Source organism: Mesorhizobium sp. CCNWLY176 (assembly GCF_037153935.1).
GTDB lineage: Bacteria > Pseudomonadota > Alphaproteobacteria > Rhizobiales > Rhizobiaceae > Mesorhizobium_M > Mesorhizobium_M zhangyense.
Window position 1 is genome coordinate 115343 of sequence record NZ_JBBBDZ010000002.1, and the last position, 108651, is coordinate 223993.

Consider the following 108651-nt stretch of genomic DNA (forward strand, 5'->3'; position numbering starts at 1 on the left):
GAAGCGCGCGCTGGCCGAAAATGTCGTTCTCGCGCCCGGCAACGCTTTCAGCCTGTCGCAATCGGCCAAAGGCTTCCTGCGCTTCAACGTTTCGCAATGCCAGGATGCTCGCGTCTTTTCGGTGCTGGCAAAGGCGATGGGCTGACCGGGGATCAAGCCCGCTCGCCGACATTGGCGCCCAGCTTTGCCAGCGCCTGTTCCAAAGCAGCGATCTCGTCATCCGAGAAACCGGCGCGCAATTTCTTGTCGAAGGCCACCGCCGCCTCGCGCAGGCGCAGGAATGCGGCCTCACCCGCAGCCGTCAGTTCAACCAGATGAACCCGCCGGTTGCCGGGATCGCGGCGGCGCGTGAGCAGCCCGTCCGTTTCCATCCCGTTCAGATGATGCGTCAGCGTCGCGCCCTGAATGCCGATCGCCGCGGCAAGTTCGCGCTGGTTAGCGCTCTTGTGCGTCTTCATGGTCAGCAAGGTCAGCCAGACCGGCAGGCTGCCCCCAACCTCCCCCAGCGCTTCGTCAAAAGCCCGGCTTGCCTGGCGCGATGTCCGATGGAGCGTGAGACCGATGGGAGGGCGAAAGGATGGAGGCATGAGCCGACGATAGCATGAATTTTCCTGATGCATAATGATTGACTTCTAATCATTCGATATCTATCTATTTTCGAATCTGATGGTGCGCGGGGAACGAAACGAGGAGTTCGTCATGCAATATGTCTACATCGTCACTCTCGGCCTGCATGTCATGGCCGGCGTCTTCTGGGCCGGCACGACTTACACGCTCGCGCGCGATCCCGAGATCAGGGTGGAAAGATTCTTCGGCCCGCAAATGGGAGCGGCGGTTGTCGCCATGCTGACCGGCGCCTTGCTCTGGTACTTCTTCCACGGCGCTTATTTCGGCTCGATGGAGCAGGTTCTGGCGCTCGGCATCGTCGCAGCGCTCGCCGCCGTAGGGGTACTCGGCGCCATGGTCGACCCTGCCCGCCGCAAGCTCGCGGGCGCCAATGGCGAAGATGAAGCGGTGCTTCGTGTCCGAATGGCCAAGGGCGAGCGCATCGCGGCGCGGCTTCTCGTGCTGACCGTCATCTGCATGGCGATCGCCCGGCTGTTTTGAAGTCTTCCAACAATTCAGAAAGGAAAACAGATGCTTGAAGATAGAAACTCCATCGAGCCCAGGCCCTTCTACCGCGTCGACAAATTCGCCGTACCGACAGAAGGTCGCGAGGAATTCCTGCAAAGGGTGGCGGCAACGCACGCTCTGCTGCGAGAACAAGACGGTTTCGTGCGTGACATCATCCTGGAACAGCAGTCCGGCCCCGGTGAGTTCAACTTCGTGACGATGGTTGAATGGGAGACGCCCGATGTCGTCAGGGTGTGACGGCTGCCGTGGCGAAGCTCCATGCCGAGACCGGCTTCGACCGCCACGAAATGATGTCGCGGCTCGGAATCCGCGCTGACATCGCCAATTACAAGCGCTTGGAAATTTAGAGCATGATCCCGAAAAGTTGCAGACTTTTCGGACAAGATCATGCTTCAAAATCATGCTTCAAAATAATATCCTGGAGTGAGATGACGATTCGAGGAAACATCATCTCACTCTAGGCTTTTCGACGTTTCGCCCGGACGCAAGGGGCGGACTGGCGTATACTCCCACGATGCGGCTTTGCCTGTGGGAGGAGACCATGGAAAGCGTCAAGCAACAGCAACTGAGCGAGGAATTCATCAGCGGGTTTGCCGTTCCGCCAATGCCGGCCACCTCGACCGAATTCATCACCGTTCTGGCTCATTACCATCGCGCCGAAATCGCCCGCATGGCCGGCTGGCGCGACCGCATAGACCGCACCAGCAACTGGGCCATCACCGCCGCCGCAGCGATGCTTTCACTGTCGCTATCAACCTCGGCCTCGCACCACGGCGTGCTGCTTTTCGCCATGCTGCTGATGCTTTTGCTGCTGGTCATCGAGGCGCGGCGCTATCGCTTCTTCGACGTGTACCGGAACCGCGTGCGCCTGATCGAACGCAACTATTTCGCGCCGCTGTTCAGTGGCTCAGGTTCGATCGACAATGATTGGGCAAAGATACTGGGGAGCGACCTGCGCGAGCCGAAATTCCTGCTGAGCCTCAACGCGGCTGTGTCACGACGGCTGCAGAGAAACTATTCGTGGATGTTCATGCTCCTGCTGCTGGCGTGGATCCTCAAGATTTCCTCGCCGAAACTGCAGGATTTTGGCATCAGCCACGATACGGCGACCTCGCTCGGGGAGATCGTGCGCAATGCCGCCCTGGGGCCTGTCCCCGGCTGGATCATCATTGCGCTCGTCGCGGCATTTTATGCCTGGATTGCCTATGCCAGCCTGCGCCCGACTGTCCGGCCCGGCGAGCTGTCACACGGCAGCGTGCATGTCTGACGACACTCAAATCCGCATGGTGAAGCGGATGCCGTCATAGATTGCTGCGTGGATGTTTCTCGCGGCAACCGCGTCGCCGATCCGGAACAATGTGAAATCCCTCTCCGGGTGTGTGTCCGGAAAGACATCGCCGCCGCTGACCAGGCGCTCGTAGTCGACAGCGCCGCCATTCCTCGACAGCGGCTTCAGCGCCAGATAGAGATCGTCGATGGGCAATGTGCCGTGCTCGACGACGATCTGATCGACGCGGCGCTCCTCGCGCCAGCCTTCGGCAAAGTCCGAGCCAAGGGTGGCAACCAGCTGATTTCCCTCGCGCCTCACCGACACCAACCGCGTGTTGATGGTGATCCTGACACCTTTCTGCTGAAAGGCGCGCATATAGGGCACATGGTTCATGCCGCCCATTTCCGGCGCAAAGAAGCGCTCGGGCGAAACGAGTTCCAGCCTCGCACCGGCATTGGCGATCAGTTCGGCTGCCGTCATGCCCTGATGGCCGCCATTGTCGTCATATACGAGCACGTTTTCGGCCGGTTTGACGGCTCCCGCAATGATGTCCCAGCTCGACGTCACCAACTCGTCGCCCGCCTCCAGCGGCGGGTTCTGCGGCAGGCCGCCGGTGGCGATCACCACCGCGTCCGGCTTCAATGCCAGCACATCGTCGGCTTCCGCCCATGTGTCGTAGCGGATTTCGACGCCCAGCCGCTCGAGCTCCGCCAGCCGCCAGTCGACGATGCCGATCAACTCCTTGCGGCGCGGGTTTTGTGCCGCAAGCCGCACCTGCCCGCCGGCCTGTCCGGAAGCTTCCAGAATCGTGACCTTGTGGCCACGTTCGGCCGCGACGCGCGCGGCCTCCAGACCGGCAGCACCCGCACCGACGACAACGATGGTCTTGCGCGGGCCGTCAGCCTTCTGGATGACATGCGGGATCGTCGCCTCGCGTCCGGTCGCTGCATTGTGGATGCACAGCGCCTCGCCGCCTTCATAGATGCGGTCGAGACAGTAGGTCGCGCCGACGCAGGGGCGGATTTCGTGCTCGCGGCCCTCCATCACCTTCTTGATGATATGCGGGTCGGCGATATGCGCGCGGGTCATGCCGACCATGTCGAGTTTGCCCTCGGCAATCGCGTGGCGGGCGGTCGCGATATCGGAAATGCGCGCGGCATGAAACACCGGAAACTTCGTCGCCGCCCTGACCTCGCCGGCAAAATCGAGATGCGGCGAGGCGCGCATGCCCTGGATCGGGATGACGCCGGTCAGTGCCGCATCCGTCTCGATATGGCCGCGAATGATATTCAGGAAGTCGAATTTCCCCGAGGCAGCCAGCCGGCGCGCGATCTCGACTCCCTCGTCCTTCGATAATCCCTTCTCGAAATCCTCGTCGGCCACCATGCGAATGCCGACGATGAACTTTTCGCCGACCGCCTTGCGCACTGCGTCGATGACCCGCCAGGTGAAGCGCAGCCGGTTGTCGAGCGAGCCACCGTAGTCGTCGTCGCGATGGTTGGTCGCCGGCGACCAGAACCCGTCCATCAGATGGCCGTAGGCTTCGAATTCTATGCCGTCGAGCCCGGCCGCCTGCATGCGCTGCGCCGCGGACGCATAATCGGCAACGATGCGGTCCAGATCCCAGTCTTCGGCGATCTTCGGAAACGAGCGGTGCGCCGGCTCGCGCACCGGTGAGGCCGAAAGCACGGGCAGCCAGTCGGCCTTGTTCCAGCCGGTGCGGCGGCCGAGATGGGTGATCTGGATCATCACCTTGCAGTCGTGCTCGTGGCAAGAATCGACCAGCTCGCGCATCCACGGCACGATCTCGTCGCGATAGGCCTGGAGATTGCCGAAGGCGGCCGGGCTGTCGCGCGAGACGATCGCCGAGCCTGCGGTCATCGTCAGCGCCATGCCGCCCTTGGCCTTTTCAGCGTGATAGAGCCGGTAGCGCTCCTTCGGCAGCCCATCGTCCGAATAGGCGGGCTCATGGCTGGTCGACATGACGCGGTTCTTCAGCGTCAGGTGCTTGAGCTGGTAGGGCTGAAGAAGCGGGTCGTTGCTCGTCATCGTCTTTTTTATTCCCCAATGTTCTCTATAACGCCGGCCTAAAGGATGAAAAAATGACCATCACCGACAACCTCACCCAGCTCGGCACGAAGGCCGAAACGCCGGCCTCGCCGGAAGCCGCCACTCTGGAAACGGTGCCTTTCACGCGCGGCGACGGCGCGCCGGCGATCGTGCGCTTCACCTGCCCGGAATTCACCTCGCTCTGCCCGGTGACCGGCCAGCCGGATTTCGCCCATATCGTCATCGACTACGCCCCGGACGCCGCACTCGTCGAATCGAAATCGCTCAAGCTTTTCCTGACATCCTTCCGCAATCACGGCGCTTTCCACGAAGACTGCACGGTGATGATCGGCCGGCGCGTGGTGGAAGCGACGAAGCCGCTGTGGCTGCGCATCGCCGGCTACTGGTATCCGCGCGGCGGCATCCCGATCGACGTGTTCTGGCAGACCGGCACCCCGCCCGAAGGCGCCTGGCTGCCCGAAACCGGCGTCGCACCCTACCGCGGCAGGGGCTGAGCATACGGCCCTCGTCATGAGCTTGCCGCAGGCGAGCACAGGTTTTCCCTCAGGAAAGGGATCACGGCTTCACGATATTTTCTGTCGTCGTAGCGCAGGAGATCCACATGACCGGCGCCATCGAACCACACCAGTTTCGCATTGCCCTTGGAAGAAGCTTCCAAAGCCAGCGATTGACTGGGGTCCACGAACGGATCGGCTGATCCAGCAAGCAGCAAGGTCGGCCGTTCGAGTGCAACCATGTGATCCACGGGCCGAACTTTACCGGCATCGTAACCCAACCGCAGCGGCATCTGCGCCAGCAGCACCGTCGCCTGCAGCTCTCGCAGGAAAGGAAGCGGCGCGCGCAGCGCCGTGGTTTCCCACAAGGTAGAGTATAGCTGTTCGAGCACGTAGGCTTGCGGACGGGCGCGCGGCTCCGCAAAGACAAATGCGGCAGCCCCCAGCGAAGAGCCGATCGCCGCAATCTTGCGACCAGCAAACCGCTCATGAACATAGTTGAGAATACGGGCTGCATCGTCGCCTTCGGAATAGCCGAAGCCTCGGATGCCTCCGCCGCTTTCCCCGTGTCCCGACAGATCGAACAGTGCGACCGAGTAGCCCTCGTCAAACAGCAGCCTGGCCCTGGCGATCATCGAACGCCTGTCCGACCCTCTTCCATGCAGAAGCGCTGCAACGCCGCAACTTCCCGCGCGTTCGACAATCCAGCCACGCAGTTCCGGCTCGCTGCCTTCCTTCAGTGTGGCTTCTTCGACCGGAAAGCCGGTAGGAGCAGCAAAGGTCGCCTGCGGCTTTCGCGCGATCGCAGCGGTTCCAGTCGTCCAGACAAAGCCAGCCGCAATGGCAAGCAATGCCACGAACGCAGTTGCAGCAACACTTCTTCGTCTACTCATTCGCATTGGTACTGACTGAGCGCCCATTCGTTCGTGACCGACAACAGGTCGGCGATCTTCCATTGGCCGTCGACCTTTTTCAGTTTCCATTGCATGCGATGCGGCTCGTTTGACGCCATGAAGGCAGCGACCACTACCGCAGTCTCACCATTCTCGGATTCTGCCAGCTTGAGGCTCTTGTCGAACTCGGCCTTGTTGTAGGCAGCGTTGTCGAGCGCCATGTTGTCGTCCAGGCAGTCGCCCTGCCCCGATTTCACCAGCCGGTCGCGGGCATCGAGAACGGATTTTGCCGGATCGACGAAGCGGCCTCGTTCAGTGGGCTCCAGCTCGATCCCGATGTGATCGTAAAACGGCTTCACGGCATCCAGTGCTTCACCGGCGAAAGCGGCTGTCGGTGAGAGCATGGCAAAGGCGGCAATCAAAACCTCGTATTTCATGACGACCTCGGAAGCGGGCATATCGACGTTAATACCACGCGTCCGCCATCGCGGCTTTTTTCCGGTCCATGAAATCACGCAACGCTTCGTCCGTACCGGCGTCCAGCGGCGGCGGCTGATATTCGGCCAGCATCTTCTTCCACCGCTTGTTGGCGCGAACGGCGACGTCCTCCGAGCCGGCCGCTTCCCACTTCTCGAAAGGTTCGTTGTCGGCAACCTCCGTGTCCCAGAATGCCGTTTCGTAATTGGCCATGGTGTGGCCGCAGCCGAAGAAGTGGCTGCCCGGCCCGACTTCCTGAAATGCCTCCATCGCAAGCTGGTTGTCGTCCACCTTCACGCCGTCGAGATAGGTGTGCAGCGCGCCGCAGAAATCCATGTCCATGACGAATTTCTCGTAGGACATCGACAAGAGCCCATCGAGGAAGCCTGCCGAATGCAGGATGAAATTCGCGCCGCAATGGACAGCGGCGAGCATCGACATGGTGCCTTCGTTCATCGCCTGCGCGTCCGGCAGTTTCGAGGTGGTGAAATTGCCGGAGCATCTCAGCGGCAGGTTCAACCGCCGCGCCAGCTGGCCGATCACCATCGAGCCTATCGCCGGTTCCGGCGTGCCGAAGGTCGGCGAGCCGGAACGCAGCGACATGGACGACAGGAAATTGCCGAAAATGACCGGAGCGCCGGGCCGCTCGAGCTGCGTCAGTGCGCACCCGGCCATGGTTTCGGCCAGCGATTGTGCGATCGCGCCGGCATTCGTCACCGGGCCCATGGCACCACCGAGGATGAAAGGCACCACCACCGCTGCCTGGTTGGCGCGGGCATAGGCGCGCAGCGCCGTCGTCATGGTCGCGTCCCAGACCAGCGGCGAGTTGACGTTGACATTGCCGAGGATGACGCAGTTCTCGTCGACGAATTTTTCGCCGAAGACGATGCGCGTCATGTCGATCGAGTCTTCGGCGCGGCTTTCCGCCGTTACCGAACCCATGAAGCCGCGGTCGGAATATTTGATATGGCTGTAGACCATGTCGAGATGGCGCTTGTTGACCGGCACATCGACCGGCTCGCAGATCGTGCCGCCGGAGTGGTGCAGCCAGGGCGAGGACTGCGCCAGCTTCACGAAGTTCTGGAAATCCTCGATCGTGCCGTAGCGCCGGCCCTTGTCGATATCCATGACGAAGGGCGAGCCGTAAGCCGGTGAAAACACCACGCTTTTGCCGCCGATCTGCACCGAGTTTTCCGGGTTGCGCGCATGCTGGGTAAACTCGGCCGGCGCGGTCTTCAGGATTTCGCGCAGCATGCCCGGCTCGAACTTCACCAGTTCGCCTTCGATCTTTGCGCCGGCCCGCTTCCAGTGGTCGAGCGCTGCCGGATCGTCGCGGAACTCGATGCCGATCTCGGCCAGGATGCGATCAGCCGTCGCCTCGATTCGCAGAAGATTTTCTTCCGACATGATGTCATAGGTCGGGATGCCGCGCACGATATAGGGGCGGCCATGCCCCTGCTGTCCATGCGAGCGCAATTCGCGCCGGGCGACGCGTCCGCCGCGTTTGCGCGAAGAGTCGGGCGCTTGCTCGATAACGGTGGGTTCCATGCGGGCCTCCCGATTACGCAACGAGACTATCCCCGGAACAACACCAAAGAAAAGCCAACCTTGCGCCTTTGCATGGCGCAAACTGACAGCTTGCCGCTATCGCTGCCACCTTCGAATCCGCTATATGGATGCCATGCCCATTCGCCAGCTTTCAGAAACGATGATCAACCAGATCGCAGCCGGCGAGGTCATCGAGCGACCGGCCAGCGTGGTCAAGGAACTGGTCGAGAACGCCCTCGACGCCGGCGCCTCGCGCGTGGAAGTCGTGACCGCAGGTGGCGGACTGAACCTGATCCGCGTGGGCGATGACGGCTCGGGCATATCCGAGAGCGAGCTCGAGCTTGCCGTTTCGCGGCACTGCACCTCCAAGCTCTCGACCGACATCCATGACATCCGCTCGCTCGGCTTTCGCGGCGAAGCCCTGCCGTCGATCGGCTCGGTGTCGCGGCTGACGATCCGCTCGCGCACGGCTGCCTCCGACGCTGCCGCCGAGATCGGCATCGAGGGCGGCGACGTTTCCACTGTCCGCCCTGCCGCCGCCAACAAGGGCACATCCGTCGAGGTGCGCGACCTGTTCTTCGCCACCCCTGCGCGGCTGAAATTCATGAAGGGCGAGCGCGCCGAGACGACCGCGATCAGCGATATCGTCAAGCGTATAGCCATCGCCTTTCCGGCGGTGCGCTTCACGGTTTCCGGGCCCGACCGCACGACGCTGGAGCTGCCCGCCGGCGATGACAGCCCGGACGGGCAACTCACCCGCATCGCGCAGGTGATGGGTGGCGAATTTCCCGAGAATTCGATCGCCATCGATGCCATTCGCGAGGGCGTGCGGCTTTCCGGCCATGTCTCCATCCCGTCCTATTCGCGCGCCAACGCGCTGCAGCAATATGCCTATGTCAACGGCCGCCCGGTGCGCGACAAGCTGATCGCCTCGGCCATTCGCGGCGCCTATGCCGATGTCCTGCCACGCGACCGCAACGCGGTGACGGTGCTGTTCCTGACGCTCGACCCGGCCACCGTCGACGTCAATGTCCATCCCGCCAAGGCCGATGTGCGCTTCCGCGACCCCGGGCTGGTGCGCGGGTTGATCGTCGGATCAATCCGCCAGGCGCTTGCCGATGCCGGCGTCCGGTCCGCCACGTCCGGTGCTGCGGCAATGATGGGCGCCTTCCGTCCGGGTGCATCCGCCTATGCCCATCCCGGTCCGGCAAACGGCCACCGCAGTTTCAATCCGGGCTTCCGCGCTTCGGCCACGGCCGGATTCGACGCGGCGCGTTCGCCCTATCGTCCGCTCGACGGTGGTTTCGCCGAAAGCCAGCAGGCCGCCTTCGACACCGGTCCGATCGCCAGCGCCGATGCGCGCGCGGGACAGTCCGAGCTGCCTGAAGAACTGCTTCAGGCGCAGCTCGGTGCGGCGCGCGCGCAGGTGCATGAGAACTACATCGTCGCACAGACGCAGGATTCGCTGATCATCGTCGACCAGCATGCCGCCCACGAGCGGCTGGTCTATGAGGCGCTGAAGAACGCGCTCCACGCCCGCCCGGTGCCGGCGCAGATGCTGCTTCTGCCCGAGATCGTCGACCTGCCGGAAGATGACGTGTCGCGCCTTGCCGCGCATGCCGACATGCTGCGCCGCTTCGGCCTCGGCGTCGAACGCTTCGGGCCCGGGGCTATTGCCGTGCGCGAGACGCCGTCGATGCTCGGTGAAACGAACGTCGCCCAGCTCGTGCGTGACCTAGCAGACGAGATCGCCGACAACGACACGACCGAGACCCTGAAAGAGCGCCTCGACAAGATCGCGGCGACCATGGCCTGCCACGGCTCGGTCCGTTCGGGCCGGCGCCTGCGGCCCGAGGAAATGAACGCGCTGCTGCGCCAGATGGAAGCAACACCGGGCTCCGGCACCTGCAACCATGGCCGCCCGACCTATATCGAGCTGAAGCTTGCCGATATCGAGCGGCTGTTCGGCCGGAAGTAACGCGTCACGCACCTGTCATCGAAACATGATGAAAACCCGCCATGCAAAGCGGCGGCGTCTGTGATTCGATCAATCTGTTTTCCGACGGGATTTCGGCGTCCTTTGCGCCGAAAGTGGGCTTGTTTGTTCATCGGAGCAGCCCTTCATCCACCTGCCGAGGTTTTCTGCCCGTAAACGGCAGGGCAATCGCGTATGAAGGACCCCCACCCCTAACCCCTCCCCACAAGGGGGAGGGGGATCCCTATGGCATTCACACAGGGTGCCAATCATTGACGGTTTCAAGTGGCGTGGCAGCAGCAAAGTTCCCCTCCCCCTTGTGGGGAGGGGTTAGGGGTGGGGGTTATCATAGAGCGCCATTCACCGCGATTGCCCTGCGCGATAGCCCTGCCTCATGCGGCGAAAAGGCGGCAGCTCCAGCGCCGACGCTCCCCTCTCCCGGACTCCGCCCATGCGTATCCTGATCGTCACCGACGCCTGGCATCCGCAGATCAACGGCGTCGTGCGCACGCTGGAGCGGGTTTGCGAAGGGCTGCGCGCGCGCGGCTGCACGGTGGAGATGCTGATGCCGCAGGGTTTTTCAACCATTCCCCTGCCCTCCTACGCTGACATACGATTGGCACTTGCCACGCCGGGCCAGATCGCCCGGCGCATCGAGCAGGCGAGGCCCGATCATATCCATATCGCCACCGAAGGCCCGCTGGGCATTCTCGCCCGCCGATACTGCGTGAAGCGCGACCTGTCCTTCACCACCAGCTATCACACGCGCTTTCCCGAATATCTCAGCGCCCGCGCGCCGATCCCGGAAAGCTGGAGCTATGCCTGGCTGCGCCGCTTCCACAATGCCGGCTCCGGCACGCTGGTCGCCACGCCGTCGCTTGCCGGCGAGCTGGCCGGGCGCGGCTTCACCAATGTGCGGCCATGGACGCGCGGCGTCGACACGACCATGTTCCGCCCCGATCGCCGGCGCAAGACTGCGCGCCCCGGTCCGGTTTTCCTGTCGGTCGGGCGCGTGGCGGTCGAAAAGAACCTGCCGGCCTTCCTCGATCTCGACCTGCCCGGCAGCAAGGTCGTCGTCGGCGATGGCCCAGCGCTGGAGCGGTTCCGCGAGGTCTATCCCGATGTCACCTTCCTCGGCGTGAAAACCGGCGATGAACTCGCCGATATCTACGCCAGCGCTGATGTCTTCGTTTTCCCGAGCCGCACCGACACATTCGGCATCGTGCTTCTGGAAGCGCTGGCCAGCGGCGTGCCGGTCGCGGCCTTTCCGGTCACCGGTCCACGTGATGTGCTGGCCGACGGCGTCGGCGGTGTGCTTTCGGAAGATCTGCGCCAGGCCTCGCTTGCAGCGCTCGACGTCAGCCGCACCGATGCGCGCGCCAAGGCGATGCAATATAGCTGGTCGGCCTGTGCCGATCTGTTCCTCCAGCATGCGCAGGCGGCCCATCGCGAAGAGCCTCGTCTCGCCCTGCCGCAGCCTGCCGCTTGACCTCGCCCGCGATTTGTGGCGGAACAATCTCAAACAAGCTTTGAGCACGCACTATGATGAACCGTTTCGAGGGCCCCGGCGCAAGGGAAGCCCGCATCCGCTATTTCGATGGTGATTTCCAGGTCACCAGCCCCGGCGCGTTCGTGCGCTGCGCGGTCACCAGTGAATCGATCCCGCTGGACGAACTGAAATACTGGAGCGTCGCGCGCCAGGAGCCCTATGTGAACGCCTCGGTATCGCTCGCCCGCGAGATCGAATCCAATCCGGAATTACGCGTCAGGCGCTAATTACCAGATCGTCGCCGACGCCAGGCTTCCAGCGTTTCCTCGATGATCCGCGCCGGCACCTGCGGCAGTTCGAACACCGCATCGATCTCCAGAACATTGAGCTGATCGACAAAATCCTGGGGGGCCGCGCCGTGACGCAGCCTGGCTGCATCCTTGGCTGTCGTCATCATCTCCAGCTGCCCGGCCCGTGCCGTGGCGTGCAGCTCGGCCAGTTCGTCGTCGGCAAAGACGTGATGATCCGGGAAGGAACGCGACAGCGCCACGGTGCCGCCGGCTTTCACGATCGTGTCGAAGAACTTGTCGGGATGACCAATGCCGGCAAATGCGAGAAACCGGCGGCCGGCCAATGCCTCGGCATTGCGTGGGCGCACGGTAGCCTCGAACACCGGCTTGCCGGCGCGTGAGGCCTTGCGCACGATTTCGTCGCCGGCACTGCCTTCGCCCATCTTCAGCACCGCATCGGCAAAGCGAAGCTGCTCGAGCAGAGGCGCGCGCAGCGGTCCGCCGGGGATGACATGGCCGTTGCCGATGCCGTAGCGCGCATCGACCACTACCAGCGCGTAGTCGATATGGATGCGCGCGCTCTGGAAGCCGTCATCCATGATGAGGAAATCGCAACCCTGTTCCAGCAGCAGCTTGGCGCCGGCGGGCCGATTGGGGGTTACGGCCACGGACGCATGCTCGGCCAGAAGCAACGGCTCATCGCCGACATGCTTTGCGCTGTCGTGATGCACATCGACGACATGCGGCTGCGAAAAGCCGCCGCCATGACCGCGCGACAGGATGCCGGGCGTGAGGTTCATCGCTCGCGCCTGCTTTGCGAGCGCGATTGCCACCGGCGTCTTGCCGGTTCCGCCGACGGTGAAGTTGCCGATGCAAAGCACGGGCAGATCGACCGTCTCACGCTTCGCGCTCGCCATGCGGCGCGCGGCCACCATTCCGTAGAGCGTGGAAAGCGGCGACAGCGCATAAGCCCGCCAGTCGGGCCGCTCCCACCAGAAAGGAGGCGCCTCGCTCGCCACCGCTACCGTCCGCCCGATCCCTTGAGCCGCGATTTGACGACAAGCGGCTGGATGTAAGGCTCAAGCGCCCGCAGGGTCTTGGCCAATGCACCGCGCATCTCGTCCACCGTCACCACGCCGGCCGCCATCATGTCGTGGCGCGCGACCTCGTTCACCAGCAGGAAGTTGACGGCACCCGCAAGCATGTCGCGGTCGCGCACCAGCTTGGCTCCGCCGCGATCGATCAGGCGCTGATAGGTTTCGCGGAAATTCTGGACGTTGCGGCCGGCAAGCACGGCCGTCTCCAGCATGGCCGGCTCGAGCGGGTTCTGCCCGCCCTCGGAGGTCAGGGAACGGCCGACGAATGCGATCTCCGTCAGGCGCAGGTAAAGCCCCATCTCGCCGATCGTGTCGCCGAGCAGGATGTCGGTCTCGGCGGTAATCTTGTCGCCGGTGCTGCGCCGCGCGACCGAAAGCCCGAGTGCTGTAAACTCCTCGGCAAGTGCGGCCGCCCGGTCGGGGTGACGCGGCACGATGATGGTGAGCAGGCCAGGGTGGCGCTTGTGCAGCATGGTATGGACTTCGGCTGCAACCGCCTCTTCGCCGTCATGCGTCGAAATCGCCGCCCATGTCTTGCGCTTGCCGATCTGGCGCTGAAGCGCGTTGAGCACCTTCTCGTCGACCGGTGGCGGCGCGGTGTCGACCTTCAGGTTGCCGGAAACGCTGACCGGGCGCGCGCCGAGTGCCGCGAAGCGCTGGCCGTCGACATCGGATTGGGCAACCACATGGGCGAGGTTCTCGAACAGCGCTTCGGCGATGAAGGGCCGTTTCTTCCAGTTCTTGAAGGAACGATCGGACAGGCGGCCGTTGACCAGGACCTGAGGCACGCGGCGCCGGCCCAGTTCCAGGATCGTCATCGGCCATATCTCAGATTCGGCGATGATGGCGAGGTCAGGTTGCCAATGATCGAGAAAACGGCTCACCGCCGGCTTCATATCAAGCGGCACATATTGATGAATGACGCGCCCGCCGAGCCGCTCGTCGGCGACCTGTGCGGAGGTCACGGTGCCCGTCGTCAGCACGATGTTGATGCCGTAGCCGAGTATGCTTTCCACCAGCGGCACAACCGCGATCGTCTCGCCCACGCTCGCGGCATGAACCCAGATCAGCGGGCCCTCCGGCCTCGGCTGGCTTGCCCGGCCGTAGCGCTCGCGCCGCCTTGCATGATCCTCCTTGCCGCGGCTAGAGCGCCAGGCGACATAGGCGCCCATCACCGGAAACGCGACCGAGCCGGCAAAACGGTAACCCGAAAGCAGCCTGCGCGCCCAGCGTTCGCTCATAAGCGGCCACCGTCGGCGATAAGATAGGCTTGCGCCGTCGCGCGGTTTAGCGACGCGGTCAGTTCCTGGCGCTTGAATTCCATCATCGCCTCGCTGGCGCCCGCCGGCACATGGACCGGCTCGCCGACGATGACCCCGCAGCGGCCGAAAGGCAGGTTGATGGTGGTCTTGTCCCAGCTTCGCTCCAGCACCTTGCGGCGGCTGGTGGTGACGGCCAGCGGAACGACGGGGCGGCCCGAAAGGCGTGCCAGCGTGATGATGCCGAGACCGGCTTCACGCGGTGTTCCGTGCGGAATGTCTGCAATCATGGCGACGTTCTTGCCGGCATCGAGCGCCTTTTTGAGGACGATCAATGCGCGTGCGCCACCCTTTTCCGCATGGCGCTTGTCTTCGCGGCCGCCGGACCCCCGCACGGCTTCGAAGCCGAATTTTTCCAGCACCAGCGCATTGAGTTCGGCATCGGCGCTACGCGACACCATGGCGAGCATCTTCTGCCGCCTCGGCAACATCACCGGCGCAAGAAGATGCTGGCCGTGCCAGAGCGCGATGATGGCCGGGGTCAATTCGGCCTGAGCCTCCTTGACGTTAGTCGATCCCTTGGCGAGCGGATTGGTAAGGCGCACGAAGCGCAACCCGGAGGCAAGAAGGCTCGCAATCAGGCCCTTGGCGAAACTCGACTGCGCCAGCGGCTTTCGGATCTTGCGCCAGAAACCCTTCGCGCCGCCCGGTTTGCGTTTCTTCGGGGCCGTGGCCTGAACGACCGGCGACGCCACTCGTCTTTCGTCCATCAGCTCTGACCGGTCGCCTTGGCTTCCGGATCAAGCAGCCGGTGCAGGTGAACCACGAAATAGCGCATATGCGCGTTGTCGACGCTCGCCTGGGCTTTCGCCTTCCAGGCCGTATGCGCGGACTGGTAGTCGGGGAACACGCCGACAATGTCGAGCGCGTCCAGGTCGCGGAATTCGGTGGAGCCGAGCTTCGTCAGCTCACCACCGAAAACCAGATGCAAAAGCTGCTTTTTTCCGTCTTCCTCGGACATGGGAATTCCTGAATCGTGATTGGCAAAGCTGCCATTGTCTAGATGAAAACGGATTGTTTTGAAACCGCCTCGACGCGCTTTCAGCGCCCGGCACCCGCTATTACCCCGGCAATGGCGGCGAGAAGATGGCCGCTGCCCGCAACCAGCGCGCCATGCGCGGTGACCGCGCCGGCATAAGAGGGCGGATTGCCTGCCGCATCCACGAGCTTTCCGCCCGCCTCGCGCAGGATCAGGTCGGCAGCGGCAATGTCCCAATCATGCGAGTTGGGTTTGACGAATGTGGCATCGAGCGATCCTTCCGCAATCAGCGCCAGGCGATAGGCAAGCGAGGGAACATGCGCGACGCGATGCGCCCGCTGCAGCCATTCCTCAGGCATGAGATCAAAAAAAGGCTTCGGGCCGCCGATCTCGATTTCATCGCCAATTTCGCGAACGCGTATCGGCGCGCCGTTCTTGCGCGCGCCCTCTCCCGGTATTGCGGAAAAGATTTCGCGCCGCGCCGGGCAATCGAGAACGCCGGCTACCGGCTGTCCCGCTTCGACGACCGCGACGCTGACGCACCATGCGTCCAGCCCGTCGATGAAGCCGCGCGTGCCGTCGATGGGATCGACGACGAAGGTGCGCCGCGCAGTCAGGCGTGCATCGGTGTCGGCGGTTTCTTCCGACAGCCAGCCATAATCGGGCCGCGCCGCCGTCAGCGTCTCGCGCAAGAATTTGTCAACGGCATAGTCTGCCTCGCTGACTGGCGATTGCCCGGTCTTCATCCAGACTTCCGGGCTTTTCCTGAAGTAGCGCATCGCGATTTCGCCGGCCTCGCGTGCAGCAGCCAGCAGCAGCGACAGATCTTCGGCGGCGGTCGATATGCTGGCTGTCTCAGCTTCCGGCAAGCGTCATTCCTTCGATGAGTAGCGTCGGCGCGGCCGTGCCGAAATTGCGGTCGATATCGCTCGCGGGGACCATGTTGAGGAACATATCCCTAAGGTTCGACGCAATGGTGACTTCCGATACGGGATAGGCAAGCTCGCCGTTCTCGATCCAGAAGCCGGAGGCTCCACGGCTGTATTCGCCGGTGATCATGTTGACGCCCTGGCCGAACACTTCGGTGACGTAGAAGCCGCTCTTCAGCGACCTGATGAGGTCTTCGGGCGAGCGGTCGCCGGGCTCAATGGACAGGTTGGTCGAGGTCGGCGAGACGGACGAGCCGCTGCGCGCGCCGCGACCGTTCGTCTGCAGGCCAAGTTCCTTGGCGGCAGAGGTCGAGAGGAACCAGTGGTTCAAGATGCCCTTGTCGACCATCACCAGTTTCTCGCCTTCGATCCCTTCACCGTCGAAGGGCCGCGAGGCCGGACCGCGCCGGCGCAGCGGCTCGTCGATGACGGTGATGATGCCGTTTGCCACCTGCTTGCCCATCATGTCGCGCAGGAAGCTGGTCTTGCGCGCCACCGAAGCGCCGTTGATGGCGCCGGCGAGATGGCTGGCGATGCCGCGCGACACGCGCGGGTCGAACACCACATCGACCGGACCGGTCTTGGCCTTGCGTGCATTGAGCCGACGCACGGCCCGCTCGCCGGCGGAGCGGCCAATCGCGTCAGGCGCATCCAGATCGGCGAAATGCTGGCGCGAGGAGAAATCATAGTCGCGCTCCATGCCCGTGCCCTCGCCCGCGATCACGCTGGCCGAGCGCGAAAACCGCGTGCCGACGTAGTGGCCGAGAAAGCCGTGCGAAGTGGCAAGCACCATGCCGCCGAGACCGGCGCTTGCGCCGCTGCCACCCGAATTGGTGACGCCGGGAACCGCGAGAGCCGCTTCCTCGGCTGCCAGCGCATCGGCCTTGAGCTGCTCGGCGGAAACGACCGTGTTGTCGTAGAGATCGAGGTCGCGAACGGTTTTTGCCAGCAACGCAGGATCGGCCAGACCCTGATAAGGATCCTCCGGCGAAACCTTCGCCATGGCGACGGCGCGCTCGGCCAATTGATTCGGATCGGATGCTGCAGTCGCCGAGACACTGGCGACGCGCTGGCCGACGAAGACGCGCAGCGACACATCCTCGCTCTCAGACGCCTCGGTGGCTTCAACCTTGCCGAGACGCACCGAAACACCTGCCGAGCGGCCACGAACAGCAACGGCATCGGCCGCATCCGCACCGGCCCTCTTTGCCGCTTCGACGAGAGCCGCGACGCGATCGGTCAGCTTTCCGGCGTCTTTGACGGCATCAAGGGTGTCATTCATGCGGATTTTCCCAAATCAGTTGGTTCGCAGGCTTGCTGCACCATCTATTGTTCCCATCCCGCTTGTGCAATGGGCGTGGTCCAGCAGAAAGACCGAGGCCGAACCAATTCCTTTGGAAACAGCTAGGCTCTAGTCTAGGAGTCGACCACCATAGCGCCAATAGCAACCGGGCATATCGCCTCACGTATAGTATCGGACTGCAGACATGACGCCTTTCCACCTCGCATTCCCCGTCCGCGACCTCGAGGAAACCCGCGCTTTCTACCGTGACGTCCTCGGCTGCGCGATTGGGCGCTCGTCCGACACCTGGGTCGATTTCGATCTTTTCGGCCATCAGATGTCGGCGCATCTGCGGCCCGAGACGGCCTCTGCAGCCAATGACGGAAAGGTCGGCGACAAGCTGGTGCCGATCCCGCATTTCGGCGCCGTCCTGCTGATGGACGACTGGCAGGCGCTCGCCAATCGCCTCGAAGCCCATGACGGCATCGACTGGCTGGAGCGGCCGATGATCCGTTTTGCCGGCGAGCCCGGCGAACAGGCGACGCTGTTCATCCGCGATCCTTCGGGCAATGCGCTTGAATTCAAGGGGTTCCGGTCGCTCGAGCAAGTCTTCGCGCACTGATCGCCGATCCGAGGCAGAACCGCATGAGCGAGAAACCGCAGCCGGGATCGCCGGCCAAATTCACCACCGGCTCGACCATGCGCCATGTCATCACGATGACAGCGACGGGATCGGTGGGTCTAATTGCGGTTTTCGTCGTTGACGCGCTGAACCTCTTCTACATTTCGCTGCTTGGCGTTCAGGAACTGGCGGCGGCGATCGGCTTTGCCTCGACGCTGCTGTTCTTCACGGTTTCGATCGCCATCGGCCTGACGATCGCCTGCGGCGCACTGGTTTCGCGTGCGCTCGGGCGCGGCAGCCGGGAGGATGCGGCCCGCATGGGCGGGGCCTCGATGGTGTTCATGGGCATTACGACGGTTCTGCTCAGCATCGCCGTCTTTCCCTTCCTGCGTGACCTGACGGCCATGCTCGGCGCGACCGGCAACACGCTGGATCTTTCGACGCGCTTTTTGCAGATGGTGCTGTTTTCGACACCGCTGCTGGCGCTCGGCATGTGCACCACCGGCATCTTGCGCGGTGTCGGAGACGCCAAGCGTGCAATGTATGTGACGCTCGCCGCCGCCATTGCCGCCGCGATCTTCGACCCCATACTCATTTTCGGCCTTGGCCTCGACATCGATGGCGCAGCGATCTCCACCATTCTGTCGCGCGTCGTCATGCTGGCCGTCGGCATCCATGGCGCGCATCGCGTCCACCGGCTTATCAGGCTGCCTGACCGCGAAAGGCTCGCGGCCGCGTTCCGCCCCTTCTTCGCCATCGGGCTGCCCGCCGTGCTGACGCAGATCGCAACCCCGGTCGGCAATGCCTTCGTCACCACCGAGATTGCCGCCTTCGGCGATCAGGCCGTGGCCGGCTGGGCAATCATCGGGCGCATCGTGCCCGTCGCATTCGGCGTCATCTTTGCGCTTTCGGGCGCGGTCGGGCCGATCCTCGGGCAGAATTTCGGCGCGCGCAGATACGATCGCCTCATGAGCACGATGCGCAACGCACTCTTCTTCACCATCGTCTATGTGCTGACAATGTGGGCGCTGTTGGCGATCTTCGCCCATCCGATCGCTTCGATCTTCGGTGCGACCGGGCTGTCGCGCAAGCTTATCGTGTTCTTCTGCCTGTTCGCCGCCGGCAGCTTCCTGTTCAACGGCGCGATCTTCGTTTCCAGCGCTGCCTTCAACAATCTCGGCTACCCGGCCTACTCCACCGTCTTCAACTGGGGCCGCTCGACGCTCGGTGTGATCCCGTTCGTCTGGGTTGGTGCGCATTTCTACGGTGCCGAAGGCGTCCTCGCCGGTTGGGGCCTGGGCGCCGTGGTCTTCGGTGTCGTTTCGATGCTCGTCTGCTTCCGCGTTGTACACGGCATCGCCGGCCAGCCAATGCCGGACGAAACCATGCCACCGCCGCCGCCTTCGGCGCAGTCGCCGTTTTCGACCGGCAAGGCGGCTACGCTGCAGTGAGAGCCTAGGCTGAGCGGCGGCGCTCGGCGTTGCGCAGGGCCACATCGACCGCGCGCTTGAGTTCGTCCTTGATGGCAGCCGTTTCGCCCATCACCGCGTCGATCTTCAGGAAATCCAGCGCGCGAAACTGGGATACCGGCGGTCGCAGGAAAATCTCCGGCGTACCCTGCTTGACCTTGCTGGCGATGATCGACTGCATCATCAGCTGCGTCGCGCCGAACATCAGGTCGATGGAGTTTGGCCTCTTGCGCCCGCCATCCGTCGGCGTACCGACGACATCGATGGCAATGACGATGTCGGCATCCTTCTCGACCAGATCGAACGGCACCGGATTGTAGATGCCGCCATCGATCAGGATCTTGCCGTCACGCCGAACCGGGCGGAACACCGCCGGAATGGCGGCAGACGCGGCGAGCGCCGAATTCAGCTCGCCCTCATCGAACACCGTCATCTCGTGGCCGAAAAAGTCGGTCGCCGTTACCCGCAACGGGATTTTCAACTCGGCGAATGTCGCGGGAATTTCGGGCGGCAGGAACACCTGCAAAATACGCTCGATGTTGAACTGGCTGACGCGCAGGCCGCCTTCCATCATCTCCGCGAAGGTTCCTGGCCGCGCCCGCCACATGCGTGACGCCACTTCGGAACGCTTGCCCAGCACTAGGCGCGCATAGTCGTGAATGTCGCGGCCGCTCATGCCGGCCGCCATGCCGGCACCCATGATCGCGCCGATCGAGGAGCCGGCAATCGCCACGGGGCTAATGCCGAGTTCGTCCAGCGCCTCGATGACATGGATATGCGCGAGCCCGCGCGCACCGCCGCCACCGAATGCGATGGCGAAGGTCGGGCTCATCACTTGCTTCCCGCCACCAGCGAAGGCCCGACAATCAGTATCGCCGGATCGACCGTCAGCAGTTTCTTCGCTGCCGCCTTGGTGTCTTCCAGCGTCACCGCGTTGATCAATCCGGCTCGTCGATTCATGTAGTCGATGCCGAGATCCTGCAATTGCAGCTCCACCAGCGTACTGGCGATGGCGCTCGACGAATCGAGATTGTTGATGGCGTAGGCGCCGACCAGATACTTCTTCGCCGCGTCCAGTTCCGCCTGCGTCGGCCCGTCGTCGGCCATCTTGCGTATCACGTCGCGGATCAGCGCCAGCGCCTCGGCCGCCTTGTCGGCGCGTGTAGAGGTGCCGATCGTCAAGGCATTGGCGTGCTCGTAATTCACCAGCGACGACGAAATGCCGTAGGTCAGGCCGCGCTTCTCACGCACCTCGTCAAATAGCCGCGAGGTGAACGTGCCACCGCCGAGAATGTGGTTCATCAACACCGCGCCGAAGAAATCCGGTGCCGTGCGCTCGACGCCCGGATAGGCAAGCTGGATCATCGTCTGCGGCAGGTCGTATTCGACGCGGACTTCCTGACCGAGTTTCGGCTGAACATCAGGGATAGGCGTAAGCGTCGGCTTTTCCGGCAGGCTGCCGAAGAGCTTGTCGAGATCAGCCTTCAGCGTATCGGCATCGATCGCGCCGACCACGGAGATTTTCAGCTTTTCCCGGGCGAAGATCGCCTTGTGAAAAGCGCGCAGATCGTCTGCGGTTATGGTTGCAAGCGACTGTTCGTTGCCTTCGTCGCGGCGCGCATAGGGGTGGTCGCCATAAAGCGCCGATGCCCATTTCAACTGTGCCGCGACTTCCGGATCGCGCGCGCCGGAAACGATGCCGGACACGATTTGCGCCCGGATGCGATCGATCGGCGCCTGGTCGAACCGCGGCGCGGTGATTGCCATGCGCAGGAGGTCGAACGCCTCTTCGCGCTGATCGGCAAGCAGCCGCATCGAGCCGTAGATGCTGTCGCGCCTTGCCGTGAAACTCATCTCGGCGCCCGCATCGTCCAGCCGCGACTGGTACGTCTCGCTGTCGAGATCGCCGGCGCCTTCATCGAACAGGCCGGTTATCAGGTTAGCAAGCCCCTCCTTGCCTTTTGGGTCCTGCGTGCTGCCGCCCTCGAAGGCGAAGCGTATCGCAATGATCGGAACCGAATAATCCTCGACGAGCCAGGCCGTAACACCACTGGAGGATTTCACTTCCTGGATGTTCATCGCCGCCCGGGCAGAAACCACGCAGGGCAGGACAAGGAAGAAAAGCGCCATCGCCAGCGTGACGATCGAGGAGATCGCCCGGGCGCGTATGTCGAATGTCGTTCTCATGGTAACCATCCGGATCAATTCGCAGGCGGTGTCTTGGCGGGGGAGGCCTCGGCAGGCCCGGGCTTGCCGGCCTCGCCGTCAGTTGCGCCCACATCGGCCGGTGGGACCTCTTCCGCGGGAAGGGTGCTGGCTGTCTGCGCCGGCAGCAGATAGCCCGTCACCGAAATCTCCGGCTTGAGGTATTTGGCGGCCACAGCACGAACCTGATCGGCTGTCACGGCGCGGATCTTGTCCGGCCATTGCTGTATTTCCTGGACTGTCCCGCCAGTGGTCAGCGCGCTGCCATACATATTGGCCATGCTGGACTGCTTGTCGCGCGCGAAGATCATGGAGCGGACGTAGCGATTCTTGGCCTTATCCAGTTCCGAATCGGTGACGCCCTTGGTGGCGATATTCACGATCTCGGCGTCGACGGCAGCCTCCAGCTTTTCCAGCCCGGTTTCGCCGAGCGGCGAGCCGTAGACGGTGAAGCTGGTGTCGTCCAATGCCGTGCCGTCGAAATAAGCGCCTGCGCTCGAGGCAATGCGCGCCTTGACGACAAGCGCCTGATAAAGTCGGCTCTGCGTGCCGCCACCGAGAATTTCCGACAACAGGTCGAGCGCTTCGGCCTCACCCGGCTGGGCGCGGTTGTAAGACGGCACGACCCATCCCTTGGAGAAGCTCGGGACGCTGACGCGCGCGTCCGTCAGTGTCACGGTGCGCTTCGTGTTCTGCTCCGGCTCGGTCGGGCGTATGCGCGGCGGCAGGTCCGGGCCGCGCGCTACCCGGCCATAGGTCTTTTCGGCCATGGCCCGCACGGTTGCGGCATCGACATCGCCGGCCACGACCAGCACGGCGTTGTTCGGCGCATAATAGCGGTTGTAGAAATCGATGGCCTCGGCGCGGTTCAGCTTCTCCATCTCATGCATCCAACCGATCACGGGAATGCGATAAGGGTGGTTCTGGAACAGCGTCGCCTGAACCTCTTCGCTCAGCAGCGCGTCCGGGCTGCCCTCGATCCGCGAACGACGCTCCTCGAGGATGACGTCGCGCTCGGGCCCGATCACCGCATCGGTGAGAATCAGGTTGCGCATGCGGTCCGACTCGAAACTCATCATGGTTTCGAGCGCGTCAGGCGTCACGGTCTGGAAGAAAGCCGTGTAATCATATGATGTGAAAGCGTTTTCGCTGCCGCCGATCTCGGCGATCCTGGTGCCGAACTCGCCGGCCCGGTGATTGGTCGTGCCCTTGAACATCAGGTGCTCGAAGAAATGGGCAATGCCGGATTTACCGGGCGGTTCGTCGGCGCTGCCGATCTTGTACCAGACCATATGCGTAACGATCGGCGCGCGATGATCGGGTATGACCACCACTTCCATGCCGTTGCCAAGGAAGAAGTTGGAAACCTCCTGGTCGCCCTGGGCGGCTTGCGCGGGGGCTGTCAATGCAGGCGTGGCGGTTACCGTCAGCAACATCAGGGACGCCGCAACGAAGCGTCCTCCCCGCCGTATTGCCCACCCGGCTTCAAAAATCATCAACGGCTCCTCGGCATCACTGCAATTGTCATGAGCGGTATGGCAGCCGCATGACGGCTGGAAAAGTGAATTCTCCGTCATGTGTTCCTGAAAAAGAGGCCGAAGCTAGACGAAGTGCCTGAAAAGATCAGGAAAGTTCGATCAGGCGTATGATGGTTTCGCCATAACTGCGCTCATCGATCACGGAAAACCCGGTTCCCGGATCGAAAGCTGCGGCGGCCGATTCCTCGACCACGCAAAGCGCATCAGGCGCGAGCCAGCCTCCGTCGCGCGCGGATCTAAGCGCTGCTTCGCCGAGACCCTTGCCATAGGGCGGGTCAGCGAAGACGAGGCCGAACGGCTGGACGGTGCCGGCGGGGCCGAGACCGGTCGCATCGCGGCGGAAAATCTTGGTGCGGCCATTCAGATTGAAGGTTTCGACATTGGTGCGGATCAAGCCGCGGCCCTCGGCCGATTCCTCGATGAACATGCAAAACGACGCGCCACGCGACAGTGCCTCAAGCCCAAGCGCGCCGGTGCCGGCAAAGAGATCGAGCACGCGCGCGCCTTCCAGCCGGTCGGAAAACCGGTGCGCAAGCACATTGAACAGCGCTTCGCGAGTGCGGTCCGTGGTCGGGCGTATGGCGTTGGTTCGCGGCGTGGCCAGCGGCCGGCCGCGAAGCTCGCCGCCGACAATGCGCATCAGCCGCGATCCTTGCGCGGGCCGCGCGGCCTATCACCTCCGCCTCGCGGTCCCTTGCCGCCCTCGTCGCCTTCACGGCGCGGCTTGCCGAAACCGGACTTTCCGCCACCCGGCTTGTCGAAGAACGGCTTGCCGTGATGCTGCGCCTTGCTGGCTTTACGTGCATCCACTTCAGCCTTTTCGGCTGCTGCCCTGCCCTTGCCGATCGGCCTGGCGCCCGGCGCCATCCAGACATTGGCCTTGCGGACACCCGGCGGCTCGATCGGACGCGATTCGCGCTCGGACTTGCCGCCACGTGCGGGCTTGGGTCCACGCGCGGGCCTGTCGCCGAAATCGGGCTTGGGTCCGCGAGCCGGCTTGTCGCCAAAATCGGATTTAGGGCCGCGATCACTCTTGAAGCCGCGATCGGGCTTGGTCTGCAAGCGGCCGAGCACGTCTTCGCGATGGCGCTCATTGTCGCGCTTGCGGTTCTTGATCAGTCCGCCTTCGCCGATATGCACCGGACGCGCCTGACGTGGCGCCGGCGCGGCTGCCGGAACCGGCTTCTCGAATGAGCGCCGCACCGGCTTGTTGGAGAAGGGCTTTACGATATCGGCGTCGAAATTCGCGCCCGATTCCTCGATCAGCCGTTCGCCGAGCTGGTCGCGCAGCGTGCGTCCGGCCATCTCCTGGACATGGCCTTCCGGCAGTTCGCCAAGCTGGAACGGCCCGTAGGAAATGCGGATCAGCCGTGTCACGTCGAGCCCGAGCGCGCCGAGGATGTTCTTCACCTCGCGGTTCTTGCCTTCGCGCAGGCCGATCGTCAGCCAAGCATTGGTGCCCTGCTCGCGGTCCAGCGAAGCTTCGATCGCGCCGTAGAAAACACCGTCGACCGCGATGCCGTCCTTGAGACCGGCAAGCTGCTTCTCGTCGACCTTGCCATGCACACGCACGCGGTAACGCCGCAGCCAGCCGGTCGCCGGCAGTTCCAGCACGCGCGACAGGCCGCCATCATTGGTGAGCAGCAGCAGGCCTTCGGTGTTGATGTCGAGGCGGCCGATGGTCATCAGGCGCGGCAGTTCGGCCGGCAGGAGGTCGAACACAGTCTTGCGGCCTTCCGGGTCGCGATTGGTCGTGACGACGCCGGACGGCTTGTGGAACAGGAACATCCGCGTGCGCTCGATCGGCGGAATGGTCTCGCCGTCGAGCTCGATCGTATCGCTCGCCATCACGTTGATGGCCGGCGAAGCCAGAATCTTGCCGTTGACCTTGACGCGGCCAGCCGCGATCAGTTCCTCGGCGTCGCGGCGCGAAGCAATGCCGACGCGGGCCAGCCGCTTGGCGATGCGCTCGCCTTCCTCCGCTTCCTCGCGCGGCCGCGCAAACGGCTTGCGCTCGCCGTCCGGCTTGAAGCCTTCGGGCCGTGGGCGTTTTTCGAAACCGCCTTCACGCGCACCTTGCGGCCGGTCGAAACGCCGCGCCGGGCGCTCGCCGCCGGCGTCGCCTTCCCGGTCGGGCCGGCGGACGAATGGCTTTCCTTCGGGCCGGGGACCAGCGCGGAAAGGTTTGTCGCTGCGTTCAGGCCGCGCCGCGCCATCGCGTGGACGGTCGTCGCGTTTGAAATCGCGCTTGGGACGCTCTGCGCCGGCTGCCGCATCGTCGCGGCGCTCGGCGTAGGGCTTGGCCGCACCGTCGCGCTTTTCGAATGGCTTGCCGCCCTCGAAGCGCGGCTTTGCCGCGAAATCGGACTTGCCCTCGGGCCGAGGCCCCTTGCGGAACGGCGCGCCGCTGCGCTCGGCTTTCGCCTCGCCACCTTCACGCGGGCGGTCGTCACGCTTGAAATCGCGCTTGGGGCGCTCTGCGCCTGCTGTCGCATCGTCGCGGCGCTTGGCATAGGGTGGCTTGGCCGCGCCATCGCGCTTCACGAACGGCTTGCCGCCCTCGAAACGCGGCTTTGCAGCGAAATCGGGTTTGACGCCCTTGCGCGGTCCGCCTCTACGCGGGAATTTTTTTCGATCGTCGTCCATGTGGCCTTTGCCTTTCAGGGGCGGAAATTACCGTATTTGATGGAAGGGTTCGGAATGATCCGGAATGATATAGAGCGTTGATTTAATTACTCTAATTCCGTGTTTCTTCCGTTTCCTTCCGTATTTGACCGATGCTATTCACCGCCCTATTATTTGATGGATATTTGATTTCAGGAGTCCATCAAGTGGCGAAGACGATCACGAATGCGAAGACTACCACAGCAAATGCACGCTCAAAATTGGCGGCTGGCGTTCATTGGCGCGAGGTCTCGAAAGGTGTGCACCTTGGATATCGCGTTGCAGCCGGTAAAGGCGGCACGTGGCTTGTGCGGTTCTATAAGGGTGCTGGCAAATATTCACAATCGGCAATTGGTGCGGCAGATGATAACGGCGTCAAGGCGGATGGTATAAATGTGTTTGATTATGACCAAGCCGCAAAGAAAGCCGTTGAAATCGTCAACGCAGCGAACGCCAGCGCCAAGGCCGAAGCGGATGGGCCACTGATCACAGTTGCGACAGCGGTTGAGGCGTATTGTGTCAGGCGCGATGAAACTACGCGGGCATTGAAAGGACGGCACGTCGCATCTTCTGATGCAAGGACTCGTTTGACGCGCGACGTGCTCAACAACCAGAAGCTGGCCGCAACGCCGTTTCATTCGCTCACCGACGATGATCTTAAATCATGGCAAACCGGCCTGCCCGCAACAATGAAGGCGACAACGATTAAGCGCCTACGGAACGATTTCAGGGCCGCACTCAATGAGACGGCCAAAGCGCACCGCAAACGCCTTCCTGCTGATATTTTTACAACGATTAAAAGTGGGATGGAACTTGTTAACTCGACTGTCGCTAGCGTTTCGAACGGCGATGGTCGCGATGGGCAAATTCTGCCGGTTGAGACGATTCGAAAGATCGTTGCAGCTGCAAAAGAAATCGACGCCGATTTCCATCGTTTGATTGTGGTCATGGCTGCGACAGGCGCACGATTTTCACAAGTAACACGGATGACAGTTGCGGACGTTGATACCGCCTCGCATACCCTCATGGTGCCAGAAGCACGCAAAGGCCGTGGTGGCTTGGGCAAGATCGGACGCACCGCCCGCCCTGTCGCTCCTGCCGTCATTGAAGTCTTGCAGCCGATTCTAGATCGGCCACGATCTACCGTACTGCTAGAGCGTGATAAGTATGAGCGTGTGAAGGGTCTTGATTGGCGCAAATGTGGACGGCAACCTTGGCACATGGCGTCCGATCTACAAGCCCAATGGGCAGACGTTCGCGAACGTGTCGGACTTGAGCCGCATGTCGTTCCTTATGCATTACGCCATTCGAGCATCACACATCAGATTCAACACCACTTGCCCGCCATGCTGGTTGCGAAGTTGCACGATACCTCTGTGAGCATGATTGAGAAAAATTACGCACAATACATCGTTGACGCTGCAACAGAAATCACACGAAGGGCAGTAATGCCGATTGAGTAAAGAAATTCGTTAACAAGCGATTCTTTAGTGTTTAAGCCGTCCGAAGCGTTCTATTTCTTTCCGTATCGACTTCAACCGGAAAGGAAACGAACGGTTAAACCGTAAACAAATTTGTTTACTGTTTGAGCCGTCCGAAGCGTTCTATTTCTTTCCGTATCGACTTAACCCGGAAAGGAAATAGACACGTGAAATCAATCAACCTCGCCTCCCTCAAGGATCGCCGCTCCTTGAGCATCAAAGAGTTCTGCGCTTTGCAGGGCATTGCCGTCTCGACCTTTTACAAATGGCGTGACGCCGGATTTGCACCGCGTACCATAAGCGTCATGGGGCGCGTGATGGTCACACAAGACGCAATGCGCGCATGGGAACTCGACCGTACCGAAGCAGCTTAAAATAGGTCAGCATTACTGACGTATCAAATACGCTTTTTGATCTCTAAAGTACAGTCAAGATTAACTTTAAACAGGACTTGAAATTCGCTGCGTGCGATGCGCGACAAAAGAAAAACGGCCCGGTTTGTAGCGGGCCGCTCAAGTCATTTCACAGTAGGATTTTCACAGTATGAAAACTATACATGCGAACGCGCATAGTCAAGCCGAATGCGACTATCTGGTAAAGGTCGTGCCCACCTTGCGCGTAATGACCACCATCCAGCCGAATTTTTGGATAGCGTCGGAACGGCAGAAGCGTCGTCGGGCCGCTAAGCTAGCAGCTAAGAGCCGCAAATAATGACCATGCATTTCCCAAATCCACCCGTACTTTCAGGGATGCCGGGCGTTGATCCGGCTGCAATCAGCGACGACATAGAGTCATTCCTGCGTGAATACATTGCGCCGTCCGACGCGATTCATTTGGTATCCATCGATCCGACCTTGCCCGATAGTCGCAAGGACAAGATTCGCGGGAAATGGTTCGGTGACAATTGGGAAGGTGCGGCACAATGGGCGTGCGAGCAAAATTCCAAGCCGCGCAATCTGTATGTAACTTTCAATATTCGTGCGCCCGGCGACAAGAAACCGGGTAAGGCCGATATAATCGGCATTCGCGGCTTTCATGCCGACATCGATCCGCCGAAGGGTCAGCCGCTAGACGCTTGGAACAAGCAAGCCGCCCTTATCGAATTGCAAATGATTGGGATGCCAAGCTTTGTGATCGATACCGGGCGCGGATTGCAGCCGATCTGGCTCGCATCCGAAGGCATTACGGATTTTGAAGCTGTCGAGTCTGTGAACAAGGCGATCGCGGCCCGCTTCAAGGGTGACAATGTTAGCAACGTTGACCGGCTTTGCCGCTTGCCGGGCACGGTCAATTGGGGATCGCCCGACAAGAACGCAGCGGGATATCAGCCGCGTGTTGCATCGCTCGCCATGCCTTTCGCCGGTCGCACCGTCACACTTGCGGAAATGACCGCGCAATTTGGTGTCCAGGCATCGACCGTCCCCGCTGTGATCACAACCGGCCCCGTCGCAACATGGTGCGGCCCGCAGGATGATGACGAGCTTATCCGCGTCATGTTGAACGAGAAGCCGGGAAGCACGCAGAAAGCCTTCGGTGACGCAGCGACGACGCGCGATCTATGGGATGGAAACGCCGCTATGTTGGCGAAGTCGTTTCCCGCTGACGGTGACGAACACTTCAACCATAGCGCGGCTGACGCTGCTCTTTGTCAGAAACTCGGATTCTACACCGGTAACGACGCCGTGCGCATGGAGCGCCTTTTCAACCGTTCAGCACTAGGGCAGCGCTCGAAATGGAAAGAGCGGTCCGACTACCGAGCGCTGACGATCAACAATGCGGTCCGGTTCATCCAAAGCAAGGGCGGCGCGGTTTACCGCAATGAGAAGTACGCACCGCAAGTCGCTTTGGACGGTGAAATCCTACCCCCTGTGCCCGCATCTGACGGTTTTATGAACTTGTCAGAACAGCCAACGCATTTCAGCGGTTGCGTATACGTTCGCTCCGAACATGCCGTGCTGATACCGACCGGTGAATTGTTGACGCCGGAACGGTTCAACGCGGCGTACGGCGGTTATTCGTTCGCGATGCAGGCTGATGGCGCAAGTCCTTCCAAAAAGGCGTTCGAGTGCTTTACAGAAAATCGAGCGATTCGGTTCCCTCAAGTTGCAACACTCGACTTCGATCCTGAACGCCCGTTCGGTGACATCCGAAACGATTCTGTGAATATCTGGATGCCGGTTGAACTTGGATCGTCCGAAGGCGGTGCGATCGATACGGTGCTGGAATTTTACGAGCATTTCATTCCCGATCCTGTTGAACGCGACCGACATTTCAAATGGATGGCCAATAAAATTGTACGGCCATGGGAGCGCGGTTGCGGTGTAATTTTCATTGCTGGCGATGATCACGGAACCGGGCGCGGCTTGCATTTCTCGATCATGGAATCGTTGATCGGTACGAAATATACGCGCGGCATCAAGTACCGGAGTCTTATCGGTGAGGGAGGGCAGGCCCAATTTCAGGATTGGAAATTCCGATCACTCTTTGTCTATGTGGAGGAAGCGCGCAACGTCGCCAAGTCGCAATCTGGAAAGATCGCAGAATACGAGGAACTGAAAGAAAACGTCGATCCGTCGAATTTTAAGGCCAAGGAAGTCGCTCGGAAGACGATGACCGCCGTTAATGCGCGCCCGTTCTACTCAGTAATTCTCGCATCGAACCACTCGGATGCGATCTGGTTGCACCCGGACGATAGGCGTTTCGACGTTCTGACAAACGGCCCTCGCCTGTCGTCGGAACTTTCCGAAGCAGTTGCAACATGGCTCAGAAATCCAGCCAACGTTTCTGCTTGGGCTGAGCACCTTCGATCCATCGATCTGACCGGCTACAATTCGTACGAGATACCCCCGACGACCGCCGCTAAGTTGGCGATGATCGACGGTGCCCGTTCGGAACTTGATCACGCAGTCAGCGCCGCAATCGAAGCGATACCGGGCGAACTGTTCATGTCGCATACGGTTTTGGCGGCGGTCGAGACAACCAACATTTGCGAGGGCTTGGAACTTGGTAGCGGGTGGCGTAATGCGGCGCGCAAGATGATTAAGCGTTACCCTGTAGTCATTGGCGGCGCTGATCGGCTTCGGATCACACTTCCACCACCAAACTTGGTTGGATTGCCGGGACTGATTGAACCAGACAAATCTTCTCGCCTCGTAACGGTTTTCGCGAAAACCAAAGAATTGTCGGCTAAATGGAAAGATCGCGACACGCGAGAATTACGAAAAGAACTTGGAATATAAGTCTCAGCAAGGGCGGCTTCGGTCGCCCTTTTTGTTTTTGGGTGAGACTTTTGAGACTTTTGGGTGAGACTTTTGGGCATTTGAAGTGAGACTTTTGAAATTATGTAATTTTATGTAATTTAAAACGGGTCTCTTTGTCTCTTCATTGTCTCTTTGTCAAAACAGACGTGAGACTTGCTCAAACCTTTGCACCGTAAGGGTTTGAGACCCAAAAGTCTCTTTGTCTCTTTAGATTCTTAGAAATTGATAGAGTATAAAAACAAGCCCATAGTAGAGAATCTCTCTACTATATAGCTGCTGGCGGCTGGGTATAGGGAAAGACTGTGAGACTTTGAGACACCCCCCCTGTGAGCACCAATCAAACGGCTCGCTATTTATAATTTTGTCAGCATTTATAATTTGTAGAAATTGACCGGTTTTGCGCCACCGTACGCGTACGAACTTTGAGCGTCTTTTCTCGCCTCCCCTGTGAAAATCCCCTATCTACCGCCTCACTAAGGCAAACTTATACAACGATACGGAATGATAAAGACCGTTTTGTATCAATATGTTAGGATATGGATCGGGGGTAGCCAGTCCCGGAATATTCGAATATCAATCGATTATGGTCCAAAAGTTACAAGATTTACCGGGCGTTCGCGAACCTATCGTTGCAGAGACGCCGCAACAGCGCAGCGCGGTCGTCAACGGGTCACGACTGTTTGCAGACAAGCTAGACGGTCGTACGGCCCTTGCGCGCCGCTATCGTGACCTTATCGCAGCGATCAGCACAGATATGGGTGGCGACCTGTCGCAAGCACAGCAACAGCTTGTCAGGCGTGCTGCGTCCTTGAGCGTTTGGTGCGAGGCTGTAGAAGCGCGTCTCGCGGCTGGCGAGGTTATCGACATCGCGCCATACACAACGGCATCCAACAGCCTCCGCAGGCTTCTACAGGATATCGGCTACAAACGGGCTGCACGGGACATAACGCCATCGTTCGATGATTACATCAGGAAGGGCGGCGCGTGATCAGTTACGCCGACGCCTGCCGCGATGATCATCTATTCGGCCCTTGGTTCAACGGCCCGACTTGGAACACATGGAGCGTGCTTGACCGTGCAATCTTCGGTGACCCCCTTACGCCTGAACAATTGGCAATCTTCACGGAACTAACTGGCCGCACCGAAGCACCGACCGCACCTTGTACGGAAGCTTGGTTGGTCATGGGCAGACGGTCAGGCAAAGATGTGAAGATTGCCAGCATCATCACATATCTGGCGACAATTGGAGCGGTGAAATACGGCTATCTCGACAAGCTCGTACGAGGCGAAACAGCCGTTGCGCAGCTATTCGCGATGGACCGGAAGCAGGCGAAAGTCTGTTTGTCGTACACCAAGGCATTCTTTGAACAGCCTATGCTAGAGAAGCTTGTTGCGCGTGACACGGCTGACGGCTTGGAACTCACCAACGGCATCACCATCGAAATCACCACCAACGATTATAAATCCGCGCGTGGCCGTTCGGTTGTTGCGGCTGTTCTGGATGAATGTGCATTCTACGCGTCGGAAAATACCGCCAATCCTGACGAGGAACTGTACAGGGCGATCAAGCCGTCAATGGCCACGATACCGAACGCCATGTTGTTCGGCATCAGCAGCCCGCACGCCCGCAAGGGGCTTCTCTGGCGTAAATACAAGGACAATTTCGGTAAGACCGGTTCGTCACTAATAGTCCAGGCACCGACATGGCGCATGAACCCGACCGTTCCGCGCGATGGGGATTTCCTTCGTGAGCGTGAGATTACCGATCCAGCGTCCTTTGTCGCTGAATTCGGAGCGCAATTCCGCACGGACGTGGAAAGCTACGTATCACTTGAGGCGGTTGAAGCCTGCGTTGAGGATGGCTGTTACGAGCGTCCACGAATCCCCGGCGTGACGTACTTCGGTGCAATCGATCCAGCCGGTGGCAGTGGTACAGATTCCATGACGGCAGCGGTCAGTCACCGTGAAGGTGAAACGGTCGTTATCGACGCCATACGCGAAATTAAGCCGCCCTTTTCGCCACAGGCAGCAACCAAGGAACTTGCCGATTTCTTCCGGTCGTACGGCTTGCAATCTACTACGGGTGATCGTTACGGCGGTGATTGGCCGCGCGAGCAGATGCGCCTCCACGGCATAGATTACAAACTATCGCCTGCCGTTCGGACGGACCTTTATGTGACCATGCTGCCAGCGATCAATTCGGGGCGTGTGTCGTTGCTCGATAACAAGAAAATGGTCACGCAGCTTGTCGCGCTCGAACGTAAGAACAAGGGTGGCGGCAAGCTTACCATCGATCACCCGCAAGGCCCGAATAGTCACGATGACGTTGCGAACGTTGTAGCGCTCGCAACGTATTTGGCGCTCAAGCAACAAACACGGCAATTCAACCTCAGCGGTCCGCTTGTACTCACGAAGAACGACTATTGACGATGCCGAATTGCGACGATACTCATAAATTATGAGTAAAGAAATTAACACACTACAGAATGAGTTGGACGCACTTGACCGATTCCATATGGAAAATCGTCGCAAGATTGCAGAACAACTTGAAGCCGAGCAAGATAAAGCGCGCGTTGCTAACGAAAAGCTTGCAAATGAAGCGAAATTTGAGCGGCGTCAACACGCTGCCGAACATGCGGTGGAGTTGCTTAAGGTCAGCGCCGAGATTGATAATTGCGCCGCGCGCTTGTTCAAGCTGTTGCAGACACGTCGAGATTACAGCCGTGAAATTCGTGTAATTGATCCTGAGGCAGCCCGTGAATTTGGAAATACTGCCGAGCATTATCGTGCCATCAACGGTGCGCTGAACTATGCCGGTATCGGTAATTTCTGCGACATCAAGCGTGACAGCGAACGAAAGCTTTTCGATCATGACAATCAATATTTCGGAAAGCTTGCAGGCGAGTTCAAGCCGCTGGATTTGAACAAGTTGCATAACAAGAACAAGGGCCGCGCAGCATGACACCTGTAACGATTTGCAAGACTGACCGCAGCTTGGGTCTGATTATCGGATGGGCGCTTGTGTCCACCATCGCCGGTAAGCCGTACTTTGATCGGCAGGGCGATCATGTGCCCGATGATCAGGCTACGAAGGCGTTTGCCCGCTTCATGGAAGGCGATCGAATCCTCAAGTTGAATCATACCGGTTCCGTCAAGGGCCGGGTAATCTTCTGCTTCCCCCTCTCAGCGGACATTGCCCGATCAGTCGGTATTCAGACGCAGCAGACCGGTGTGCTCATTGGTGTGAAGCCTGACGATCCGGCGATTTTGGACATGTTTGACGCCGGACGTATCGGAGGCTTTTCAATCGGCGGACGCGGCACGAAAACGGAGACGGTGCACTAATGAATATCATCACGAACCTTGAGATTGACGAACTGTCCGTGGTCGTTGACGGCCAGCCCGCAATGGCCGGGGCGCTGGCTACGATTGCTAAATCCGCAACGCCCGAACCTGTCTCACCTACCAAGACGACGCCCGAAGGCGAACGCGCACTTGCAAACATCCTCGCAATACTCACGGAAAAGGAATCCCCGAAAATGACCGATCATACTGTTGAAATCGAAAAGCTTGCCGCCACGAACGGCACGAGCTTTGAATCCGCCTTCGTCTCCTACGTCTCCGCAAATCCGGGCGTCTATGACGAAATGAACGCCGCCAAACCTGTCGCAAAGGCCGCAACGCCTGCACCTGCGTTTTCGTCCAGCGAGTTTGACCGATGGTTCGAAAAAGAAATCAACGCGCGCGTCGAAAAATGGAACGAGAGCCGCGTTCAGGCTGTTGCGAAGATTCAGGATACCCACGAATTCCAGCAACGCTACGGCCAAAATGAGCTTTTGAAGGCACAGGAAGCGGCAAAGCGCGTCTAATAAGTAGTTGGTGCGTGGTCCTGACATCCACGCACCACAAGCGTCTGGCGGGGTTCCTTAGGCCCATCAGCGGCAGACGCTTACGGCCCGGCCTGTGCCCATCCCACGCAGGCCGGGCCGCTCCCTTCAACCCGATGAGTTATGCAAATGGCAGGCATCCGCGACGACTACCGCCTCACCGACAAGCAGCGCGCCACCCTGATTCAGATGGCGCGCGATGGATACGAATTCGCGGAAATCGCGGAACGTTTCGGGGTTCACGATGAGTTCGTAAAAGAAATCATCCAGTCGGCCCGCAAGGCAGCGCCTAAGCGCACAGACTGGTCGAAGGCGTGGCACGCATACGTTAGCTAATCGCCTTTGGATGCGTTGAGGGCTGACCATCAAAGGCAGTGCTCTTCGAACAGCCTTTGTGTGCGATCAGATGCTCGAAATGAGCACGCATCCCGTCCTTGCTATGGCTATGCGCCCTAACCGCTCCATGACATTCCGGGCAACGCTTCGTGCGGTCGGGATGAAGCATGCGCAAAGCATCTTCGATTGATACCGCAACCCATTCGCCACGGGCTTTCACTTCACAAATTTCTGAATTGATCGCCATGGTCAAACGCCCCAATGACTAGCAGTCGATGGCCGTGCCGCTGCGTCCATCTATCACCCTTCCGCAGCCTCGATCACTGCCAGCGCCGCCAATCATCACTTTCCCGATAACCGGGATGGCAATCACACACACAAACAAGACTACCGTGCAAATCAACGATGCGCGCCACGCACGGTCTTTGAACGATAGCCACGCGAGCCTTGCGGCGTGATAGCCGATCCAGCCGATGACTAGGATTAAGACAGCGCCGACAATATCGAGCATCAGTAGCCTGTGACTACACGTTAAACTTTATCTTCCATCGCGAGTACCAAGGTATCGAACTCAGGAACGGTAATCCCTTGAGATTTCTTTGCCGCGCAAAGCTTTTTCCATGACGCAGACGGACGTGGCCCCAATGCCGGAATGCATTCAACAATGATTTCACTTGTACTGCCAACGTTGTCCGCCATGGGTGACTTTAAGGTCCACCACACATTCTTGACGATCATATCTGCCCCGAATCCGTCATGATCGCCCGGACGCTGGATCGAGATGTAACTTCCGGTCGTTGGAATGGACGGAACATTGAATTCTTCCGTCCATTCACGTTCATGACCCTCGAACGCGCGAAGTATCAAAGTTATTTTCATCCTAGCCCCCATGTGAGAATCACATGCAGCCTAGCGGCCCGTTGCGCCCTTCCGCAATGTTCCGTATTTTTCCGATCCGTTGTGGCCTAATATATTTTACGGATATTTGATTTTCGATCTGAAGTTCCTACAACATATTGAAAATCAAATATAAAATATTAGTCCAATGCGCCTTTCAGGGGCGGTAGATAACAGGAACATCCTGCACTTGCGAGGGGAATAACGGATTGAAACGCCCGGATTTCATGGCGCTGGCGCTTGCAGAGGCCGAAGCTGCGGCAAAGCGCGGCGAAGTGCCGGTCGGCGCAGTGGTAGCCGATGGCAATAGCGTGGTTGCCAAAGCCGGCAATCGCACCCGCGAACTCAACGACCCGACCGCCCATGCCGAAATGCTGGCGATTCGCGAAGCTTCGCAAATGCTCGCCGCTGAACGCCTGAACGATCTCGATCTTTACGTGACGCTGGAGCCTTGCGCCATGTGCGCAGGCGCCATTTCATTTGCCCGAATCCGCCGCCTCTATTTCGGGGCCGGCGACGAAAAAGGCGGTGCGGTGGTCAACGGCGTGCGTTTCTTCGCCTCGCCGACCTGCCATCATGTGCCGGAGGTCTATCCCGGCATAGCCGAGACAAGCGCCTCGGCGATCCTCAAGGATTTCTTTCAGGCCCGCCGCGAACCCTGACGATTTGTCAGGACGCCCTTACCATGGCAGAACGTCGCGCCAGCTGTTGCCGGTCTTCTTCGTCGCCTGAGCCTTCAGGCGCCGTTCTTTCTTGACCTCGTCCTCGCCAACATCTCCGACTGGCGCTGTTGCAGACGGCTCGCGATAGGTCAGCGGCGGTTCGCTGAGGAACTTACGCGTCGTCGGGCTGCCCTGCTTGGTTTCGGCAAGGCGCTGGTTGAAGGCTGCACGCTGTTCGGCCTGCTTGCCAACCTTCTCGACGCCCGAATCCATGGTGCGCTCGGTCACGCCCGGCCGAGAAACCGACGACGACGATGGGGCACCGAGATCACCCAGGATCTGTGGACGCCAGCCGGGCGTATCGCGGTTTTCCGTCGCTTCAGCGCGCAGCCGCGTACGCTTCTGCTCAGGCGATTCCGGCCACTGGCTGGCATCGGCGTTGACGATGCTTTCCTGCGGTGCGGGAAGATTCAGCTTTTCGCCCGGCTTGGGCTTAACCAGATCGGGCCGCGGCTTGTATTCGATGTCGCCACGATTTTTCGGCGCCATGGAAAGGATACCGGTGACGTCGCCGACGAGCTGTTCGGTCGAGGTCTTGTCGGTGCCGTAAGTAGGGCCGCTCATGCAACCCGAAACCGCGAGGCTGGAAGCCACGAGCGGCGCAAACACCATCCAGCGCGCACGCGTCATTTCAGTCAGGCCAGAAAATTTCACTGCAAACCGCCTCTCGCTCTATATCGGACCGCAATCCGGATATTTCCCGCAACCCTCATCCGATGGGAATCCGGCGAGATTTTGTCGCCCGGAGCCCCGCGCTTGTAACCCAAGCGGCAGGCAAGGGCAACGACCACCGCCGCGCCCTCCCCCGCATGTACTCTAAATACGCCCTAAAGCTTTCAATTCATGAAGAGCTTTGGCGTCGCGCGCCGACACTTCCGGGAACTCCGGGTCCGAACCGACGTCATCCGTATAGCGCCAGGAACGCGCGCATTTGCGCAGGCCCTTGTCGTCGGCCTTTTCCACGACAACCGCCACGCCCGGCACTTCGCGCAGCACAAAGACGTCTGCGGGTGTACCCTGATGCGAAACCGTCAGATCGCTGGTGATGCTGATCTCGGCCATGTCGATGCCCGACAATGCGGCCTCAAGTGCTGCATCATTCATGTGAACGACCGGCACGGCTTCCAGCGACGAACCGATGGTCTTCTTGGCCCGTTCGAGTTCCAGCGCACCGGTAACGACGCTGCGCACCTGGCGGATTTTTTTCCACTTTTCGGCCAGCGCATCGTTCTTCCAGTCCGCCGGTACGGCCGGGAACTGTTCGAGATGCACCGATTCGGACGATGGATAGCGCTCGAGCCACGCCTCTTCGGTGGTGAAGGGCAGCATCGGCGCCAACCACGTCACCAGATGGTCGAACAGATGGCGCACCACCTGCACGGCCGCCTTGCGCTTGATGCTCGATGGCGCTTCGCAATAGAGCGCGTCCTTGCGGATATCGAAATAGAAGGCGGAAAGCTCCACCACCATGAAATCGATCAGCGCGCGCGTGACACGCTTGAACTCGAAGGCGTCGTAGCCGGCGCGCACCAGTTCATCGAGTTCGGCCAGCCGGTGCAGCATCAGCTGCTCCAGCTCCGGCATCTCTTTCACCGGCACCACGTCGCCCTCGTCATGGGCCAGCGTGCCTAGCATCCAGCGGATGGTATTTCTGAGCTTGCGATAGGCGTCGATATTGGTCTGCAGCACGTTCTTGCCGAGGCGCTGGTCTTCCCAATAGTCGGTCGTCACCACCCACAGGCGCAGGATATCGGCGCCCGATTGCTTGATGACGTCCTGCGGCACCACCGTGTTGCCGAGCGACTTCGACATCTTGCGGCCTTCCTCATCCATGGTGAAGCCATGGGTGACGACGGTGTTGTAAGGCGCACGGCCGCGCGTGCCGCAGCTTTCCAGCAGCGACGAATGGAACCAGCCGCGATGCTGGTCCGAACCTTCGAGATAGACATCGGCCGGCCATTTCATGTCCGGGCGGTCTTCCAGCGTAAAGGTGTGGCTGGAGCCCGAATCGAACCAGACATCGAGGATGTCCATGACCTGCACCCACGGCTCGTTGGCGCGGGAGCCGAGGAAACGCTCGCGCGCACCTTCCGCGAACCAGGCGTCGGCACCTTCAGCCTCGAAGGCATCGACGATGCGCTGGTTGACGGCCTCGTCCACGAGCACGGTGCCGTCGGCATCGGCGAAGACGGCGATCGGCACGCCCCAGGCGCGCTGGCGCGACAGCACCCAGTCCGGGCGCTCCTCGATCATCGAGCGCAGGCGCGTCTGGCCGGCGCCGGGCACGAAGCGGGTATCGTCGATGGCCTGCAATGCGCGCGAGCGCAGCGTCGTGCCGTCGCCCAGCTCCTTGTCCATATAGACGAACCATTGCGGCGTGTTGCGGAAGATGATCGGCTTCTTCGAACGCCACGAATGCGGATAGCTGTGCTTCAGGCGGCCACGGGCGAACAGCGCGTTGCGCTTGATCAGTTCGTCGATGACGGCCTTGTTGGCGTCGCCCTTCTTGCCATTGTCGTCGATGACGCGCGCAGGCCCGCCCTCGCGATCCGGACCGAAGCCGGGCGCGTCCTTGGTGTAGAAGCCGGCATCGTCGACCGGGAACGGCAGGCGGGTATCGATGCCGCGCTTTTCCAGTTCGGCGAGAGCACCCATCCAGGCGTCAAAATCCTCGCGGCCATGGCTGGGGGCTGTGTGCACGAAACCTGTGCCGGCATCGTCGGTGACATGGTCGCCGGCGAGCATGGGGACAGGAAACTCGTAGCCGCCGCCGAGCCCCTTAAAGGGGTGTGAGAGAGTTAACGGAAACAACTCACTCGGGGCTATATCGCGGACGAGTCGAAAGCTTACCTTTGCTTTTACAGCTGAATCTTCAGCCAGCGCATTTGCAAAGATCAATTTTTCACCGGGCTGCGGCCCGAAATCATTCTCCGCTGCTATGACTTCATAGAGTCCATAGCTAACGCGAGGCGAGTAGTTAACCGCGCGATTGCCGGGGATGGTCCATGGGGTCGTCGTCCAGATGACAACATGTGCATCCATCAAATCCGAGATATCGGCATGTGTTTCGCCATGGGCTGAACGCACCGGGAACTTTACCCAGATCGTATCGCTCTCATAGTCCTGATACTCGACCTCGGCCTCGGCCAGCGCCGTGCGCTCGACCACGCTCCACATCACCGGCTTGGAGCCGCGATAGAGCTGGCCGGATGCGGCAAACTTCAACAGCTCGCCGGCGATCCGCGCTTCCGCGTGATAGCTCATCGTCAAATAGGGATTCTTGAAATCGCCGATGACGCCGAGCCGCTGGAACTCGTCGCCCTGCACCTTGATCCATTTTTCGGCATAGGCGCGGCATTCCTGGCGGAACTCGATCATCGCCTTCGGCTCTGAAAGATCAGGCTTGGCCTTCCCCTTGGCGCGATAGTTTTCCTCCTCGATCTTCCATTCGATCGGCAGGCCGTGGCAGTCCCAGCCCGGAACGTAGTTCGAATCGAAGCCGCGCATCTGGAACGAGCGGGTGATGACGTCCTTCAGCACTTTGTTCAGCGCATGGCCGATATGGATGTTGCCGTTGGCGTAGGGCGGGCCGTCATGCAGCACGAACTTTTCGCGGCCGGCCGCACTTTCGCGCAGGCGCTTGTAGAGGTCCATCTTCTGCCAGCGCGCGACGGCGATCGGCTCCTTCTCCGGCAGGCCGGCGCGCATCGGAAATTCCGTCTGCGGCAAATAAAGGGTTTTGGAGTAATCGAGTTTCTCGGACGTATCGGTCATTGTCTTGCCATCGGGTTGCCCGGCGAAAAGCGCCTCGGCGTTCAATTGTCATTTAATGGAAAATGCGCGGGAAAGCGCGCAGGCAAAAAGTCCCGGACTTTCAGGCAGCCTCAAGCCACCCGGAAAGCCGGGCCCGTAATTCGTATAGCAATCGCGAAGACGGGCGCGAGACATCTCATGGCGCGCTTTTAGCGGAGAGAACCGCGAGAATAAAGCGGATAAATGCGCAAACGCTACATCTGGAAGTCGAAGCGATACGTCGCCGAGACGCCGAACATCAACTGGTCGCGCGAGCCGCGCTCTTTCACGAGGCTCGAATCCGCCGCCGGTCCCTTGAGCCGCGAATATTCGCTGAACAGGGTGGCCGTGATCTTGTCGGTGGCTTTCCAGTTCACCGCGCCACCGACGCCGACGGATTTCAAGCCGCTGCCGGGATCGTACTGGCTCAAGCCCGATGCTGCGGATTCCGAGGCCGAGACGCCATAGTAGGCGTCGAAATATTTGGCCGTGGCAAAGGTCGCGCGCGGTCCGCCGGAAATGCGTATGGTCGGCGTGACGTCATAGAAGGCGTCGGCGGAAATATCGGCGACGATGCCATTGTACGCCCTTATGCCATGGCGCACCTCGCCGCGCATGCGCATCCAGTCGATCGGATAAATCTCGAAGAAGCCGCCGACCTCGCCACCCCAGCGCACCGGGTCGAGGCCTTTGAGGTCATCTATGTCGTTGTCGCGCGCAAACAGGAACTTCCCGGTCAGGCCCGCGCGCACGGGACCATCGTCGAGCAGTGACATCGAGATGTTGTCGTTGCGCGAGACGAACCGCGCGGGAGCGCCGGCCTTGCCGAGCGAGATGATCGGCGAGGCGGTGAATATGCGGCTGCTCGAGCCTTCGAAACGCGGTGCCGCGATGCCCGATGCACCGACGGTCAGATACCAGTCGCCGTGAACCCAGTCGAAGAAGCCGCCTTCGGCCGCAGCGCTCTGCGAGAGCCCCAGCAACACGGCAACCGAACAACCAACCGACTTCCGACTGAAAGACGTCATCAACAGCCCCACTCACGCACACACACAACCAATCGTTGCCACAAGCTTGTGCGGGGTTTGCGTAAAATTTGATTTAATTTCGCAAGGTTGCCTCAACCGGGCGCAAAGCGCTTCCGCTGGACGACTCATGTGGGTGGCGCTACTTTAATCATGGCGGGATTGTGGCAACGTTTATCCAAGCATGGAGATGACGGCGATGACCTTACCTTCAGAAATGCCCGAAGTCCTGAAAGACGCCATCGGCGATGCGCGTTCGAAATGGGGCTGGTTCGTAGCGCTCGGTGTGTTGCTGCTGATCTTCGGCGGCATTGCGTTCGGCAATCTTTTCATCGCCACCGTGGCCTCGGTCTATGTCGTCGGCTCGCTGATGCTGATGGCCGGCGTCATCGAGATCGCGCATGCTTTCGGCGTGAAAAGCTGGGGCAACTTCTTCTGGTGGCTGGGCAGCGGCCTGCTCTATGCGATCGCCGGCTTCCTCGCCTTCTACAATCCGCTGCTGGCGTCTGCCGTGCTGACCTTCCTGCTTGCGGTCAGCCTCGTTGCCTCCGGCATCTTGCGGCTATGGCTGGGCTTCAAGAGCAAGCCGGCCGCAGGCTGGGGCTGGCTCGTCGCAGCAGGTGTGGTCACGGCACTTGCCGGCCTCATCATCGCGCTCGGCTGGCCGGTCAACAGCCTGTGGGTGCTCGGCATGTTCCTGGCGATCGACCTGATCTTTCAGGGCTGGACTTTTATCGCGTTTGGCCTGGCGCTGCGGAAATAATCCCGTCCGCCATCGCCGGCATAACCTCCGCCGCGTCATCCCGGCCGACCGAGCGAAGCGAGGGAAAGAGCCAGGACCCATTCCGGAATTTCAACGTCGCGGAATGGGTCCCGGATAGCCTTCGCTACGCTACGGCTTCCGGGATGACGATTGGCGTGCATCAGAACGCGATTGCACTGTCCAGTTCGGAAAGCGGCTTGACGCCCGAGAGAAGCGCGCGCGCCTCTTCTTCGTCGCGCTTCATCTGCACGACAAGCGCGTCGAGCCCGTCGAACTTCACTTCGCCGCGCAGGTAGCCGAACAGCGAGACGCGGCAGACCTGCCCATAAAGGTCGCCGGAGAAGTCGAACAGGAAGGTTTCGAGCAGCGGCGCGCCATTGTCGGCCACGGTCGGACGGCGGCCAAAGCTGGCAACGCCGTCATGCAGCGTGCCGTCGGCGCGGCGGAACCGCACCGCGTAGATGCCGTGCTTCAGCGCCGTGCTTTCCGGCAGCGCCATATTGGCGGTGGGGAAGCCAAGCGTGCGGCCGAGCTGCTTGCCATGCGTCACCTCGGCCTCGACGGTATAGCGGTAGCCGAGCAGGCCTGCCGCCTCCGCCGGCTCGCCTTCCGACAGCAGTCCGCGAATGCGGCTGGACGACACGATTTCGGTGCCCTCGTCGCGAAATGCATCGACCAGCGTGACGCCAAAGCCATGGCGCTCGCCGGCCTCCATCAGGAAGGCCGGGCCGCCGCGCCTGCTTTTCCCGAAATGGAAATCGAAGCCGGTCACGACATGGCTGATGCCGAGATTGGTTTCGAGTATCTGCGTCACGAACTCTTCGGCACTCAATTCGGCGAAGTCTCGGGTAAACCCCTGTTCCACGACTGCTGCAAAGCCGAGTTCGGCCAGAAGCCGGGCCTTCATCGGCGCGGGCGTCAGGACGAACAGCGGCGTGTTTGGCTGGAACACCGTGCGAGGATGCGGCTCGAAGGTCAGCACCAGTGCGGGCACGCCACGGCGGCGCGCCTCGTCCAGCGCGCGTTCCAGAACCGCCTGATGGCCGCGATGCACGCCGTCGAAATTGCCGATCGCCACCACGCCGCCGCGCAGCCGTTCGGGCAGCATTTCGGTGCCGGTTATGCGCTGAAACGATTGCATCATGGTCGTCTATCTACCGGAGCCGGGGGATCACCGCCACCGGGCGATGCCCGTGCTTTTCGAGAAAGGCCGACAGGCGCTCCAGATCGGGATTAAGCGGGTCGCCATAGTCGCGGGCGTGGATGCCGCCGGAAACATAGAGCACGTCGAGGCCGTTATCGGCAGCACCCTTGATGTCGGTCAGCATGCCGTCGCCAATGCCGAGCGTTTCCTCGCGGGAAACATCGCGGCCAAGCACCTCGGCGGCAGCCTTCAGGGCCACGTCGTAGATCGGCTTGTGCGGCTTGCCGGAGATCAGCGTGCGGCCACCAAGCTGGGCATAGTCGCGCGCCAGCGCGCCGGCGCACCAGATCAGCCTTTCGCCGCGCTCCACGACGATGTCGGGATTGGCGCAGATGAACGGCAGGTTGCGCGAGCGAAAACGCCGCAGCATGTCGGCATAGTCTTCCGGCGTCTCGACCTCGTCGTCGAACAGGCCGGTGCAGACCACGGCATCCGCCTCGAATTCCTCGACCAGTTCGCAGTCGATGCCGTCATAGATCGGCATGTCGCGGTCTGCGCCAAGATGGAAGAGCTTGCGCGGCGCCTCGCGGATCAGGTCGCGCGTCACGTCACCTGAGGTGACGACGCGGTCCCAGGCGCTTTGCGGCACGCCGATCGCGGCAAGCTGCTCCTCGACGCCGTCATGGGGGCGCGGCGAATTGGTGATCAGCACCACCGCCAGCCCCTTTTCACGCGCCCGCGTCAGCGCGGCAGCGGCTTCCGGAAAGGCATCCTCGCCATTGTGGAGCACGCCCCAGACATCGCACAGGATCGCGCCATAGCGGCCGGTGACGGCATCCAGCGATCCGATCGTTTCGGGCGAACCCGTCATGGTTTTTCCTTCACTATCCGCTGTCGTGGAGTTGCCATGGATGAATGATCCGGGCGCATGGGAATTAACCGAACCTCTTCACCGTGTCACCAGCTTTCGCTTAACAGAATGCCCGCATCGTGAGAAAATGGTCGCTGCATCAGGACGCGGGGTCGGATGTGTTTGCGTACGGGAGAGCCGCGAAGGCGGGTTTTCCGAAAGGGTTTTGTGATGCAGCGTGGTTTGTCGTTCCTCGTTGCCGCCGCGGTTGTCTGCGGGGGCTTTTATTTTCTGTTGAGCGGCCTGGTCGCCGGCGGCATGCCGGAAGCCCAGGTGGTGTTGATGACGGCCGCTGCCGCATTGGTGCTGGCGCTTTGCGGCGCGATCTTTGGTCTGCTCGCCTACCTTCGATCCGGCAGCGCCTCCACCGAGATCACCCGGCTCGCTCTGTCGGTCGACGCTGCGATCCGTGAACTGTCCTCGCGCGAAAAGCCGGACGTGGCTAGCACTGTCAAACGGGCTGCCAGCGTTTCGCGCAAGGTCGAAGCCATGCCGGCGGCCGCGCGGATCGAGCCAATCCAGCAACCGGCACCGGCGGCACCAAGCGCCACCATCATCACACACCCTGCCCTGCTGCGCTCGGTTCAGGACGACAAGCCGGCCGAGGCCACAGACGATGCAACGGCAGCGATCCGCCATGCCCTGAGCGCGGGCAGGATCGAGCTCAGCCTGCAACCCATCATCTCGATCGCGCGCGGCGAAGCCGCCGGCTTCGACGTCTTCGCCCATTTGCCTCGGCACGGCGATCAGCCGCTCGAACTGCGCCGTCCGGAAAATCCCTCCACTGGCTTGCCGTTGGCCGCCTTCGAGCGCCTGCTGGTTTCGTCTTCCGTCCAGACCGCGATACGCCACCTTGGCGAGGCAAGCGAAGCCACGCCGCTCCATGTGGCGATTTCGGAGGCGTTGCTGGAGGACGGCGCTGAGCTGGCCACGGTGCTGACCCTGTTTTCGCAGCATGCCGACGATGTGCGCTCGATCGTGCTGTCGATCCCGGCTGCGGTGGTGGAGGGAGACAACAATCATGCGCAAGCGCTCGGGCTGCTTACGCAGAGCGGCGTTCGAATTGCAGTCGAGGGCTGGTCGGGAAGTGCCGAAAGCTTTGAGCAAAGTGCCCGGGGCAAGATCGCTTTCATCAAGCTGTCGGCCAGCGAACTGCTCGATCCAGTGAATTTTCAAAAGATCGAGGCGCTTCGGGAGCAGGCCAGTGCGAGCGGCGTTTCCGTCATCGCGACGGAAGTGGCGCTCGATGACGATGCCGTCGGCCTTATCGATCTCGGCATCGTGCTGATGACCGGCCCGCGCTTTTCGGGACCGCGCCGCATCAAGGGTAGTACCGCAGCCCACCCGACGCGTTCTGCCCACCTTTAACACCAGCATTTCTGGCGCAATCCCTTCGCGCGGTAGGACCTTGCGGCAATCTCTGGTCCATCTTAAGAGCGTGCAAGTTCGCGTGACTGGCGCAGTGGATGGATCACCATCGGGAAGCGCGGACCAAGATCGCCGCGCGCCTGGGCATTGGTTGTCGAACCCGAGGTGCTATTCCTATGCCCGAATTTTCCAATCTCGCGACGTTCGCCCTCCTCGCGCTCGGCATGGTGCTGACGCCCGGTCCGAACATGATCTACCTGATCTCGCGCTCGTTAAGCCAGGGGCCGGTTGCGGGGTTGATCTCGCTTGGCGGCGTGGCGCTCGGTTTTGTCTTCTACATTCTCTGCGCCGCCTTCGGCATCACCGCACTGGTGCTGGCGGTGCCCTATGCCTATGACGCGCTGCGCTTTGCCGGCGCGCTCTATCTGCTGTGGCTGGCATGGCAGGCTCTTAAACCGGGCGGACGCTCGCCCTTCCAGGTGCGCGAAATGCCCAAGGACAGCCCGCGCAAGCTGTTCATGATGGGATTGATGACCAACCTGCTCAATCCGAAAGTGGCGGTGCTTTATCTCTCGCTGCTGCCGCAATTCATCGATCCGAAGGCCGGCAGCGTCTTCACGCAGCTTCTGGTGCTGGGTGGTGTGCAGATAAGCATCAGCGTGACGATCAATTCCATCATCGCCATCATGGCAGGCTCGATCGCCACTTTCCTGGCAGGCCGTCCGCTGTGGGTGGTCATCCAGCGCTGGATGATGGGAACGGTGCTCGCTGCGCTGGCGCTCAAGATGGCGACCGAAGCGCAGCGGTAACGCTGCGCTTCACTATCAAACAATCTCAGTCCATGTGGGCGGCAGCCGGAGCCCCGCCTGCCGGTGCTATCTTCGGCTTACGCAGGAGAAACACCAGCGGGATCGCACAGAGCGAGACGATCATCATCAGTTTGAAATCGTCGATATAGGAAATCATCGCCGCCTGCTGGTTGACCATGCCATCTATCTGCGACAGCAAGGTCGGATTGCCGGCGGCCGCCCCCGGAGAAATCGCCTGGAGGTTCTGGTTGAACGGCGTGATGTTGGCCGAAAGCTCCGAATGATTGACCTGGATGTTGCGGGTCAGCACCACCGTCACGGCTGAGATACCGATCGAGGAACCGAGGTTGCGGACGAGGCTGAACAATGCCGTCGCGTCCGTGCGGAAGCGCGGATCGAGCGTTGCGAAAGCAACCGTCGACAGCGGCACGAACACCAGCCCGAGGCCGAGGCCCTGTATGACGCCGGATTCGATGATCAGATAGTTGTCCATCTGCGGCGTGAAGCCGGACATGGTGTAAAGCGACTGCGCAACCAGCAGCAGCCCGGTGACGACCAGAATCCGTGCATCGACGATCCGCACCAGCCGGCCGACGAGAATCATGGAAATCATCGTGCCGACACCGCGAGGCGCCATCACAAGTCCCGTCGTCACCGTCGGATAGCCGAAGATATTCGACAGCATCGGCGGGAGCAGCGCCATCGAGGCCAGCAGGATCACGCCGACGATGAAGATGAAGACCAGGCCGGTCGCGAAATTGCGGTCGGCGAATATCTTGGCATCGATGAAGGTATCCCTGCCGGTGGCCAGGTGGATGATGAACACCCAGAAGCCAACCAGCGACAGTCCGAGCTCGATCCATATCTCGACCGCCGAGAACCAGTCGACCTCGGCACCCCGGTCAAGCATGAGCTGCAAGGCACCGACGCCGAGCGAAAGCATCGCGAACCCAAAGAAATCGAAGCCGCGCAGACGCTTGGCAATGGCCGGCAGATAGGCCGCCGAGCCGAGGAAAGCGATGATGCCGACCGGCAGGTTGATGAAGAACACCCAGCGCCAGTTGAAGCTGTCGGTCAGCCAGCCGCCAAGCGTCGGACCGATGATCGGGCCGACCATGATGCCGGCACCCCACAGAGCCATGGCCTGGCCGTGGCGTTCCTTGGGGTTGATGTCGAGGAGGAAGGTCTGCGACAGCGGCACGATGGCGGCGCCGAAAATGCCCTGCATCACACGGAACAGCACCATGCTCTCCAGGCTCCAGGCGATGCCGCAGAGCATGGACGAAATGGTGAAACCGACAACCGCGGCGAGGAACAGTTCCTTGCGGCCGATGCGGTCAGCGACCCAGCCGGTCACCGGCGTCATGATGGCGGCGGCGACGATATAGGACGTGAGCACCCAGTTGATCGTGTCGGCCGAAGCGCCGAGATCGCCGGTCATCGACGGCAACGCAACGTTAGCGATGGTGGTGTCGAGCACCTGCATCACCGTCGCCAGCATGATCGACACCGTAATCAGCCCGCGATGCGGGACTTCGGTGTGGGATGTCGCACTCATTGGACGTGGACCTGAATGTCACGCGTCCGCCAGAGAGCGGACGCGGAGAATGTGGTTATGGTGGCGGCTGTCCGCCTTGATACTTACTGTGCCTTGCCGTCAGCGGCATGAGCGGTCGGCAGCAGGCCGGCAAAGCCGCGGCTGACGCCGGTGTCGACAGAAACCGAGGCGCTCATGCCGGTGCGAAGCGCAATGTCGAGGCCGTCGGTGTTCACCTTCATCCGCACGGGAATGCGCTGCGTGACCTTGACCCAGTTGCCGGTGGCGTTCTGTGCCGGCAACAGCGAGAATTCGGCGCCGGTACCCGCGCCGATCGCCTCAACGGTCGCCTTCAGCGGGCGGCCCGGATAGGTGTCGAGCGTGATGTCGGCTTCCTGGCCCGGCTTCATGTTGGTCAGCTGGGTTTCCTTGAAGTTCGCGTCGACCCAGGTGTCGCCCGTTTCGACCAGGCTGAACAGCGCCGTGCCAGCACCAACGAACTGGCCGAGCTTGAAGGAAGACGCCTGCGAAACCACACCGTCGGCCGGAGCGCGAACCGTGGTCTGGGCCAGCGAATAGGCAGCCTGATCGCGAGCGGCGATTGCTGAAAGCACAGTCGGATGCTTGTCGGTCTGGATATCCGGATCTCCGCCGAGCGCTGCGCGCGCGCTGGCTATGCCCTGAACGGCGGCTGCATGCTCGTCCTGCGCCTTGGTCAAGTCGCGCCGCGCTTCGTCCAGAGAGGACTTCGCATTGATGCCCTTCTTGGCAAGATCGGCGGCACGGTCGAACTGCGACTGCAGGAAGACGATATCGTTTGCCGTCACACGTTCCTGCGACAGGGCCTGGCTATAGGAGGCGCGAAGCCGCTCGACGTCGAGGCGGGCGGCAGCAAGGGCTGCGTCGGCCTGTGCGAGCTTTATCTTGTAGGGTTCCGGATCGACCACGAACAGGACATCACCGGCCTTGACCAGCGCATTGTCCGTTACATCGACATTGACGATGCGGCCGGCGATCTCGGAAGCGATCGTCACCTTGGCCTGGCGCAGATTGGCGTTCTCGGTGTCCTGATAACGGCCACCGGTGACCCAGACGTAGCCGCCACCGACGACAAGCGCCAGCGGCAGAGCCGCCATCAGGAAAAAGCGGCCAGAACGGCGCTTCTTGCGAGCCGGCGCGGGCGCCGGCTCGACGTTCAGGGTCTGGGGAATGGTTACGGGCGGGGTCAGCTTTTCGGCTTCGATCTCCGTCACTTCTTCTTTGTCTTTGACTTTAGACACGGCGTTCATGCTGCTGCACCCTTTGGCATAGTCTCGAACGACCCTTCGTCGTCCGAGAGATTACTTACAACCGTCGTCAGGCCGTGGATCAGGGTCTGGCGTTCTTCCTGTGACAGGCCCTCAAGGGCCTGCTCGAAAACTTCACCGGCAACACTCTTGACCGCCCCGAAAGCCTCGCGGCTCTTTTCGGTCGGGAAGATCATGCGCACGCGCCGGTCGGTGGCGTGCTGACGGCGTTCTATCCAGCCGCCCTCTTCCATGCGGTCGATCAACCGCGAAACGCTGATTGGCTCGATTTCGAGCAGTTCAGCCAGCCGCGCCTGGGTCACGCCCTCGCTCTTCACCACTCTGACGAGCAGACGCCATTGCGCGGACGAGAGGCCGAGACCCCTGCCAAGCGTCTCAAAACGCTTGCGCATCAGCCTTGCTGCATCGTGGATGAGAAATCCGAGTTTTTCAGTGCCATCTAATTCCATGAGCGGCATATATAATGAGCATGCTCATGGTTCAAGATGGCAAACCACCTTGCTCGCAAATTTGTGATGCAGTGCACAATGATCCTGACATACTGCTGTCAAGATGCGGCCGCCTTGGCTTGACTCGACCTCATTCGCCCATACGCTGCCATCGAAATTCGGCATTTGGAGGGGATGTCATGAGGAAGGCGCTGGCGCTCACGCTGATGTGCATGGCCGCCGGGCTGTTCTTCACCGTCGCTTCGGCCTTGGCTGCCCAGCGCACCGTCTATCTGACCTTCGACGATGGACCCCTGCCCGGCACGGAAACGATCCTGCAGGTGCTGGCGGACGAAGCGATCCCCGCCACCCTGTTCATGGTCGGATCGCATGCCGAGCTCACGCCCGAGCGCGGCGCGCTTGTCGCCAAGGCAAAGTCGCTGCCGCTGGTGACGGTCGGCAACCACAGCTACAGCCACGCCAACAACCACTACCGGCATTTCTATTCCAACACCGACCAGGTGCTCGAAGATCTGGCGCGTGCCGACACGGTTTTGGGCCTGAAGGGTCCGCCGGTCTATGCCCGCCTGCCCGGCCGCGACGTTTTTCGGCTGCCGAATATTTCACGCAACGACATCGCCATCCGGTCGGACGAGGAAGACCGGGAGATGGTGAGCTTCGAATTTGTCGCGGCCTATGGCTACTATCTCTATGGCTGGGACCATGAATGGGTGCATTATGATGACGGCAAGCCGGTGCAGAGCGTCACCAGTCTCGTCAGCGAGATCGACCACCTGTTCGGCTATGGCCGCTTGGTGAAGAAGAACAAGCTGGTGCTTCTGATGCACGACCAGATGTTCCAGGATGTCTTTCAAGGCGACAGCAACCTGCGAACCCTGATCCGGCTGCTGCGCCAGCGCGGCTATGCCTTCGGCGACATCAAGACCTATGACGACGACTGAGCCGGTTCACTTTCGGCGAAGGAGCCTTCGACCATGAGAGTGCCATATCCGCGAGCGACAGATGGAAACCTGATCTGCTTTTCAGAGGAGGGTTGAAGGGCAATAACGGCGACATTTGCTTAACCACCCTGATCTATTGGCATGAGGTTCCAGCGGTGCGCCGGCGACCAAAGCAAATTTTTGCCGCATCTGCCCTTCTCAACTCCTTGACTCCAAAACCACGCGGGCCTATCTCACCGGCACGTTAGCACTCACCCAAGATGAGTGCTAACTACAGTCCGGTGAGCCGGACGGAGGACTAGTTTCAACATCCGCACCAAGGATATTCAAAATGGCAAAGTCGAAATTCCGGCCGCTGCATGACCGAGTGGTCGTTCGCCGCGTCGAATCCGAAGCAAAGACCGCCGGCGGGATCATCATCCCCGATACGGCCAAGGAAAAGCCGCAGGAAGGCGAAATCGTCGCCGTCGGTTCGGGCGCTCGCGACGAAGCTGGCAAGCTGGTTCCGCTGGACGTCAAGGCTGGCGACCGCGTGCTGTTCGGCAAGTGGTCCGGCACCGAAGTGAAGCTCAATGGCGAAGACCTTCTGATCATGAAGGAATCCGACATCATGGGCATCATCGGCTGATTTCCCGGTAACCGCACCATCCACTCAGAATTAGGGCTGAAGGCCCAGGAGCACAAAAATGGCTGCTAAAGAAGTAAAATTCTCCCGTGATGCCCGCGAGCGTATGCTGCGCGGCGTCAACATCCTCGCCGACGCGGTGAAGGTCACGCTCGGCCCCAAGGGCCGCAACGTCGTCATCGACAAGTCGTTCGGCGCACCGCGCATCACCAAGGACGGCGTCACCGTCGCCAAGGAAATCGAACTTGAAGACAAGTTCGAGAACATGGGCGCCCAGATGGTCCGCGAAGTTGCTTCGAAGACCAACGACATCGCCGGCGACGGCACCACGACCGCAACGGTTCTGGCCCAGTCGATCGTTCAGGAAGGCCACAAGGCCGTTGCCGCCGGCATGAACCCGATGGACCTGAAGCGCGGCATCGATCTGGCCGTGGCTGAAGTCGTCACCCACCTCGTCAAGTCGTCGAAGAAGATCAAGACCTCGGAAGAAGTAGCCCAGGTCGGCACCATCTCGGCTAACGGCGAGACGGAAATCGGCTCGATGATCGCCGAAGCCATGCAGAAGGTCGGCAACGAGGGTGTCATCACCGTCGAGGAAGCCAAGACCGCCGAGACCGAACTCGAAGTCGTCGAAGGCATGCAGTTCGACCGCGGCTATCTCTCGCCCTACTTCGTCACCAACCCGGACAAGATGGTTGCCGAGCTGGAAGACGCCTACATCCTTCTCCACGAGAAGAAGCTCTCTAACCTCCAGGCCATGCTGCCGGTTCTCGAAGCCGTCGTGCAGACCTCCAAGCCGCTCGTCATCATCTCGGAAGACGTCGAAGGCGAGGCTCTGGCCACGCTCGTCGTCAACAAGCTGCGTGGCGGCCTGAAGATCGCTGCCGTCAAGGCTCCGGGCTTCGGTGATCGCCGCAAGGCCATGCTGGAAGACATCGCCATCCTCACGGGCGGCCAGGTCATCTCCGAAGACCTCGGCATCAAGCTCGAAAACGTCGGCCTGAACATGCTCGGCCGCGCCAAGAAGGTGTCGATCTCCAAGGAAAACACCACGATCGTCGACGGTGCCGGCAAGAAGGCCGAGATCCAGGGCCGCGTTGCCCAGATCAAGCAGCAGATCGAGGAAACCACCTCGGACTACGACAAGGAGAAGCTGCAGGAACGTCTCGCCAAGCTGGCAGGCGGCGTTGCCGTCATCCGCGTCGGCGGTGCGACCGAAGTGGAAGTGAAGGAAAAGAAGGACCGCGTCGACGACGCGCTGAACGCAACGCGTGCAGCCGTTGAAGAAGGCATCGTTCCCGGCGGTGGCGTAGCCCTGCTGCGCGCTTCGCTCGCCATCAAGGCTACCGGCGTCAACGCCGATCAGCAGGCTGGCATCAACATCGTCCGTCGCGCTCTGCAGGCTCCGGCCCGCCAGATCGCCACGAACGCCGGTGCTGAAGCTTCGATCGTTGCTGGCAAGATCCTTGACAACAAGGGCGCGACCTTCGGCTACAACGCCCAGACCGGCGAATATGGCGACATGATCGCCATGGGTATCGTCGATCCGGTCAAGGTCGTTCGTACGGCTCTGCAGGACGCTGCCTCGGTTGCCGGCCTCCTGGTCACCACCGAAGCCATGATCGCCGAAGCTCCGAAGAAGGACTCCGCCGGCGGCATGCCGGGCGGTATGCCTGGCGGCGGCATGGGCGGCATGGGCGGCATGGACTTCTAATCCAGTTTCTCAGGCAACATCTACGGAAAGGGCGCCTTCGGGCGCCCTTTTTGCATTTGGATTCAACGCCGGAAAAAATCTTAAAAAAAAATTCGCAACCCCGTGGAACCATTTATCCGGCTGCGCATTTTACGGGTGTCGAAAGCTATCCGAATGGAGAAATCCACGAGGAAAAGCCAAGACAAAAAAAGCGCTCCCCCATCCTCAAACGAGATGCGGGGAGCGTTTTTGTTTTCCAGCTAGTATTTTGATTTCGTGTAATTTTTCGATTTCTCGCAACCAATCCGGAACAGTCTCGTTGTCGAGGGCAAACGAACCTCGAAACAGGAGATGCGGCCATGGTGAACAAGGACCAGATCAAGGGCGTTGCCAAACAGGCCAGCGGCGCCGTCAAGGAAGCCGCCGGCAAGGTAACCGGCAACAAGAAGACCCAGGCCGAAGGCACGGCCGAGAAAATCGCCGGCAAGGTCCAGAAGGGCTACGGCGACGCCAAGGAAAAGATCAAGGGCGCGCTCTGATCTCCTTCACGAGCGTCCTTTGAGAAAAGGCGGCGCCCAGCGCCGCCTTTTCCACGTTTGGTGCCGGCGTACTCGTGCATCTTTGCCAGATGTGCAGCTTCCCGCAGGGCACCTCACCGCTTCGGTTCAAAACCCTTCCATGCAGAGTGTGAGCACGCCTGCATTCTGCGCCGCCTTGGCCATCGACATGGCGCCGGAATAAGAAGCAACAGTGAAAGCAGCAAAGCGCTCCGGGTCGGTTTGGCGGTCTTCCGTACCGCGTTCCTGATCGTGCCTGATCTTTTCGGCGATGGCCTGCTGCCATGCGTCGAAAATTTGTGCCAGCGCGGCGCGAAACTCCGGGTCGGCCAGCGACAATTCATGCGCAAGGTTGTTGAGCGGGCAGCCGCGCACAAACCCCTGCTGTTCGAGTTCCCCTGCCACTGCGGCAAAAACCTGCCGCACCCCTTCCCGCGCCGTGCCTGCCGCCTCGACCGGCCCGATCCAGGTTTCCGCAACCGCCGTCGCAACCCTTTCGTTGATAACGGCCAACCCGAGCGCCTTCTTGGTCGGGAAATGGTGATGCAGCGCCCCGCCCGACACGCCGGCCGCCTGCATCAGGTCGCCCAGGCTCGTTGCGTTGTAACCACGCGCCTGAAACGCTTCTTCTGCAACATCCAGCACCTTCTGGCGCATGCCTTCGGGGTCGTTGGTGCGGGTTCTGGTTCGTACAGCTTTTGCCATTCGATTTTCTCTGGCCACAGGAAACAGTCGCAAAAATACCATATTGACAAAACCGGGCAACCGGTTTGTTATTAAAACAGGTCAACCGGTCTGTTTTGAAGAGAGAAAGATGTCCGAACACCCAAGCGTAACGCTCGCAACCGCCACCGAACTATTCTCGCCAGTCGTCGAACTGCGGCAATACACGCTGCATCCCGGCAGGCGTGACGAATTGATCGACGTTTTCGACACGCATCTGGTCGAAACCCAGGAAGCGACCGGCATGAAGGTCATCGCCCAGTTTCGCGATCTCGACCGGCCCGACCATTTCGTCTGGTTGCGCGGGTTCGATGACATGGCCGCTCGCAAGGCGGCGCTTGAGGCCTTTTATGGCGGACCCGTCTGGGCTGCTCACAAGGATGCAGCCAACGCCACCATGATCGATTCCGACGATGTGCTGCTGCTCAAGCCGGCGTGGCCGGCCAGCGGCTTCGATCTTTCGGGCAAGGTGCGCGATCTGCCTGAAAAGGCGCAAGCGGAAACATTGATCACGGCCACGATCTGCCACATCAAGCCGGCATCGGAAGCCGAGTTCATTGCATTGTTCGAAAGCGAGACCATCCCTCTCCTCGCTCGTCTCGGCGCTCCGCTCCTTGCCGGGTTTGTCACCGAGCATGCCGAAAACACCTTTCCACGCCTGCCGGTCAGGAGCAGCGAGAACGTCTTCATCGCTTTCCAGATTTTCGAGAGCGCGAAAGCGCATGCTCTTTATGAGGTTGCATTGAATTCAGACCCATCATGGGTTGATAGCCTGCTGCCTCGGCTTCTGGGTCATTTTTCCGGACCTGTGCAACGGCTTCGCCTCGTGCCGACCGAGCGTTCGCTCCTTTGAACCGATTAGGATTGGCCTTGCCTCCATTCTTCACTTGAAGCCCATTGTGCAAAGCGGTAGGCCGTTGCCGGCATTGAAAAATTTCCGGGAGACGGGTCCGTGAGCGCAGGCAAGACAAGAACCGAAACCGACACGTTCGGACCGATCGAAGTGGCGAGCGACCGCTACTGGGGCGCGCAGGCCCAGCGCTCGCTCGGCAACTTCAAGATCGGCTGGGAAAAGCAGCCTCTGTCGGTCGTTCGCGCGCTCGGCATCGTCAAGCGGGCAGCCGCCGAAGCCAATATGGAACTGAAGCGGCTCGACCCCGTGGTTGGCGAGACGATCGTCAAGGCGGCGCAGGAAGTGATCGACGGCAAGCTCAACGATCATTTCCCGCTCGTCGTCTGGCAGACCGGTTCCGGCACCCAGTCGAACATGAACGCCAATGAAGTCATCTCCAACCGCGCCATCGAGATGCTGGGCGGTGTGATGGGCTCGAAGAAGCCGGTCCATCCCAACGACCACGTCAATATGAGCCAGTCGTCCAACGACACCTACCCGACGGCTATGCACATCGCCTGTGCCGAGCGGATCGTCCATGATCTGCTGCCGGCGCTGAAGCACCTTCATGCAGCCCTCGACGCCAAGGCGAAGGAATTCGACCACATCATCAAGATCGGCCGCACCCACACGCAGGATGCGACGCCGCTGACGCTCGGCCAGGAGTTCGGCGGCTATGCCGCGCAGGTTGCCTCCTCGATCAAGCGCATCGAGTTGACGCTGCCGGGCCTGTGCGAACTGGCCCAGGGCGGCACCGCCGTCGGCACCGGGCTCAACGCTCCTGTCGGCTTTGCCGAAAAGGTTGCCGAGCGCATCGCAGCGATCACCGGCATCGATTTCGTCACCGCGCCGAACAAGTTCGAGGCGTTGGCGGCGCACGACTCCATGGTGTTCTCGCACGGCGCCATCAATTCGGCGGCTGCCGCCCTGTTCAAGATCGCCAACGACATCCGCTTCCTCGGTTCGGGCCCGCGCTCGGGTCTCGGCGAGTTGTCGCTGCCGGAGAACGAGCCCGGCTCGTCGATCATGCCGGGCAAGGTCAATCCGACCCAGTCCGAGGCGCTGACGCAGGTATGCGTGCAGGTGTTCGGCAACAACGCTGCCCTCACCTTCGCCGGCAGCCAGGGCCATTTCGAGCTCAACGTCTATAACCCGCTGATGGCCTACAACTTCCTCCAGTCGGTCCAGCTCGTGGCCGACGCCGCGATCTCGTTTACCGACAACTGCGTCGTCGGCATCGAGGCGCGCGAGGACAACATCAAGGCGGCACTCGACCGTTCGCTGATGCTGGTGACGGCACTTGCCCCGACGATCGGCTACGACAACGCCGCCAAGATCGCCAAGACCGCGCACAAAAACGGCACCACGCTGCGCGAGGAAGCTGTCGGCGGCGGCTATGTCAGCGACGCCGACTTCGACCGCCTGGTGCGGCCGGAAGACATGACGCGGCCGGGATAAAGCGCAAAATCATTCTCATCGTGAACGATGTGTCGACAAATTCGAGGCTTTGGTGAACAGCCGGGATCGTCTATCTTAAGGGCATAAACCTCTTATGGAGACTAGCATGTCCACCAACTCTTCCGCCGCCGACTCCGGCATCGCTGCTAACGCCTCGGCCGCCATTCTGGTCGGACGTGTTCTGATATCCATCCTGTTCATTCTCGCCGGCTTCGGCAAGCTGACCGCAATTGCCGGCACCGCCGGCTTCTTCGAAAGCCTTGGCCTACCGGCACCGACGGTTACCGCCGTCGTCGTTGGCCTCGTTGAATTCTTTGGCGGCCTTGCCGTCTTGGTCGGCTTCAAGACCCGCATCGCTGCAATCCTGCTCGCCGTCTTCACGCTGGGCGCAACTGCAGTCGCCCATCTCGACTTCTCGCAGGCTGGCAATGCGCTGATGCTGCAGAAGAACCTCGGCCTCGTCGCCGGCTTTATTTTCCTCGCCGTCATCGGCGCAGGCGCTTACTCGATCGACGGACGTGGCCGCTAATCCGGCTGCATGAATTGCAAAAGGCCCGGAGCGATCCGGGCCTTTTCTTTTGCGGCATCATCGAGTGACATTTTTCGCATCAGGGCGCATTCTGCGTCATTGACGCGGATACGCCGATGCCGACCAACATTGCGCTGCTTCTCGCCCGGCTCCTGCTTGCGGCCCTGTTTATCCCGGGCGGCTATGGCGCGCTCACCAACATCGCGGGGTCGGCCAGCTATTTCGGCGGGCTTGGCTTTCCCCTGCCCACCCTCGTCGCCTGGAGCGTCGGGCTTTTCGAGCTGATTGCCGGCCTGCTCATCCTCGTCGGCTTCCAGACCCGTCCGGCGTCGCTGCTGCTTGCAGCCTTTTCAGCGGCCGCCGGGGTAATCGGCCATTACGGCCAAGGCGGCGGCGATCCGGCATTGGTCTTCATGCATTCGCAGGCGCTAATGAAGGATATCGCGATAGCCGGCGGCTTTCTGGCGCTCTCGGTTGCGGGCGCGGGCGCATTCTCGATCGACGCCAAACGCAGTTGAAAAACGCTACTTTACCGGAACGGCGACCTGCTCGCCCTCGATCATCAGTTCCAGCCTGCGTCCCGTCAGCCGGGCAAGCTGGGCCAGACGCCCCGCAGGCCGTTCGCCGGTGAGGCCGGCATGCGACTTCGGAATAACCAGCGCCAGCGCGCCATTGTCGCGATTTTCCCACCGAAGCTGCGGAATCACGCCCGGCATGGAGGCCGAAAACAGATAGACGACGCGCAGCATCGCGCCGAGCAGCCGCGCACGCTCGATGTAGCGCGGCGGCACCAGCGCAAGCAGTTCGGCCGCCGCTCCGTCGTTGAAGATGCCTTCATGCCGGTAAAGATTGGCCAGCGCCAGGAACACGCGGCCCGGATGATCGACGCCGATGAAGGAGGCATGGGCAATAATGTTCAGCGACTGCTTGCCACGGTATTCCGGATGCGCGCGCCAGCCGATATCGGCGAGAAGGCAGGCGGCATGGCGATAACGCACTTCGTCCTCAGTCTCGTCGATGCCGAAGGCCGCGAAGGACTGGCCGGTCCATTGCACCAGTTCGTGGGCATGCATGACCGACCGTGCGCGCAGCCGCGCCAGTTCCTCGGAAGCCGAAATGAGCGGGTCTGTGCGCTGTTCGGCGCGCGACAGCAATGAATAGAGAAAACCTTCCCGCACGCCGAGCGCCGATACCACGATCTTCGACGGCTTCATCGCCGTGATGATTTCCAGCAGCACCGCCGCACCATAGGGCAGCAGCGCGCGACGGTTCTTCGAGATGCCCTCGATGCCCTTCATCTTGTCGATGTCGCCCTTGGCGACCTGCCGCAGGAACGGCAGCGAGCTTTCGATGCCCATCTCGTAGTGGTGCATCACGTTGAGCGGATAGTTGATCGTGTTCATGTGGAGGCGGGCGAGGTTTCGCCACGTGCCGCCCACGGCATAGAACACCTGGCCCTGTCCGGCCTTGAGCAGCTTGGCGCGCGCGAGTTCGTCCCGCGCGATCTTGGCGGCGGCCAGCGGCGAATTCTTCGACATATCCTGCAGGCGCAGGCCGCCGAGCGGCAGCGTTATGCCCTGGCCTATCGTCTCGCCATCGACACCGACCAGTTCCAGGCTGCCACCGCCAAGGTCGCCGGCAATGCCCTTTGCCGGATGAAAGCCGGAAATTACGCCCAGTGCCGAGTAATGCGCTTCCTCGCGCCCGGTGAGCACCCGGATTTCGGTACCGAGAATCTGTTGCGCCCGGTGAATGAAGTCTGGTCCATTCTCGGCCTCGCGCGCCGCAGCCGTGGCGATCACGTGCAGTTCCTCCGCACCCGCCTGATCCGACAGGGCGCGAAAACGCCGGAATTCCTCCACGGCGCGGGTCACGCCCTCCGGGTCAAGCCTGCCGGTCGAAACGATGCCGCGGCCGAGGCCGGCCAGCATCTTCTCGTTGAACAGAACCGTCGGAGAACGGGATATGCCTTCATACACGACAAGGCGGATCGAGTTCGACCCAATGTCGATGATGGAAATCGGCCGGCGATCCTGAAGCCGACCCTGGGATTGTGCAATCATCAGCTACCGGTTGCGCTGGATTTCTTGCGCCGCTTGAACTGCGCGATGCGCTTGGGCGCATGCGATTTCAGTGCATCTCCCCGTCCCGACAGGCTAGGATTCGTCATGAAATATTCCTGCGCGTTGAACGGCTCTTCCCCCTCGTCCAGCACTATGCGCCGCGAGGTACCGTCAGCCAATACTTCGAAACTTTGCTGGTTGTCCATGATGTTTCCGAGCATGATCTGGCCAAGCACCTGTTCATGCACAGTTGGATTGGTGATCGGAACCATGGTTTCGACGCGGCGGTCGAGGTTTCGCGGCATCAGGTCGGCCGAACTGATGTAGACGATGGCATCGTCCGAAGGCAGGCCATGGCCGTTGCCGAAGCAATAGATCCGGCTGTGTTCCAGGAAGCGGCCGATGATCGATTTCACCCGGATATTTTCCGAAAGTCCCGGAACCTGAGGCCTCAGGCAGCAAATGCCGCGCACGACCAGATCGATCTCCACCCCTGCCCGGCTGGCGTCGTAGAGCGCATCGATGATCATCGGATCGACCAGCGAATTCATCTTCAGCCAGATCTGGGCGGGCCGGCCTTCCAGAGCGTGAGCAACCTCATCGGAAATATGTTTCAGTATCCGGCTCCGCAGCGTCAACGGCGACATCGCCAGGTGCATCTCATCGGCCGGCTCGGCATAACCGGTGATGAAGTTGAAGAGCTGCGCGACATCGTGGGCGATGAACGAATCGGTCGTGAAGAACGACAGATCAGTGTAGATGCGGGCTGTGATCGGGTGATAATTGCCGGTGCCGAGATGGACATAGTTGCGCAGGCGATTGTCCTCACGGCGCACCACCAGCGACATCTTGGCGTGCGTTTTCAGCTCGATGAAGCCGAATACGACCTGCACGCCGGCACGCTCCAGATCGCGCGCCCAGCGGATGTTAGCCTCCTCATCGAATCGCGCCTTCAGCTCGACCAGCGCCGTGACTGACTTGCCGGCCTCAGCCGCGTCGACCAGCGCGCGCACGATCGGGCTGTCGTTCGAGGTCCGGTAGAGCGTCTGCTTGATCGCCACGACATCGGGATCGGCAGCAGCCTGGCGCAGGAACTGCACCACCACGTCGAAGGATTCGTAGGGGTGATGAACAATGAAGTCCTTCTCCCGGATCGCCGCGAAGCAATCGCCGCGATGGTCGCGAACGCGCTCGGGGAAGCGCGGATTGTAGGGCGTGAATTTCAGGTCGTCGCGTGGCACGGCGACAAGTTCGGAAATCTGGTTCAACGCCAGCGGCCCGGTCAGCACGCTGATGCGCGAAGACGAAACGCCGGTTTCGCCGGCAACGAATTCACGAAGCTCCTTGGGCATCTGGCCATCGAACTCGATACGGATCACCGAGCCGCGACGACGGCGTTTCAGTGCGGTCTCGAACAGCCGCACCAGATCTTCCGCCTCTTCCTCGACCTCGATATCGCTGTCTCGGATGATGCGGAACGTGCCTGAACCCTTGACCTCATAACCGGGGAAGAGCTTGCCGACGAAGATGTTCACCGTCTCTTCGATCGGAATGAAGCGCACGCTGTTCTTGCGATCCGGGAGACGAATGTAGCGTTTCAGCGCAGTCGGCAAACGCAGTAGCGCGTTCATTTCCTCGCCGTTCTTGCGATGACGCAATTGCAGGGCGATCGAGAAGCCGAGGTTGGGAATGAACGGGAAAGGATGCGCCGGATCGATCGACAGCGGCGTCAAGACCGGGAAGACCTGTTCCTGAAAATGGTTCTCAAGCCAGGTTTTCTCATCCTTGGTCAGCGCATCGCCGGTGATGCTCTCGATGCCTTCCTTTTTGAGTAGACCGATCAGGCCCGAAAGGCTCGTCTGCTGGTCCTCCTGCAGACGGCCAACCTCGACCAGAAGCTGTTCGAGTTGCTGCTCGGGCGTGCGGCCGTCAGGACTCTTGATGGCGATGTTTTCGCGGATCTGTCCGGCAAGACCGGCAACGCGTACCATGAAGAATTCGTCGAGGTTGGCGGCCGAGATCGACAGGAAGCGAACACGCTCGAGAAGCGGATGGTTCGGGTTCTGCGATTCCTCAAGAACGCGGCGGTTGAACTGGAGCCATGAGAACTCACGGTTGACGAAACGGTCCGGGTTGCCTGCGGACGCATCGCCGTCGGCGGTGCTGACGGTGGTGAATTCGGCCTGGACCGGTCTTAGCTCGTTCATGTCCCTCTTTATCCTTTATGCGACCACAGCCGCTTATTCGGCTCAGCTTATCTCCTGACAGGGTTTTGCGACAGTTTGATTTCACACGGCTTGCAAAGAGATTGGCTATGCTACAAACAGCCGTTAAAAGCGTGAGCGACAGACAGGAGAAAGCCATGGCCGGCGGTTCCATTCCACACTTCCAGAACGATGCAGGTCATGCCGTGATCGAGATCGGCGTGAAGGAATTCATGTGCGTGGGCGCAAACCCGCCCTTCGACCATCCGCATGTCTTCCTCGACATGGGTGCCGACTCCGAAAAGGTCTGCCCCTATTGCTCGACGCTGTACCGCTTCAACGGCACGCTGAAGGCCAGCGAGACCCGCCCGGAAAACTGCCTCTACGCCGTTCGCGCCGCCTGACCGGCGCGGCTTGCGGCGATTGATCCGGTGGATATCTCTCACTCCGGAAAGATCGTCGTCGCGGGTGCGGGCATTGCCGGGCTGACGGCAGCGCTTGCCTTTGTGCGTAGCGGCTTTGCCGTGGACGTCTTCGAGCGTTCGGAAAAGCTCGAGGAAGCCGGCGCCGGCATACAGCTCTCGCCCAACGCCACACGCATCCTTGATAATCTAGGCGTGCTGGAATTTTTGCTACCCAAGGCGGTGCAGCCTGAAGCCGTCATCCTTCGCGACGCAAAGACCCTTAAAGCACTTGCCCGCGTACCGCTGGGCGCGATGGCGCAGAAACGCTGGGGTGCTCCCTATATCGTAGCGCACCGTGCCGATCTGCAAGCTGCTCTGCTGGACGCAGCCAAACGCCAGCCGCTCATTCAACTGATCACCAATGCGACCGTCCGCAGCGCTACCTCACAGGATGGCCTTGCCTCCGTCGCGGTGGAGCAGTCGGGCACGGTTGATCGAACCACCGCTTTCCTTGCCGTCGGCGCGGACGGCGTGTGGTCGGCGCTACGCGATGGAGCGAGCGCAAAGAGCCGGTTTACCGGCGAACTCGCCTGGCGCACGATGATCGACAGCAAAAGTCCGCAAGGGCGTGCCTTTGCCGAAATCAGCGCTGCGGATTGCGTAAACGCATTCCTTCATCCCGGTTTTCACCTCATCGCCTATCCCGTGCGCGGCGGTGCGGCCTTCAACATTGTCGCCTTCACGCCGGGAAAGCGTATCGCCGAAAGCTGGGCCGGCGCTGCCGATGCCTCGATCCTGAAGCAAGCCATGCGTAACACCGCCCCGGCGCTGGCACGCTTGGCCGACGAAGCCGGGCCTTGGACGGCATGGCCGATCCATACGGTCGACCCGAAAGCTCCCTGGACCGCGCCGGCCTCGGCCCTCATCGGCGACGCAGCGCACGCGATGACACCCTTTGCCGCTCAGGGTGCCGCGATGGCCATCGAGGACGCAGAAACGCTTGCCGCCTTCGTGGCCGCCACACCGGACGATCTGCCTGCCGCCCTCGCCGCCTGGGAAGCATCGCGCCGCCCCCGCATCGAGAAAGTCGCGCGGCGCGGCGCCTTCAACCATTTCGCCTGGCATGCGAAGGGCCCGGTCGCGGTCGCCCGCAATCTGGTTCTAAGGACGCGCTCGCCCGAAAAACTCGCCGCCGATCTTGACTGGCTTTACGGCTGGAAACCGCCGGGCCGGTAGCTTTCAATTGTGCAGCCGAAGCGAGTAACCTAGCGTGACCGGGAGCGGGTTCCACCAGCCCGTCTGCAAGCCGGCCGCCCGCAGCGCTCCTGCCGTCCAGGTGTTGCAGCCGACCAGGGCGTTGAAATAGCCATTGGCTTCGAAGAAGGCGTCGTAGTCGCCGTAAGCCGCGCCCTCGATCAGTTCGGGGCCGTTCGCGCTGTGCCGAAAGCCTTGCTCAATAAAGGCCAGCAGGCGCTGGAAGCCCGCTTCGCTGATTTCATAGGCGGCAACTGCCGGATTTGGCTCCGGGATGTCACCGGCGACTTCTACATGCATGGCCGAATTGTCGAGCGTCAATGCGCGGAACACCGGTCCGGCGCTAAGCTCCGACCATGTCGGCGTGCCGATGTAGAATGCCCGGCTGCCCCAGCCGAATACGAGATAGCGTGCTTCTGGCAGGTCGACGGGCAGACCCGCCTCGTGCAAGAAGCCGAAGCGTTCCAGTAAATCATCGTCGATCGGGATGGCAATATCGGTGTGGATCGGGTTGGTCAGCACGAGGATTCGGCGAAGTGGCGCCTGCCCTGTCTCGCCGGATTGAAGCAGCGGTCGCGGGATAAGCGTCCCCAAGACCACTGCTACGAAAACCGCCAGCAACAAGACGCCGGCGAAGCGGATAATTCGTTTCATCGAAGCCGAACCGATCCCGAGCGCGACCTCAATGGCCATTGCACTTGCTTACGCAAGAAGCCCGACCGAGTTTCAGCCGGGCTTCTTTCATGATCGAGAGCGCGCGCCGAATGCGCGTACCAAAAGATCAATGCAGGATTTGCGACAGGAACAGCTTGGTACGCTCATGCTGCGGATGATCGAAGAACTCCGCCGGGGTGTTCTGCTCGACGATCTGGCCCTGATCCATGAAGATCACCCGGTTGGCGACTTTCCGGGCAAAACCCATCTCGTGGGTCACGCACAGCATGGTCATGCCTTCCTCGGCAAGGCCCACCATGGTTTCCAGCACTTCCTTGATCATTTCCGGATCGAGCGCCGAGGTCGGCTCGTCGAACAGCATGATGCGCGGGTTCATGCAAAGCGATCTTGCGATCGCCACGCGCTGCTGCTGGCCGCCTGAGAGCTGGCCCGGATATTTGTTGGCCTGCTCGGGGATTTTCACCCGCTTCAGGAAATGCATGGCGATTTCTTCGGCCTGCTTCTTCGGCGTCTTGCGCACCCAGATCGGCGCCAGAGTGCAGTTTTCCAGGATCGTCAGATGCGGAAACAGGTTGAAGTGCTGGAACACCATGCCAACCTCGCGGCGGACCTCGTCGATCTTCTTCAGATCGTTGGTTAGCTCCTTGCCGTCGACGATGATCTTGCCCTTCTGGTGCTCTTCCAGACGGTTGATGCAGCGGATCATCGTCGATTTGCCGGACCCCGAAGGCCCGCAAATGACGATGCGCTCGCCGCGCATGACCCGAAGATTGATGTCCTTCAGGACGTGGAAATCGCCATACCATTTGTGCATGCCGACAATGTCGATGGCGACATCGGTATCCGAAATCTGCATCTTGCCGAGATCGACCTTGATCTCCTCGGCGCTGACTGCGTTTTCTATGGCCATTGGCCTTCCCCTTTATTTATCTTTTGTGGCCGGTATCGAGGCGTCGTTCCATGTAAATGGAATAGCGCGACATGCCGAAACAGAACAGCCAGAAAACGAAGCCGGCAAAGACCAGCCCCGAAATCGGCGTCTGCGGCGAGGCCCAGGAGGCGTCCGAAAAGTTCAGGCGCACCACGCCGAGCAGATCGAACATGCCGATGATGTAGACCAGGCTGGTATCCTTGAAGAGGCCGATGAAGGTGTTGACGATGCCCGGGATGACCAGCTTGAGCGCCTGCGGCAGGACGATCAGTCCCGTCTTCTGCCAATAGCTCAGGCCTAGCGAATCGGCACCCTCATACTGCCCCTTCGGAATTGCCTGCAAACCGCCGCGCACCACTTCCGCCATATAGGCCGACGCAAACAGCGCCACGCCGATAAGTGCCCGCAGCAGCTTGTCGAAGGTCATGCCTGCCGGCAGGAACAGCGGGAACATGACGCTGGCCATGAACAGCACCGTCACCAGTGGAATGCCGCGGACCGCTTCGATGAAGATCACGCAGATCATCTTGACGACCGGCATTTTCGAACGCCGCCCGAGCGCAAGCACGATGCCGAGCGGCAGCGAGACCGTGATGCCGACGAAGGACAGGACCAGCGTCACCAGCAGGCCACCCCAGAGCGGCGTCTCGACATGCGGCAGGCCGAACCAGCCGCCGGACATCAGAATGTAGGCGACGATGGGAAACACGCCAAAAAGCAGAATTGCATTCAGGCCCTTGCGAGGGATGCGCGGAACCATCATCGGTACCAGCAGCGCCACCAACATGATGACGGTGAGGATGAGGCGCCAGTGCTCTTCGGCCGGATAGCGGCCGAACATGAACTGCGAGAACTTCGCGTTGACGAAGGCCCAGCAAGCGCCGGACCAGCCGTCGGGTTGTATGCCGCCCTGCGCTATGGTCGAGCAGAAGGTGCGGTCGGTGCCCGTCCACTGGGCGCTGATGAACGCCCAGTTGATAAATGGCGGGATGACGAAGGCAACCACCAGCAAACCGATGAGCGTCAGCGCGGAATCGAACGGGGTGGCGAACAGGTTCTTGCGAACCCATGCGCCAAGCCCGGTCACGCCCGCCGGCGCCGGCTCGGCAGCCGCCAATTCGGCACGGACGTAGGAAAGATCGTGTTTCTGCATGACCTTACCTCTCCACCAGCGCCATTTTGGCGTTGAACCAGTTCATGAAGGCCGACGTCACCAGGCTGAGGCCGAGATAGACGACCATCCAGATCACCACGACCTCGATCGCCTGGCCGGTCTGGTTCAGCACCGTTCCGCCCGTCGCGACAAGATCGGGATAGCCGATCGCGATGGCAAGCGATGAGTTCTTGGTCAGGTTCAGATACTGGCTGGTGAGCGGCGGTATGACGATGCGCATGGCCTGCGGCACTACCACCTGCCTGAGCGTCTGCGCGGGTCGCAAGCCGAGCGCAAAGGACGCTTCGCTCTGCCCCTTGTTCACGCCCATGATGCCTGCGCGCACGATCTCGCCGATGAAGGCGGCCGTATAGAAGGACAGAGCGAGATAAAGCGCCAGAAACTCCGGCTTCACCTGGAAACCGCCGGTCAGGTTGAACGTGGATTGCTTCGGAAAATCAAAGCTCAACGGAAAACCGCTGAAAATGAACGCCAGCAGTGGGAGACCGACGATCAACCCGATGGAAGTCCACAGGATCGGAAATGTTTGTCCCGTCGCCATCTGGCGCTGACGAGCCTTGCGCGCGACGAACCACGACATCGCGATCGCAAGCACAAAGGCCACCAATATCAGCCAGGAACCCTCGCCCCAGATTGCCTTCGGAAAGTAAAAGCCACGACCATTGAGAAACGAGCCGAACGGCAGGTGAATGCTGTCGCGCGGTGGCGGCAGCACCGAAAGCACGCCGAAATACCAGAAGAAGATGACCAGCAGCGGCGGGATGTTGCGGAACACCTCGACATAGACGGTCGAGATCTTGCGGATCAGCCAGTTTCGCGACAACCGGCCGATGCCGACCAGAAAGCCGAGAATGGAGGCCGTGATGATGCCGGCGACGGCAACGACGATGGTGTTCAGCAGGCCGACGATAATCGCCCGTCCGTAGGTGGAGTCGGACGAATATGCGATCAGGCTGTCGCTGATGTCGAAGCCGGCCCGTCCGCGCAGAAAGCTGAAGCCGGATGCGATGTTGGCGCGGCGCAGGTTTTCGACGGTGTTGCCGACAATCCAGTAGATCGCCGCCGCAAGGAGGGCCACCACGACAATCTGGAAGAAAATGCCGCGGATTTTAGGGTCGTTCATAAGCGAGACGCGGCTGCCTGCGTCCCGGCCAAGTATTTCCTGGGATGCCATTTAACCGTCCCCTGATGTGAGAAACCGGAAGGCGGAGAATCCGCCCTCCGGATAGTTCTCGATCAGCGGATCGGCGGAGCGTACTGCAGGCCGCCCTTGGTCCACAGCGCGTTGATGCCGCGCGCGATCTTCAGCGGGCTGCCGGCGCCGACGTTCTTCTCGAACATTTCGCCGTAGTTTCCGACTGCCTTGATGATGTTGACGACCCAGTCGTTCGACACACCGAGATCGGTACCGATCTTGGTGTCTGCCTCGGTGCCGAGCACGCGCTTGATCTCGGGGCTGCCGGAGTTCTTCATCTCGTCGACATTGGCCTGGGTGATGCCAAGCTCTTCAGCCGACAGCAGCGCGAAATAGGTCCACTTGACGATGTGGTACCACTGGTCGTCGCCCTGGCGGACGGCAGGTCCAAGCGGCTCCTTCGAGATGATCTCGGGCAGAACGACGTGATCGTCCGGCGCGCCGAGCGTCAGGCGGATGCCATAGAGGCCCGACTGGTCGGTCGTGTAGGCATCGCAACGGCCCGCGTCATAAGCGGCGTTGACCTCTTCGAGCTTCTCGAAGACGACCGGGTTGTACTCCATCTTGTTCGCCTTGAAGTAGTCGGCGAGATTGAGTTCGGTGGTCGTGCCCGACTGCACGCAGACGGCAGCGCCCGAAAGCTGGAGCGCGGAATTCACGCCCGGCAGCTTCTTGGCGTTGATCATGAAGCCCTGGCCGTCATAATAGGTGACGCCGGCGAAGTTCAGACCGAGCGCGGTGTCGCGGTTGATGGTCCAGGTCGTGTTGCGCGACAGGACATCAATTTCGCCAGACTGAAGCGCGGTGAAACGTTCCTTGGCGCTGAGCGGCGTGAACTTGACCTTGGTGCCGTCGCCGAAGACCGCAGCCGCCACGGCGCGGCAGAAGTCGGCATCGATGCCGGTCCAGTCGCCCTTGTCGTTCGGCGCGGAAAAGCCGGCCAATCCGGTGCTGACACCGCACTGCACGAAGCCCTTCTTCTTGACATCATCGAGCGTTGCCGCAGATGCGGCCGAAGCCAGCAGCCCCAATGCGGCAGCGCCCAAAATGACTTTTACGGAGTTTTTCATAACCCACAGACCCTTTTCTGTTGTTGTTCGGGAACTTGCCCCGTTTTTTTCCCGTGCGGAAGCAGCGTTGGCATTCCGGCCCATTTCCGAAACGCGGCATCGAAGCGGATGCGCTCGCAGCACTCACAATCACGAACTGCATCGAAAGCGATTATGTCCGTGAGGTCAAGCACAATGACCGGATGAAGGGGAAATTGAAAACCATATGCCCAAAACCGACATTTAGAGGGTATTTTCCGCCTTTGAATTGCCCTCGCGGCGGGTCTTTATCCGCCGCATGAACTTGGCTGGAGCAACAAAGTTCGAGACTGGCCAAGCCCCGTCTCGGTTGCGCCGTTCAACCCGCCGCTTTATGCCTGTCAGCCTCTTATCGAAGCGGGGAAGATATGGCCAAGCGAGACTACACAGACATGGGTATCAACACGCGCCTGGCGCATGCCGGCAACGACCCGCGCGACTATTTCGGCTTCGTCAATCCGCCGGTCGTGCACGCTTCCACCGTTCTGTTTCCAGACGCCGCCACGCTGGCGGCCCGCGCGCAAAAATACACCTATGGAACGCGCGGCACGCCAACCACCGATGCACTCGCAAACGCCATCGACGAGCTTGAAGGCTCGGCCGGCACCATCATAGTGCCTTCGGGGCTCGCCGCCGTCACGGTGCCGCTGCTTGCGTTCCTGTCGGCCGGCGATCACGTGCTGATCGTCGATTCGGTCTATCATCCGACCCGCAATTTCGCCGACACCATGTTGAAACGGCTTGGCGTCGAGGTAGACTATTACGATCCCCATGTCGGCGCCGGCATTGCCGCGCTGATGAAGCCGAAGACCAAGGTCGTGTTCACCGAATCGCCAGCCTCCAATACGTTCGAAATGCAGGACATCCCGGCAATCGCCAAGACGGCGCATGAACGCGGCGCCGTCGTCATGATGGATAACACCTGGGCAACGCCGCTCTATTTCAAGCCGCTCGACCACGGCGTCGATGTCTCGATCCACGCCGCGACCAAATATCCGGCCGGGCATTCCGATCTGCTTCTCGGCACGGTCTCGGCCAACGCCGCATCATGGGAAAGGCTGCATCAGGGCTTCCTGACGCTCGGCTGCTGTGCCGCACCCGACGATGTCTATCAGGTGCTGCGGGGCCTTCGCACCATGGGCGTGCGGCTGGAGCGCCATCAGGAAAGCGCGCTTGAAATCGCGCGCTGGCTGGAAAAGCAGCCCGGCGTCGCCCGCGTGCTTCATCCCGGTCTCGAAAGTCATCCGGGCCATGCCATCTGGAAGCGCGATTTTTCAGGCTCCAGCGGCATCTTTTCCGTGGTGCTCTCCGGCGGCGGCCAGAAGCAGGCGCATGCCTTCCTCGACGCACTCGAAATCTTCGGCCTCGGCTATTCCTGGGGCGGCTATGAAAGCCTTGCGGTCCACGTCTTCCTCGGCGACCGCGTCGTCGCCAAGGGGCCGTATGAGGGGCCGATCCTTCGCCTGCAGATCGGGCTTGAGAACGTCGAGGATATCAAGGCCGATATCGCCAAGGGGCTGGCTGCGGCGGCAGCGGCGAAGGATTGAGGCGGCAACGCCTCCCCGCTACTTCGCCTTCGATGCCCGCACCCTGTCGGGCATCCCATCGTGGTCGCCCAATGGGCGCCTTGGGTGATCGTCCCACCAGTCGTCGCGCATCGCCTTGCGTTCGAGGTTGACCGGGTAGACGATTCGGTTCTCCGCCTTGGCCGTCTCGCCCACGACCAGCAACCGAACTTCAGTCTCGGTGTTGTTCAGGAAACTGTGGGCGAGCCCCGTGCCTGCCGGAAAGCCGACCCCGTCGCCCGGCTTGAGCCGATGCAGCCGACCGTCCAGCCAGACATCGGGTTCGCCCTCCAGCACATAGACGAATTCCTCCTCCGCACTTTCGGCATGCGGAAAGGATGTGCGCCGGCCCGGCAGCAGCCGCTCATGATGAATGCCGAGCCGCTCGAGGCCGAAATGCGCGCCTAAGGCAGCGTTGATGCTGCGCGGCTCGTCCGTTCCCTTGAACGTCTCACCGTCAGGGTTTTCGATATCGGTCCAGTGGGCGATGGGAAGGTCGGGGTTCGGCAATGTCATAAGCGTTTCCTGCCTGTGTCTGTGCGGCTTTCGGCTGCGAACGTTCCGCCATGAACGCAGAACCAGACAGGAAGCTGTCGTGCGGCGGGCATTTCCATAAGTTGAACGATGACACCTGTCTGGCTAGAACGAAATAGCATCTTGTTGATTTGTAGCCTGCAGGATACTAAATTGGTGATTGCCGTTCATTACACGACCGAGTTTGAGGAATGGCTGGATGGCTTACGAGACAGGCAGGCGCGAAGCCGAATTATGGTGCGCATCGAGCGCGTCAAAGAAGGCAATCTCGGCGACCACAAATTCTTCGACGGGATCGGCGAACTACGTTTGGTCTTCGGCCCCGGCTACCGGATGTATTTTGTTCGAAAAGGCGACACGGTCGTGATCCTTCTATGCGGGGGCGACAAGGCATCTCAAAGTCGCGATATCGAGCGCGCAAAGGAACTGGCAAAAGGAGTTGGATAAATGGCTCTACAGACAAAGAAATGGGACGTTGCCAACTTCCTCAACACCAGGGAGGATGTCGTCGCCTACCTTGATGCCGCACTCGAAGAGAACGACGCGGCTTTCTTCGCCAAAGCCCTTGGTGACGTAGCCCGCTCACATGGCATGACCCAGATCGCGAAGACAGCCGGCGTCTCCCGCGAAAGCCTGTACAAGGCACTCAGCGTCGATGGAAACCCGGAGTTCGCCACCATCATGAAAGTGATGAGCGCGCTCGGTCTGCACATGACCGTCGAATCGGCCGACAAAGCGGCATGATTCCTGCCACCTCGACTTAAAAATCCGAAAGACAGAAACCTAAGTTATTGAATTATTGGCGATCCCGACAGGATTCGAACCTGTGACCATCGGCTTAGAAGGCCGGTGCTCTATCCAGCTGAGCTACGGGACCGCGACCCCTCAGCACACAAACCGGCTCGTTCGCGGTTCAGTGTGTCCAGGGAATCTTGCGGTCGAAGCGGAAATTCTCCGCATAGGAAATCTGGCGCCGCTTGGCTTCCTTCGGCTCCTGAACGCGAAAAACGAGGCCGTGCTTCTCGGCATAGGCGACTGCCTCTTCCTTCGAACCGAAGGTAAGGCGAATCTGGCTCTTCATGTCACCGGAAGTCGTATAGCCCATCAACGGATCGATCTTTCGCGGCATGGCCGGATCGAACTCGAGAACCCAGAGACCAGTCTTGGCCTTACCCGACTGCATCGCCGTCTTGGCAGGGCTGAAGATGCGCGCGGACATGTTTCCCTCATCGTTTTGGTCGGAGTGGAGAGATTCGAACTCCCGACCCTCTGGTCCCAAACCAGATGCGCTACCAGACTGCGCTACACTCCGAACGATGCAGTCCATAGGGTTTGCCGGTTTGGAAGGCAAGCCCGGAAAACACAAAATCCCGATTTGGTGTCACAAGAACGATCTCGAATGGAACCCGCGCCGCGTCGAGGCGTTAGCCGATGCATAGTTTATGCCTAGTTCAGACGACGGCTGGGCCGTCAATTACGGAGAAGGGTTATGGCTTCATCGGTTCTCATCGGCATCCTGATTACGTTTCTTGTAATCATACTGGTGCTCTATCTCGTTCAGCGGCTTCCGATCGACGGGCGCATGCGCCAGATCGTTCAGCTTATCGTCATCGTCATCGGCATCATCTCTCTGCTGAAGTATCTCGCAGTGTTTTGATCGCGGGAAAACGTTTTCGACAGACTAGTTCGGGAACGATCCGGCTTGACGACCGTTCCTGAACCTCCCCTATACAAGGAAATCCTTTATGGCCGACACACCCAGCTCAGAAGATATTCAGAAGGCTCTCGAAAAGCAGATCGCCGAGCTTCGCAAGGAGATAACGAAGATCAACAAGACGGTCTCGGCACGCAGCGCCGAACTGGTCGACGATGCCCGCGAACAGGCGTCCAGTCTCTACGAAAGCGCCTCGGACCGCGCCTCCAAGGCAACGCAGCAGCTTCGCACGCAGGCCCAGGCCGTTTCCGAGGTCGCCCGTGAAAACCCCGGAACCACCACGGCCGTGCTCGGCTTCGTCGGCATAGTCGGCTTCCTGCTTGGCATAGCCGTCGGACAAGCGAGCAGCGAGCCACGGCGTCGCTGGTACTGATCTTCTCGATCGAAAAACAAAAGGCCGGAATTACCGGCCTTTTTCCTATCCCAGAACTTCAAGAACGGGCCATATTCATGCAGCAAAACAGGCTTTATCTCATAATCGGCGCACTTGCCGTCGCAGTCATTGCGCTTGGCATCTACGTCTATCGCGAAGAATCGAAGCCCTCGGGCGTCGAACTGCGGATCGACGATTCAGGTGTATCGGTTCAGGAGAACTGACGCGCAGGCGACAAGATGCCGGCGGCCCTCGATACAGCGCGCGCTCACGGACGGGCGCGCCGCTCCATCAAGGTCTTGAAGAGCGGATAGCAGAACACCGCCACGATGGCGCCGGTTACGGTCCATCCAAGCGCCGCGCCGCCCAGCAGTTCCTGGCCGATGTAAGCGCCGGCAAAACACCCGATCACAGCAGCCAAGACTTTGAGTAGCAGTCCGTTGTTGGTCATGCGCGAATCCCCACCCCTTGAAAAATCAAAGGTGACCAGAAATGGCGCTGACCGGCAAGCGCCACTACAAGTCGAACATGCGAATGCGTTCACAACCTGTCCGCCCTCATAAGCACTCGGCGCCTCTCGACATAACGCGGCCAGCCTGCACACTATTGCGCGCAGTCAGGGAGGACGCATGCCAGTCATCGATATCTATTTCGCCCAGTTGACCGACATTTTCAGGATCGGTCTGCTGATTGCGCTCTTGCTAACCGCAGCCAACACCGCCCAGGCGCTGAACCGCTGGATACCGATTGCGCTCGGGCTGGTATTCGTGGCCGTGCTCATACCGACGAGCTTCGGCGCGAAGGAGGGTCAGGACACAGCGACCGCGATCGCCGTAGGTCTGTTTTCGAACGCCACGATTCTTGCCGTGCTCTTGGCGGCGCAGCAGGTCTATCGCCGCCTCGCCCGCTAAAGCAGCCTTAAATCTCGAACTCTGCCTGTCCCTGGTCGAGTGCATTCAGTGTCTCGGCGGCGAGCGCACGGGTGATGCGCGTCTTCTGTTCGAGTGCAGCGCGGTCGAGCCTGTCGACGACGCGGATCGCGGTGGACAGCGAGCGTTCGATGCGCCTGACCAGAAACTGCACGACGTTCTGATCGACCTCGATCTGGCGGTCGGCGAAGAGCTTGGTGATGACGCCGGCCAGAAGCAGGTCGTCCGGCTCGTCGATCTCTATGGTTGCCGCAGCCTTCAGCCGCGATGCGAGGTCCGGCAAGGTCACGCCCCATGCGGCCGGAAAGCGCCGGGACGTGAGGAGCAGTTGCGTGCCGGTCGCGCGAACCTGGTTGATGAGATGAAACAGGCCGTTCTCGTCGAGAAGCCGGTCATCCGCATCGTCGATCACCACCGGCCGCGTGCCGTCGATTTCAGCGACGTGTTTCTCGATATCGGCAGCCTTGAGCGGCAAGGCATGAGAGGTATCGCGCCAGATCGCGGCGAGATGCGATTTTCCCGAACCTGCCGGCCCCGCGAGAACCACCACAGGCGAAGGCCAATCGGGCCAGCGGTCGACCAGCGAAACGGCCTGTGCGTTGGCCTGCGACACCACGAGATCGTCGCGCGAATAGCCCGGCGTATGGCCGAGATCGAGCGGCAGCTGGCGCGGTTTTTCCGGCTCACGCATGGCAGATCACGGCCTAGCCATCGGCGCGCGGCGCTCTGGCCGTGCGGGCCGGTTTTGCCTCCGCGACCTCGGGATGGCCCTTGTAGAGCGGCGACTCGAGATATTGCGAAATCCCGAAGCGCACGAGAACGCCGATTGCCGCTGCGGCTGGCACGGCGATAAGCAGGCCGACAAAGCCGAACAGCGCGCCGAAGGCGAACAGCGCAAACATCAGCCAGACCGGATGCAGGCCGACACTTTTGCCGACGAGGCGCGGCTGGAGGATGTTGCCTTCGATGAATTGGCCGGCGAAGAACACGCAGGCCACCGCCACCACCATGATCCAGTCCGGCCAGAACTGCACGAAGGCGAGGCCCACCGACAGCACCAGCCCGACCAGCGAGCCGACATAGGGAATGAAGCTGATAAGCCCGGCAAACAGGCCGATCAGCGCCCCGAACTTCAGGCCGGTCAGCGTCAGGCCGGCGGCATACATCAGGCCGAGAACGAGGCAGAGCGTGCCCTGCCCGCGCACGAAACCGGCGGTGGCGGAATTGATGTCCGTTGCGATCTGGCGAACGGTCTTGACGTGGTCGCGCGGCACCCAGCGATCGACGGTCGCGACCATGCGGTCCCAGTCCAGCAGCATGTAGAAGGCGACGACCGGCGTCACCACGAACAGGCTGGCGATGGAAAACAGCGCCATGCTGGAGCTCCAGATCGACTTGAACACAGTCGTCAGGAAGCCGAAGCCGGTGGTCGCCAGCGAATTCAGGCCCTCGCGCAGGTCGTTGGCATTGACGCCGAAGCGCTGCTCGATCCATTGCGGGTCGAAACTGGTGATGAGGCCCTGCAACTGCGTCAGATATTCCGGCAGCTTGGTGATGAAATCCGAAAGCTGCGAGGCCAGTATCGGTATCAGGATGACGAGCCCAATCACCACGATGATGAGAAAGGTGATCAGGATCAGGATCGTCGCCATGAGACGCGACAGTCCGAGCCGCTGCAGCCGGTCGGCCACCGGGTCGAGGAAATAAGCAAGCACCATGCCGGCTACGAAAGGCAGGAGAACGTCGCTGAACAGGTAGATCAGCAGCGCAAGCACGAGCGCCGTAATGATCCAGAACCGTATCTGCCGGCGGAACGCCGTTGCCGACGGATCCTCCTGAGTCACCTCAACCGTTTGGATTTTCGCTTTCGCCATAACCATTCATGTGCCTCAGCCAGTCCACGAGATAGGCCGCTGCCGAAGCGACGGTCAAGAGCCCGGACAGGAATATCAGACTGAACCGAATGAGGTCGTAATTCGTTCCAAAGGCCAGTTCGCCAAGCACGAAGGCGGCAAGAACGATCTGCACTGCCGTGTTGGCCTTCGAAACCATCAGCGGCTTCATCGCCACGGGATTTGCCATCACGGTCGACAGAACGACCGCGCAGATGATCAGCGCATCGCGCGAAACCGCCGCGACGACCAGCCACAGCGGCAGTTCGCCCATGAAGCCGAGCATGACGAAGACGCTGACCAGAAGCAGCTTATCGGCCATCGGGTCGAGATAGGCGCCCAGTTCGGTGCGCTGGTTGAAATGACGCGCGACGAAACCGTCGACGCCATCCGACACGCCGGCGATGACGAAACCGGCAAGGGCCCAGTCGGTGCGGTTGCTCAAAAGGGCGTAGATAACGCCCGGCACAAGCACGAACCGCAGAATCGTGATCATGTTCGCGACGGTCACGACGTCATTACCTCCCCGCATTCTCCCAACATACCGAGCCTGATACATGGTCAGGCCCGACTCTGCCTGCAAGATACCAGAGCGGGACAGACTTCTGTCCACGATTTTTGCCGCCTAAAGTCGCATCGCTTTTGCCCCACTTCTTGCAGGGCGGGGCGGTTCATGCGAAGAGCCGCCCTTGAACCGTCGACAGTCAAAGGAACAGCCATGAGCGGCCAGAAGAACGGGCTCACCTATGCGCAGGCAGGCGTCGACATCGATGCCGGCAACCTCATGGTCGAGAAGATCAAGCCGCTGGTGCGCTCGACGCGCCGGCCCGGCGCCGATGGCGAGATCGGCGGCTTCGGCGGGTTGTTCGACCTGAAGGCTGCAGGCTTTACCGATCCGGTGCTGGTCGCCGCCAATGACGGCGTCGGCACCAAGCTGAAGATCGCCATCGAGGCCGGCAAGCACGACACGATCGGCGTCGACCTTGTCGCCATGTGCGTCAACGACATCGTCGTGCAGGGTGCGGAGCCGCTGTTCTTCCTCGACTATTTCGCCACCGGCAAGCTCGACCCCGAGCAGGGCGCGTCCATCGTCGGCGGCATCGCCGAGGGCTGCCGGCAGGCCGGTTGCGCGCTGATCGGCGGTGAGACGGCGGAAATGCCGGGCATGTACCAGGAAAAGGACTACGACCTTGCCGGCTTCGCCGTAGGTGCTGCCGAGCGCGACCAGTTGCTGCCGACCGACGACATCGTCGAAGGCGACGTGCTGCTCGGGCTCGCCTCGTCGGGCGTCCATTCCAACGGCTTTTCGCTGGTTCGTCGCATCGTCGCGACAAGCGGCCTCGGCTGGAACGACCCTGCCCCCTTTGCCGACGACCGTACGCTGGCCGATGCGCTGCTGGAACCGACCCGCATCTATGTGAAGTCCGTACTCAAGGCGATCCGCGGCACGCATGGCATCAAGGCGCTGGCCCATATCACCGGCGGTGGCTTCCCCGAAAACATCCCGCGCGTGCTGCCGCAGGATTTTTCCGCCGAGTTGGACCTCGACGCCATCGAAGTGCCGCCAGTCTTCTCCTGGCTCGCCAAGACGGGCGGCGTGGCTGCCAATGAAATGATGCGCACCTTTAACTGCGGCGTCGGCATGATCATGGTCGTCGCATCGGGACAGGCAGCGCAGGTCGCCGCCGTGCTACAGGAAGCCGGCGAGACCGTTTCGCCCATCGGCCGCATCGTGCCGCGCCGCGATACCGGCGTCATCTATCGAGGTGCCATCGCCCTATGACCCGCAAACGCATCGTCATCATGATCTCCGGGCGCGGCTCCAACATGGCCGCGCTGATCGAAGCTTCCGACGACCGCGCCTTCCCGGCCGAGATCGTCGGCGTGGTCTCCGACAAGGCCGACGCGCGCGGCCTGCAACTGGCCACATCGAAGGGCATCCCGACAGGCGTCGTTGCGCGCGGCGATTTCGCCAGCAAGGACGCGCATGACGCGGCCATCGACAAGGAGCTCGCTGCCTTCGGCGCCGAGATCGTCTGCCTGGCCGGCTATATGCGGCTCCTGACGCCCGGTTTCGTCGCGAAATGGCAGGGAAAGATGATCAATATCCACCCTGCCCTGCTGCCGTCCTTCAAGGGTCTGGATACGCATCAGCGCGCGCTGGACGCCGGCATGCGCATCCATGGCTGCACCGTGCATTTCGTGACAACGGAAATGGATGACGGCCCGATTATCGCGCAGTCTGCGGTTCCCGTTCTGATCGGCGATGACGAAAAGACGCTGTCGGCCCGCGTTCTGAAAGCCGAGCACCATCTTTTCCCGCTTGCACTGCGCATGGTTTGCGAAGGCAAGGCCAGCATGCAGGACGGCAAGACGGTGTTTTCGGACATCGAGCATGTCGAGCAGATTGCAACGGCGTTCGTATCATCGCCAAGTGCTGTTCGCGAAGCGGTTGATCTCGAGGCACTGGCGCGCTTCACGCCCTGATCTGCCAAGGGCCACTGGTTGGAGCCGCACGATGAAGGAACTGCTCCTCCTGCGTCACGCCAAGTCGAGCTGGGATGATCCCGAGCTGGCCGATTTCGATAGACCGCTGGCACCCCGCGGCCTGGATGCCGCTCCGGTGATCGGCCAGGCGATTGCCTCGCGCGGCTGGTTCCCGCAGATGGCGCTGGTTTCGCCGTCGCTTCGTACGCGGGAAACCTGGCAGATCGTCGCCGCCCAATCGCCTCGTTTCGTCGAACCAACCTTCTGCAGCGCCCTTTACGAAGCCTCTGCGGGGCAATTGCTGGCTGAGGTTCGTCATGCGCCGGAGGAGATCACCTCCCTGCTTTTGCTCGGGCACAATCCGGGGATGCAGGATTTTGCCACGCTGATTGCCAGCGAGGACTCTGACGAAACCGCCTTGCAGCTACTCCGCAAGAAATTCTCAACGGCGGGTCTTGCCCGGCTCGAATTCGACGGGCGATGGGACGAACTGCGTGCCGGTGCAGCCCGGCTCAGCCATTTCCTGCGGCCAAAAGACCTCGGCTGACTGCACCAACCTCTCAGTGAATCCGTTCGGCGGGTTTGCACGCAACCCGTTCCATCTGCAGCGTGGTGTGGTGCAGGTCGAAATCCGCCTGCAGGCGCGCCTCTATGGCGAGGCGCACGGTTTCTGCATCCGCGCCGTCAGAAAGCACAGCGTGAGCCGTCAGTGACGGCTTGCTCTGAGTGATCGCCCACAGATGCAAATCGTGCACCGAAGCAACACCCGGCACAGCCGCAATCGCTCCCTCGACTTCATCAATCTTCATGCCCGGCGGCACGCCTTCGAGCAGGATGTTGATGCATTCCCTGAGCAGCACCCAGGTGCGCGGAAACACCATGAAACCGATGCCGACGGCAATCAGTGAATCGACCCATTGCCAGCCGGTCAGCCAGATGATCGCCGCACCGGCCATGACGCCGAGCGAACCTAGCATGTCGGCCCAGACCTCGAGATAAGCCCCTTTCACATTCAGGCTGTTGTCCTTGTGGCCGCTCAGCAGCCGCATCGACAGGAAGTTGACGGCAAGACCGACGACCGCAATCCCCAGCATGCCCAGCGAGGCGATGTCCTGCGGCTCGGACAGCCGCTTCCAGGCCTCGTAGAGAATGTAGAAGGCAACGCCGAGCAGCAGCAGCGCATTGAAGGCCGCCGCAATGATTTCGAAACGGGCATAGCCATAGGTACGCAGAAGATCGGCCTGCCTGCGCCCGACATGGATGGCCAGCAACGCGATCGCCAGCGCCATCGTGTCGGTCAGCATATGCATGGCATCGGAAATCAAGGCCAGGCTGCCGGTGACGAAGCCCCCGATCACCTCCGCCACCATGAAAGCGCCGGTCAGGCCCAGCGCCATCCACAGCCGCGACACCGGCGTGTTCTGCATGTCGCCATGATCGTGATCGCCGCTCATGGCATGCTCCTCGATGCTCCGTCGCGGGGTGTATAATGCGGGAATGCCGGAAAATGGGAAGGCACCAAAATCCGGTGACGCCGCAGGCAATACGCTTGTTGTCCATGGTAGCAATTCTTGCTACCATTTTATCAAAGGAGTTCTCTCATGCCTTCGGTGGAAAAAGTAAGCGTCGCGCTTTCGTCGGACCTGCTCGAAATGGTCAAAAAGGCCGTCTCGACCGGCGAATATGCATCGGCGAGCGAAGTGATACGCGAAGCGCTGCGGGACTGGAAGCTGCGTCAGCCTTTGAGGCAGGCGGAAGTCGAGCGGCTACGAAAGGCATGGACGGACGGCATCGCCAGCGGCGAAGCCCAGCCTTTCGACATCGAAGAGATCAAGCAGCGAGCACGCGGCCGCTTCGAGAAGAATTCGAGCCCATCGCGCAATGGCTGAGTTAAGAATCGTCCGAAGTCCTGCGGCTGAAGACGATCTCATCGACATCTGGTGCGGGATCGCACCGGACAACCCGGTTGCGGCCGACCGCTTTCTGGACAGCATCGCCGCCAAGATCAAACAGCTTGCAACATTTCCGGATTCCGGTCCGCTCAGGCCGGACATTGCGCCTGACGCGCGAGCGCTGACCGTCGGAAACTATCTGGTGCTCTACCGGCATACCGGAACGCATATCGAGATCGTTCGCGTGGTGCACGGCGCACGCGATCTGACGGCACTGCTATAGGCGGCCCTACCCCGCCGCCCGCACCCAGACCTTGTTGTCATGCACGGCCGCACCGCCATAGGGTGCCGGCGCGTCGGCGCCGGTCAGGACGTTGATGCCCTCGCCGCGCTCGTGAGCGGAGTTCGGCCAGATGCCCTCGGCGATGACGACACCGCGCCGGATCGTCTCGAACAGCCTGGCATGCAGAACCACCTCGCCGCGTGGGTTGCCGATCTCGACGCGATCGCCCGTGGCGACGCCGAGTGCTGCGGCGTCCTCCGGATGGATCAGCAGTTCCGGCCGCCCTTCCTTCTCCCGCGACACCGGCGTCTCGGCAAAGGTCGAGTTGAGGAAATGGCGCGCCGGCGACGTCGCCAGCCGGAAAGGATGATCGGCATCCGCGACCTCGATCAGGTCGACATGGTCGGGAAATTCGGGGAGCTTCTCGACCGGACCGAAGATGCCCATGTTCTTGGGCGGCCTGTTGGGTGCGGCGCCGCCGTTCCATTGCGGCTTGAAACGGAACTTGCCGTCGGGATGCCCAAAACCCTTCAGGAAATGCGCGTCCTCGAACTCAGGCTGCATATCGACCCAGCGGCTGGCCTCCAGGCTGTCGAAATCGCCCAGGCCGCGTCGGGAAAGCATGTGGTCGATATGCTCGCGCTCGGTCAGCCCGAAGCCCGGCAAATGCGACACGCCCAGCCGCTTGGCCAGTTCCTCGATGACATAGTGATTGGTGCGCGGCCCCGCCGGCGGGTCGATCAGCTTGGGCCCCAGCGTGATGTGCTGGTTGCCGCCGCCCTTGTAGATGTCGTCATGCTCAAGGAACATGGTGGCCGGCAGCACGACATCGGCGAGCTTTGCCGTATCGGTCATGAACTGCTCGTGCACGCAGGTGAACAGGTCGTCGCGCAGAAACCCCTGCGTCACCAGCCGCTGCTCGGGCGCGACATTCACCGGGTTGGTGTTCTGGATCAGCATCGCCGTCACCGGTGGGCCGCCGTAAAGCGCGTCCTCGGCATTGGTCAGCACCGGCCCGATACGGGAGTGATCGAGATATCGGATTTTGGGGTCACGCAGCTTCGTGCCTTCCAGCAATTCGCCGTTGAGCTTGTAGATGCCGGAATTGGAGTGAAACGCGCCGCCGCCCTCATACTGCCAGGCACCGGTGACAGCCGGGATCGACAGCGCCGCATGCATGTTGACCGAGCCGTTACGCTGGCGCGCGAAGCCGTAGCCGAGCCGGAAGAAGGTTTTCTTCGTCGTGCCGACCAATCTGGCAAAATCTTCGATCTCCTCGACGGAAAGGCCGGTTATCGCCGCTGCCCATTGCGACGTGCGGGTGGCGAGATGCGCCTCCAGCCCCTTCGGATCGTCGGTGTATTTTTCGAGATAATCGCGATCGGCGAACCCGTCGCGGAACAGCACATGCATGACCGCGCAGGCCAGCGCGCCGTCCGTGCCCGGTTTCAGCACCAGCGCCATGTCGGCCTGCTTCATTGTCGCCGTCTCGTAGATATCGATGACGACGATCTTCGTGCCGTTCTCCTTGCGGGCCTTCACCGCATGGGTCATCACATTGACCTGCGTGACCACCGCATTGGTGCCCCAGATCACCACGCAGTCGGACTTGGCGATCTCACGCGGGTCCGACCCACGCAGCGCGCCCGTGCCCAGCACATAGCCGGTCCAGGCGAGATTGGTGCAGATCGAGGCGAAGAAGCCCGAATACTTTTTCGCGTGGCGCAGCCGGTCGATGCCGTCGCGCTGCACCAGCCCCATCGTGCCGGCATAGAAGTAAGGCCACACCGTCTCGCTGCCGAGCTTTTCCTCGGCGCGGATGAACTTTTCGGCCACCAGATCGAGGGCTGCTTCCCAGCTCGCCTCTTTCCAGCTGCCCTCGCCCTTGGCGCCGGCACGCACCAGCGGCTTCATAAGCCGGTCTGGATGATGAATGCGGTCGGCATAGCGAGCGACCTTGGCGCAGATCACGCCGGCCGTATAGCTGTTGTCCTTGGCGCCATGCAGGCGGCCGATACGGTTGCCGTCGAGGATCTCGACATTCAACGCGCAGGTCGACGGGCAATCATGCGGACAGGCGGAATGGCCGATTCTGAGCTTGGCGTGCTGGTTCATGCGGCGAAACTACAGGGTTTTGAAAGCAAGGTGTAGGGCCAGGATTGCGCGGTTTTCGTTGCTCGTAGCAACGTTGCGGAAAATCCTTCTTCTCCCCGTCACTATACGGGGAGAAGATGCCGGCAGGCAGGTGAGGGGCGGCGCTAACTTCGCCGACTCTGGCGCTACCCCTCATCCGGCCCTTCGGGCCACCAGTCCTTCGCTATGGCTCCGGGCGTTCGTCACTCGAAAAGCCAAATCGTTGGCTTTTCGTCGCCTTCGGCGAACACTCCTCACCCCCGTGAACGGGGAGAAGGAAGAGAGAAACCCTACTCCGCCGTGCCTTCCTCGTATTCCGCCGAAAGCTTCAGCCACTTTTCCTCGTGGCCGTTGAGCGTGGCGGTCAGCTGCGAGCGCTCCTTTGCAAGCTGCGTCGCGGTCGAGGGATCCTTCTCGTAAACTGCCGGATTGGCGAGTTCGTCCTCGATGGTGTCGATGCGCTTGCGGATGCGGTCCATCAGCGCTTCCGTGGCGCGGATTTCCTTGGCGATCGGCTCCATGGCAGCGCGGCGTGCGGCGGCTTCGCGGCGGCGGTCTGCCTTGGAGGCCTTGTCAGCTTCGCGCTTCTCGCGGCTGTTGGCCGAGACGCCGGTGACCTGCTGGCGGTAATCGTCAAGATCGCCGTCATACGGGTTCACATGACCATCCTTGACCAGCCACAGCCGATCAGCGGTGGCCTCCAGCAGATGACGGTCATGCGAGATCAGGATGACCGCGCCCGGAAACTCGTTCAGCGCATGGATCAGCGCCTCGCGGCTGTCGATGTCGAGATGGTTTGTCGGCTCGTCTAGGATGAACAGGTTCGGCCCCTCGAAGGCCGAAAGCCCCATCAGCAGGCGCGCCTTCTCGCCGCCGGAAAGATCCTTGGCAGGCGTGTTCATTTTTTCCGTCGCAAGACCGAACTGGGCGACACGCGCCCTCACCTTCGATTCCGGCGCTTCCGGCATCAACCGGCGCACATGCTCGTAGGCGTTTTCCTCCGGCCGCAGATCGTCGAGCTGATGCTGGGCAAAGATCGCCACCTTCAGGCCAGGCGCGATGGTCATCGAGCCCTTTTCCTGCTTCAGCCGGCCAGCAAGCAGCTTAGCGAAGGTCGACTTGCCGTTGCCGTTGGCGCCAAGCAGTGCGATGCGGTCGTCTGCGTCGATGCGCAGAGTCATCTTTTTCAGGATCGGGCTGCCGGGCTGGTAACCCACATCGACGCCGTCCAGTGCCACGATCGGCGACGCGACAGTCTTCACCGGCTCGGGAAAATGGAACGGCCGCACGCTGTCTTCCAGCAGGGCCGAAATCGGCTTCATCTTCTCCAGCGCCTTGATGCGCGACTGCGCCTGACGCGCCTTGGAAGCCTTGGCGCGGAAGCGATCGACGAAGGATTGCAGATGCTTGCGTGCCGCCTCCTGCTTGACGCGGCCCTTTTCCTGCAACTCGCGCTGCTCGGACAGTTGGCGCTCGAACTGGTCGTAGCCGCCGCGCCAGAAGGTCAGCTTCTTCTGGTCGAGATGGACGATCGAATTGACCGCGCGGTTGAGCAGGTCGCGGTCGTGGCTGATCAGCAGCACCGTGTGCGGATATTTCGAAACATAGGTTTCGAGCCACAGCGTGCCTTCAAGATCGAGATAGTTGGTCGGCTCGTCCAGCAGCAGCAAATCGGGCTCGGAAAACAGCACCGCCGCCAGCGCCACGCGCATGCGCCAGCCGCCGGAGAATGACGAGGCCGGCCGCCTTTGTGCGGCGTCGTCGAAACCGAGGCCGGCAAGGATGGTCGCGGCGCGCGCTTCGGCCGAATGCGCGTCGATATCGGCAAGCCTGATGTGGATTTCGGCGATGCGATGCGGGTCGGTCGCCGTCTTTTCTTCCTCGAGAAGGGCCGCGCGCTCGAGATCGGCCTTCAGCACGATCTCGATCAGCGGCTCCTCGGTGCCCGGCGCTTCCTGCGCCACCTGGCCGATGCGCAGGTTCTTGGGCAGGCTGACCGAGCCGGTCTCGGCCGACATGTCGCCGGTGATCGCCTTGAACAGCGTCGTCTTGCCGGTGCCGTTGCGGCCAACAAGCCCGGCCTTCGTTCCCGCCGGCAGCGTGAGCGAAGCGTGGTCGAGAAGCAGGCGTCCGGCAATGCGGAGGGAAAGGTCGTTTATGATAAGCATTGCGGGCTTTTGCACTGGACGCCCGAAGTTCGCAAGGGCTCCGATGCAGCCAGCGTCGACAGGAAACGGCCCATCTCCCGATTCAGCGGCAGATTGCGCCTGTTGCTAGGCGTAGGCTCGCCCCTCTTCCGTCCGCTGGAATGCGATCAGGTCCAGTTGCACGGATGGCTTGCCGAGCACGGTCAGGATCATATGCGCCTGGCCGCGATGATGCGTCTGGTGGTTGAAAAAATGATCGAGCGCGGGTGCAAGCCGTTGCGAGATGGTGCGCATGTCGCTGACGGTCATGTAGCTGAAGCGCCCGGCAAGGGCTTTCGCATCCAGCCCCTCGATCCACGCGAAGATGCGCCTGTCTTCTGCTTCGCGTGCAGCGCGCAGCTTGGTGAAATCCGCGCTGATGATCGCGTCGAGCGCGGCCGGCGCATCGCCCTGACCGGTAAAGCGCTTCATCCAGATGCGATCGGCGGCCACCAGGTGGTTCAGCGTGCCCATCAACGACTTGAAGAAAGCACCGGCATCGCGACAGAACTCTTCCTCGGAAAGAGTTGCCGCGGCGTCGTAGATGCGCCCGTTGGCCCAAGCATTATAGGCCGCCAACATCATGAAATGCTGTCTCATGGACTTCCTTTTGACATGCGAAGCAAAGAATATGTCCCTCACTCCTAACGCGCTGCAAGAGACACGCCAATGACCATTCTGCTCTATGATCTCGTCGGACACGATCAGGCACGGCCCTATAGCCCTCATTGCTGGAAGACGGCGATGTCGCTGGCGCACAAGGGCCTCGACTTCGAGACCGTGCCGACCACTTTCCTCGACGTCCCCGCAGTCGAGGGCGGCGTTTCGAAGACCATTCCGGTTATCCGTGACGGCAACGCCGTCGTGGCGGACTCCTTCCAGATCGCGCTCTATCTCGATCAGGCCTATCCGGAACGACCGACCCTGTTCGGCGGCGAAGGCGGAGAAGCGATGGCCCGCTTCATAGAGCGCTGGTCGCAGTTGACGCTTCATCCTTATCTGGGTGCAGCCGCGCTGATGGATATCTATGACCGCCAGAATGAAGCCAACAGGGCATATTTCCGCGAAAGCCGCGAAGCCCGCTTCGGCAAGAAGCTGGAGGATGTGGCTTCGGTTCGCGAGAGCGGCCTTGCGGCTTTCCGCGCATCGCTCGAGCCATTGCGCAACATGCTCGCCTACCAGCCGTTCATCGGCGGGGAGACACCGCTCTATCCCGACTACATCGTCTTCGGCGCCTTGCAGTGGGTCCGCGTCACCTCGCCGTTCCAGTATCTGGCAGCCGACGATCCGGTAAGCGACTGGTTCGAGCGCTGCCTCGACCTCCACGACGGCATCGGCAGAACGGTGGACGCGGCGGCGTGAAGCCGGGTTGAGGCCTGAGGCAAATGCCTCAGGGGCCTTGGCAATGCGACGGACGGCTTGTATAGGGACCGCCACATCTGCCCTTCCCTATTCTCAAAAGGATATACCATGGCGATCGAACGCACGTTTTCGATGATCAAGCCCGACGCGACCCGCCGCAACCTCACCGGCGCCATCACCAAGATGCTGGAAGAAGCCGGCCTGCGCGTCATTGCATCGCGCCGCGTCTGGATGAGCCGCCGCGAGGCTGAAGGCTTCTACGCCGTCCATAAGGACCGCCCCTTCTTCGGCGAACTCGTTGAGTTCATGTCGTCGGCCCCGACCGTCGTGCAGATTCTCGAAGGCGAGAACGCCATCGCCAAGAACCGCGAAGTGATGGGCGCCACCAACCCGGCCAACGCCGACGAAGGCACCATCCGCAAGGTCCATGCCCTGTCGATCGGCGAAAACTCCGTCCACGGCTCCGACGCACCGGAAACGGCGGCTGAGGAGATCAAGTACTGGTTCTCGGACACCGAGATCGTCGGCTGACAAGCTGATTCCGCTTTTCGGCGTAACTGCCTGATTGCAATAAAAAAAGCCGGGGTTTTGCCCCGGCTTTTTTGTTTCCATTTAATGCAAAGAACGTTCACTCGGCGCTCGCGAACCGGATCACGTCGCGCCCTTCCGCATCGACCAGAAACAGCTTGCCGTCGCCGTCGATGCGATAGGACGATGCCTTGCTCAGCGCCGCAAAAAGCTTCTTTTCCTGATCCATGATCGCCGGTGCGCAGGCCATGAAGGTCGAGCCGATATCGCCGAGTTTGATGGCGCTGCCTTCGATGGTGGCCCTGCCGAAATAGTTGTTGCAGGCGCCGCGCCCGCTGATCTTGCCGCCCGGATCGAACTTCAGCGTCGATTGGGCATCGTCGATCACGCCGCCGCCCTCGATATCCTCGGCCAGCCAGGTCGTGCGGAAGATCGGCGGCGGTTCGGTTTCCATGGCGTTCCTGACCATCCTCAGCACCATGGATTGCGGCTCGGCCTTGAGCGGGTCGAGACGGTAGCGCGTGTCGTTGATGAACCAGATCGTATCGTCGACCGTAATGCGGGCCTGCAGGGAATATGTGTGCTTCGGCTGGATCGTCGAAGGATCGAAGCGGATCTCGAACTTGATCGGCACTTGCCCGGCATCCTTGATCGTCTGCTCGCCGACGACCTTGGCCGGGGCATCGGCCAGCGAAACGTCCGACAGCCACACCCTGACGACGGCGTTCGGCGGCAGGGCTACACGTTCGCGATAGAGTATTTCACCGGTGAAGACCTTCTCGTCCGCGTAGGACTGTAGCGGCAAGGCCAATGTGCCGATCAGCAGCGGCGCAAAACCGAAAACGAAAAATTCGGCGAACTTGTCCAGCATGATCCAACCTCCTCTGTCGTCCAAAGGCATTTGGACGACAGAATGCGGTTGTTCCGTGACAAGATGACGGAAAATTTCAGGCCGTAAGACTTTACGTCTTCCGGCGCGTCCATCGCGCGGCGGCCTGATCGTCAGCCTCCTTGGCGTCGACCCAGCCACCGGTGGAGCCGTCCACGCGATGCTCCTTCTTCCAGAAGGGCGCGCGAGACTTCAGGAAATCCATCAGGAAATTCGCAGCCTCGAACGCCGCGTGCCGATGGGCCGAGGCGGCAACAACCAGCACGATGTTTTCGCCCGGCGCGATCTTGCCGAAGCGATGGATGGCGGTCAGGCCAAGCAGCGGCCATCGCTCGATCGCCTCGGCTGCGATGCGCGAAATCTCGGCCTCGGCCATGCCGGGATAGTGTTCGAGCTCAAGGGCTGAAAGCGCGCCGGCCTCATCGCGGCAGAGGCCGGAAAAGGTCACGACCGCGCCAATGTCGGCGCGCCCCTCGGATAACCGGGCGATCTCGGCGTTGACGTCGAAATCCTCCCGCTGGATGCGGATATCTGGCTGGAAGCTCGCCGGCATCGCGTCAACCTCCGGTCATCGGCGGAAACAGCGCGATCTCGCGCGCGCCGGCCAGCCTTTCCCGGTGCTCGACATGCTCGTGGTCGATGGCGACGCGGATCACGTCGGGATATTGCAGCGCGTTCTCATATTCCTCGCCACGACCCTTCAGCCATTGGAGGAGATCGGACACCGTCTCCACCTCGGCGGGAAGCGCGACGTCCTCTTCTGCCAGGCCGATGCGCTCGCGCACCCAGGCGAAATAGACGAGTTTGGTCGGATGCTGTGTCATTCGTCGATGATATGCTTCACGCCGGCCCGGAAATAGTCATAACCGGTATAGAGCGTCACAAGGGCGGCAATCCACAGCAGCGTCAGACCGATCTGCGTCCAGTAGGGCACGATCTTGTCTCCGGTCGGCCCCAGAAGCAGGAAGGCGATGGCGACCATCTGGATGGCCGTCTTCCATTTGGCAAGCTGCGTCACCGGCACGCTGACCTTCAGCGCCGCCAGATATTCGCGCAGACCCGAAACCAGGATTTCGCGGCACAGGATGATGATCGCCGCCCAAAGCGACCAACCGGCAATGCCGCCACGCTGATCTGTGTCGGCGGCAAGCAGAAGCAGGCAGGTCGCGACCAGAAGCTTGTCGGCGATCGGATCGAGCATGCGGCCGATATTCGAGGTCTGCTGCCATGCGCGGGCAAGGTAGCCGTCGAGGTAATCGGTGACGCTTGCGATGATGAAGATGATCAGCGCCGCCCAGCGCGCGAAGTCGCTCGACTGCAATCTTCCTTCGAGGAAAAAGCATAGGACAACCAACGGCACGGCAAGGATGCGCGCGTAAGTAAGCATGTTTGGAAGGTTGAATGCGCGCCTGGCCATCTCTAATCCGTTATTTCTTTCAGCTTTCGTACTCAAATCAGATGCGGATGTGGGGGGTCAATTGCGGGAAATCGATGGCCCAAGGATACATTTAGCCCGCAAATGATTAATTCTCGTGAAAATGGTTGTATACGATCTTGGCTATCGACTCCGAAATTCCATCAACCACCATCAAATCCTCCATCGCGGCGCGGCTCACCGCCTTGGCCGTGCCGAAATGCAAGAGCAGCGCGCGCTTGCGTCCCGGCCCGATGCCACTGATCTCGTCGAGCGGGTTCTTCACCATTTCCTTCTTGCGCCGCGCGCGGTGCGAGCCGATGGCAAAGCGATGCGCCTCGTCGCGCAGCCTTTGCACGAAATAGAGCACGGGGTCACGTACCGGCAGCGAGAATGATTCGCGGCCCTTGACGAAAAACCGTTCGCGGCCGGCATCGCGGTCCTGCCCCTTGGCGACGCCGATCGCCGCCACCTTGTCCTCGATGCCGAGATCGGCCAGCATCTTGCGCACCACCGACATCTGCCCCTGCCCGCCGTCGATGAGGATGACATCGGGCCAGGCCGGAAAGGACGAGCCAATCACTTCGTCGTCCTCGCCGGATTGCGCATCGCCTGCCTCCGGCGCGGCATGTTCCTTGATGAGTCGCGAGAACCGCCGCTCCATCACCTCGCGCATCATGCCGAAATCGTCGCCCGGCGTGATGTCGGTCGAGCGGATGTTGAACTTGCGGTACTGGTTCTTCACGAAACCTTCCGGCCCGGCGACGATCATCGCGCCGACGGCATTCGTGCCCATGATGTGCGAGTTGTCGTAGACCTCGATGCGCACCGGCACTTTTTCCAGTCCGAACGTCTCGACCATGCCGGTTAGCAGCCGCGCCTGCGTCGAAGTTTCCGCCAACCGCCGGCCAAGCGCCTCGCGGGCGTTCTGGACCGCGTTATCGACCAGATCCTTCTTCTCGCCGCGCTGCGGCACAGTGATCGTCACCTTGTGGCCGGCGCGCGTGGAAAGGGCAGCACCCAGCAATTCCTGCTCCTGCACCTCATGCGAAAGCAGAAGCAGCCTCGGGCACGGCTTGTCGTCATAGAACTGCGCGAGGAACGAGCCGAGCACTTCCTTCGCCTCAAGCGCCGGATCGGCCTTGGGGAAATAGGCGCGGTTGCCCCAGTTCTGGCCGGTGCGGAAGAAAAAGACCTGGATGCAGACCTGCCCGCCCTCCTGATGGATGGCGAAGACGTCCGCTTCCTCGACCGATTGCGGGTTGATGCCCTGATGGCTCTGCACATGCGAAAGTGCCGCCAGCCGGTCGCGATAGATGGCAGCGCGCTCGAAATCGAGCTCTTCGGCAGCATTCTGCATGGCCGACGAGATGTCGGTCTTCACCTTCTGGCTGCGGCCCGACAGGAAGTCCTTGGCCTCGAAGACCAGTTCGGCATAGTCGTCGGCAGAAACCTCACCCGTGCACGGACCGGAACAACGCTTGATCTGATAGAGCAGGCACGGCCGCGTGCGGCTTTCGAAGACCGAATCCGTACAGCTTCGCAGCAGGAAGGCGCGCTGCAGCGAATTGATCGTGCGGTCGACGGCACCTGCCGAGGCGAACGGCCCGAAATAGTCGCCCTTGCGCGAGCGCGCGCCTCGATGCTTGAAAATCCCCGGCGATGGATGATCACCGGTCAGCATGATATAGGGAAACGACTTGTCGTCGCGCAGAAGCACGTTGAATCGCGGCCGCAAGCGCTTGATAAGATTGGCTTCGAGCAGCAGCGCCTCTATCTCGGTGCGGGTGACGACGAATTCCATCGTCGAGGTCTCGCGCACCATGCGGCCGATGCGGTTGGTGTGAAATCGCCCTTGCGCGTAGTTGGTCACGCGCTTCTTCAGGCTGCGTGCCTTGCCGACATAGAGCACGTCGCCCGCCGCATTCATCATGCGGTAGACGCCCGGCGCATTGGGCAGGCGCTTGACCAGCGTCTGGATCACCTCCGCACCGACCATGCCGTCGGCGTCACCCGCATGCGGCGTCCAGTCGATTGCGGTGAAGGAAGCATCAGCCACCGCCGGCAACACTTCGGCCTCCGTCCCCTCATCCTCCTCGACCTCATGACCCGGCATATAGCCGGCGACATCGTCGCTGGCCCTGCCGGCTTGCGGCCGATGGAGCGATTTGAGGTTCGGATCGTTGGGACTCATTCCACCATGCCTGTCACATCCGGCGTCTGCCACGCAAGGTGCTGGCCGCCATCAAGCGCGATCATCTGGCCTGTGACCGAGCGCGCCTCCCATAGATAGCGAATCGTTGCGCCGAATTCCAAAAGATCGGGACCCCGCTTCAGGATCACCCCGTCGACCTGTGCGGCGAAGTCTTCAGGCTGCTGTTTCGGGTTGGCGAGCGTCGGTCCCGGACCGATCGCGTTGACGCGAATTCTGGGGGCCAGTGCCTGCGCCATGGTCTGCGTCGCCGTCCGGAGAGCCGACTTCGACAGCGCGTAGGAGAAATAGCGCGGCGTCGGCTTCCAGACGCGCTGATCTATCATGTTGACGACCAGCCCCTCGCTGCCGGCCGGCAAGGCTTCGGCGAAGCGGCGCGTCAGCAGAACCGGCGTCTTCACATGAACGGCGAAATGCCGATCCCAGGTCGCCCACTCGAAATCGGTCACAGCATCATCGACGAAGAGCGAGGCATTGTTGACCAGCAGCGAGATCGGGCCGACCGCCTTGCCTGCCTGCGAGATCAGCCCGTCGACGGCGCGCATATCGGTGAGATCGGCGGTGACGATTGCGGCCTCGCCGCCATTGGCGGCCACCGTTGCAGCCAGTTCCTCCGCCTCGCTGCGCGAGCGGTTGCAGTGGATGGCGACGGCGAATCCGTGCGCGGCAAGGTCCTCGACGATCGCCCTGCCGATACGTCTGGCGCCACCCGTCACCAGCGCCGTCCTGCCCGATTTCCGCATTTGTCCACCCCTAATTTTTCAAACGCAAATGGCTGTTTTGCCGATTTTGGCGCCTCACAGGTTAATTCGCGTTCGTTCCTTTGGCGGCATTGTGGCGAAGCCCTTATGCAAACCGCCTAATTTAGTGAGAACGTTCGGAAACAGATTCAATATAGGGTCCGCAACCCCTTGAACCAAGGCACTTTTTGCCTTCTGATCCGAACTCTCCTGACAATGTTGTTGCGCAACTGCAACGTCATTCTTCCGCCTTATTGGCGCCGGGCAAAGACCCAATTTCGGGTGTGGTGCAGCCGCATTTCGGCACGACATTGGGAACTGTCAGGTACCCGAGCCGTTGTTCCCCCCAGACGGTTTGGACACCTCCCACAGAAGAACATTGTGTGCTGTGGCTAAGGAGTAAGAAAATGGAAGCCAAATTGAAATTCGCGCGGCCTCTGGCAGCTGCGTTCGGCCTGCTGGCCTTCGCTGGTGTTGCCAATGCAGCTGACGTCGTCCAGGAAGAGCCGCCGGCACCCGCCGCTCCGATGGAAGTGGCCCCGCTCAACACGTGGTCCGGCCCCTATGCCGGTGTGACGCTGGGCTACGGCTTTTCGGGTCGCGTCAAGGAGCCGGGTAACACCGTCAACACCGACGGTTTCATCGGTGGCGGCTTTGTCGGCTATAACTACCAGATCGACAATGTAGTGGCCGGCGTCGAAGGCGACCTCGGCTATGGCGGTCTCAAGGGCGACAATGCCGGCACGGAAGTGAAGGGCGGCCTCGGCGGCTCGCTTCGCGCCCGTCTCGGTTATGCCGTGACCCCGGATATCCTGCCTTACATCACCGCTGGTGGTGCAGCCCAGAGCGTCAAGCTCACAGAAGGCGGCATTTCCGACAAGAACACGATGCTCGGCTGGACCGCCGGCGTCGGCACCGACCTGAAGGTCACCGACAACGTGTTTGCCCGCGTCGAGTATCGTTACACCGACTACGGCAGCAAGGAGTTCACCACGGGTAGCGGTACCCGCGATGTCGACGCCACGGATCATCGCATCCAGTTCGGTGTCGGTATGAAGTTCTAATTCGCCGTAACAGGCAGTTAGACAAAAGCCGGGCCTCGAAAGAGGCCCGGCTTTTTTGCATCCTGACTCAGGACGGCAGATACGGCTTGAGTTCGGGGAATTTCTCGTCGAAGCGTGCCGCCCAGCGCTTGAGCCTCGCATGGCCGCGCTCCCATTTGCCGGCAAAGCGCAGATCCATGTAGCCGAGCGTTGCCCGCAGCGCGATCTGGCCGGCTGTGATCTTCTTGGGCAGCTTCGGTGGATTGGCGTTCAGGACATCCAGCACCCGGACGGCCTTCGACCACTGCTTGTCGAGCCAGGGCGCATGCACCTTTTCCTCCGGCCGGAAGCGGCGTTCATAGACATGGGCCAGCAGGCAGTCGCACAGGCCGTCGGCCAACGCTTCCAGCCGCTCGGCCTCCAGGCGCTTGGCCGGATTGCGCGGGAAAAGCGTATTGCCGGACACGCGGTTCAGATACTGGGTGATCGCCCGGCTGTCGAACACGGCTTCGCCGTCGTCGGTGACCAGCACTGGTATCTTGCCAAGCGGGTTTGCGGCGATCAGCTCGGCGGGTTCGGCGTTGGTGTCGGTCAGCACGCCTTCGAAGGCAACCCCGGCATAGGCAGCGGCCATCCTGACCTTTGCACTGTAGGGCGAGGCAGGGGCATAAAGAATTTTCGGCATGAAGGCGATCTCTCCTGGATAATGCGCGAGACCGTAGTTTTGCCCAGCCGGCGAAGCAACAACCAGCCCCGAAAAAACTATCCGCCACGCACCGGCGGCATGACCACCTTGTCGCGCCGGCAGGAATCGCGATCGACCTCGTCGCAGGAGCGGAAAGAAAGATCCTTGTTCATGCAGATGCGAACCTCGCGCAGATAGCGGCGGTCGCAGGTCACCGCGATGCCGTCCGCCGGCAGGCTCTGGTTGACCTTCAGGAAAGCGCGTTCCGCATCGTCCGGGTCGAGCGTGCGATAGCCATCGAGCCGGTTGAACTCCGCCGGTATCTTTACCCGCTCACGCGCCTGCCGCAAAACCCTGAAGTAATCGTCCTGTGACAGGCCGGCACAAGAACCGTGCTTGCGCCATTCGTGGCGGATGAGACCGGACGCCGGCATGATGTCGTAGAGGGTGCGCAGCGTGTCGTTGGGCACATCGCGCTGGTTCGTGCGGCAATCCTGCGGATAGCCGCGTTCATATTGCGGCCACAGCCCATGAACGACGAAGGCATATGGCCTGCCCATCGCGCATTGCTGGCGATTGGCATCGCCGCCCTCCGCCTCACAATAGCTCGGCGACCATGACAGCGACAGCACGTAGAAATCGAAACCCTTGCCCAGCGCGACTGCTGGTTGGGAAGAAGTTGTAGGTGTCGCCGTTGAGGCCGGGGCGTTCGCCGCCTGCTGGCTGTCGCCGGAGGGCTTGCAACCGGCAATGGCTACAAGCGCGGCAAGGCAAAGCACCGCCGCACCAAAATGCCGGCGACGCTCCCTAGCCAAAGGCATCTGCCTGCCCGGATTTAACGCAGCACGCGGCAGCGGCCGTTATAAACCATCCAGCGGTCGAAGCCCGGCAAGCAGAACTCGACATTGTCGCCAATACCGGCAAAGCCCATCCGGCCCTCGATCAGGTAAAAGACTTCATGCTGGCGCCCATCGGAAAGGCTGGCGGTCGCGCCGCAATAAAGCCGCGCGATCGGATGGCGCTCGTCAACCGGCTCGTAGCGCTTCGGATAGATATTCTGGAAATCGGTGATCGCCACGTCCGGCAGGTTGGGCACGTGTTTCACCTGATAGCCGAAGCGATGAATGATCTTGTTGAGATAGCGCTGGTCCGAGCAGAGGCTGGTGCCCTCTTCCTGTCGCGCAACCACGTCGGCGGCTTGGGAAAGATTTGGCCCCGTCAGCAGCGAACCGGCGGCAACGGCTGCGGCCATCACGAAATGAGTAATACGGGACATAGCAAAAAACCTCATGAATCATCGCCGAACGCGACGCCTAAGCGCGGATAGTGCTCAATGGGCGCGAAACGGTCAAGCGGGATGGATTTTCATAGCGTGTGGGACAGCCTTCATCACCGCCGCCGCTGGGTGAGCGCCACACCTGCGAGGATCAAGGCAATACCAAGCGCACTTGCCCAGATTGCCGGCGATGCAGCGCTCAACAGGTCCAGCGCAACGCCTGAAACCATCTGGCCGCCGATGACCAGAAGTGCGGTGTTGACCGCGCCGATGCGGGCGATGAGCCAGCTGCCGGCGGCAACGAAAACCACGCCGATCGGCCCACCGATATAGACATGCCACGGTACATCGCTTGCGCCGGCTGGAATCAACCCGCCGATAACGAGACCAAGAGCAGTCAGCGCGGCGAAACCGACGGCATGGTTCCAGAAAGAGGCTTGCAGCGGAGAGGTCGAGAGGCTGAGCCGCCCGTTGATCTGCCGACTGACGCCCACCAGCACGCCCGCGACGCTGGCCACCACGATCCATAGCGTCATGCGGCACCTTTGCCGAACAGGATTATGATCGCGCTTCCCGCCAGCACCAGCCCAAGGGCTGCGAAGTCGCGTGCACCGGGACGGCGCATCGGCAGGCCGAACAGGCCCCAGCGGTCAGCCGCGAGGCTGAAGATCATCTGGCCGACGAGGCCGAGTGCCAGCGTGCCGGAAAGCGCAAGCGGCGAATTGACCGCAGCCGAGGCCAGCATGACGGTAGCCGCACCCGACAGGCCGCCAAGGTAGGCCCAGAATGGCGTACCGACTTTCGGTGCATCGCCTGCAGGCGTGCGACGCCGGAGAACTGCGAGAAAGATGATGGCAGCAATCGTCCCCGTGCCATGCGCGGTCCAGGAAGCGAACAAGGCGTTGCCATAGCGCGCCAGTTCGCCATTGAAATGGATCATCAGGGTCAGGAGGCCGCCCGAGCCAAAGGCGGCGAGGAGATGAAGCGGGTTGGCGCGCGGAGGCGTCATATGTCGCCCCGGCGTTCGTCTTCCCCCGCCAGCCAATCGACCGACCACCCCGCGCCCTTCTCCTGCGCCAGCAGGGCATGCAGCGCCGGCAGCATCGCCTGCAATTCCGCCTCCAGCGTGTAGGGCGGGTTGACGACGATCATGCCGGTGCCGTCGAGCCGCGGCTCGCGCGACGGTCGCCTGAGCTCGAAGCGGATATCGAGGATCTTGGGGATGCCGCAACCGGCCAGCGCCTCGCGGAAGTCCGCTACCGCCTGCCGGTCCTTGATCGGATACCACAGCGCATAGATGCCGCCAGGCCAGCGCTTGTGGGCCCGCTGCAGGCCGTCGACCAGCCGGTCGAATTCGCCTTCCTGCTCGAAGGGCGGATCGACCAGCACCAGCCCGCGCTTTTCCTTCGGCGGCAGATGCGCGCCGAGCGCCAGCCAGCCGTCGAGCTCGTTCACCCGCACCTGGAAATCGTCGGCGAACAGCGCCTTCAATAGCTGGAAATCCGCGGGGTGCAGTTCGATCGCCGACAGCCGGTCCTGCTTGCGCAGCAGCCGCCGCACGATCAGCGGCGAGCCGGGATAGGCGGAAAGCCCGCCATCGGGATCGGCAGAGCGCACCGCATCGAGATAAGGCGCCAGCAGCTTTGCCGCCTTAGGCTCCATCTTTGCATCGAGCAGCCGGCCGATACCGCAGTGCCATTCGCCGGTTTTCTGCGCTTCCTCCGACGAGAGGTCGTAGAGGCCGATGCCTGCATGGGTGTCGATCACCCGAAAAGCCTTGTCCTTCTGCTTCAGATATTCGACCAGCCGCGCCAGCACTGCGTGCTTGACGACATCGGCAAAGTTTCCGGCGTGGTAGGCGTGGCGGTAATTCACGTCAGCGGTTCTCGCCGCCCCGACCCCAGCGTGGTGCCGGCGGCTGCGAGTTCGGATTGCTGGGGCGGCCGCCTCCACCGCGCCGCAAGGCAATGACGAGGCCGATGAAGCCGACCGCCAGCAGCGAAAGACCAAGTGGCTGCGCCCGCTCGTCCGCTGCGCCCGCATCGCTGCGCAGGATGAGATCGACCGTCTGGATGTCGATACCTTCGGCGTCGCCCTGCCCGACGGTGAATGTGTAGGTACCGGCCTCCAAATTATCGAGAAGGCCGCCATCGTCGCGATAGATCTTCTGGCTGGTCTGCGGCGAGTTTTCCCGCACCGCGCCATCGGCGAAGTTGAGCACGTCCGTCAGCACCGTGCGCCCGCCGGTGGCCGCAGTCAGGGTCAGCACCGCCTGCCGGCCCGCCGTTCTCGACCCGCCGACCGCCGTCATGTCGACCAGCACGCGCACCGGCGCATCGGTCGAGGCAAGCATCACGTCGACCGTCTTGAAGCCGGAAGCGCGCTCATAGACGCGCCATGTGCCGATCTCATGGCCGGAAAAATTCTTGACCGCCCAGGGATAGATGACGCCAAGAGCCGCACCGGCCAGCAGGACAAGCAGAAAAAAGAAGCGCATCGAAAACTCCGTTACGGGCATTCTCTGCCACGCGGCGGGGCCGGCTGTCCATGCGGATCGGCGGCAACCGGACGCCTTCGACGACTAGCCGGCGCTTCGCTCCGCGCCCGCGCCCTTCAGTCCAGCCAAAATCGCATCGACGGTCTCGTTCACGCTCTGCGCGGAGGTGTCGATCCACAGGCCGATGCGCGGCGTCTGGTTGTGCAGCACCTGCCGCATCATTTCGGCGGTCCACGAACCGTGGACGGGATCGCCATAGATGTTCTTGGTGCGGCCCTTGTCGCGGGCGGTCAGCGTCTCGGCTGAGGGATCAAGCACGATGACGGCCGGGCGATAGGCCTGCAGCCGCTCCACCGTCCAGCCGAGGAATTCGCCCAGAATCACATCCTGATAGACGACGGTGAAGCCGGCCTCGGCGTATTTGGCTGCAACATCCCAGGCGAGATCGTAGCGCAGTCGCAACTGGTTCACAGCTTCGGGCACGGGGTCCGGGCTCATCTCGACCCGCCCGCTGATGATCATCCGGCGAAAAAGATCGCCGCGCAGATGCACGCTTTTCGGCAATCTTTCGGCCAGTGCCTGCGCAACAGTCGACTTGCCGGCGCCCATGCCGCCAGTGATGACGATGATCCCGGGAAAATCGTCCTTTGCCCCGGATGCCTGCACGCTCAAGCCTTGCGCTCCCAGCGCCGGTCAGGCGTCTGCTGCCAGTAGGTGACGGCGTGGCCGGCAGCCTTCATCGTCTTCCAATGCTCCCGCGCGGTCTCGAGCTGGGCTGCGTCATGCCCGTCGAACATGAACACAGCGCGCTCGTAAGGCGCGATGTCAGGCGGCGACGCACCGTCGACCAGAAAACGTATCTTTGCATCGTTGCGGTTGTCGAGGTCGGTGGTCAGCAGAACCGGCTGGTCTTCCGGGAAAGCCTCGCGGTCGGTGGCGTGGGCGAGGAAGGCATCGTCGCGGAACGTCCACAGATGCGCGTCGAGCGCATCGCGCCGCTCCTCGGTGCCGGTCTGCACGACCGCCCGCCAGCCGCGCTGCACGCTCTTTTCAAGCAGGCCGGGCAGTGCGTCTTCCAGCGTCGATTCGGTCAGGTGATAAAAGAGAACTTCAGCCATGCGGGGAAACTACGCGATCGCAGCGCGGATGGGAATGTCGCAAGACGCCACAAAGCTTCAACCGCGCCGCGCCGCCTCAATCTTCGCCACGTCGATTTTCCCCATGGTCATCATCGCATCAAATGCGCGCTTTGCTTCGGCGCCCCCAGCCGCCATCGCGTCAGTCAGTACGCGCGGCGTGATCTGCCAGGAAATCCCCCACTTGTCCTTGCACCAGCCGCACGCGCTCTCCTGGCCGCCGTTGCCGACGATGGCATTCCAGTAGCGGTCGGTCTCTTCCTGATCGTCGGTCGCGATCTGGAACGAGAAGGCTTCGTTATGCTTGAACATCGGCCCTCCGTTCAGGCCCATACAAGGAATGCCCGCAACCGTGAAGTCGACCGTCAACACATCGCCCTCCTTGCCGGACGGGTAGTCACCGGGTGCGCGATGCACGGCATGCACCGCGCTATCAGGAAAGGTCTCGGAATAGAAACGGGCGGCAGCCTCGGCGTCCTTGTCGTACCAGACACAAATCGTGTTCTTTGCGATTGCCATTTGCGATGTTCCTCTCGCTTTGAAGCCAGAATCTCGGCCTCGTTTCGCATCCACCCTCTTCCGAAATAGGCGGCCAACCGCTTTTTTCCACCCCAAAAAGCGTCCGTCTCGCCGGGGCTATCGCGAAGGATCGCTACCTTGGCGTCGCTGTCCGCCTTTGGTGGTCAGCGCAATGGCGTCTACAGGGCCGACACGCGGTTGCGACCGGCCCGTTTCGACTGGTACAGGCCCGCATCGGCGCGTGTGAGTATATCGCTGGAAAAGCGATCCGGCAGACCGAATTCGCTAACACCGCCGCTGATCGTGGATTCGTAGTGCACGGTTTCGTTCAGGGCGATGGGAACATGTTTACGCAACTGCTCGGCGATTTCCATCGCATCGCTTCGATGGGTGCCGGGCATCACCACCACGAACTCGTCGCCGCCGAAACGGGCGATCACATCGCTTTTGCGCAGATGCTGGCGGCATAGGCGGGCTATTTCCACCAGCGCCGCGTCGCCTGCATGATGCCCCATCTCATCATTGAGGCGTTTGAAATTGTCGAGATCGAAGACCAGCACCGAAGTCTGAGCCCTTTCCCGTTCAAAGACCGCCAGCCGGTCATCCAGGGTCTCAAGCAGCTTGCGGCGATTGTATAGCCCCGTCAGGGCGTCCGTCTCGCTCAGTTGGCGCAGCTTTTGCTGAACCTCGTTCTTTTCGGTGATATTGCTCGCTATCCAGACGACTGCGTCCTCGCCTTCCACCTGAAAGCTCAGCGCCTGAACCCGGCCCTCGAACCAGATGGCATTACTAGGGCCGTCGCCGGCTCCCTTCACGTCACTGCCGCTGAGTTCGTATTCGACGATATGGAGCACGCCGCTTTCCAAAGCCTTTTCAATTTCAGCGGCGAACCAACGCGCCTTCTCCTCTTTCAGCACTTCAAACATGCTACGCCCGGCAAGCCCGCTGCCGTCATGATAGTGCCTGAGGTCTTTGCCTCCGAATATAGCCGCATAGCGGCCGCTGCGCGTGAGAATGAATGCGGGGTCTGGAAGGGACGAAAGGATTGAGGTCAACTGCTGCTGAGTAAACACAGGACTAACTTCTCGCTCTACCTGACGACACGGCCCCTGCGATAAAAACGTCCGCATGTGCACTCGCACACGGCGCGTATTTCATTTGCAAATCAGCCTTCCCGTCATTGTTGTAGCCACAGCAGCCTTTCATTTTTCTAAAGGCCCAATCTGGGTCCCGCGATCGGCTTAGCGCGACGAGATATTTACGAGCGCTCCCGCCCCTGCCTGTGAATAATACACTTCGGTCGATCCGGTTTTCCAATGTGCCGAGATCACCACTTCGTTCTTGTCGAGGCTGTCCGGCTTGCCAATGCGTTGCGAAAGCGCGTCCAGAAGTCCGGCAGCATCGGATGCGGAATAGTAGCAGGCCTTGTGGCTGTTCGGGCCTTCCGCAACCCAAAACTGCAGGCTGTCGCCGCGCTCAGGTTCTCCTCTGCGCCAGCCTACGACTTCCACCGAGCCGCCATTGTATGTCACGAAGCTCTGGCGCCATTCTTCCATTTGCGCGCCATCCGACCGCTGCCAGCCGAGTTGATCGCCGCTTGAGGTAGCCTCGGATACGGATCGAGATTGACAGATGCTGAAAAGCTGATCGAGCGTTATGGCAGATGGATTTGCCTGTGCATGGCCGCATGCGATGAAAGCGACGAAGGCAAGCCACAAAATCGTTCTGCGCATTTGCGAATTCCAACAAGAGCCTGCCGCCGCGCCTAGCTCCGGCGCGGCAGCCGCGATCACGTCCTACCCCTCGTAGGCGTCGCGCACGAGCTGGTCGAGCAGGCGCACGCCGTAGCCTGAGCCCCAGGACTGGTTGATCTCGTTGGAGGGCGAGCCCATCGCCGTACCGGCGATGTCGAGATGCGCCCAGGGCGTGTCCTTGACGAAGCGCTGCAGGAACTGCGCGGCGGTGATCGAGCCGCCGAAGCGGCCGCCGATGTTCTTCATGTCGGCGTTCTTGGAATCGATCAGCTTGTCGTATTCGGCACCCAGCGGCAGGCGCCACAGCTTTTCCTGCGTCGTCAGGCCGGCGGTGGTCAATCGCTCGGCAAGTTCGTCATTATTCGAGAACAGACCGGCGTGAGCCTGCCCGAGCGCCACCATGACGGCGCCGGTCAAGGTCGCCAGATTGACCATGAATTTGGGCTCGAAACGCTCGTTGCAGTACCACAGCGCATCGGCCAGCACGAGCCGGCCTTCCGCGTCGGTGTTCAGCACCTCGATGGTCTGGCCCGACATGGAGGTCACGATGTCGCCGGGGCGCTGCGCATTGCCGTCGACCATGTTTTCAACGCAGCCGATGATGCCGACGACATTCACCTTGGCCTTGCGTGCTGCGAGCGTGTGCATCAGGCCCGTGACGGCGGCGGCGCCGCCCATGTCGCCCTTCATGTCTTCCATGCCGGCGGCCGGCTTGATCGAGACGCCACCCGAATCGAACACCACGCCCTTGCCGACGAAGGCGACCGGCTTGTCCTTGGCCTTGCCGCCGTTCCACTGCATCACGACCAGGCGCGGAGGGCGCACGGAACCTTGCGCCACGCCCAGCAGCGCCCCCATGCCGAGCTTCTTCATTTCCTTCTCGGTCAGCACCTCGACCTTGACGCCGAGTTTTTCGAGCTCCTTGGCGTGGGCGGCGAATTCGACCGGACCGAGCACATTGGCCGGCTCGTTGACGAGATCGCGCGCCAGTATCACGCCGTCGACGACGGCCTGCGCGTCGGCGAAAGCCTTCTTCGCGGCTGCCGGATCGGCGCAATGGATGGTGATCTTCGCCGGTTTCGCGGCGGGCTTGCCTTCGCCATCATCCTTCTTCGTCTTGTATTTGTCGAAGCCATAGGACCTCAGCAGAATGCCGGCCGCGATCTTGGCCACTTCCGCACCGCCGACAGCCGTCTCGGGCAAGTCCGCAACCACCGCGACCTCGGACGCCTTGCGCAGCTGCGCGGCAATGGTGCCGCCGAGCCGGAACCATGAATAATCATTGAGGTCCGCCGCCTTGCCGGTGCCGACCGCGACCACGCGGTCGAGCGGGGAGCCCTCAGGTGCCAGGACTTCGACGGTTGCGCCGAACTTTCCGGAGAAATCGGCCACCGGAAACGCCCGATCGAACGCCTTGCCCGGGTCCCAGGCCCTGGCCGCATCGCTCATCGTCCCGCCGTCGGCGGCAAGTACGATCGCACTGCCCTTCTTCGGGGCGGCGAATTTGGCAAAGCTGATGGTGGGCATGGAAGTCATGAAGAGGCCTGCTTTCGTAAGGAGTGCTGATAGGCGATGTTTCCGGGATACCAACGCCGACATTTCGCGGTTTTGACCCATTTAGCAAGGCGCAACCGATCCTGTTCAACTTTTTGCGACATCCCCAGCACAAGGCAGGATGGCGTCGATCAATGCCTTTTTGCCTGCTAAAGAACGCCACCGATTCGCCGTTAACATCCGATTAACCAGCTTTCTTGGCTGTTTCTTAGCCACTGCCAGACGAGACTCCACCATGCCGGAAAAGCGAGACGGGACGGGAACCAGATCGAACCGGTTGTGCAGCCACGATGCCGCGGATAGCTTGTATTCCGGCGTCGGCGTCGGCACATGCCGCTATGAGAAGACCACAACAATGGAATTTGGCGGCGAATGAAGGTCGTTGAACGATACATAATGCGACGTACGTTCGAGATGTTCATGGCAGCCCTGCTGTGGACATTGGCGATCGTATGGACGACGCAGGTTCTCGCCCGCATCGACCTCGTCACCGACAGCGGCCAGTCGGCCCTCACCTTCTTCGAGATCGCAACGCTGATCCTGCCGTCGATCATCCCGATCGTCGTGCCTTTCGCGCTCATCATCGCGGTGGCGCAGACCCTGAGCACGATGAACAGCGATTCCGAACTGGTGGTTATCAGTGCCGCGGGAAGCTCACGCTCTACGATAACGCGCCCGATCATCATCATCGCCGCTCTTGCCAGCCTCTTCTCCTTCGCCGTCGACAACGGCGTCGACCCCTATGCCCGCGAGCGCGGCCGTGAACTGGTGGCGGCTGCGCGCGCCGACCTCCTGTCCCTGGTCATCCAGGAAGGCACCTTCCGCAAGGTCGACGACGGCCTGTTCGTGCAGGTAGGCGAGAGGCTTCCCGACGGGCGGCTCGGCGGCATCTTCGTTGCCGATTCGCGCCAGAAGGATGTCGATCTCGTCTACTACGCCAAAAAGGGCGCGGTCGTTCAGCAGGACGGCAAGAGCATGCTCATCATGAACGACGGCGTGGTTCACAGGAAGACGCCCGCCGGCGACGTCTCGGTTATTCGCTTTACCTCTTATGCTTTTGATCTTTCAGCATTTTCAGCGGCAGCCAGTGAAGTGACTATGTACCCAAAGGATCGCACGCTGCCCTATCTTTTCAAGCCTAATCCCAACGACAAGGTGTACCAGAACAGCCCGCAGCAGTTCCGCGCCGAGATCCATCGCCGCTTCACCGAATCTTTCTACGCGCTCGTCTTCGCGCTGATCGCGCTGGCGGTTGCAGGTGACGCGCGCTCGCACCGCGAAAGCCGCATCCATCCGCTGATGACGGCGGTGACGATCGCGCTTTTCGTTCGCTGGCTCGGCTTTTTCGTGACCCAGCAGGCGCAGTCCAATCCGATGTTCAGTCCGCTTGTCTACGCTGTGCCGCTCGTAACGTCCCTCGTCGCAATCGGCTTTATCAGAAGCAACAGAACGATGGAGCTTCCGATCACCTGGGCCGAGCGTCTTTCAGACTTTGCATCGCAATCCGGCGACCGCATGTCGGTCTTCTGGCTCCGCCTCAAAGGTCGTTTGGCCGGAGGGTCCGCATAATGGGCTGGACGCTGGGACGCTACTTCTTCAGCCGCTATGCCGTGATAACCATGTGGTTCTTCCTCGGCATTTATGCGCTGGTCTTCCTCATCGACTTCACGGAATTTTCCAGCCGCGTTTCCGGCCTGCCCAATTTCACCTTCTTTACCGCCCTTTCGGTTTCGGCACTCCGCGTGCCGATGATCATGATGCAGACCGTGCCTTTCGTGGCGCTCTTTGCCGCCATGGCGACGCTGATTTCGCTCAACCGCAAGTATGAACTGGTAATCGCACGAGCGGCGGGCATTTCGGCATGGCAGTTCCTGCTGCCGGCATGCATCGGCGCGCTTCTGTTCGGCGTCCTCACAGTCGGCGTCCTCAACCCTTTCGCGGCTTACGGTCTGTCGCGATCCGAATTCATCGAGACCAATCTGCGCTCTGGTGCCTCCAACGAGGTTTCGGCCTTCGCCGCCCCATGGATTCACCAGAAGACCGGCGACAGCGACACGATCATCGGCGCGCGGGCCATCCTCAACAAAGGCCTGGAACTCTCGGACGCGGTTTTCTTCGAACTCGACAAGAACGGCGAGATCGTCGAGCGCAAGGACGCGCAGCGCGCCTTCCTGCGCGACGGCTACTGGGAATTGCAGAACGTCAAGCGCTTCCGCGAAGGCGTTCGCCTGGAAACGCTGGAAACCGATCGGGTGCCGACGAATCTCAAGCCGGAATTCGTTCAGGAGCGGCTGGCGCGGCCCGAAACGATCCCGTTTTATGAGCTTCCCGGCAAGATCAAGGTGGCCCAGTCCTTTGGACTCAGCGCCAACGCTTTTGCCATGCAATTCCATTCGCTTATGGCCATGCCGCTACTTCTTGTCGCGATGACTCTCATCGCGGCCACAGTCTCGATGCGTTTTGCAAGGATGGGGCAATCTTCGACGATGATTCTGGGTGGCGTCGTCGCCGGGTTTCTGCTTTATGTCGTATCGGTTCTGGTCAAAGCGTTTGGGAACGCAGGATTCGTTCCGCCTTTTGTTGCAGCGTGGCTTCCAGTGATAGTAGCAATGTTTTTTGGGGTGACCTTCCTGCTGTACAGGGAGGACGGTTAGGTGGGGGTCGCGGTGATTTCAGCGCGCAAATCGGTGACGTTGACGCGCCTTTATGGTGCGACGGCGCTTGCCTGTCTGTTCGCCTATGCCCTGCCCGCCGCGCCCGCCTTCGCGCAGGACGTCCAGAGCCTCAAGCCGAACATTCCAGCCGGCTCGCAGATGCTGATGGAAGCCGACACGCTGGTCTACGACAACGACGCCAATACGGTGACCGCCGTCGGCGGCGTGCAGATCGATTACGGCGGCAACCGGCTCGTCGCGCAGCGCGTCGCCTATGATCGCAAGAGCTCGCGCCTGGTTGCCAGCGGCAATGTCGAGGTCGTCAATAGCGACGGCACCAAGATGTATTCCGAAGAGATCGACGTCACCGACGATTTCGCCGATGGTTTCATCAATGCCCTGCGCGTCGAAACCGTCGACAAGACCTATTTCGCCGCCGAGAGCGGGGAACGAAAATCAGGCACGCTGACGACCTTCAACAATGGCGTCTACACCGCTTGCGCTCCTTGCGAGGAAAAGCCCGACAAAGCGCCGATCTGGCGCATCAAGGCACAGAAGATCATCTGGAACGGCAAGACCAAGGTCGTCCGCTTCGAGAAGTCGAAATTCGAGTTCTTCGGCTTTCCCATTGCCTATCTGCCAGCCTTCGAGATTGCCGACCCGACGGTGAAGCGCAAGAGCGGCTTCCTGATTCCGAGCGTAAGCCAGAATTCCGAGCGCGGCTTCGGCCTTTCCATCCCCTATTATTTCGCCCTGTCGCCGACCTACGATCTCACGGTCACCGGAACCGGCTATACCAAGCAGGGTTTTCTCGGCCAGGCCGAATGGAACCAGCGTTTCAACAACGGCCAATACAGCCTGAAGATCGCCGGCATCCATCAAAACGACCCGGACGCGTTTATCGACAACAAACGGTTTACGGTGGACTCTGGTCCCAACGGCGATCCGAACAAATTCCGTGGCATGGTCGGAACCACCGGCAAGTTTGACATCAATCCGCGCTGGAGCTTCGGCTGGGACGTTCTTCTCCAGTCGGACAAGAATTTTGCCCGCACCTATTCGATCGACGGCTACAACGAATACATCCGCCGTTCCGAGATTTATCTCACGGGTTTGCATGACCGGAACTATTTCGACCTTCGAGCGATGAAGTTCGACGTTCAGGAAGATAGCTTGACCAGCACACGCGACGACAAGGAAGCATGGGCGCTTCCGTCGCTGGATTATTCCTATACGCCCGACGAGCCGGTTTTCGGCGGCGAGCTGAATTTCGACGTCAATGCGCGCGTGATCAACCGGTCGGAGCTCGATGCCCGGCTGGCTACTCCTTTCGTCCGCGGCATCGAAGGCAATTCGGGCCGGCTGACGGCGGAAGCAGAATGGAAACGCTCCTTCATTACTGAAGGCGGCCTTGTCGTTACGCCGCTGCTCGCCTTCCAGACCGACGGTACCTTTGTCGATCAGACCACGGCCTCGGTAAGGGCGATTGAAGGCATGGCCAGGCGACTGCCGACGCCGGTCGAGGCTGATGTTCAGTCTGCCTATTACCGTGCGATGGCGACGGCCGGACTTGAATTGCGCTGGCCTGTTCTTTTCTCGTTCAGCAGCGCTTCCCATGTGCTGGAGCCGATGGCGCAAGTGTTCGCCCGCCCCGACGCGGCCTATTCCGACACGCTTGGCATACCGAACGAGGATGCACAGAGCTTCGTCTTCGATGCGACCACGCTGTTCGAGCGCGACAAGTTCTCGGGTTACGACCGCATCGAGGGCGGAACACGCGCCAATGTCGGCATGCGCTATTCCGGCAGCTTCAACAGTGGCTGGACGACAAACGCCTTGTTCGGCCAGTCGTACCAGCTTGCCGGGGGCAATCCCTTCACCTCCCCCGACCTGGTTAATGTCGGCGCCTATTCCGGCCTGGAAACCGACGAGTCCGATTTCGTCGGCCTCGTCGGCTTTGCAACACCCACCGGTATTGCCGCTTCCGCCAGCGCGCGGCTGGACGAACAGAGCTTCGAAGTCCGGCGCGCCGAATTCAAGGCCGGCTATACGTCCCGGCCGTTTTCACTCTCTGCCAAATATGCCTACATCCAGGCCCAGCCGCTCTACGGTTTCTCCACCGACCGTGAGGAAGTCACTCTCGGCAGCTCAGTCCGGTTCCATGAGAACTGGCGTGCATTCGGATCGGGAACCTATGATTTCGAGTCCGGCGTAGTCACCCGCAACGCAGTCGGCTTCGCCTATGACGACGAGTGTTTCTCATACACGCTGACGATGAGCGAAAAGAGGGACCCGCGTAAAGTCACCGATCCGGTCAATGCCAGCGAGGACGAACGAACGTTCGGCTTCAATATATCTTTCCGCACGCTCGGCGATTTCGGAACGAAGAGCAGTCAGTTCGGGAATTAATGGCAATACTATGTGGCGGCCATCGTTTCGCCGCATAGGATGGGCATCCAAAATCATGTCTAATCAGCAAGAAAATCGAGCACGGGGATCGAACGGTATGACTTCGATCAGGAAGTATCTTCTTTCCACCGGTTTGGCGTTGTTTGTCGCGCTGGGCTCCGCACCTTTGACGATGGCCATTCAGCCGGCGCAAGCCAGCGAGATCAAATACGTCGTCAACAACGTGCCGATCACCACCTACGACATCCAGCGGCGCGCGGCATTCATGAAGCTGCAGCACCGCAAGGGCAATCTCAACCAGCTCGCCGCCGACGAGATGATCGACCAGACGTTGCGCACGGCGGAAATGAAGCGCCTTGGCATCAAGGTGACGGACCAGCAGATCGAAGACGCCTACAACCGCTTTGCCAGCTCCAACAAGATGAAGCCGGCGCAGCTCACCGGCGTTCTTCAGCAAGCCGGTGTCACGGCTGAGCATTTCAAGCAGTTCATCGGCACCCAGATGGGTTGGAACCAGGCGCTGTCGGCGCGCTTTCGCTCGCAGGGCGGCAGCATGAGCGAGCAGGACGTCGTCCAGCGCATGCTTCAGCAGGGCGGCAACAAACCGTCCGCTACCGAATATATGCTTCAGCAGGTCATCTTCGTGGTACCCGCGAAGGAGCGCGGCTCGATCGGCAAGCGCAAGCGCGAGGCAGAGGCCATGCGTGCCCGCTTCAGCGGCTGCGACAGCACCCGGCAATTCGCCAAGGGCCTGCTCGACGTGACCGTGCGCGACCTCGGCCGTGTGCTCGCGCCTGAACTGCCGGGCGAATGGGCCGAGCAGATCAAGAAAACCAAGACCGGCGGCGCCACCGGCGTGCGTGAAACGGAACGCGGCGTCGAATTCATCGGCGTTTGCAGCTCGCGCGAAGTCTCGGATGATCGCGTTGCCAAGATGGTGTTCCAGTCCGAAGGCTCGAAGGACGACCAGGCCGGCGAACTCGACAAGAAGTACATCGCCGAATTGCGGAAGAATGCCCGCATCGTCGAGCGCTGATCCATTGTGCAGCCACGCAATGACGCCCCATTGCTGGCGCTCACGGCAGGCGATCCTTCGGGCATAGGCCCTGAGATCGCCATCGCCGCGTGGCAGGCGCGCAACGGGCACAGCGTTTCTCCCTTCTACCTCCTGACCGATCCCGCTTTGCTGGCTGCCCGCGCGCGGCATCTCGGCATCGAAGTTCCGATCGAGGAAACGACGCCGGCAAACGCAGCAGCCGTCTTTTCGCGCGCCCTGCCCGTCGTGCCGCTCGAAGCGCGCTTCACTGATGCTCCCGGCCTAGCTGACGCCGCTAATGCAGCCGGCATCGTCGAAGCCATCGACCGCGCGGTCGCCGATGTCCATTCCGGCGCAGCCGCTGCCCTCGTCACCTGCCCCATTGCCAAGAAGCCGCTCTACGATGCAGGCTTCCGCTTTCCCGGCCACACCGAATATCTCGCCCATCTCGCCGGGCTGAAGGAAGGCCGCGAGATCACCCCGGTCATGATGCTTGCAGGACCTGACCTGCGCGCCGTGCCGGTGACGATCCATATCGCGCTGGCCGATGTGCCGGGCACACTCACCCAGGTTGCAATCGAAGATATTTCCCGCATCACGGCGCATGATCTTGCCGCACGTTTCGGCATTGCCAAGCCGCGCCTCGCGGTCTCCGGCCTCAACCCGCATGCCGGCGAAGGCGGCGCCATGGGCGGCGAGGACGAGGCGATCATCCGTCCCGCTGTCGAGGCGCTACGCCGCGCCGGCATCGACGCTTTCGGGCCGCTCCCAGCCGACACGATGTTCCACCCACGCGCGCGCGCCAGCTATGACGCGGCGATCTGCATGTATCACGATCAGGCGTTGATCCCCGCCAAGGCGCTGGCATTCGACGAGACGGTCAATGTCACGCTCGGCCTGCCCTTCATCCGCACTTCGCCCGACCACGGCACGGCCTTCGACATCGCCGGCAAGGGCATAGCCCGCCCCGACAGCCTGATCGCCGCGCTGAAGCTCGCCCGGCTGCTGGCCGACAATGAAAGCCGCGCCAAATGACGCTCGACGGACTGCCGCCGCTGCGCGATGTCATCGACCGGCATGAGCTTCAGGCCAAGAAATCGCTCGGCCAGAATTTTCTG

At 61.2% G+C, this 108651-nt stretch carries 116 protein-coding genes, 2 tRNA genes, 1 pseudogene and 1 riboswitch (2 of these 120 only partly in view); of the genes and pseudogenes, 53 read left to right on the forward strand and 66 right to left on the reverse strand.

Annotation, left to right across the window (positions count from 1 at the left end; genetic code table 11):
- Window positions 1-145, forward strand: the 3' end of a protein-coding gene (locus WBQ96_RS03370) for an aminotransferase-like domain-containing protein (protein ID WP_336547407.1). 1256 nt of this gene lie to the left of the window's left edge; 145 of the gene's 1401 nt are visible here — the last part of the coding sequence; the start codon falls outside the window, past its left edge; its stop codon occupies window positions 143-145.
- A gap of 7 nt (window positions 146-152) precedes the next feature.
- Here the strand turns inward: WBQ96_RS03370 and WBQ96_RS03375 are convergent, their stop codons facing one another.
- Complete coding sequence (locus tag WBQ96_RS03375; RefSeq protein ID WP_337035867.1) at window positions 153-620, reverse strand: MarR family winged helix-turn-helix transcriptional regulator; 468 nt, start codon at window positions 618-620, stop codon at window positions 153-155.
- Window positions 621-699: 79 nt separating this feature from the next.
- Here WBQ96_RS03375 and WBQ96_RS03380 point away from each other — a divergent pair, with 79 nt between their 5' ends.
- From WBQ96_RS03380 to WBQ96_RS03390, 3 genes and pseudogenes are all read left to right on the forward strand, one after another.
- The gene (locus tag WBQ96_RS03380) at window positions 700-1107 is read left to right on the forward strand and encodes a hypothetical protein (protein ID WP_336547408.1); all 408 of its coding nucleotides are present in this window, start codon (window positions 700-702) and stop codon (window positions 1105-1107) included.
- Between the two features lie 30 nt (window positions 1108-1137).
- Window positions 1138-1481, forward strand: a pseudogene (locus WBQ96_RS03385) (antibiotic biosynthesis monooxygenase family protein).
- 194 nt (window positions 1482-1675) lie between these two features.
- A complete protein-coding gene (locus WBQ96_RS03390; protein WP_336547409.1) occupies window positions 1676-2401 on the forward strand; it encodes a DUF2270 domain-containing protein in 726 nt (241 codons plus the stop codon).
- Window positions 2402-2407: 6 nt separating this feature from the next.
- Here the strand turns inward: WBQ96_RS03390 and WBQ96_RS03395 are convergent, their stop codons facing one another.
- Window positions 2408-4453, reverse strand: coding sequence for an NADH:flavin oxidoreductase (locus WBQ96_RS03395; protein ID WP_336547410.1), 2046 nt, complete (start codon window positions 4451-4453; stop codon window positions 2408-2410).
- A gap of 53 nt (window positions 4454-4506) precedes the next feature.
- Between WBQ96_RS03395 and queF the strand changes: the two genes are divergently transcribed.
- A complete protein-coding gene (gene queF / locus WBQ96_RS03400; RefSeq protein ID WP_336547411.1) occupies window positions 4507-4968 on the forward strand; it encodes a preQ(1) synthase in 462 nt (153 codons plus the stop codon).
- A 14-nt stretch (window positions 4969-4982) separates the two neighbouring features.
- Here the strand turns inward: queF and WBQ96_RS03405 are convergent, their stop codons facing one another.
- From WBQ96_RS03405 to WBQ96_RS03415, 3 genes are read right to left on the reverse strand one after another with little or no spacing between them, the layout of a single operon-like run.
- The gene (locus tag WBQ96_RS03405) at window positions 4983-5924 is read right to left on the reverse strand and encodes an alpha/beta hydrolase (RefSeq protein WP_336547413.1); all 942 of its coding nucleotides are present in this window, start codon (window positions 5922-5924) and stop codon (window positions 4983-4985) included.
- Window positions 5858-6298: a hypothetical protein gene (locus WBQ96_RS03410; RefSeq protein WP_336547415.1), complete on the reverse strand. Its 441-nt coding sequence runs from the start codon at window positions 6296-6298 to the stop codon at window positions 5858-5860. The genes WBQ96_RS03405 and WBQ96_RS03410 overlap by 67 nt, the downstream gene beginning before the upstream one ends.
- A gap of 28 nt (window positions 6299-6326) precedes the next feature.
- Window positions 6327-7886 (reverse strand): trimethylamine methyltransferase family protein, encoded by a 1560-nt coding sequence (locus tag WBQ96_RS03415; protein WP_336547417.1) that lies wholly within the window; start codon window positions 7884-7886, stop codon window positions 6327-6329.
- 133 nt (window positions 7887-8019) lie between these two features.
- On the opposite strand from WBQ96_RS03415, the gene mutL reads away from it, so the two are divergent.
- The 3 genes from mutL to WBQ96_RS03430 all read left to right on the forward strand — a co-directional run bounded on the left by mutL (window position 8020) and on the right by WBQ96_RS03430 (window position 11637).
- Entirely contained in the window at window positions 8020-9864 is a 1845-nt protein-coding gene (gene mutL, locus WBQ96_RS03420; protein ID WP_336548172.1) for a DNA mismatch repair endonuclease MutL, read from the forward strand.
- Between the two features lie 448 nt (window positions 9865-10312).
- Window positions 10313-11350, forward strand: coding sequence for a glycosyltransferase family 4 protein (locus WBQ96_RS03425; protein ID WP_336547419.1), 1038 nt, complete (start codon window positions 10313-10315; stop codon window positions 11348-11350).
- Between the two features lie 53 nt (window positions 11351-11403).
- Window positions 11404-11637: a DUF2093 domain-containing protein gene (locus tag WBQ96_RS03430; protein ID WP_336547421.1), complete on the forward strand. Its 234-nt coding sequence runs from the start codon at window positions 11404-11406 to the stop codon at window positions 11635-11637.
- On the opposite strand, the gene lpxK is transcribed toward WBQ96_RS03430, so the two are convergent.
- The 6 genes from lpxK to WBQ96_RS03460 form a co-directional block, all read right to left on the reverse strand.
- Window positions 11634-12659, reverse strand: coding sequence for a tetraacyldisaccharide 4'-kinase (gene lpxK / locus WBQ96_RS03435; RefSeq protein ID WP_336547423.1), 1026 nt, complete (start codon window positions 12657-12659; stop codon window positions 11634-11636). The genes WBQ96_RS03430 and lpxK overlap by 4 nt on opposite strands.
- A gap of 2 nt (window positions 12660-12661) precedes the next feature.
- Entirely contained in the window at window positions 12662-13978 is a 1317-nt protein-coding gene (waaA, locus tag WBQ96_RS03440; RefSeq protein WP_336547425.1) for a lipid IV(A) 3-deoxy-D-manno-octulosonic acid transferase, read from the reverse strand.
- Window positions 13975-14766: a lysophospholipid acyltransferase family protein gene (locus WBQ96_RS03445; RefSeq protein ID WP_336547427.1), complete on the reverse strand. Its 792-nt coding sequence runs from the start codon at window positions 14764-14766 to the stop codon at window positions 13975-13977. The genes waaA and WBQ96_RS03445 overlap by 4 nt, the downstream gene beginning before the upstream one ends.
- On the reverse strand, window positions 14766-15017 hold the full coding sequence (locus WBQ96_RS03450; RefSeq protein ID WP_165119788.1) for a DUF4170 domain-containing protein: 252 nt from the start codon (window positions 15015-15017) through the stop codon (window positions 14766-14768). Before WBQ96_RS03450 ends, WBQ96_RS03445 begins: the two co-directional genes overlap by 1 nt.
- Before the next feature lie 80 nt (window positions 15018-15097).
- The gene (locus WBQ96_RS03455; RefSeq protein ID WP_336547430.1) at window positions 15098-15904 is read right to left on the reverse strand and encodes a 3'(2'),5'-bisphosphate nucleotidase CysQ; all 807 of its coding nucleotides are present in this window, start codon (window positions 15902-15904) and stop codon (window positions 15098-15100) included.
- Window positions 15891-17246 (reverse strand): TldD/PmbA family protein, encoded by a 1356-nt coding sequence (locus tag WBQ96_RS03460; protein ID WP_336547432.1) that lies wholly within the window; start codon window positions 17244-17246, stop codon window positions 15891-15893. The genes WBQ96_RS03455 and WBQ96_RS03460 overlap by 14 nt, the downstream gene beginning before the upstream one ends.
- Window positions 17247-17451: 205 nt before the next feature.
- Between WBQ96_RS03460 and WBQ96_RS03465 the strand changes: the two genes are divergently transcribed.
- Window positions 17452-17868: a VOC family protein gene (locus tag WBQ96_RS03465; RefSeq protein WP_336547434.1), complete on the forward strand. Its 417-nt coding sequence runs from the start codon at window positions 17452-17454 to the stop codon at window positions 17866-17868.
- Between the two features lie 23 nt (window positions 17869-17891).
- On the forward strand, window positions 17892-19319 hold the full coding sequence (locus WBQ96_RS03470; RefSeq protein WP_336547435.1) for an MATE family efflux transporter: 1428 nt from the start codon (window positions 17892-17894) through the stop codon (window positions 19317-19319).
- Window positions 19320-19323: 4 nt separating this feature from the next.
- On the opposite strand, the gene WBQ96_RS03475 is transcribed toward WBQ96_RS03470, so the two are convergent.
- The 5 genes from WBQ96_RS03475 to WBQ96_RS03495 all read right to left on the reverse strand — a co-directional run bounded on the left by WBQ96_RS03475 (window position 19324) and on the right by WBQ96_RS03495 (window position 25726).
- Complete coding sequence (locus tag WBQ96_RS03475) at window positions 19324-20169, reverse strand: patatin-like phospholipase family protein (RefSeq protein ID WP_336547436.1); 846 nt, start codon at window positions 20167-20169, stop codon at window positions 19324-19326.
- Complete coding sequence (locus WBQ96_RS03480) at window positions 20169-21524, reverse strand: M16 family metallopeptidase (RefSeq protein WP_336547438.1); 1356 nt, start codon at window positions 21522-21524, stop codon at window positions 20169-20171. Before WBQ96_RS03480 ends, WBQ96_RS03475 begins: the two co-directional genes overlap by 1 nt.
- Before the next feature lie 14 nt (window positions 21525-21538).
- Complete coding sequence (locus WBQ96_RS03485; protein ID WP_336547440.1) at window positions 21539-22978, reverse strand: M16 family metallopeptidase; 1440 nt, start codon at window positions 22976-22978, stop codon at window positions 21539-21541.
- 187 nt (window positions 22979-23165) lie between these two features.
- Entirely contained in the window at window positions 23166-23720 is a 555-nt protein-coding gene (gene rsmD / locus WBQ96_RS03490) for a 16S rRNA (guanine(966)-N(2))-methyltransferase RsmD (RefSeq protein WP_165119774.1), read from the reverse strand.
- Complete coding sequence (locus WBQ96_RS03495; protein WP_336547443.1) at window positions 23720-25726, reverse strand: pseudouridine synthase; 2007 nt, start codon at window positions 25724-25726, stop codon at window positions 23720-23722. The genes rsmD and WBQ96_RS03495 overlap by 1 nt, the downstream gene beginning before the upstream one ends.
- A 185-nt stretch (window positions 25727-25911) precedes the next feature.
- Here WBQ96_RS03495 and WBQ96_RS03500 point away from each other — a divergent pair, with 185 nt between their 5' ends.
- The 8 genes from WBQ96_RS03500 to WBQ96_RS03535 all read left to right on the forward strand — a co-directional run bounded on the left by WBQ96_RS03500 (window position 25912) and on the right by WBQ96_RS03535 (window position 34708).
- On the forward strand, window positions 25912-27207 hold the full coding sequence (locus WBQ96_RS03500; RefSeq protein ID WP_336547445.1) for a tyrosine-type recombinase/integrase: 1296 nt from the start codon (window positions 25912-25914) through the stop codon (window positions 27205-27207).
- A 185-nt stretch (window positions 27208-27392) separates the two neighbouring features.
- Entirely contained in the window at window positions 27393-27599 is a 207-nt protein-coding gene (locus tag WBQ96_RS03505; protein ID WP_336547448.1) for a helix-turn-helix transcriptional regulator, read from the forward strand.
- Window positions 27600-27935: 336 nt separating this feature from the next.
- Window positions 27936-30464: a phage NrS-1 polymerase family protein gene (locus tag WBQ96_RS03510; RefSeq protein WP_336547450.1), complete on the forward strand. Its 2529-nt coding sequence runs from the start codon at window positions 27936-27938 to the stop codon at window positions 30462-30464.
- 1005 nt (window positions 30465-31469) lie between these two features.
- Window positions 31470-32912, forward strand: a complete 1443-nt coding sequence (locus WBQ96_RS03515; protein ID WP_336547452.1) for a hypothetical protein — start codon at window positions 31470-31472, stop codon at window positions 32910-32912.
- Window positions 32913-32943: 31 nt separating this feature from the next.
- On the forward strand, window positions 32944-33447 hold the full coding sequence (locus WBQ96_RS03520) for a hypothetical protein (protein ID WP_336547454.1): 504 nt from the start codon (window positions 32944-32946) through the stop codon (window positions 33445-33447).
- A 59-nt stretch (window positions 33448-33506) separates the two neighbouring features.
- Complete coding sequence (locus WBQ96_RS03525) at window positions 33507-33830, forward strand: hypothetical protein (protein WP_442920792.1); 324 nt, start codon at window positions 33507-33509, stop codon at window positions 33828-33830.
- 62 nt (window positions 33831-33892) lie between these two features.
- The gene (locus WBQ96_RS03530) at window positions 33893-34354 is read left to right on the forward strand and encodes a hypothetical protein (RefSeq protein WP_336547459.1); all 462 of its coding nucleotides are present in this window, start codon (window positions 33893-33895) and stop codon (window positions 34352-34354) included.
- A 147-nt stretch (window positions 34355-34501) separates the two neighbouring features.
- On the forward strand, window positions 34502-34708 hold the full coding sequence (locus WBQ96_RS03535; protein WP_336547461.1) for a hypothetical protein: 207 nt from the start codon (window positions 34502-34504) through the stop codon (window positions 34706-34708).
- Here the strand turns inward: WBQ96_RS03535 and WBQ96_RS03540 are convergent.
- The 3 genes from WBQ96_RS03540 to WBQ96_RS03550 are packed head-to-tail and all read right to left on the reverse strand — an operon-like array spanning window position 34701 to window position 35587.
- Entirely contained in the window at window positions 34701-34955 is a 255-nt protein-coding gene (locus WBQ96_RS03540) for a hypothetical protein (protein WP_336547463.1), read from the reverse strand. The two genes, WBQ96_RS03535 and WBQ96_RS03540, sit on opposite strands and share 8 nt — an antisense overlap.
- An 18-nt stretch (window positions 34956-34973) precedes the next feature.
- Window positions 34974-35219, reverse strand: coding sequence for a hypothetical protein (locus WBQ96_RS03545; protein WP_336547465.1), 246 nt, complete (start codon window positions 35217-35219; stop codon window positions 34974-34976).
- Between the two features lie 20 nt (window positions 35220-35239).
- Window positions 35240-35587: a hypothetical protein gene (locus WBQ96_RS03550; RefSeq protein ID WP_336547467.1), complete on the reverse strand. Its 348-nt coding sequence runs from the start codon at window positions 35585-35587 to the stop codon at window positions 35240-35242.
- 227 nt (window positions 35588-35814) lie between these two features.
- On the opposite strand from WBQ96_RS03550, the gene WBQ96_RS03555 reads away from it, so the two are divergent.
- Complete coding sequence (locus WBQ96_RS03555) at window positions 35815-36267, forward strand: nucleoside deaminase (protein ID WP_336547469.1); 453 nt, start codon at window positions 35815-35817, stop codon at window positions 36265-36267.
- 18 nt (window positions 36268-36285) lie between these two features.
- Here the strand turns inward: WBQ96_RS03555 and WBQ96_RS03560 are convergent, their stop codons facing one another.
- From WBQ96_RS03560 to WBQ96_RS03570, 3 genes are all read right to left on the reverse strand, one after another.
- The gene (locus WBQ96_RS03560; protein WP_312857899.1) at window positions 36286-36981 is read right to left on the reverse strand and encodes a hypothetical protein; all 696 of its coding nucleotides are present in this window, start codon (window positions 36979-36981) and stop codon (window positions 36286-36288) included.
- Between the two features lie 162 nt (window positions 36982-37143).
- A complete protein-coding gene (gene ileS, locus WBQ96_RS03565; RefSeq protein WP_336547472.1) occupies window positions 37144-40101 on the reverse strand; it encodes an isoleucine--tRNA ligase in 2958 nt (985 codons plus the stop codon).
- 233 nt (window positions 40102-40334) lie between these two features.
- A complete protein-coding gene (locus WBQ96_RS03570; RefSeq protein ID WP_336547474.1) occupies window positions 40335-41147 on the reverse strand; it encodes a MipA/OmpV family protein in 813 nt (270 codons plus the stop codon).
- A gap of 214 nt (window positions 41148-41361) precedes the next feature.
- Here WBQ96_RS03570 and WBQ96_RS03575 point away from each other — a divergent pair, with 214 nt between their 5' ends.
- The gene (locus tag WBQ96_RS03575; protein ID WP_376767732.1) at window positions 41362-41907 is read left to right on the forward strand and encodes an HdeD family acid-resistance protein; all 546 of its coding nucleotides are present in this window, start codon (window positions 41362-41364) and stop codon (window positions 41905-41907) included.
- A 160-nt stretch (window positions 41908-42067) separates the two neighbouring features.
- On the opposite strand, the gene WBQ96_RS03580 is transcribed toward WBQ96_RS03575, so the two are convergent.
- Window positions 42068-43048, reverse strand: a complete 981-nt coding sequence (locus WBQ96_RS03580; protein ID WP_336548174.1) for a bifunctional riboflavin kinase/FAD synthetase — start codon at window positions 43046-43048, stop codon at window positions 42068-42070.
- A 13-nt stretch (window positions 43049-43061) separates the two neighbouring features.
- Entirely contained in the window at window positions 43062-43922 is an 861-nt protein-coding gene (locus WBQ96_RS03585) for a TIGR01459 family HAD-type hydrolase (RefSeq protein ID WP_336547477.1), read from the reverse strand.
- Between the two features lie 210 nt (window positions 43923-44132).
- On the opposite strand from WBQ96_RS03585, the gene WBQ96_RS03590 reads away from it, so the two are divergent.
- Entirely contained in the window at window positions 44133-45329 is a 1197-nt protein-coding gene (locus tag WBQ96_RS03590; RefSeq protein ID WP_336547479.1) for an EAL domain-containing protein, read from the forward strand.
- Between the two features lie 72 nt (window positions 45330-45401).
- Window positions 45402-45482, forward strand: a riboswitch (ZMP/ZTP riboswitch).
- Window positions 45483-45505: 23 nt separating this feature from the next.
- Complete coding sequence (locus WBQ96_RS03595; RefSeq protein WP_336547481.1) at window positions 45506-46138, forward strand: LysE family translocator; 633 nt, start codon at window positions 45506-45508, stop codon at window positions 46136-46138.
- A 25-nt stretch (window positions 46139-46163) separates the two neighbouring features.
- Here WBQ96_RS03595 and WBQ96_RS03600 read toward each other — a convergent pair whose 3' ends face one another.
- The 3 genes from WBQ96_RS03600 to WBQ96_RS03610 all read right to left on the reverse strand — a co-directional run bounded on the left by WBQ96_RS03600 (window position 46164) and on the right by WBQ96_RS03610 (window position 49431).
- On the reverse strand, window positions 46164-47696 hold the full coding sequence (locus tag WBQ96_RS03600) for a DHA2 family efflux MFS transporter permease subunit (protein WP_336547483.1): 1533 nt from the start codon (window positions 47694-47696) through the stop codon (window positions 46164-46166).
- A gap of 83 nt (window positions 47697-47779) precedes the next feature.
- Window positions 47780-48964, reverse strand: a complete 1185-nt coding sequence (locus WBQ96_RS03605; protein WP_336547485.1) for an HlyD family secretion protein — start codon at window positions 48962-48964, stop codon at window positions 47780-47782.
- Complete coding sequence (locus WBQ96_RS03610; RefSeq protein ID WP_336548176.1) at window positions 48961-49431, reverse strand: MarR family winged helix-turn-helix transcriptional regulator; 471 nt, start codon at window positions 49429-49431, stop codon at window positions 48961-48963. Before WBQ96_RS03610 ends, WBQ96_RS03605 begins: the two co-directional genes overlap by 4 nt.
- A gap of 179 nt (window positions 49432-49610) precedes the next feature.
- On the opposite strand from WBQ96_RS03610, the gene WBQ96_RS03615 reads away from it, so the two are divergent.
- The 4 genes from WBQ96_RS03615 (at window position 49611) to WBQ96_RS03630 (ending at window position 53229) form a co-directional block, all read left to right on the forward strand.
- Window positions 49611-50372: a polysaccharide deacetylase family protein gene (locus tag WBQ96_RS03615; RefSeq protein WP_336547487.1), complete on the forward strand. Its 762-nt coding sequence runs from the start codon at window positions 49611-49613 to the stop codon at window positions 50370-50372.
- Window positions 50373-50703: 331 nt separating this feature from the next.
- Window positions 50704-51000 carry a co-chaperone GroES gene (groES, locus tag WBQ96_RS03620; protein ID WP_056100728.1) on the forward strand — a complete coding sequence of 99 codons (297 nt, stop codon included), beginning with the start codon at window positions 50704-50706 and terminating at the stop codon, window positions 50998-51000.
- 58 nt (window positions 51001-51058) lie between these two features.
- Window positions 51059-52711 carry a chaperonin GroEL gene (gene groL / locus WBQ96_RS03625; RefSeq protein WP_336547491.1) on the forward strand — a complete coding sequence of 551 codons (1653 nt, stop codon included), beginning with the start codon at window positions 51059-51061 and terminating at the stop codon, window positions 52709-52711.
- A 338-nt stretch (window positions 52712-53049) separates the two neighbouring features.
- Entirely contained in the window at window positions 53050-53229 is a 180-nt protein-coding gene (locus WBQ96_RS03630) for a CsbD family protein (protein WP_175544277.1), read from the forward strand.
- 126 nt (window positions 53230-53355) lie between these two features.
- Here WBQ96_RS03630 and WBQ96_RS03635 read toward each other — a convergent pair whose 3' ends face one another.
- A complete protein-coding gene (locus tag WBQ96_RS03635; RefSeq protein WP_336548178.1) occupies window positions 53356-53904 on the reverse strand; it encodes a TetR/AcrR family transcriptional regulator in 549 nt (182 codons plus the stop codon).
- Between the two features lie 157 nt (window positions 53905-54061).
- Here WBQ96_RS03635 and WBQ96_RS03640 point away from each other — a divergent pair, with 157 nt between their 5' ends.
- The 4 genes from WBQ96_RS03640 (at window position 54062) to WBQ96_RS03655 (ending at window position 57367) form a co-directional block, all read left to right on the forward strand.
- Window positions 54062-54823, forward strand: coding sequence for an NIPSNAP family protein (locus WBQ96_RS03640; RefSeq protein WP_336547493.1), 762 nt, complete (start codon window positions 54062-54064; stop codon window positions 54821-54823).
- A 99-nt stretch (window positions 54824-54922) separates the two neighbouring features.
- Complete coding sequence (gene fumC / locus WBQ96_RS03645) at window positions 54923-56320, forward strand: class II fumarate hydratase (RefSeq protein ID WP_336547495.1); 1398 nt, start codon at window positions 54923-54925, stop codon at window positions 56318-56320.
- Window positions 56321-56426: 106 nt separating this feature from the next.
- Window positions 56427-56849, forward strand: a complete 423-nt coding sequence (locus WBQ96_RS03650; RefSeq protein ID WP_336547497.1) for a DoxX family protein — start codon at window positions 56427-56429, stop codon at window positions 56847-56849.
- A 116-nt stretch (window positions 56850-56965) separates the two neighbouring features.
- Window positions 56966-57367 (forward strand): DoxX family protein, encoded by a 402-nt coding sequence (locus tag WBQ96_RS03655; RefSeq protein ID WP_336547499.1) that lies wholly within the window; start codon window positions 56966-56968, stop codon window positions 57365-57367.
- 6 nt (window positions 57368-57373) lie between these two features.
- Here the strand turns inward: WBQ96_RS03655 and ppx are convergent, their stop codons facing one another.
- Together ppx and WBQ96_RS03665 are read right to left on the reverse strand one after the other, a co-directional pair.
- Window positions 57374-58912 (reverse strand): exopolyphosphatase, encoded by a 1539-nt coding sequence (gene ppx, locus WBQ96_RS03660; protein ID WP_336547501.1) that lies wholly within the window; start codon window positions 58910-58912, stop codon window positions 57374-57376.
- Window positions 58912-61119: an RNA degradosome polyphosphate kinase gene (locus WBQ96_RS03665; RefSeq protein WP_336547503.1), complete on the reverse strand. Its 2208-nt coding sequence runs from the start codon at window positions 61117-61119 to the stop codon at window positions 58912-58914. Before WBQ96_RS03665 ends, ppx begins: the two co-directional genes overlap by 1 nt.
- Before the next feature lie 155 nt (window positions 61120-61274).
- On the opposite strand from WBQ96_RS03665, the gene WBQ96_RS03670 reads away from it, so the two are divergent.
- Both WBQ96_RS03670 and WBQ96_RS03675 read left to right on the forward strand, forming a co-directional pair.
- On the forward strand, window positions 61275-61520 hold the full coding sequence (locus tag WBQ96_RS03670; RefSeq protein WP_336547504.1) for a zinc-finger domain-containing protein: 246 nt from the start codon (window positions 61275-61277) through the stop codon (window positions 61518-61520).
- 27 nt (window positions 61521-61547) lie between these two features.
- Window positions 61548-62756, forward strand: a complete 1209-nt coding sequence (locus tag WBQ96_RS03675) for an FAD-dependent monooxygenase (protein ID WP_336547506.1) — start codon at window positions 61548-61550, stop codon at window positions 62754-62756.
- Between the two features lie 3 nt (window positions 62757-62759).
- Here WBQ96_RS03675 and WBQ96_RS03680 read toward each other — a convergent pair whose 3' ends face one another.
- The 5 genes from WBQ96_RS03680 to WBQ96_RS03700 all read right to left on the reverse strand — a co-directional run bounded on the left by WBQ96_RS03680 (window position 62760) and on the right by WBQ96_RS03700 (window position 67819).
- Window positions 62760-63428 (reverse strand): TIGR02117 family protein, encoded by a 669-nt coding sequence (locus WBQ96_RS03680; protein WP_336548180.1) that lies wholly within the window; start codon window positions 63426-63428, stop codon window positions 62760-62762.
- 127 nt (window positions 63429-63555) lie between these two features.
- Window positions 63556-64305, reverse strand: coding sequence for an amino acid ABC transporter ATP-binding protein (locus tag WBQ96_RS03685; protein WP_205826780.1), 750 nt, complete (start codon window positions 64303-64305; stop codon window positions 63556-63558).
- Between the two features lie 70 nt (window positions 64306-64375).
- Entirely contained in the window at window positions 64376-65533 is a 1158-nt protein-coding gene (locus WBQ96_RS03690) for an amino acid ABC transporter permease (RefSeq protein ID WP_336547510.1), read from the reverse strand.
- A 4-nt stretch (window positions 65534-65537) separates the two neighbouring features.
- Window positions 65538-66728, reverse strand: coding sequence for an amino acid ABC transporter permease (locus WBQ96_RS03695; RefSeq protein ID WP_336547511.1), 1191 nt, complete (start codon window positions 66726-66728; stop codon window positions 65538-65540).
- A gap of 62 nt (window positions 66729-66790) precedes the next feature.
- The gene (locus tag WBQ96_RS03700; protein WP_336547512.1) at window positions 66791-67819 is read right to left on the reverse strand and encodes an amino acid ABC transporter substrate-binding protein; all 1029 of its coding nucleotides are present in this window, start codon (window positions 67817-67819) and stop codon (window positions 66791-66793) included.
- A 386-nt stretch (window positions 67820-68205) separates the two neighbouring features.
- Between WBQ96_RS03700 and WBQ96_RS03705 the strand changes: the two genes are divergently transcribed.
- A complete protein-coding gene (locus WBQ96_RS03705) occupies window positions 68206-69384 on the forward strand; it encodes a cystathionine beta-lyase (protein WP_336547513.1) in 1179 nt (392 codons plus the stop codon).
- 18 nt (window positions 69385-69402) lie between these two features.
- Here the strand turns inward: WBQ96_RS03705 and WBQ96_RS03710 are convergent, their stop codons facing one another.
- Window positions 69403-69918, reverse strand: coding sequence for a cupin domain-containing protein (locus WBQ96_RS03710; protein WP_336547514.1), 516 nt, complete (start codon window positions 69916-69918; stop codon window positions 69403-69405).
- A gap of 171 nt (window positions 69919-70089) precedes the next feature.
- On the opposite strand from WBQ96_RS03710, the gene WBQ96_RS03715 reads away from it, so the two are divergent.
- Both WBQ96_RS03715 and WBQ96_RS03720 read left to right on the forward strand, forming a co-directional pair.
- Window positions 70090-70383, forward strand: coding sequence for a type II toxin-antitoxin system RelE/ParE family toxin (locus WBQ96_RS03715; protein ID WP_442920793.1), 294 nt, complete (start codon window positions 70090-70092; stop codon window positions 70381-70383).
- Window positions 70384-70680 (forward strand): addiction module antidote protein, encoded by a 297-nt coding sequence (locus WBQ96_RS03720; protein ID WP_336547515.1) that lies wholly within the window; start codon window positions 70384-70386, stop codon window positions 70678-70680. It abuts the gene before it with no gap.
- A 56-nt stretch (window positions 70681-70736) separates the two neighbouring features.
- Here WBQ96_RS03720 and WBQ96_RS03725 read toward each other — a convergent pair.
- From WBQ96_RS03725 to WBQ96_RS03735, 3 genes are all read right to left on the reverse strand, one after another.
- A tRNA-Arg gene (locus WBQ96_RS03725) sits at window positions 70737-70813 on the reverse strand.
- A 36-nt stretch (window positions 70814-70849) separates the two neighbouring features.
- The gene (locus WBQ96_RS03730; protein ID WP_336547516.1) at window positions 70850-71155 is read right to left on the reverse strand and encodes an ETC complex I subunit; all 306 of its coding nucleotides are present in this window, start codon (window positions 71153-71155) and stop codon (window positions 70850-70852) included.
- 16 nt (window positions 71156-71171) lie between these two features.
- Window positions 71172-71248 (reverse strand) — tRNA-Pro (locus tag WBQ96_RS03735).
- 177 nt (window positions 71249-71425) lie between these two features.
- Between WBQ96_RS03735 and WBQ96_RS03740 the strand changes: the two genes are divergently transcribed.
- From WBQ96_RS03740 to WBQ96_RS03750, 3 genes are all read left to right on the forward strand, one after another.
- The gene (locus WBQ96_RS03740) at window positions 71426-71593 is read left to right on the forward strand and encodes a Thivi_2564 family membrane protein (RefSeq protein WP_091912120.1); all 168 of its coding nucleotides are present in this window, start codon (window positions 71426-71428) and stop codon (window positions 71591-71593) included.
- A gap of 88 nt (window positions 71594-71681) precedes the next feature.
- The gene (locus WBQ96_RS03745; RefSeq protein ID WP_336547519.1) at window positions 71682-72023 is read left to right on the forward strand and encodes a hypothetical protein; all 342 of its coding nucleotides are present in this window, start codon (window positions 71682-71684) and stop codon (window positions 72021-72023) included.
- Between the two features lie 77 nt (window positions 72024-72100).
- On the forward strand, window positions 72101-72247 hold the full coding sequence (locus WBQ96_RS03750) for a hypothetical protein (protein WP_336547521.1): 147 nt from the start codon (window positions 72101-72103) through the stop codon (window positions 72245-72247).
- 44 nt (window positions 72248-72291) lie between these two features.
- Here the strand turns inward: WBQ96_RS03750 and WBQ96_RS03755 are convergent, their stop codons facing one another.
- A complete protein-coding gene (locus WBQ96_RS03755) occupies window positions 72292-72474 on the reverse strand; it encodes a hypothetical protein (protein ID WP_091912125.1) in 183 nt (60 codons plus the stop codon).
- A 178-nt stretch (window positions 72475-72652) separates the two neighbouring features.
- On the opposite strand from WBQ96_RS03755, the gene WBQ96_RS03760 reads away from it, so the two are divergent.
- Window positions 72653-72934, forward strand: a complete 282-nt coding sequence (locus WBQ96_RS03760) for a hypothetical protein (RefSeq protein ID WP_165119716.1) — start codon at window positions 72653-72655, stop codon at window positions 72932-72934.
- A 7-nt stretch (window positions 72935-72941) separates the two neighbouring features.
- On the opposite strand, the gene hdaA is transcribed toward WBQ96_RS03760, so the two are convergent.
- Genes hdaA through WBQ96_RS03775 form a run of 3 tightly spaced genes read right to left on the reverse strand, consistent with a single transcriptional unit; the run spans window position 72942 to window position 75355 of the window.
- On the reverse strand, window positions 72942-73643 hold the full coding sequence (gene hdaA, locus WBQ96_RS03765) for a DnaA regulatory inactivator HdaA (RefSeq protein ID WP_336547526.1): 702 nt from the start codon (window positions 73641-73643) through the stop codon (window positions 72942-72944).
- A gap of 13 nt (window positions 73644-73656) precedes the next feature.
- Window positions 73657-74826, reverse strand: coding sequence for an AI-2E family transporter (locus WBQ96_RS03770; RefSeq protein WP_336547528.1), 1170 nt, complete (start codon window positions 74824-74826; stop codon window positions 73657-73659).
- On the reverse strand, window positions 74798-75355 hold the full coding sequence (locus WBQ96_RS03775; RefSeq protein WP_165119713.1) for a CDP-alcohol phosphatidyltransferase family protein: 558 nt from the start codon (window positions 75353-75355) through the stop codon (window positions 74798-74800). Before WBQ96_RS03775 ends, WBQ96_RS03770 begins: the two co-directional genes overlap by 29 nt.
- Before the next feature lie 207 nt (window positions 75356-75562).
- Here WBQ96_RS03775 and purM point away from each other — a divergent pair, with 207 nt between their 5' ends.
- The 3 genes from purM to WBQ96_RS03790 are packed head-to-tail and all read left to right on the forward strand — an operon-like array spanning window position 75563 to window position 77878.
- The gene (gene purM / locus WBQ96_RS03780) at window positions 75563-76627 is read left to right on the forward strand and encodes a phosphoribosylformylglycinamidine cyclo-ligase (RefSeq protein ID WP_336547530.1); all 1065 of its coding nucleotides are present in this window, start codon (window positions 75563-75565) and stop codon (window positions 76625-76627) included.
- Window positions 76624-77331 (forward strand): phosphoribosylglycinamide formyltransferase, encoded by a 708-nt coding sequence (gene purN / locus WBQ96_RS03785; RefSeq protein ID WP_336547532.1) that lies wholly within the window; start codon window positions 76624-76626, stop codon window positions 77329-77331. The genes purM and purN overlap by 4 nt, the downstream gene beginning before the upstream one ends.
- Before the next feature lie 31 nt (window positions 77332-77362).
- Entirely contained in the window at window positions 77363-77878 is a 516-nt protein-coding gene (locus tag WBQ96_RS03790; RefSeq protein ID WP_336547533.1) for a SixA phosphatase family protein, read from the forward strand.
- Window positions 77879-77891: 13 nt separating this feature from the next.
- On the opposite strand, the gene WBQ96_RS03795 is transcribed toward WBQ96_RS03790, so the two are convergent.
- Window positions 77892-78785: a cation diffusion facilitator family transporter gene (locus WBQ96_RS03795; RefSeq protein ID WP_336547535.1), complete on the reverse strand. Its 894-nt coding sequence runs from the start codon at window positions 78783-78785 to the stop codon at window positions 77892-77894.
- A gap of 147 nt (window positions 78786-78932) precedes the next feature.
- On the opposite strand from WBQ96_RS03795, the gene WBQ96_RS03800 reads away from it, so the two are divergent.
- Together WBQ96_RS03800 and WBQ96_RS03805 are read left to right on the forward strand one after the other, a co-directional pair.
- Complete coding sequence (locus WBQ96_RS03800) at window positions 78933-79220, forward strand: type II toxin-antitoxin system ParD family antitoxin (RefSeq protein WP_336547537.1); 288 nt, start codon at window positions 78933-78935, stop codon at window positions 79218-79220.
- Window positions 79213-79506, forward strand: a complete 294-nt coding sequence (locus WBQ96_RS03805) for a type II toxin-antitoxin system RelE/ParE family toxin (RefSeq protein ID WP_336547539.1) — start codon at window positions 79213-79215, stop codon at window positions 79504-79506. The genes WBQ96_RS03800 and WBQ96_RS03805 overlap by 8 nt, the downstream gene beginning before the upstream one ends.
- Before the next feature lie 6 nt (window positions 79507-79512).
- On the opposite strand, the gene WBQ96_RS03810 is transcribed toward WBQ96_RS03805, so the two are convergent.
- From WBQ96_RS03810 to WBQ96_RS03820, 3 genes are all read right to left on the reverse strand, one after another.
- Window positions 79513-81621 carry a molybdopterin-containing oxidoreductase family protein gene (locus WBQ96_RS03810; protein WP_336547541.1) on the reverse strand — a complete coding sequence of 703 codons (2109 nt, stop codon included), beginning with the start codon at window positions 81619-81621 and terminating at the stop codon, window positions 79513-79515.
- 308 nt (window positions 81622-81929) lie between these two features.
- Window positions 81930-83807, reverse strand: a complete 1878-nt coding sequence (locus tag WBQ96_RS03815; protein WP_336547543.1) for an ABC-F family ATP-binding cassette domain-containing protein — start codon at window positions 83805-83807, stop codon at window positions 81930-81932.
- A 105-nt stretch (window positions 83808-83912) separates the two neighbouring features.
- Window positions 83913-84425 (reverse strand): DinB family protein, encoded by a 513-nt coding sequence (locus WBQ96_RS03820; RefSeq protein ID WP_336547546.1) that lies wholly within the window; start codon window positions 84423-84425, stop codon window positions 83913-83915.
- A gap of 69 nt (window positions 84426-84494) precedes the next feature.
- Here WBQ96_RS03820 and WBQ96_RS03825 point away from each other — a divergent pair, with 69 nt between their 5' ends.
- Window positions 84495-85187: a glutathione S-transferase family protein gene (locus tag WBQ96_RS03825; protein WP_336547548.1), complete on the forward strand. Its 693-nt coding sequence runs from the start codon at window positions 84495-84497 to the stop codon at window positions 85185-85187.
- Window positions 85188-85295: 108 nt separating this feature from the next.
- Window positions 85296-85718, forward strand: a complete 423-nt coding sequence (gene ndk / locus WBQ96_RS03830; RefSeq protein WP_336547550.1) for a nucleoside-diphosphate kinase — start codon at window positions 85296-85298, stop codon at window positions 85716-85718.
- Between the two features lie 97 nt (window positions 85719-85815).
- Here the strand turns inward: ndk and WBQ96_RS03835 are convergent, their stop codons facing one another.
- From WBQ96_RS03835 to WBQ96_RS03860, 6 genes are all read right to left on the reverse strand, one after another.
- The gene (locus WBQ96_RS03835) at window positions 85816-86586 is read right to left on the reverse strand and encodes a YbaY family lipoprotein (RefSeq protein WP_336547552.1); all 771 of its coding nucleotides are present in this window, start codon (window positions 86584-86586) and stop codon (window positions 85816-85818) included.
- 91 nt (window positions 86587-86677) lie between these two features.
- Window positions 86678-87157, reverse strand: a complete 480-nt coding sequence (locus tag WBQ96_RS03840) for a molybdenum cofactor biosynthesis protein MoaE (RefSeq protein ID WP_336547554.1) — start codon at window positions 87155-87157, stop codon at window positions 86678-86680.
- 4 nt (window positions 87158-87161) lie between these two features.
- Window positions 87162-87428, reverse strand: coding sequence for a molybdopterin converting factor subunit 1 (gene moaD, locus WBQ96_RS03845; RefSeq protein ID WP_336547556.1), 267 nt, complete (start codon window positions 87426-87428; stop codon window positions 87162-87164).
- On the reverse strand, window positions 87425-88021 hold the full coding sequence (gene pgsA, locus WBQ96_RS03850) for a CDP-diacylglycerol--glycerol-3-phosphate 3-phosphatidyltransferase (protein ID WP_165115597.1): 597 nt from the start codon (window positions 88019-88021) through the stop codon (window positions 87425-87427). The genes moaD and pgsA overlap by 4 nt, the downstream gene beginning before the upstream one ends.
- A gap of 106 nt (window positions 88022-88127) precedes the next feature.
- Entirely contained in the window at window positions 88128-90212 is a 2085-nt protein-coding gene (uvrC, locus tag WBQ96_RS03855; protein ID WP_336547562.1) for an excinuclease ABC subunit UvrC, read from the reverse strand.
- Entirely contained in the window at window positions 90209-90973 is a 765-nt protein-coding gene (locus tag WBQ96_RS03860; protein WP_336547563.1) for an SDR family oxidoreductase, read from the reverse strand. Before WBQ96_RS03860 ends, uvrC begins: the two co-directional genes overlap by 4 nt.
- Window positions 90974-91377: 404 nt before the next feature.
- Here WBQ96_RS03860 and WBQ96_RS03865 point away from each other — a divergent pair, with 404 nt between their 5' ends.
- Window positions 91378-92034, forward strand: a complete 657-nt coding sequence (locus WBQ96_RS03865) for an outer membrane protein (protein ID WP_165115593.1) — start codon at window positions 91378-91380, stop codon at window positions 92032-92034.
- Window positions 92035-92101: 67 nt separating this feature from the next.
- On the opposite strand, the gene WBQ96_RS03870 is transcribed toward WBQ96_RS03865, so the two are convergent.
- From WBQ96_RS03870 to WBQ96_RS03930, 13 genes are all read right to left on the reverse strand, one after another.
- Complete coding sequence (locus WBQ96_RS03870) at window positions 92102-92698, reverse strand: glutathione S-transferase (RefSeq protein ID WP_336547566.1); 597 nt, start codon at window positions 92696-92698, stop codon at window positions 92102-92104.
- Window positions 92699-92775: 77 nt separating this feature from the next.
- Window positions 92776-93519 carry a ribonuclease T2 gene (locus tag WBQ96_RS03875; RefSeq protein ID WP_336547568.1) on the reverse strand — a complete coding sequence of 248 codons (744 nt, stop codon included), beginning with the start codon at window positions 93517-93519 and terminating at the stop codon, window positions 92776-92778.
- Between the two features lie 14 nt (window positions 93520-93533).
- On the reverse strand, window positions 93534-93974 hold the full coding sequence (locus WBQ96_RS03880) for a hypothetical protein (protein ID WP_336547570.1): 441 nt from the start codon (window positions 93972-93974) through the stop codon (window positions 93534-93536).
- A gap of 113 nt (window positions 93975-94087) precedes the next feature.
- The gene (locus WBQ96_RS03885; RefSeq protein WP_336547572.1) at window positions 94088-94510 is read right to left on the reverse strand and encodes a DMT family transporter; all 423 of its coding nucleotides are present in this window, start codon (window positions 94508-94510) and stop codon (window positions 94088-94090) included.
- On the reverse strand, window positions 94507-94983 hold the full coding sequence (locus tag WBQ96_RS03890) for a DMT family transporter (RefSeq protein WP_336547574.1): 477 nt from the start codon (window positions 94981-94983) through the stop codon (window positions 94507-94509). The genes WBQ96_RS03885 and WBQ96_RS03890 overlap by 4 nt, the downstream gene beginning before the upstream one ends.
- The gene (locus tag WBQ96_RS03895) at window positions 94980-95849 is read right to left on the reverse strand and encodes a 23S rRNA (adenine(2030)-N(6))-methyltransferase RlmJ (RefSeq protein WP_165115581.1); all 870 of its coding nucleotides are present in this window, start codon (window positions 95847-95849) and stop codon (window positions 94980-94982) included. The genes WBQ96_RS03890 and WBQ96_RS03895 overlap by 4 nt, the downstream gene beginning before the upstream one ends.
- Window position 95850: 1 nt before the next feature.
- Entirely contained in the window at window positions 95851-96471 is a 621-nt protein-coding gene (locus tag WBQ96_RS03900) for a hypothetical protein (protein ID WP_336547577.1), read from the reverse strand.
- A gap of 84 nt (window positions 96472-96555) precedes the next feature.
- Complete coding sequence (locus WBQ96_RS03905) at window positions 96556-97137, reverse strand: AAA family ATPase (protein WP_336548184.1); 582 nt, start codon at window positions 97135-97137, stop codon at window positions 96556-96558.
- Window positions 97138-97139: 2 nt separating this feature from the next.
- Window positions 97140-97589 carry a DNA polymerase III subunit chi gene (locus tag WBQ96_RS03910; protein ID WP_165115577.1) on the reverse strand — a complete coding sequence of 150 codons (450 nt, stop codon included), beginning with the start codon at window positions 97587-97589 and terminating at the stop codon, window positions 97140-97142.
- Window positions 97590-97646: 57 nt separating this feature from the next.
- Window positions 97647-98120, reverse strand: coding sequence for a VOC family protein (locus WBQ96_RS03915; protein ID WP_336548186.1), 474 nt, complete (start codon window positions 98118-98120; stop codon window positions 97647-97649).
- 185 nt (window positions 98121-98305) lie between these two features.
- Window positions 98306-99052: a GGDEF domain-containing protein gene (locus WBQ96_RS03920; protein WP_336547580.1), complete on the reverse strand. Its 747-nt coding sequence runs from the start codon at window positions 99050-99052 to the stop codon at window positions 98306-98308.
- A 315-nt stretch (window positions 99053-99367) separates the two neighbouring features.
- Window positions 99368-99919, reverse strand: a complete 552-nt coding sequence (locus WBQ96_RS03925; RefSeq protein ID WP_336547582.1) for a hypothetical protein — start codon at window positions 99917-99919, stop codon at window positions 99368-99370.
- Window positions 99920-99922: 3 nt separating this feature from the next.
- Complete coding sequence (locus tag WBQ96_RS03930; RefSeq protein WP_336547584.1) at window positions 99923-101416, reverse strand: leucyl aminopeptidase; 1494 nt, start codon at window positions 101414-101416, stop codon at window positions 99923-99925.
- A 390-nt stretch (window positions 101417-101806) separates the two neighbouring features.
- On the opposite strand from WBQ96_RS03930, the gene lptF reads away from it, so the two are divergent.
- The 6 genes from lptF to rsmA all read left to right on the forward strand — a co-directional run.
- Complete coding sequence (lptF, locus tag WBQ96_RS03935) at window positions 101807-103003, forward strand: LPS export ABC transporter permease LptF (protein ID WP_336547586.1); 1197 nt, start codon at window positions 101807-101809, stop codon at window positions 103001-103003.
- Window positions 103000-104088, forward strand: coding sequence for an LPS export ABC transporter permease LptG (gene lptG, locus WBQ96_RS03940; protein ID WP_336548188.1), 1089 nt, complete (start codon window positions 103000-103002; stop codon window positions 104086-104088). The genes lptF and lptG overlap by 4 nt, the downstream gene beginning before the upstream one ends.
- The gene (locus WBQ96_RS03945; protein WP_336547588.1) at window positions 104089-106497 is read left to right on the forward strand and encodes an LPS-assembly protein LptD; all 2409 of its coding nucleotides are present in this window, start codon (window positions 104089-104091) and stop codon (window positions 106495-106497) included.
- A gap of 97 nt (window positions 106498-106594) precedes the next feature.
- On the forward strand, window positions 106595-107533 hold the full coding sequence (locus tag WBQ96_RS03950; protein WP_336547590.1) for a peptidylprolyl isomerase: 939 nt from the start codon (window positions 106595-106597) through the stop codon (window positions 107531-107533).
- Between the two features lie 6 nt (window positions 107534-107539).
- Window positions 107540-108568, forward strand: a complete 1029-nt coding sequence (gene pdxA, locus WBQ96_RS03955) for a 4-hydroxythreonine-4-phosphate dehydrogenase PdxA (RefSeq protein ID WP_337035868.1) — start codon at window positions 107540-107542, stop codon at window positions 108566-108568.
- Window positions 108565-108651, forward strand: the start of a protein-coding gene (rsmA, locus tag WBQ96_RS03960) for a 16S rRNA (adenine(1518)-N(6)/adenine(1519)-N(6))-dimethyltransferase RsmA (RefSeq protein ID WP_336547594.1). It continues 750 nt past the right edge of the window; 87 of the gene's 837 nt are visible here — the first part of the coding sequence; the start codon lies at window positions 108565-108567; the stop codon falls past the right edge of the window. The genes pdxA and rsmA overlap by 4 nt, the downstream gene beginning before the upstream one ends.

What these genes read in the sequence shown, in the direction of transcription:
- WBQ96_RS03375 (WP_337035867.1), bottom strand. Translation starts at nt 620, where the DNA reads ATGCATCAGGAAAATTCATGCTATCGTCGGCTCATGCCTCCATCCTTT.
- WBQ96_RS03380 (WP_336547408.1), top strand. Translation starts at nt 700, where the DNA reads ATGCAATATGTCTACATCGTCACTCTCGGCCTGCATGTCATGGCCGGC.
- WBQ96_RS03390 (WP_336547409.1), top strand. Translation starts at nt 1,676, where the DNA reads ATGGAAAGCGTCAAGCAACAGCAACTGAGCGAGGAATTCATCAGCGGG.
- WBQ96_RS03395 (WP_336547410.1), bottom strand. Translation starts at nt 4,453, where the DNA reads ATGACGAGCAACGACCCGCTTCTTCAGCCCTACCAGCTCAAGCACCTG.
- queF (WP_336547411.1), top strand. Translation starts at nt 4,507, where the DNA reads ATGACCATCACCGACAACCTCACCCAGCTCGGCACGAAGGCCGAAACG.
- WBQ96_RS03405 (WP_336547413.1), bottom strand. Translation starts at nt 5,924, where the DNA reads ATGGAAGATCGCCGACCTGTTGTCGGTCACGAACGAATGGGCGCTCAG.
- WBQ96_RS03410 (WP_336547415.1), bottom strand. Translation starts at nt 6,298, where the DNA reads ATGAAATACGAGGTTTTGATTGCCGCCTTTGCCATGCTCTCACCGACA.
- WBQ96_RS03415 (WP_336547417.1), bottom strand. Translation starts at nt 7,886, where the DNA reads ATGGAACCCACCGTTATCGAGCAAGCGCCCGACTCTTCGCGCAAACGC.
- mutL (WP_336548172.1), top strand. Translation starts at nt 8,020, where the DNA reads ATGCCCATTCGCCAGCTTTCAGAAACGATGATCAACCAGATCGCAGCC.
- WBQ96_RS03425 (WP_336547419.1), top strand. Translation starts at nt 10,313, where the DNA reads ATGCGTATCCTGATCGTCACCGACGCCTGGCATCCGCAGATCAACGGC.
- WBQ96_RS03430 (WP_336547421.1), top strand. Translation starts at nt 11,404, where the DNA reads ATGATGAACCGTTTCGAGGGCCCCGGCGCAAGGGAAGCCCGCATCCGC.
- waaA (WP_336547425.1), bottom strand. Translation starts at nt 13,978, where the DNA reads ATGAGCGAACGCTGGGCGCGCAGGCTGCTTTCGGGTTACCGTTTTGCC.
- WBQ96_RS03445 (WP_336547427.1), bottom strand. Translation starts at nt 14,766, where the DNA reads ATGGACGAAAGACGAGTGGCGTCGCCGGTCGTTCAGGCCACGGCCCCG.
- WBQ96_RS03450 (WP_165119788.1), bottom strand. Translation starts at nt 15,017, where the DNA reads ATGTCCGAGGAAGACGGAAAAAAGCAGCTTTTGCATCTGGTTTTCGGT.
- WBQ96_RS03460 (WP_336547432.1), bottom strand. Translation starts at nt 17,246, where the DNA reads ATGAATGACACCCTTGATGCCGTCAAAGACGCCGGAAAGCTGACCGAT.
- WBQ96_RS03465 (WP_336547434.1), top strand. Translation starts at nt 17,452, where the DNA reads ATGACGCCTTTCCACCTCGCATTCCCCGTCCGCGACCTCGAGGAAACC.
- WBQ96_RS03470 (WP_336547435.1), top strand. Translation starts at nt 17,892, where the DNA reads ATGAGCGAGAAACCGCAGCCGGGATCGCCGGCCAAATTCACCACCGGC.
- WBQ96_RS03475 (WP_336547436.1), bottom strand. Translation starts at nt 20,169, where the DNA reads ATGAGCCCGACCTTCGCCATCGCATTCGGTGGCGGCGGTGCGCGCGGG.
- WBQ96_RS03480 (WP_336547438.1), bottom strand. Translation starts at nt 21,524, where the DNA reads ATGAGAACGACATTCGACATACGCGCCCGGGCGATCTCCTCGATCGTC.
- WBQ96_RS03485 (WP_336547440.1), bottom strand. Translation starts at nt 22,978, where the DNA reads ATGTTGCTGACGGTAACCGCCACGCCTGCATTGACAGCCCCCGCGCAA.
- rsmD (WP_165119774.1), bottom strand. Translation starts at nt 23,720, where the DNA reads ATGCGCATTGTCGGCGGCGAGCTTCGCGGCCGGCCGCTGGCCACGCCG.
- WBQ96_RS03495 (WP_336547443.1), bottom strand. Translation starts at nt 25,726, where the DNA reads ATGGACGACGATCGAAAAAAATTCCCGCGTAGAGGCGGACCGCGCAAG.
- WBQ96_RS03510 (WP_336547450.1), top strand. Translation starts at nt 27,936, where the DNA reads ATGACCATGCATTTCCCAAATCCACCCGTACTTTCAGGGATGCCGGGC.
- WBQ96_RS03520 (WP_336547454.1), top strand. Translation starts at nt 32,944, where the DNA reads ATGAGTAAAGAAATTAACACACTACAGAATGAGTTGGACGCACTTGAC.
- WBQ96_RS03530 (WP_336547459.1), top strand. Translation starts at nt 33,893, where the DNA reads ATGGCCGGGGCGCTGGCTACGATTGCTAAATCCGCAACGCCCGAACCT.
- WBQ96_RS03535 (WP_336547461.1), top strand. Translation starts at nt 34,502, where the DNA reads ATGGCAGGCATCCGCGACGACTACCGCCTCACCGACAAGCAGCGCGCC.
- WBQ96_RS03540 (WP_336547463.1), bottom strand. Translation starts at nt 34,955, where the DNA reads ATGGCGATCAATTCAGAAATTTGTGAAGTGAAAGCCCGTGGCGAATGG.
- WBQ96_RS03545 (WP_336547465.1), bottom strand. Translation starts at nt 35,219, where the DNA reads ATGCTCGATATTGTCGGCGCTGTCTTAATCCTAGTCATCGGCTGGATC.
- WBQ96_RS03550 (WP_336547467.1), bottom strand. Translation starts at nt 35,587, where the DNA reads ATGAAAATAACTTTGATACTTCGCGCGTTCGAGGGTCATGAACGTGAA.
- ileS (WP_336547472.1), bottom strand. Translation starts at nt 40,101, where the DNA reads ATGACCGATACGTCCGAGAAACTCGATTACTCCAAAACCCTTTATTTG.
- WBQ96_RS03570 (WP_336547474.1), bottom strand. Translation starts at nt 41,147, where the DNA reads ATGACGTCTTTCAGTCGGAAGTCGGTTGGTTGTTCGGTTGCCGTGTTG.
- WBQ96_RS03575 (WP_376767732.1), top strand. Translation starts at nt 41,362, where the DNA reads ATGCCCGAAGTCCTGAAAGACGCCATCGGCGATGCGCGTTCGAAATGG.
- WBQ96_RS03580 (WP_336548174.1), bottom strand. Translation starts at nt 43,048, where the DNA reads ATGCAATCGTTTCAGCGCATAACCGGCACCGAAATGCTGCCCGAACGG.
- WBQ96_RS03585 (WP_336547477.1), bottom strand. Translation starts at nt 43,922, where the DNA reads ATGACGGGTTCGCCCGAAACGATCGGATCGCTGGATGCCGTCACCGGC.
- WBQ96_RS03590 (WP_336547479.1), top strand. Translation starts at nt 44,133, where the DNA reads ATGCAGCGTGGTTTGTCGTTCCTCGTTGCCGCCGCGGTTGTCTGCGGG.
- WBQ96_RS03595 (WP_336547481.1), top strand. Translation starts at nt 45,506, where the DNA reads ATGCCCGAATTTTCCAATCTCGCGACGTTCGCCCTCCTCGCGCTCGGC.
- WBQ96_RS03600 (WP_336547483.1), bottom strand. Translation starts at nt 47,696, where the DNA reads ATGAGTGCGACATCCCACACCGAAGTCCCGCATCGCGGGCTGATTACG.
- WBQ96_RS03605 (WP_336547485.1), bottom strand. Translation starts at nt 48,964, where the DNA reads ATGAACGCCGTGTCTAAAGTCAAAGACAAAGAAGAAGTGACGGAGATC.
- WBQ96_RS03610 (WP_336548176.1), bottom strand. Translation starts at nt 49,431, where the DNA reads ATGGAATTAGATGGCACTGAAAAACTCGGATTTCTCATCCACGATGCA.
- WBQ96_RS03615 (WP_336547487.1), top strand. Translation starts at nt 49,611, where the DNA reads ATGAGGAAGGCGCTGGCGCTCACGCTGATGTGCATGGCCGCCGGGCTG.
- groES (WP_056100728.1), top strand. Translation starts at nt 50,704, where the DNA reads ATGGCAAAGTCGAAATTCCGGCCGCTGCATGACCGAGTGGTCGTTCGC.
- groL (WP_336547491.1), top strand. Translation starts at nt 51,059, where the DNA reads ATGGCTGCTAAAGAAGTAAAATTCTCCCGTGATGCCCGCGAGCGTATG.
- WBQ96_RS03630 (WP_175544277.1), top strand. Translation starts at nt 53,050, where the DNA reads ATGGTGAACAAGGACCAGATCAAGGGCGTTGCCAAACAGGCCAGCGGC.
- WBQ96_RS03635 (WP_336548178.1), bottom strand. Translation starts at nt 53,904, where the DNA reads ATGCGCCAGAAGGTGCTGGATGTTGCAGAAGAAGCGTTTCAGGCGCGT.
- WBQ96_RS03640 (WP_336547493.1), top strand. Translation starts at nt 54,062, where the DNA reads ATGTCCGAACACCCAAGCGTAACGCTCGCAACCGCCACCGAACTATTC.
- WBQ96_RS03650 (WP_336547497.1), top strand. Translation starts at nt 56,427, where the DNA reads ATGTCCACCAACTCTTCCGCCGCCGACTCCGGCATCGCTGCTAACGCC.
- WBQ96_RS03655 (WP_336547499.1), top strand. Translation starts at nt 56,966, where the DNA reads ATGCCGACCAACATTGCGCTGCTTCTCGCCCGGCTCCTGCTTGCGGCC.
- ppx (WP_336547501.1), bottom strand. Translation starts at nt 58,912, where the DNA reads ATGATTGCACAATCCCAGGGTCGGCTTCAGGATCGCCGGCCGATTTCC.
- WBQ96_RS03665 (WP_336547503.1), bottom strand. Translation starts at nt 61,119, where the DNA reads ATGAACGAGCTAAGACCGGTCCAGGCCGAATTCACCACCGTCAGCACC.
- WBQ96_RS03670 (WP_336547504.1), top strand. Translation starts at nt 61,275, where the DNA reads ATGGCCGGCGGTTCCATTCCACACTTCCAGAACGATGCAGGTCATGCC.
- WBQ96_RS03680 (WP_336548180.1), bottom strand. Translation starts at nt 63,428, where the DNA reads ATGAAACGAATTATCCGCTTCGCCGGCGTCTTGTTGCTGGCGGTTTTC.
- WBQ96_RS03685 (WP_205826780.1), bottom strand. Translation starts at nt 64,305, where the DNA reads ATGCAGATTTCGGATACCGATGTCGCCATCGACATTGTCGGCATGCAC.
- WBQ96_RS03690 (WP_336547510.1), bottom strand. Translation starts at nt 65,533, where the DNA reads ATGCAGAAACACGATCTTTCCTACGTCCGTGCCGAATTGGCGGCTGCC.
- WBQ96_RS03695 (WP_336547511.1), bottom strand. Translation starts at nt 66,728, where the DNA reads ATGGCATCCCAGGAAATACTTGGCCGGGACGCAGGCAGCCGCGTCTCG.
- WBQ96_RS03700 (WP_336547512.1), bottom strand. Translation starts at nt 67,819, where the DNA reads ATGAAAAACTCCGTAAAAGTCATTTTGGGCGCTGCCGCATTGGGGCTG.
- WBQ96_RS03705 (WP_336547513.1), top strand. Translation starts at nt 68,206, where the DNA reads ATGGCCAAGCGAGACTACACAGACATGGGTATCAACACGCGCCTGGCG.
- WBQ96_RS03710 (WP_336547514.1), bottom strand. Translation starts at nt 69,918, where the DNA reads ATGACATTGCCGAACCCCGACCTTCCCATCGCCCACTGGACCGATATC.
- WBQ96_RS03720 (WP_336547515.1), top strand. Translation starts at nt 70,384, where the DNA reads ATGGCTCTACAGACAAAGAAATGGGACGTTGCCAACTTCCTCAACACC.
- WBQ96_RS03730 (WP_336547516.1), bottom strand. Translation starts at nt 71,155, where the DNA reads ATGTCCGCGCGCATCTTCAGCCCTGCCAAGACGGCGATGCAGTCGGGT.
- WBQ96_RS03740 (WP_091912120.1), top strand. Translation starts at nt 71,426, where the DNA reads ATGGCTTCATCGGTTCTCATCGGCATCCTGATTACGTTTCTTGTAATC.
- WBQ96_RS03745 (WP_336547519.1), top strand. Translation starts at nt 71,682, where the DNA reads ATGGCCGACACACCCAGCTCAGAAGATATTCAGAAGGCTCTCGAAAAG.
- WBQ96_RS03750 (WP_336547521.1), top strand. Translation starts at nt 72,101, where the DNA reads ATGCAGCAAAACAGGCTTTATCTCATAATCGGCGCACTTGCCGTCGCA.
- WBQ96_RS03755 (WP_091912125.1), bottom strand. Translation starts at nt 72,474, where the DNA reads ATGACCAACAACGGACTGCTACTCAAAGTCTTGGCTGCTGTGATCGGG.
- WBQ96_RS03760 (WP_165119716.1), top strand. Translation starts at nt 72,653, where the DNA reads ATGCCAGTCATCGATATCTATTTCGCCCAGTTGACCGACATTTTCAGG.
- hdaA (WP_336547526.1), bottom strand. Translation starts at nt 73,643, where the DNA reads ATGCGTGAGCCGGAAAAACCGCGCCAGCTGCCGCTCGATCTCGGCCAT.
- WBQ96_RS03770 (WP_336547528.1), bottom strand. Translation starts at nt 74,826, where the DNA reads ATGGCGAAAGCGAAAATCCAAACGGTTGAGGTGACTCAGGAGGATCCG.
- purM (WP_336547530.1), top strand. Translation starts at nt 75,563, where the DNA reads ATGAGCGGCCAGAAGAACGGGCTCACCTATGCGCAGGCAGGCGTCGAC.
- purN (WP_336547532.1), top strand. Translation starts at nt 76,624, where the DNA reads ATGACCCGCAAACGCATCGTCATCATGATCTCCGGGCGCGGCTCCAAC.
- WBQ96_RS03790 (WP_336547533.1), top strand. Translation starts at nt 77,363, where the DNA reads ATGAAGGAACTGCTCCTCCTGCGTCACGCCAAGTCGAGCTGGGATGAT.
- WBQ96_RS03795 (WP_336547535.1), bottom strand. Translation starts at nt 78,785, where the DNA reads ATGAGCGGCGATCACGATCATGGCGACATGCAGAACACGCCGGTGTCG.
- WBQ96_RS03800 (WP_336547537.1), top strand. Translation starts at nt 78,933, where the DNA reads ATGCCTTCGGTGGAAAAAGTAAGCGTCGCGCTTTCGTCGGACCTGCTC.
- WBQ96_RS03805 (WP_336547539.1), top strand. Translation starts at nt 79,213, where the DNA reads ATGGCTGAGTTAAGAATCGTCCGAAGTCCTGCGGCTGAAGACGATCTC.
- WBQ96_RS03810 (WP_336547541.1), bottom strand. Translation starts at nt 81,621, where the DNA reads ATGAACCAGCACGCCAAGCTCAGAATCGGCCATTCCGCCTGTCCGCAT.
- WBQ96_RS03815 (WP_336547543.1), bottom strand. Translation starts at nt 83,807, where the DNA reads ATGCTTATCATAAACGACCTTTCCCTCCGCATTGCCGGACGCCTGCTT.
- WBQ96_RS03820 (WP_336547546.1), bottom strand. Translation starts at nt 84,425, where the DNA reads ATGAGACAGCATTTCATGATGTTGGCGGCCTATAATGCTTGGGCCAAC.
- WBQ96_RS03825 (WP_336547548.1), top strand. Translation starts at nt 84,495, where the DNA reads ATGACCATTCTGCTCTATGATCTCGTCGGACACGATCAGGCACGGCCC.
- ndk (WP_336547550.1), top strand. Translation starts at nt 85,296, where the DNA reads ATGGCGATCGAACGCACGTTTTCGATGATCAAGCCCGACGCGACCCGC.
- WBQ96_RS03835 (WP_336547552.1), bottom strand. Translation starts at nt 86,586, where the DNA reads ATGCTGGACAAGTTCGCCGAATTTTTCGTTTTCGGTTTTGCGCCGCTG.
- WBQ96_RS03840 (WP_336547554.1), bottom strand. Translation starts at nt 87,157, where the DNA reads ATGCCGGCGAGCTTCCAGCCAGATATCCGCATCCAGCGGGAGGATTTC.
- moaD (WP_336547556.1), bottom strand. Translation starts at nt 87,428, where the DNA reads ATGACACAGCATCCGACCAAACTCGTCTATTTCGCCTGGGTGCGCGAG.
- pgsA (WP_165115597.1), bottom strand. Translation starts at nt 88,021, where the DNA reads ATGGCCAGGCGCGCATTCAACCTTCCAAACATGCTTACTTACGCGCGC.
- uvrC (WP_336547562.1), bottom strand. Translation starts at nt 90,212, where the DNA reads ATGAGTCCCAACGATCCGAACCTCAAATCGCTCCATCGGCCGCAAGCC.
- WBQ96_RS03860 (WP_336547563.1), bottom strand. Translation starts at nt 90,973, where the DNA reads ATGCGGAAATCGGGCAGGACGGCGCTGGTGACGGGTGGCGCCAGACGT.
- WBQ96_RS03865 (WP_165115593.1), top strand. Translation starts at nt 91,378, where the DNA reads ATGGAAGCCAAATTGAAATTCGCGCGGCCTCTGGCAGCTGCGTTCGGC.
- WBQ96_RS03870 (WP_336547566.1), bottom strand. Translation starts at nt 92,698, where the DNA reads ATGCCGAAAATTCTTTATGCCCCTGCCTCGCCCTACAGTGCAAAGGTC.
- WBQ96_RS03875 (WP_336547568.1), bottom strand. Translation starts at nt 93,519, where the DNA reads ATGCCTTTGGCTAGGGAGCGTCGCCGGCATTTTGGTGCGGCGGTGCTT.
- WBQ96_RS03880 (WP_336547570.1), bottom strand. Translation starts at nt 93,974, where the DNA reads ATGTCCCGTATTACTCATTTCGTGATGGCCGCAGCCGTTGCCGCCGGT.
- WBQ96_RS03885 (WP_336547572.1), bottom strand. Translation starts at nt 94,510, where the DNA reads ATGACGCTATGGATCGTGGTGGCCAGCGTCGCGGGCGTGCTGGTGGGC.
- WBQ96_RS03890 (WP_336547574.1), bottom strand. Translation starts at nt 94,983, where the DNA reads ATGACGCCTCCGCGCGCCAACCCGCTTCATCTCCTCGCCGCCTTTGGC.
- WBQ96_RS03900 (WP_336547577.1), bottom strand. Translation starts at nt 96,471, where the DNA reads ATGCGCTTCTTTTTTCTGCTTGTCCTGCTGGCCGGTGCGGCTCTTGGC.
- WBQ96_RS03910 (WP_165115577.1), bottom strand. Translation starts at nt 97,589, where the DNA reads ATGGCTGAAGTTCTCTTTTATCACCTGACCGAATCGACGCTGGAAGAC.
- WBQ96_RS03920 (WP_336547580.1), bottom strand. Translation starts at nt 99,052, where the DNA reads ATGTTTGAAGTGCTGAAAGAGGAGAAGGCGCGTTGGTTCGCCGCTGAA.
- WBQ96_RS03930 (WP_336547584.1), bottom strand. Translation starts at nt 101,416, where the DNA reads ATGACTTCCATGCCCACCATCAGCTTTGCCAAATTCGCCGCCCCGAAG.
- lptF (WP_336547586.1), top strand. Translation starts at nt 101,807, where the DNA reads ATGAAGGTCGTTGAACGATACATAATGCGACGTACGTTCGAGATGTTC.
- WBQ96_RS03950 (WP_336547590.1), top strand. Translation starts at nt 106,595, where the DNA reads ATGACTTCGATCAGGAAGTATCTTCTTTCCACCGGTTTGGCGTTGTTT.